We start from the raw sequence: 81233 nt of genomic DNA on the forward strand, positions 1-81233 counted from the left end.
ACGCTGCACTTGAGCCTGAGGTGGTTGATCTGGCCGGCCTGCTCAATGCCATGGGGGGGAGGGTCCGCGGTGCTGGCACCCCCACGATCGTGATTGATGGCGTGGATCGCCTGCACGGGGCCGATTACGCCGTGATCCCTGACCGCATCGAAGCCGGCACCTTCCTGCTGGCTGCCGCCATCACCCGCTCGGCCCTGAGGGTCACCCCTGTGATTCCCGATCATCTCGGCGCCGTGCTCACCAAACTGGTTGATGCCGGCTGCGAGCTGATTCCCGACGGCGAGGGCATGACGCTGCGCGCCGAGCACATCCAGGCTGTCGACCTGCGCACCCAACCCTTCCCAGGCTTTCCCACCGACCTGCAGGCCCCGTTCATGAGCGTGCTGGCCACGGCCCGGGGCACCAGCATGGTGGTGGAAAACATTTTCGAAAATCGTCTGCAGCACGTGGCTGAACTGCAACGGATGGGCGCCGACATCCGCATGCAGGGGAACACCGCCCTGGTGGAGGGAGTGGCCAGCCTCAGCGGTGCTCCTGTGCAGGGCACCGACCTCCGTGCCTCGGCGGCGATGGTTCTGGCGGGACTGGCCGCCGATGGCATCACCAACGTCCGCGGTCTGGAGTTCCTCGACCGTGGTTACGCCGATTTCGAAGGCAAGCTCAACCGCGTCGGCGCTTCGATCCGGCGCGTCGAGCCCTGAAGCTCCTCCCCACGTAAAGTCGCCGTCGCGGGAGCGTGCCGGAATTGGTAGACGGACTCGACTCAAAATCGAGCGCCCTCGGGCATGTGGGTTCAAGTCCCACCGCTCCCATCAGCCTGGCTCACCCCAGTCAGTCAGCCCTGAAATCCCAACCGCCCGTGGCACCCAGCTCAGCCTCGGCGGTGATGGACACCTACGCCCGGCTCCCTCTCGAGCTGGTCAGGGGCCGCGGCGTGTGGGTGTGGGATCAGCAGGGTCGGCGATATCTCGATTGCGTGGCCGGCATCGCCACCTGCACCCTCGGCCACAGTGATCGGGTCATGCGCCTGGCCCTGGGCAGGCAGTTGAGGCGCCTGCAACATGTCTCCAATCTCTATCGGATTCCTGAGCAGGAGGAACTGGCCCGCTGGATCGTGGGGCGCAGCTGCGCCGATCGGGTCTTCTTCTGCAATTCCGGCGCCGAAGCCAACGAAGCGGCCATCAAGCTGGCCCGCAAGCATGGCCACCAGGTGCGGGGGATCGAGCGCCCGCTGATCCTCACCGCTCAGGCCAGTTTCCATGGCCGTACCCTCGCGGCGGTGAGCGCCACCGGCCAGCCCAAGTACCACCAGGGCTTCGAGCCGATGGTGGAAGGGTTCCACTTCTTCCCTTACAACGACACCGCCGCGTTCGAAGCCCTGCTGAGTCGCAGCGAGGCCGACGGTCCCCGGGTGGCGGCCGTGATGCTGGAGCCCCTGCAGGGGGAGGGGGGCGTCAATCCTGGAGATCCGGCCTTCTTCCAGCGGGTGCGCCAGCTGTGCGATCAACACAGCATCCTGCTGATCTTCGACGAGGTCCAGATCGGAATGGGCCGCAGCGGCTGCCTCTGGGGCTACGAGAAGCTGGGCGTCGAGCCCGATGCCTTCACCACGGCCAAGGGACTGGGCGGAGGCTTCCCGATCGGGGCCCTGGCGGTGAAGCAGGCCTTCGATCATTTCCGTCCAGGCGACCACGCCAGCACCTTCGGGGGCAACCCCCTGGCCTGCCGCGCCGCCCTCACCGTGGCCCAGGAACTGGAGCGGCGTCTGCTGGTGCCCCACGTGCAGCGCATGGGCGAGCTGCTGCAACAGCTGCTCGCGGAGCTGGTGAGCCGCCACCCCCAGTTGCTCGAAGGGGTACGCGGCTGGGGGCTGCTCCAGGGACTGGTGCTGCGCCCGGAGGCTCCCACCGCCCCCCAGATCGTGCAGTCAGCCATTGAAGTGGGCTTGCTGGTGGTGCCCGCCGGTCCAAGGGTGGTGCGGCTGGTACCGCCCCTGGTGATTCAGCCCCGCCAGTTGCGGCAGGCGGTGGCGCTGCTGGAGCAAGCCCTGCTGGCGATCAGCGCGGGCACCTGAATCGAGGCGGCCACTGACTGCCTTCAATCCGGTGCCGGCCATCGATACGTTCGCCGACCTGATCGAGCCCTTCAGCCGCCGCGGTGTGGATCTGGGCCTGGAGAGGATGCGCAGCGCCCTGGCGGAGCTGGGCCATCCCGAGCGCCGCTTCCCGGCCGTGCAGGTGGCGGGCACCAACGGCAAGGGATCGATCTGCACCCTGGTGCACGCAGCCCTGCTGGCCAGTGGCCTGCGCGCCGGGCTTTACACCTCTCCCCACCTGGTGAGCTGGTGCGAGCGGATCCAGCTGGGGGACGGACCGATCGACGCCCAAGAGCTGCGCCAGCTGCTGAGCGACCTGCAGCCCCTGGCCCGGCGCCACGATCTCACCCCCTTCGAGCTGGTGACCCTGGCGGCCTTCCAGGCCTTCGCCGAGGCAGGCCTCGATCTGGTGGTGCTGGAGGTGGGCCTGGGGGGACGACTGGATGCCACCACCGTCCATCCCGAGCGCCAGGTGCTGGGATTCGCCGCGATCGGCATGGACCACTCCGAAGTGCTCGGCTCCACCATCGCGGCCATCGCCGCCGAGAAAGCGGGGATCTTCACCCCGGGCAGCCTGGCGGTGAGTGGACCCCAGCAGCCGGAAGCCGCGGCGGTGCTGCACCAGCGCGCCCTGGAAAGCTGCAGCGACTTGCACTGGGTGGAACCCCTGGCCATGGCCGAAGGGGATCTGGTGGCAGGCCAGCTGCGCTGGCGCAGCGGCCTGCCCGGCCTGGTGCAGCGCCACAACGCCGCGGTGGCTCTCGGCCTGGTGCGGGCCCTGCGCCAGCGGGGCTGGAGGATCCCCGATCAGGCCATCGTTGAGGGTTTTGAGCGGGCCCGCTGGCCGGCGCGGCTGCAACGGGTGCGCTGGCAGGGACAGCCCCTGCTGCTGGATGGGGCCCACAACCTGCCGGCCGCGGAAGCCTTGCGGCAGGAACTGGATCAGGGCGGTGCCGCTCAAGGCGGACGGTGCTGGCTGCTGGGGGTTCTGGCCAACAAACCAGCGCCTGAGATGCTCCGGGCCCTCCTGGCTGCAGGCGATCGGGCCTGGCTGGTGCCGGTGCCGGAGCACCCCTGCTGGTCGCTCGAGCCGCTGCTGGAGGCGGCACCCGAGCTGACGGGGCGCCTGAGAGCGAGCCCCTCTGTGGCTGAGGGCCTTGCGGCCGCAGCCACCGGCGCTGGAGGCCAGACGGTGGTCGTGGCGGGATCGCTCTATCTGATCGGGGCCCTGATCAGATCGGGCACATTGCAGGATCCGCAGCGATCCGGGGGAGAGTGGAGAGAGAACCCCACGGCAGCGCCATGACCCCCGACACGCGCTCGAACCAGCCCCATGGGGCGGACCACCGGCGCGGCTGGCCCGGGGTCCTGCCCTTGCTGGTGGCGCTGGGGCTGCTGGTCACCGCGCTGCTGGCAGGACCCTGGAGCCCACCCGCCCTGGCCCTCGACACCAGCACAGGAGTGGGATTACAAGATCGCGCCCTGTTCCAGGACCGGGTCGATTTCACCCTCACCAACCAGGACGGCAAGGATTTCAGCGGACAGCAGCTGGCCAACACCTCGTTCGCCGGAGTGATGGCCCGTGATGCCGATTTCAGTGGCGCCGACCTCCACGGATCGATCCTCACCCAGGCCGCCTTCCTGCGCTCCGATTTCAGTGGCGCCGACCTCTCCGATGCCCTGATGGACCGGGCCGACTTCAGCGGCACCAACCTGAGCGGAGCCCTGCTGAGGGGCGTGATCGCGGCTGGCAGCAGCTTCAGTGGTGCCGTGATCGATGGCGCCGACTTCAGCGACGCCCTGCTTGATCGCTCCGATCAGCGGGCACTCTGTCTGCGGGCCAAGGGGACCCATCCGCTCACGGGGGTGAGCACCCGCCTCAGCCTCGACTGCGCGTAGGCCGCTCGCTCCAACCCCGCAACTTGCCGGGATTGAGCAGGCCGGCCGGGTCGTAGGCCCGCTTGGCCGCCACCTGGTCCGCGTCGATCACCCCCAGACCCCCGTCCTCCACCGTGAGTACGTGGGGGTTGAACAGGAAGGCCCCCAGCTGCCGCGCCTGCTCCATCAGCTCCAGCAGTGCCTCGGTGCCGCGCCAGCGCACCAGGGGGAGAGCCGCCAACCGCTGGCTGCCCTGCTGACGCACGGCCTCAAGGTGCCAGAGCAGATCATCCCCCCAGCGCTGCTTGAGGGCTTCGAGCGCCGGGGCCTCCGGCTGGGGGAGGAGCATCTGCAGATAGGTCCAGCTGGGGTCGTGGGCCCGCATGTGCAGGGTGGTGTGGTTCCAGCAGAGTTCCCGCAGGGGCAGGCCGCGGCTCCCCTGCTCCGGCGCGCTCCAGACCAGCCGTCCCCCCATGGAATCGAGCAGCGTCTCCAGGGGTGGCAGAGCGTCGGGTGCCGCCAGCAGCAGCAGACGATGCCCCTCGGCCTGGGGACAGACGGCAGGCACCGGGTCTGAACCACCCTGCTGAGGCTGACCGTGTCCCCCTGGGCAGGGCAGGCGTCGCGCCACGGCCTCCTCCAGCAAGCAGAGGCTGTTCAGGAGCAGAGCAGTGGTGGGCAGGGTACGGATCGCCGCCAGTGCCGCCGTCCAGCTGCTGAAGTCGACCACCAGCTGGTGCCAGGGCACCGCAGCGGCCGTGGCCACGGTCACGGCCGTGAGGATGCCGTTGCTGCCGTAGGCATGGTTGAGAGGAGCGCTGGCCCTGGCATCGAGCTGCAGCAGCCGGGGCTCCGGCTCCATCGTCACCACCTCAAGTCCGAGCAGATGGCCGGGGTCCCGCAGAAAGCCCCAGCGCACCGAGCCGATGCCGCCGGATCCGCCGGCGATGAAGCCCCCCAGGCTGGCGCTGCGACGGGTGCTGGGGGTGAGTCGCAGTTCCCGCCCATGGGGAGCCAGCTGCTGGTCCAGGTCGGCCAGGAGGCAACCCGCCTCGGCGGTCAGCACTCCGCTGACGGGATCCACCTGCCGCACCCGATCGAGGCCGCTCAGGTCGAGCACCATCCCCCCGGCGAGGGGGACGCACTGGCCGTAGTTGCCGGTGCCGCTTCCCCGCACCGTCAGCGGCACCCCATGGCGGGCGCAGGCTCCCGCCACCCGTCGCACCTGCTCAAGGCTGCTGGCCTTGACCACCAGCTGGGCCAGCTTGTCGCGCAGCAGAGGCGTCAGCACGGGGGAGTAGGTGAAGAAATCCCGAGAGAGTCGCTCCAGTTCAGGGCCCGGGAGAACCAGGCTCAGGCCTTCACCGGCTGTCGACTCGGCCAACTCGCTGAGCTCAGTCACCAGCGCCTTCAGCTGGGCATCCGTGGGGGCCGCGGGCAGATCCCCGGGCAGCTGGGTGGCGACGGGCTGAGCAGGGGCCCCCAGGGCTGGATCAAGCGGCACAGAGGTGGTTGTGACGAACGGCAGACAGGGGGTCGCCCTGTCTCCCTTTCTACTCAGCCCCGCTGGCCGAAGCCGGGGCCAGCTTTTCCAGCAACGTTGCCAGTTCCGGCGGCGCCGGTGCGGGCAGCCAGTGCCCGGCGCGAAGGACCCGCCGCTGGGGAGAGCGGGCCAGCAGATCACTCCAGCTGCCGGCGGCGAGCACCACCAGATCCGCCGGCGAGCCGGGGCGCAGCACCCCGTCCCACTCCAGACCCATCAAGCGGGAGGCGGCCGTGGTGAAGGGGGCCAGCCCCTGCCGTTGCCAGGGGGCCAGGTGCGCCGCCGGAAGGGAGAAGCGCAGCAGTTCCAGCGGGTCGAAATCCCCACCCGGATGCCAGGGATCCTGAACGTTGTCACCACCCACCGCCACCGTCACCCCGGCACGCTGCAGCTGCCGGATCGGCGCCATGGGCCGCCTGGCCGGGGTGTCTTCGCCTCGGTGCCCCAGCAGCCAGAGGTTGGTGGGGGGCAGGGCCACCACGGTCAGGGCGGCTTCCGCCATGGCCTCAGCCAGCCGGCTCAGGCGAGGGGGGCTGAGCTGCGACATCGAGCAGCTGTGGCTGCAGGTGATCGGCACACCGATGCGGTGCTGCCGCGCCAGCTTCGCCACCAGGGCCACCGCTGCCCCACCGCCATCGCCGCTTTCATCGACGTGCAGATCGACCGGTACTCCCAGGCTGTCGGCCAGCTTCAGCAAGGCCAGGAGTCCCCTGCCATCGTCGCCGCTGGGGGCCAGGGGGGCGCCCAGCACGCCCCCCAGCAACACCGTTCCCCGCGGGGCGCGGCTGACCAGGCGCCGGGCCAGGGCCGCACCAGCGACGGTCCCCCAGTGCCGCACCGGTACCAGGGCCACCAGTTGCAGCGCCAGCCGGGACATCCAGCGGCCCTGCAACTGCAGCAACCCCTCCCATCCAGGCTCGGCTCCGGGACCAAGGCTGTCGATGTGGCTGCGTATGGCCCGCAATCCGTGGCGCCAGGCCCGCTCCAGGGCTCTCTCACCCCGCTCCAGCACCTGCTCGACGCTGCGCTCCTGGTGCTCGTCCTGGTTGGCCGCCAGGGCCCCCTGCATCGTGCCGGAGAGATTGGGGTGGCGCTCCCAGCTGAAGGCCTTGTCGAGGTGGGCATGGGGCTCCACCAGGGGGGTGAGTGCCAGCGGCAGCAGCTCCCCGGCGGCCCGGGGGTGGGCTTCGATCGCCGTGATCCGTCCGTTCTGATGGCGCAGGCGCACGGCCAGCAGGCCGCCTGCATCCGCCGGGGGGAGATGGTGGAAGATGGGGTCGATCAGGCCACGGGGCAGCAGCAGCGGCGGCAGGGACCCGGCCGCGCTCACCACGGCCCGCCATCAGCGGAGGCACTCTCGGAATCGTTGTCGCTGGAGGTGCTCAGGATCCTGAACCGGCCCGCTGCAGCCAGGGTGAGCACGCGGTAGAGGGGCAGCTCCAGGAACGGCAACACCGAAGGACCACCGATCTGGGTGCGGTAGATGCTGAACAGTCCGAGGTTCCGCCGCTGGGTGTTGCGCAGGGCCAGGCGCCCCAGCACCTTGCTCTGGCTGCGGATCAGGTCCGGGCAATTCTGGATCGCCAGCTTCAGGGGCATCGGCAGGCGATTGGTGCAGACCTCCTCCACAGCCAGCTCCGCCAGCTGGTCACCGGCGAAACTCTCGAACTCCTCGGGTCCAGGGTTGGTGAAGGCCAGGGCCATCCCGGTGACCCCTGTGCCCACGGCCAGAGCGGTGCACCAGCGGGCGAGGCGAAGCGAGGGGGCAGGCCGCAAGGAGAGAGTGCAAGGCTGGTTGATACATTGGCAAAGACCACGGCGGGCGTAGCCAAGTGGTTAAGGCAGCGGCTTGTGGCGCCGCCATTCGGGGGTTCGAGTCCCCTCGCTCGCCCTCAATGAGGCCAGCAGCCAATCGGCTGCTGGTTCATTCCTCACCGGATCCGCACAGGGCAATCCCAGCGCGTCACCGATCTCGGCACAGGCCTGCTCAGCCCTGGCCTCAGACAATCCGTCGGTGTTCAGGGCCACGGCGCTCACCCGGGGTGGAGACCCTCCACCGGGCCGGCCAAGGGCCGCCACACCCTCCAGCACCTTGATCAACTCTTCCAGGGGAGGCAGCAGTACCCGTGGGTGCTTGTTGATGTGACTCTGGCCGGCCCGGTGGACCAGCAGCAGGGAGGTGGGCTGGCTGCCTCGGATCAGGGGCAGGGTGGCGGTGGATCCGGGGTGGCAGAGGGAACCCTGGCCTTCCACGAGGAACAGGCTGTCCTCCGTACAGGCTGGCTCTGCCGCCGCCTCCAGCAGCGCCCGCTCCACCGCACCCGCGGCATAGTCGACACGGACGGCATCGAGGGGGACACCCCTGCCGCTGATCAGGATGCCGGCCTGGCCGGTGCCCACGAAACGGCCATCCAGGCCAGCCCGCCTGGCGGCTGCAGTGAGCTCCAGGCAGGCACTCATCTTGCCCACGGCCATGTCGGTACCCACAGCCAGCACCCGCTGGCCGGGAAGGTCGGCGGCCAGGGCCGCGGCCACCTCCAGGCCAGGGGGCTCATGGCGCAGATCCCAGATCCACTGGCCGGGACCCCGCAGGGCGGCCAGGTCCGGGTCAGAGCCCAGGGGGGTGTGCAGACCACTGGCCAGGTGCAGCCCCGCCCGCAGGGCCGCCTCCAGATCGGCTTTCAGCTCCGGCGGCAACTGCCCCCCGGATGGGGCCAGCCCCACCACCGCCACCGCCGGCCGGTAGGCCAGGGCCGCCCTGAGGTCGGCGACGATCGGCACCGCCCTGGCGATGCCGGTGATGGCCTCCAGGTCAGCACCGGCATGGGCCGGATCCACCACGGCCACCACCGGACCCTGCCGGTAGCGCAGCATCGCCAGGCCCGTCTTGCCCGCGAGGTTGTCGAGGCCGCCATGGAGCAGCAGCACCACGGGTGCATCGGCGCTCAGCACGGGACGCAGGCCGTGGAAGGGTCGGGCCGCTCGATCACCCCCAGGCCGGATCGCGTGGAGGGCTGCACCCGGTCACCGTGGAGCGCGGGGCCCTCGAAGGGGTCGTCGATCAAGTTGAGATGGCTGTCGAGGTCGGGCCAGCGCACCAGCGGCAGCAACTGGGCGGCGGCGCCATTGAGCAGGGCGCTGTCGGAGTAGCAGCCCAGCATCAGATCGAGTCCCAGACGACGGGCGGTCCTGGCCATCAGCAGGGCCTCACTGAGGCCACCACTCTTGAGCAGCTTGATGTTCACGGCGTCCACATGGGGTGCCAGCCGCAGCAGGTCGGCCAGGTTCCAGCAGCTCTCATCGGCCACCAGGGGAATCGGACAGCTGAGGTCGAGGGCCTCAAAGCTGGCCGCATCGGCCTCGGGGTCGAGCTGGGCAGGGAGTGGCTGCTCCACCAGCACCACCCCCTGGTCCGCCAGCCAGGGGATCAGCTCCTGCGCCGTGGCCAGGTCCCAGCCGCCATTGGCATCCACCTGCAGCTCACTGGCCTGGCTGGCGGCCTGCTCCCGCAGCCGCCGCCCCACAGCCAGCACCAGGGCGCGGTCATGGCCTGGGCCGTCCGGGCTGCCCAGCTTCAGCTTCACCCGACTGGGCCAACAGCCGAGCCGCTCGCGCCAGCCCTCCAGCCTGGCGAGCACCTGCTCCACCGTGGCCAGGCCAAGGGTGACGCTGGTGGGGACGCAGGCCGAACGATCCAGACCCCAGAGACGCCAGAGCGGCTGGCCCAGCTTCTGCCCCCACCAGTCGTGAAGGGCCAGATCGATGGCGCAGCGGGCAGGGGGCGAGAGCGGCGCCAGCCAGGCCTCGAGGGCCTGAAACGCCGGCAGCTCGGAGGCGAGGGCCAGACCCTCGGCTGAGCTGAAGCGCGGAAGGACGGCCTCCAGTTCCTTCGCCACCGCCTCAGCGGCATAGGCCCGGTGACCGGTCTCGAAGCCGCCGGTTTCACCCCGCCCCACCAGGCCCTCATGCTCCAGTTCGAGCACCAACCGCCGCACCGAGCCAGTGCTGCCCCGGCTGATCGCCAGGGGCACCGCCTTGTTGAGCACAATCCAGCGAAGGTTTGTCTGCATCCCCCAAGTTTCGGCCATGGTCGAAACTTGGGGGATGAATGCGACCACCACCAAGGCGAGTGCCCCAGCGGCTGCCCCACAACGGCAGCAGCAGCGCGGCAGCTACTGGATCACCACCTTCGGCTGCCAGATGAACAAGGCCGATTCCGAGCGGATGGCCGGCATCCTCGAAGGCATGGGCTTTAAGCCCGCAAGCGATGAGCACAGGGCCGACCTGGTGCTCTACAACACCTGCACCATCCGCGACAACGCTGAGCAGAAGGTCTACAGCTACCTGGGCCGCCAGGCCCAGCGCAAACGGGCCAACCCCCACCTGACCCTGGTGGTGGCTGGCTGCGTGGCCCAGCAGGAGGGGGCGTCGCTGCTGCGGCGGGTGCCCGAACTCGACCTGGTGATGGGTCCCCAGCACGCCAACCGGCTGGATGTGCTCCTGACTCAGGTGGAGAACGGCCAGCAGGTGGTGGCCACCGGCGAGCACCACATCCTTGAGGACATCACCACCGCCCGCCGCGATTCCCAGGTGTGCGCCTGGGTCAACGTGATCTACGGCTGCAACGAGCGCTGCACCTACTGCGTGGTGCCTTCGGTGCGCGGCGCCGAACAGAGCCGCCTGCCCCAGGCGATCCGCCTGGAGATGGAGGGGCTGGCCGCCCGTGGCTTCAAGGAGATCACCCTGCTGGGGCAGAACATCGATGCCTACGGACGTGACCTGCCCGGCATCACCCCCGAGGGCCGCCGCCAGCACACCCTCACCGACCTGCTCCACCAGGTCCATGACGTGGAGGGGATCGAGCGGATCCGCTTCGCCACCAGCCATCCCCGCTACTTCACCGAGCGCCTGATCGATGCCTGCGCCGAGCTGCCCAAGCTCTGCGAGCACTTTCACATCCCCTTCCAGAGCGGCGATGACGCCGTGCTCAAGGCCATGGCGCGTGGCTACACGGTGGAGCGCTACCGCCGCATCCTCGAGCGGATCCGCCACCGAATGCCGGACGCGGCGATCAGCGCCGATGTGATCGTGGCTTTTCCGGGCGAAACCGACGTCCAGTTCCGCCGCACCCTGACGTTGATCGAGGAGATCGGCTTCGACCAGGTGAACACCGCCGCCTACTCGCCGCGGCCGGGCACCCCCGCCGCCGACTGGCCCGATCAGCTCAGCGAGGCGGTCAAGGTGGAGCGCCTGCAGGAGCTCAATGCCCTGGTGGAGCGCACGGCCCGCGAGCGCAGCGCCCGCTATCTGGGGCGCATCGAGCAGGTGCTGGTGGAGGGCAGCAACCCCCGGGACCCCAGCCAGCGGATGGGCCGCACCCGCACCAACCGGCTCACCTTCTTCCCGGCCAGCGGGCCTGCCAAGCATCCAGGGGGGGTTGGGGGTCGCCCCAGCCAACCGGGTGATCTGGTGAACGTGCGCATCGAGCAGGTGCGCGCCTTCTCCCTCACCGGCATGCCGATCAGCTGAGATGAGCTGTCGCTGATACGTTTGGCGCCGACTCGGTCTCTGCCGCACCCATGCCCAGCTCACCCCGCTGCGTTGGCCTGGTGTTCGGGGGAGCTTCCGATGAGCATCCGGTCTCGATCCGCTCAGCGATCACCGTTCTTGGTGGCCTGAGGCAGGGGGCCAACCTGAAGCGCTACCAGGTGCGCCCGTTTTACATCGACCGCCGCGGCCGCTGGTGGGGCCCCGATTTGGCCGAGGACGTCCTGGCCAGCGGCGAGCCGGCCCAGGACGCGCAACTGGCGGCGGCTGGCCACCAGCCCCTGGAGAACACCGGCTTCCGCGGGCTTCCCCCCGAGGCCGTGGGCGTGGCGGTCTGGTTTCCGGTGCTGCACGGGCCCAACGGCGAGGACGGCACCATCCAGGGGCTGTTCACCCTGATGCAGGAGCCCTTCGTGGGCTCCGGCGTGCTCGGTTCAGCCCTGGGCATGGACAAACAGGCGATGAAGGCGGCCTTCGCCGCCGCAGGTCTGCCCCAGGTCCCCTACGCAGCGGTGCAGGCGCAGGAACTCGAGCAAGACACCGAGGGACTGCTGCAGCGGTTGGAGCAGGATCTGGGCTATCCCTGCTTCGTCAAGCCGGCCAACATGGGCTCCTCCGTGGGAATCAGCAAGGCCAGTGACCGCGCCTCCCTGCGGCAGGGGCTTGAGCTGGCCGCCTCCCTGGACCCGAGGCTGGTGGTGGAGCAAGGGGTGACGGCCCGGGAACTGGAGTGCGCGGTGCTGGGTCAGTCGGCCGGGGGCTGTGGCGGCCTGAAGGCCTCGGTGGTGGGGGAGATTCGCTTCTCCGCCGACTGGTACGACTACGAGACGAAATACACCGCTGGCCTCAGCTCCACCGTGATTCCCGCCGACCTGCCGCCGAGTGTCAGCGAGGACCTTCGTGCGATGGCCCTGCGGGCCTGTGCCGCCGTGGCGGCCGAGGGGCTGGCCCGGGTGGATTTCTTCTACGACGAAGCGGCGCAGCAGTTGTGGTTGAACGAGATCAACACCCTGCCCGGCTTCACCAGCCAGAGCATGTACCCGATGCTGTGGGAGGCCAGCGGAGTGCCATTGGAGGATCTCGTGCATCAGTTGGTGGAGAGCGCGGGAGAATGGGACGGTGGATCATCTGAGGAGGACCTGGCGGAATGAGTCACGGCTTGCTCTGGCTGCCCCTGCTGGTGGTCTTCGTGCTGCTCACGGCCCTTGGCTGGCTTGAGCGGCGCCGTCAACGGCTCTTCCGCGACTGGGCGGCGGGATCGGAACTCTCGAAACTCGATGGCTGCGGTGCGGCACGGCTCGCCGACGGTGTCCTGACCTGGAGCACCTTCGAGGCCGGCACCCTCAAACCCCAGGGATCGTTCGTGATCAGCAAGCTCGAACTGCTGGAGCTGATGTCTCTGGGTTCCGGAGACGCTCCCCTCACCGAGGAAAGCCAGGGCAGCTGCCGGGTTCGGCTGGTGGGCGGTGGTCAGCAGAACGATGTGCCGTTCTCCGATGCCGAACGGGCCCGGCGCTGGATGGATGAGCTGATGGCCCGATCCCGTTGTGAGCTATGAGTTCGGGCCCCCAGGCGCCAGGGGTGGAGCGTCGGCGGCAACTGCGTCTGCAGCGCCGTCAGGAACGCCTGCGCAACGTCTGGAGGCTGCTGGTCTTTTCGGCGGCCGCCGCTGGGCTTGGGTACGGACTGCTGCGCCAGGGTTGGACTCTCTCCAGCCCATCCCAGGTGGAGATCAGCGGCAGCGAGCGGGTGAGCCGCGAGCAGGCGATCGCCGCCGCCGAGCTGCGCTTCCCCTTGCCCCTGCTGAACCTCGACCCCCGTCTGGTGCGCTCTGAGCTGCTGGAGGCGCTGCCGGTGGAGCAGGTGGCCGTGCAGCGACTGATCCTTCCCCCCCGTCTTCGCATCGAGCTGGTGGACCGCAAGGTGGTGGCACGGGCCGAGCGACGCACGGCCAAGGGTCCCGAACAGGGCTATATCGACCGGCTGGGTCACTGGATCAGCAGCAGCCAGCAGGCCATGGGATCCGGCGCTACCCAGCCGGAAACGACCATCCGGGTGCAGGGATGGCAGGACCGTATCAGAGCCACCCTGGTGGAGGTCATGGAGCGCCGCGACGACCTGGGCAGCCCGCTCAAGCTGATTCGCTTCGAGCCCGACGGCACCCTCTGGCTGACCACCACCACCCTGGGGGAGGTGAAGCTCGGTGAGCCCGACGGCGAGCTCAACCGTCGCCTCGATGTGTTGCGTTATCTGTCCGGTGAACTGCCCAAGCGGGTCAAGGGCCAGGCCCTACGCTCCATCGACCTGAGCGACCCGGACCAACCCGAACTGGGACTCCCTGCACCCCCAGCAGGTTCGACCCCGGCGAAACCACCCGGACAAGGGGTGGATTGACCCATGAAGGGTCGCTGATCTCAGGTTGAGCTGCAAACCCTCACCGGACCATTGCGAGAAAAACGTTTTCACGCAAAAGTGCCGCATCGCACATGTTTTTTCCAGCCCGCCGCCGACACAATGCTGCCCGAGATGAGTGTCAACGGTTCCCTGGGCGACCACCCCGACTCAGGCCAGCACCCCATCCCAATCTGATGCCTTACTCGGAACTCCATTGACCTCCTCGCCCTCCAGCAACGGCATCGTTCCCAGCCAGAGCGCCAGGATCGAAGTGATCGGCGTGGGGGGCGGTGGCAGCAACGCGGTCAACCGAATGATCGCCTCCGATCTGGAGGGGGTCGGCTACAGGGTGCTGAACACCGATGCCCAGGCTCTGCTCCAGTCGGCCGCCCAGCGACGGGTTCAACTCGGCCAGAAACTCACCCGGGGCCTCGGGGCGGGCGGCAACCCGGTGATCGGTCAGAAGGCGGCCGAAGAATCACGCAACGAACTGCAGGAAGCCCTTGAAGGGGCTGATCTGGTTTTCATCGCCGCCGGCATGGGCGGTGGCACGGGCACAGGAGCCGCTCCGATCCTCGCGGAAGTGGCCAAGGAATGCGGTGCCCTCACCGTGGGCATCGTCACCAAGCCCTTCGGCTTCGAGGGTCGCAAGCGCATGAAGCAGGCCGAGGAGGGCATCGCCCGTCTGGCTGAGCATGTCGACACCCTGATCGTGATCCCCAATGACCGCCTGCGCGATGCCATCTCGGGCGCACCGTTGCAGGAAGCCTTCCGAGCCGCTGACGACGTGCTGCGTCAGGGCGTCAAGGGCATCAGCGACATGATCACCCGGCCTGGGCTGGTCAACGTCGACTTCGCCGACGTGCGCTCGGTGATGACCCTGGCGGGCACAGCCCTGCTGGGCATCGGGGTCGGCTCCGGCCGCTCAAGGGCCGTTGAGGCCGCCCAGGCCGCCATCAGCAGCCCCTTGCTGGAAGCCGCACGGATCGATGGGGCCAGGGGCTGCGTGATCAACATCAGCGGCGGCAGGGACATGACCCTCGAGGACATGACCACCGCCTCCGAAGTGATCTACGACGTGGTGGATCCCGACGCCAACATCATCGTGGGGGCCGTGGTCGACGAGAAGCTCGAAGGCGAGATCCACGTGACTGTGATCGCCACCGGCTTCGAGGCGGGCAGCACCTACCGCACCGAACGGCCCCGGGAGCGTTTCGCCGCCAGCCCCCAGCTCACCCACACCGAGGAAGAGGTGGACCAGCGCGGCGCCAAGATCCCACCCTTCCTGCTCAACCGCCAGAGCCGCTCAACCGACAGCTGATCGTTTGGATCAGGAGTGGGCTAACGCCCCTGTTGGATCAAGAGGGTGACCCGGAGTCCACGCCTGCCAAGAGCATCCCGTGTGGCTGCTCCCTTCCGGTCCTGACCAGATTTGGGCGTCCGGGCCGCGTGGGTCCGAGTCGAGATGATGGTAGCAATGCAAGCCCGAGAGGTTTCCGCCTGTGCCCCTGAGACCCGGTGATCTGGTGACCCGCAAGCAGGCCGGGCGACCGATCCTGATCCTCACCGCCTGGGATGCACTCTCGGCGGCGCTGGTGGAGGAGGCCGGTGCCGAGGTGGTGCTGGTGGGCGACTCACTGGCCATGGTGGTGCTCGGCCACGCCACCACCCTGCCGGTCACCCTGGCGGAGATGATCGGCCACACCCAGGCGGTGGCCCGGGGTCTGCGCCGGCCTGTGGGCCAGCAACCGCTGCTGATCTGCGATCTGCCCTTCCTCAGCTACCAGTGCGGCAGCGATCAGGCAGTGGCCGCCGCCGGCCGGGTGCTCAAGGAAAGCGGCGCCGCCGCCGTGAAGCTGGAGGGTGGTGAGCCGGAAACCGTGGCCGTGGTCGACCGGCTGGTGCGCAGCGGGATTCCGGTGATGGGGCACCTCGGCCTGACACCCCAGTCGGTGCATCAGCTGGGCTACCGCCGCCAGGCCCGGGATCCGATCAGCCAGGAGCGGCTGCGGCGCCAGGCCCTGGATCTGGAGGCCGCCGGCTGCTTTGCCCTGGTTCTGGAGCACGTGCCGGACGATCTTGCCGGCAGTCTGCGGCGGCAGCTGACCATCCCGGTGATCGGGATCGGTGCCGGCGATGACTGCGATGGCCAGGTGCGGGTCACGGCGGATCTGCTCGGTCTGACCCCGAGCCAGCCTCCGTTCAGCCCCCCGCTGCTGGCCGGGCGCGAGCTCTGCGTGGACGCCCTCAGGGGCTGGCTGCAGGCAACGGCTCAGCCATGGCCTGCTCGGGCCGCTGACGGGCTTCCCACCAGGCCAGCAGCTCCCGCAGCACCGCATTGCTGAGGGCCAGTCCTTCAGGATCCGCCAGTCGCCAGCGCTGGCCTTCCACCAGCAGCAGGCCCCGCTGCCGCCAGGGGGCCATCCAGCGCTTCAGGGAGGCACGATCGGCCGCACACAGGCCAGCCGCTTCGGCCAGATGGTGGAGGTTGACCCCTTCGCGCCGGCGCAGACCCACGATCAGCCACTCATCAAAGGGCGGCTCCCCGGCTGGCGGGCCGGCCCCCTTCGTCTGCAACCAGGCCGCATAGGCCTCGCGCGTTCGAGGCCGTGCCTGGCGCTGCCCATAGGGGGCCGAGGTGGCCCCCAGCCCGAACCCCCACCAGCCGGCGCCACTCCAGTAGACGCGATTGTGACGGGAGGCGTGCCCGGGCAGCGCGTAGTTGGAGATCTCATAGCGTCCGTAGCCGGCGGCCCGCAGCAGCTCCCCGGTGAGGTCCATCAGGTCGGCACCCAGATCGGGGTCCGGCAGGGGCAGCTGGCCGCGCCGCTGCAAACGCTCGAAAACGGTGCCGGGCTCCACGATCAGGTCGTAGACCGACAGATGGGGTGGCTCCAGGGCAAGCGCCTGCTGCAGCTGCTGCCGCCAGTGGGGGAGGTCCTGCTCCGGCAGTCCCTGGATCAGATCGAGGCTCCAGCTGCTGAGGGCACCGCTGGCACGGGCCTGGCGCAGCCAGCCGGCGGCCTGGAGCAGGTGCCGGCGGCGATGGCGGCGGCCCAGACGCTCGAGCACCCCGTCATCGAAGCTCTGCCCCCCCAGGCTCACCCGGTTGATTCCCGCCGCCAGCATCCCGTCCAGCCTGAGGCGATCGAAGCTGGCCGGATCCATCTCCAGGGTGATCTCTGCCCCGGGAACCAGCCCGAATCTCTGCCGCAGGCCGTCGAGCAGCTGCCCCAGCTGCCTGGGGGTGAGCAGTGAGGGGGTACCACCGCCGATGTAGACGGTGGAGAGCGGTGCGGGGCTGGCAGAAGCCGCGATCTCGGCCTGCAGCAGGGGCAGGTAGGCGGCGATCGAGGCGGAGTGGGCACCGTCGGCGTGGTCCCCCAGCGGCACCACCGCGAAGTCGCAGTAGTAGCAACGGCGGTGGCAGAAGGGGATGTGGAGGTAGGCGGCGCGGGGTGCGGTCACAACCGGGAAGTGGCGGTGGACGCGCTCACAGTCAGGGTTCGCGACATGTCCGTAGGCAAATGTACGGGTACCTTTCCCGGTCAAATGGAGCGGGATCGGCCATGCTGCGGTTTCCCGGCTCTGGGCAGCCCACAACAGGCACATGGTGGACCCGCTCATCCTGCTGCTGTTCCTGATCTCCGGCGCGGCCACCGGCTGGCTGGGGGTGGATCTGCTGCCGGAGGACCTGCTGATCGAGGTGACGAACCTGGAGGGTCTGCGCTGGGTTCTGGGCGGTTTCGGGGCCTTCTTCGGGTTGCTGGCGGGCTTCTTCTTCCAGCTGCTGCGGCGCCGCCTGATGCGCCAGGTGCGCTCGATGCCCACCGATCTGCTGGTGAGCCGGGCCGTGGGCCTGATCCTCGGGCTGCTGGTGGCCAACCTGCTGCTGGCACCGATCCTGCTGTTGCCGCTGCCCTGGGAGGTGATCTTCGTCAAGCCGCTCGCGGCGGTGCTGAGCAACGTGTTCTTCGGAGTCCTGGGCTACAACCTCGCCGAGGTGCATGGCCGCACGCTGCTGCGGCTGTTCAACCCCTCGAGCACCGAGGCCCTGCTGGTGGCCGACGGGGTGCTGCAACCGGCCACCGCCAAGATCCTCGACACCAGCGTGATCATCGACGGACGCATCCGTGGTCTGCTGGAGTCGGGGCTGCTGGAGGGCCAGGTGATCGTGGCCCAGGCGGTGATCGATGAGCTGCAGCAGCTGGCGGATTCGGCCAATGCCGAGAAGAGGGGCAAGGGCCGGCGCGGCCTTAACCTGCTGGCCGCCCTGCGCGAGACCTACGGCCGGCGCCTGGTGGTGAACAGCACCCGCTACGAGGGCAACGGAGCCGACGACAAGCTGCTGAAGCTCACGGCCGACACCGGCGGCACCCTGCTCACGGCCGACTACAACCTGGCCAAGGTGGCCGAGGTGCAGGATCTCAGGGTGATGAACCTCAGCGCGCTGGTGATCGCCCTGCGGCCCGAGGTTCAGCCCGGTGATGCCCTGCAGCTCAAGATCGTGCGCGAGGGCAAGGAGGCCGACCAGGGGGTGGGGTATCTGGAGGACGGCACCATGGTGGTGGTGGAATCCGCCCGGGCCCGCATCGGCCAGCGTCTGCCGGTGACCGTGACCGGTGCGCTGCAGACCCCGGCAGGGCGCATGGTCTTCGCCCGATGCGACCAGGAAGGGCCGAAACAGCCCGCCCCGGTCCGGCAGCCGACGGGCCCCCGCTAGGCTCCCCTCCAGGCCCTGTAGAGCGTTTCCAGATGTCGGTGTCGGCCCCTTACTACGGCGATTCCGCCGTGATGCGCACACCGCCGCCCGATCTGCCTTCACTGCTGCTGAAGGAGCGGATCGTGTATCTCGGCCTGCCTCTGTTCTCCGACGACGACGCCAAGCGTCAGATGGGGATCGATGTGACCGAGCTGATCATTGCCCAGCTTCTCTATCTCGAGTTCGACAATCCCGAGAAACCGATCTTTTTCTACATCAATTCCACAGGCACCAGCTGGTATTCGGGCGACGCCATCGGCTTTGAAACCGAGGCCTTCGCCATCTGCGACACCATCCGCTACGTGAAGCCCCCGGTGCACACGATCTGCATCGGTCAGGCCATGGGCACCGCCGCAATGATTCTCTCGGCGGGCGCCAAGGGTCACCGGGCGGCCCTGCCCCATGCCTCGATCGTGCTGCACCAGCCCCGCTCCGGAGCCCGCGGCCAGGCCAGCGACATCCAGATCCGGGCCCAGGAAGTGCTGCACAACAAGCGCGTGATGCTCGAGATGCTCTCCCAGAACACCGGCCGCAGTGTGGAGCAGCTCTCGAGTGACTCCGATCGCATGACCTACCTCACCCCGCGGGAGGCCCTGGAATACGGCCTGATCGACCGGATCCTCACCAGCCAGAAGCCGCTGCCGGTGCCGCTGGCCGGCTCGGTCTGAGCCTGATCCGCTGAGCTTGCTGATCAGAGCAAGCCCCCCGCCCGCCTTTCACTCCGTCACCACCCCGTTCCGCACCCACAGCCATGCCCATCGGCACCCCCAGCGTTCCCTACCGCCTGCCCGGCAGCCAGTACGAGCGCTGGGTCGACATCTACACCCGTCTCGGCGTGGAGCGGATCCTCTTCCTCGGCCAGGAGGTGAACGACGGCATCGCCAACAGCCTGGTGGCCCAGATGCTGTACCTCGATTCCGAAGACAGCAGCAAGCCGATCTACCTCTACATCAATTCCCCGGGCGGGTCGGTCACCGCCGGACTGGCGATCTACGACACGATCCAGTACGTGAAATCCGACGTGGTGACCATCTGCGTGGGTCTGGCGGCCAGCATGGGCGCCTTCCTGCTGGCGGCGGGCACCAAGGGCAAACGGCTGGCCCTGCCCCATGCGCGGATCATGATCCACCAGCCTCTGGGCGGCACCAGTCAGCGCCAGGCCAGCGACATCGAGATCGAAGCCCGCGAAATCCTGCGCATCAAGGACATGCTCAACCAGAGCCTGGCTGACATGTGTGACCAGAGCCTCGAGAAGGTGACCAAGGACACCGACCGCGACTACTTCCTCAGTGCTGCGGAGGCCAAGGATTACGGCCTGATCGATCGGGTGATCGCCCACCCCAGCGAGGCCTGATCCGCCGGGCGCGACCGTAAAGTCGCTGTTTGCCCTGCCCGATTCGCCGGATGGCCCAGCTCTTCTACGACTCCGATGCCGATCTGAGCCTGCTCGATGGCAAAACGGTGGCCATCATCGGCTACGGCTCCCAGGGCCACGCCCACGCCCTCAACCTCAAGGACAGCGGCGTGAACGTGGTGGTGGGCCTCTACGCGGGCAGCCGCTCCGCTGAGAAAGCCAGGGCCGATGGCCTCGAGGTGCTGAGCGTGGCCGAGGCCGCCGAGCGCGCCGACTGGATCATGGTGCTGCTGCCCGATGAAACCCAGAAGGCCGTCTACGACGCCGAGATCGCACCGCACCTCAAGCCCGGCAAGGTGCTGAGCTTCGCCCACGGCTTCAACATCCGCTTCGAGCTGATCAAGCCTCCCGCTGATGTGGATGTGGTGATGATCGCCCCCAAGGGCCCCGGGCACACCGTGCGCTGGGAATACCAGAACGGCCAGGGGGTGCCGGCCCTCTTCGCCATCCACCAGGACGCCAGCGGCCATGCCCGCGCCCTGGCGATGGCCTACGCGAAGGCCATCGGCGGCACCCGTGCCGGCATCCTCGGAACCAACTTCAAAGAGGAAACCGAAACCGACCTCTTCGGGGAGCAGGCCGTTCTCTGCGGCGGCCTCTCCGAACTGGTGAAGGCCGGCTTTGAGACCCTGGTGGATGCGGGCTACCAGCCCGAGCTCGCCTACTTCGAGTGCCTGCACGAAGTGAAGCTGATCGTGGATCTGATGGTGAAGGGCGGCCTCACCGCCATGCGCGATTCGATCTCCAACACCGCCGAGTACGGCGACTACGTGAGCGGCCCGCGCCTGATCACCGCCGACACCAAGGCAGAGATGAAGCGCATCCTCGCCGACATCCAGGACGGTACCTTCGCCCGCAATTTCGTGGCCGAATGCGAGGCCGGCAAGCCGGAGATGACCAAGGCCCGCAACCGTGACGCGGCCCACCCCGTCGAGCAGGTGGGCGTGGGCCTGCGTTCCATGTTCAGCTGGCTGAAGGCCTCCTGAAGCGGGATCACCCCGGCGGCCGCAGCGCAGGCCCCAGGCCGAATCTGCCTGTGCTGGCCTGGGGCAGTGCCCAGGCCAGCACCAGCCTCACCCTGGCCGCTGCCGCCTGGATGGTGAGCGGCCTGAGCCCTTCACCTCTGCTGAACAGCCTGCTGCCGGCCCTGGTCACCCTGCCGGCGCTGCTCCCTCTGATCCGCCGGCCCCTGAGCGGGGTGATCCTGCAACTGCTGGCGGTGCTGGTGCTGCTGGGCCTCGGCACCAGCGCGGTCGTGGGCGTCCAAGGCCAGGAGCGCGCCCCTGAGGTGCTGCTGGCCATGGCCTCGGTGCTGGCCGTCGCGGTGGGAGCCCAGATGACGGCGCTGCCCCTTCAGCGGACCCTTCTGGCCCTTCATCAACTGCCCATGGGCCAGGTGCGGCGTGCCGGTGAACTTGGCGTGCTGATCGGCCATGGGCTCGCGGCGCTGCTGTTCCCCATAGGCCGGGCGCTCCTTCAGTTCAGCCAGGCCATGGTGCTGCTGCTGCCGGTGCTGCCACTGGCCCGCCAGGCCCGGGGTGAAGGCCTGCGCGAGGCACCTGGAGCAGAAACCCCGCCTGCTCGGGTGGCTTTCAGCTGGCGCTGTGCCTTGCAGGGGCTGCTGTTCGGCGGGCTGTTCGGGCTGCTGCCCCTGTGGGTGCGCCAGGTGGAAGCCGGCACCTGCCTGGATTTCGGCCTTGTGCTGGCCGCCTATGGGCTGGGACGCAGCCTGGGCGGAGACTTGGGCCTGGGTTGGTTGAAAGGGGCCTGGCGGCTCGGCGGTCCACGCCATGAAGGAGCCGGCCGCTACCTGGCGATGGCCCTGCTGCTGGGCGCAACCCGCTGGCTGCCGGGCTGGGGATCGCTGCTGCTGTTCGTTCCGCTGGGTGGTCTTGCCCAGGCCAGCGACCTGGCCCAGGTGAGGGGCCTGCCTCAGCCGAGCGATGAGCCTCTGCGCTGGCTGACCCTGGCCCGTTCAGGGGCCATCGGCGGCCTGCTCGGCAGCCTGGCCATGGGGCTGATGGCCCAGCTGCTCGGCCTGCCCCTGGCCTTCCCCCTTCAGATCGGGCTGTTCGTGGGGGCGGCCCTGGTGCTGCCCCCACGACCATCGTGATCACGCTGGTGGGGCCGATCCAGCTCTGGCTGCTGGTGCTGCTGGCCTGTGGACTGGATCGCCTGGTGGGGGATCCGATCAGCTGGCCCCATCCTGTTCAGGCGATGGGCTGGGCGATCCAGCATCTGCGCGGCATCGGGGAGCGCTGGGCCGGAGATCATCCCCGCCGCTTGCACCTGGCGGGACTGGGCCTCACCGCCCTGGTGGTGGGGGGCAGCAGCCTGGCCGGCTGGGCCATCGAGCAACTGGCGCTTGGCTCTTCTTCGCTCCTGCCCCTGCCCGTCTGGGTGGTCTGGGCAGGGCTGCCGGCCCTGCTCGTGGCCATGGCCAGCGCCCTGGCCGCCGGCAGCCTGGAGAAGGCCGTGAGGGGGGTGCTGGCTCCGATCAGCAGGCCGGGGCTCTCCGATGGCGTGGAGCCTGGGGATCCCGAGGGGCTGGAGGAGGCTCGCCGCCGCCTGGCCTGGATCGTGGGTCGTGATGTGGAGGGACTCAGCCGGGAGGAGCTGTTGCGCGGGGCGGCCGAAACCGCGGCGGAGAATGCCGTGGATGGGCTGTTCGGGCCGCTGTTCTGGATGCTGGCCGGTGCTGGCCTCTGGGCGGCCCTGGGGGTGGGCTCGGGAGCTCCGGGTCCCCTGAGCCTGGCCTGGATGTACAAAGCCGCCAGCACCCTCGACTCGATGCTCGGCTACCGCGTGGGCAGCCTGCGCTGGCTGGGCACCGCCGGGGCCCGCCTCGATGACCTGCTCACCTGGCTGCCCTGCCGGCTGGTGGCGTTCTCACTTCCGCTCGCCGCTGGCCGGCCTGGGCGCTGCCTCCAGCTGGGACGGCTGGCCCTGCGGCAGGGCCAGGCCGATCCATCCCCCAACGCCGGGGTGTCGCAGGCGGCCTTTGCCCAGGCGGCCCGGATCCAGCTTGGGGGCCTGAACCACTACGGCGGCGTGGCCAGAGCCAAACCGATCCTCGGGCAGGGCTACCCCGGCGCCGGGCCCGCAGCCGTGGCCCTCATTCTGAGCTTGGTGGGCCGGCTCGAGGCTCTCTGGCTGGCCATGGCCCTGCCCCTGCTGCTGGGGGTGAGCCGTCTGATCAGCGGTTGAGACCAGCTGAGCTGATCAGTAGGCGCCGCGATCACGCGGGTAGAGGATCACCCCCACCGTGCGCAGGATGATCGCCAGATCCAGCAGGACGGTGCGGCGGCGCGCGTAGGCGATGTCGAGCTTGACCCGGGCGTCGTAGCTGAGGTTGTTGCGCCCGGAGACCTGCCAGAGGCCCGTGAGCCCAGGGCGCACCGCCAGCACCTCATCCATCTGACGGCCGTAGCGCTCCAGTTCGTCCCAGACGATCGGCCGCGGCCCGACCAGGCTCATCTGACCCTTGAGCACGTTGATGAACTGGGGGAGCTCATCGAGGCTGGAGCGGCGCAGAAAACTGCCGATCGGTGTGATGCGGGGATCTGCTTTGAGCTTGAAGTCTTTGTTGAACTCCGCCTTGAGTTCGGGCGACTGATCAAGCAAAGCCTTGAGGATGCGGTCGGCGTCCTTGCGCATCGTGCGGAACTTGATGCAGCCGAAGCCCTTGTAGCCCCTGCCGATGCGGCGCTGCACGTAGAACACCGGCCCGGGCGAGCTGAGTTTGACCAGCACGGCCAGCAGCAGGAACAGGGGGCTGCCGAGGGTGAGCACCGCCAGGGAAAACACGATGTCACCGCTGCGCTTGAACACGCGGGATCGTTTCGACTGCGCCCGGATCAGATGTTCGGCCGTGGGCCCCGCGGGGGTCATCGAATCAGCGACCGGGAGCGGAGGAACCAGGTGCAGGGGCCTGGGTACGGGGCCAGCGATGTCAAAGGTGCTGAGCGACGATCCGGACATCAGCGCCCCCAGAGATGCGCGAACTCTAAAAATCGAAAGGTCAACTCACCAGCCGGTGCGGTCACTCACCCCAGAGGCACAGCGCCGCAACCGTCGCTGATGTCCCTGCCAGCGTCGCTCGAGAACCCCCTGCAGGCGCTGGCGGAAGCGCTCCGGAGAGAAGCGCTCGGCCCACTGCCGCTGACCCTCCGCAGGCAGTCGGTGCCACAACTGTCCCTGCTCGAAATGCTCCAGCGCCCGCACAAGGGACGCGACACTCTGCTGCTCGAACAGCAGGCCGGTGGGCTGGGGCACGTCGGCCGCCAGGCAACGGACCGTGTCAAGCAGCCCTCCCTGACCCAGGCCAATCACCGGAGCTCCCGCAGCCATGGCCTCCACCGGGGCGATGCCGAAATCCTCCAGACCGGCGTAGAGGTAGGCACGGCAGCGGCCCATCAGATCCGTGACCCGCTCCGGAGTGCAGGCCCCCAGCAGCGTCACGGTGGGTCCGGCCAGGGCCTGCAGGCGGGCCCGCTCCGGCCCGTCGCCCACCACCAGCAGGCGCAGCCCCAGGCGGTTGCAGGCCTCGATCACCAGGTCCACCCGCTTGTAGGGCACCAGCCGGCACAGGGAGATGTAGAAATCCTCCCGGGGCAGATCCCAGCGGAACCGGTCCACCGCCACCGGCGGATGCACCACCTGACTGGGGCGGCGCCAGCAGCGCCAGATTCTTCGTGCCGTGAAGCGGGAGTTGGCCAGAAAATGGTCGACGCGGGCACTGCTGCTCACGTCCCACTGGCGCAGCTGATGCAGCTGCCAGCGCACCCACGGCCCGAGGGGTCCGCGGGCGATGGTGGAACCGGCCAGGTAGGCGTGCATCTGATCCCAGGCGTAGCGGACCGGGGTGTGCACATAGCTGATGTGCAGCTGGTCGGGCCCGGTGAGCACTCCCTTGGCCACCAGGTGGTTGCTGCTCAGCACCAGGGGAAAGCCGGCCAGATCCAGCTGCTCGATCGCCAGGGGCAGCAGGGGCAGATATTGCTGCACATGTCTCACGCCCCAGGGCAGGTGCTGGATGAAGCTGGTCTGGATGCGTCGGCCCTGCAGCCAGCTGCCTGGTCGGGCGCTCTCGCCATCCACCAGGGCGAAAAGAGCGGCCGCGGGGCGTCCGGCGGCAAGCCACCGGTCGATCTCCTTCACCACCAGTTCGGCTCCCCCGACGGAGCGGGGCGTGAACCACTCATGGACGAGGGCGATCCGGCCGGGGAGTCCTGACATGCCGGCACCGTAGGGCCCGTGCCGGCGCGATCACATCACGAAAACTCTCAGCTGATTGCGTCGCCAGGCCTGGATCCGGATGCTGAACGAAGCCCAGCCCGCCATGCCAATCCGCGACCTGCTCGAAGACGCCCTCGAGGAACCCTCGATCGGGCTCACCCCATGCTTCAGCTGGCATGCCACCCCGGTGGGAATCGCCGCTCTCTGGCGTGCTGGAGCGGCACCCTCGATCCCCCCCTTCGAAGCCGCCCTCAAGGAAGGCCTCGACGTGGGCCTGGATCTGAGCCGTGAGGAACGGGAGTTCCACCAGTTGCGCATGGGCCTGGTGCTGCTGTTCCACTCCTGAGGATCCCCAGCCCGATGACCGAGACCGGCGAGGACACCTCCCAGGCGCCGGGAGCGGTGTCGATCTGGCAACTGAAGCCCTGGTGGTGCCAGCCCTGGTCGATCCTGCTGACGGGGGTGCTCCTGATCGCGGGCAGCTGGCTCTGGCTGAGGCTCTGGTGGCTTAGCGTTCCGCTCGCAATCGGGGTGCTGCTTTGGTGGTGGCTGTTCCTGGTGCTGATGCCCCGTCAGGCGGCGGCGCTTGCATCAGGACCGGACGACATCGGTTGAAATGCAACCGATCCAACAGCGTCAACGCCAGCCTTTCCGTTAAAGCTCGTTACAGCACGATGCAGAGGGTTGACTTCACCCCGTTCTTTCCACTCCAGGAGTCTCCATGAGTTACGAACCCGGTACCAGTGAATGCCGGTTGTTGATCGACAGCAAGGCCCAGATCGAAGGGGTCCTGGCCAACCTCGCCAAGCTCGAGAACACCGATCACATCCGCATGCAGCTGCTGGCGGTCTACAACCAGCTGGAGGGTCTGCACGACCTCAGGCGGACCAAGCCAGTGGGCGCGATCCCCGGCAGGGATGAAAGCGCCTGAGAAACCCGTTCAGCTCGATCGGTCCACAGCGCCGTCGCCATCCCTGCTGAGCGATCGGATGCCTCCAGGCCGTGATCCGCAACGGCCAGCTCCCCTGGGCCCGGTGGACGATCAGATACCGGTAGCGGCAATCGCGGCGAAAGTCCGGCGACCCCAGGGGTTCAGCCCCCGGATGGCAGCGCAGGAAACCAGCCACCAAGCCCCCGGGGCCGGCACCATCCCCATGGCAGGCCTCCAGGGCGGCGCCCAGGCGGAGCGCTGCACCCGCTGGATCACCCTGGCGAGGGAGGTAGAGATGAAGGGGTCCCCAGCCAGGAAAGCCCAGAAAGGAATACACCGCGGGGATGTCCATGGCAACGGCTCGAGAGGGTCCGCTTCTTCAGTGCCCCTGCCGTCCCATCGTTCGCTGGGGGGGCAGTTCCCTGCCAGGGGTCCTGCTGCTGGCCCTGCTGGGTGGTGCCGGGGTGGCTATGGCCCAGCAGCGCAGTGGCGATCCGCTCGCGCTGGCCACCCTGCTGCGCGTAGGACAGCCGATCCTCGAGAGTGATCGCCGACTGCTCCAGCTCGGCTGGCGGCCCTCTCCCGCCAGCGCCCCCGCCGCACTTGACCGGGAGCGCTCAGGAAGCACCCTGGCCAGCCTCAGTGGCTGCTCCGGCACTGGGGCAGGTTTCTGCCGCTTCGACTACCGGCGGGGCCGGGCCAGACTGGCGGTGATCACCGTGCCCTCGCCGACGGGGCACTCCGGCGGGCCGATTGTGCTGCGCTGGGTGGATGAAATCAGCGGGCGCCGTTGGGGTCTCTGTCAGAGCGACACCTCTGAGCAGCTGATCCCCTGCAAGGGCCTGGGGCCCTAGCCAGCAGCCGGCGCAGGGCCGCCCGGAGCCGATAAGTTTGGGCAGCTGCCGCTGCAGGGCCGATGGGTCTGGAGAACAAGCAACGCCCTCCCTGGCTGAACTGGGTGTTCCTGCTGATCTTCCTCTGGAGCAGCTGGCAACTGGCGGGCTTCTGGTTCGATCGGCTGAACTGAACCGTCCCCGGAGGGACTCAGGGCTTGAGCCGATCAGTGGTCAACGGACTGGTCACTGCTCCTGGAGGGACTGCTTCAGGCGCGAGAGCAGCGTCCTGCGGGCCACCGCCGGCGGCAGTCCCTGGTCGCTGGCCTCGGCCACCCAGTCTCGGGCCGCCTGGATGAGGGCTTCCAGGCCCGGAGCTCCTGATCGCAGGGCCTGAAAGGTCGCCATCAGATCCTGATCCATGGCCTGGGAGGGATCGCTGCAGACGATGTACTGCCGACCGTCGCAGCCGGTGTAGAGCAGGCTTCCCTCAGGCCCACGCAGGGGGGCCGTAGCCGGAACAGTCAGGGAAGCCTCCGGTTCATCCCCGGAACGGGAGGGCTCGGAGGAGTCAGGGCCAAGGGCCGAATCATCGTCGGAGCGGGGCATGGCAAGGCGGCGATGGAGCGGGAGGGCTTGAGACGGTCAGGAATAGGCGTTGGGGACGAAGAACTGCTCATTCATGGGGGGGCGCTGGTAATCACCGACGGTCTTGCGCGGTGGCAGTTCGATGGGAGCGGGCGTCATGTCTTCGTAGGGGATCTTCGAGAGCAGATGGCGAATGCAATTGAGGCGGGCCCTGCGCTTGTCATCGGCCTCAACGGTGAACCAGGGGGCCTCCGGGATGTTGGTGTGGGCAAACATCTGGTCCTTCGCCTTGGAAAACTCCACCCAGCGGTCGCGTGATTCGAGATCCATCGGTGAGAGTTTCCAGCGGCGGGCGGGATCATCCAGCCGGGAGCGGAAACGGACCTCCTGCTCCTCGTCGCTGACCGAGAACCAGTACTTGAGAAGAACGATGCCGGAGCGGACCAGCATGCGCTCAAACTGGGGAGCCGATTGCATGAATTCCTCCACCTGAGGTTCGCTGCAGAAGCCCATCACCCGCTCCACGCCGGCCCGGTTGTACCAACTGCGATCAAAGATGACGATCTCACCGGCGGCCGGGAAGTGCTCGACGTAGCGCTGGAAATACCACTGGGTGCGCTGCTGGTCGGAGGGGGTTCCCAGGGCCACCACATTGCAGCCCCTGGGGTTGAGAGGTTCGGTGATGCGCTTGATCGCTCCTCCCTTGCCGGCGGCATCGCGGCCTTCGAAGAGGATGACCAGACGAAAGCCCACATGCTTCACCCAGTACTGCATCTTCACCAGCTCGACCTGGAGTTTCTCCAGTTCTTTCTCATAGAACTTGCGGCTGAGCTTGGCTGACTTTTCCTCGGGTGGGGCACCCAGATCATCCTCTTGCTCCCCAGCCAGATGGGAGGGGTGATAGCGGTCATTCAGGCCGTTCGGAGGGTAAGGGGAAGGGGCGCCTGCGAGGCCAGCCAGAGCGGAGTCGCCCCCGGAATCGCCGTGGCGACCACCCTTGGTTCCGGTCTTGGCACCACCGTGTTTTCCAGATCTGGCCTTCTTGGCCTGGCCGCCAGCCTTGTCCTTCCCTTTGGCTTTGCCTTTGCCCATCCTGCTCAGCCCCGTCTCACCTGACTATCCATCCTGTCTAGAGGGATCAGCCTTGAGAGGCTGTGGGTTCGGCTCAGATTGTTGAGGCCCTGACACGGTCCTCACTGAGGGAATGGCCGCTCAGGCTGACGCAGAACTGCCCCGGCACCGGCTCGGGTGAGAGATCCACCAGGGGCTGATCCCCCAGCCGCAACTCACCGCCGTGGGTGCGGGCCACCCGCTGGGCGATCGCCAGACCGAGCCCGCAGTGGCCATGGCCACTGCGGGCTTCATCGAGCCTCTGGAAGGGCATCAGTGCCTGGGTTCGTTGTTCCTCTGCGATCCCCTGGCCCTGGTCCCACACCTGCAGCTCAAAGCCATCCTTCTGCCAGGCCCGCAGCACCAACCGCACGGGCGGCTGGCCGTAACTGAGCGCATTGTCGATCAGATTGGCGACGGCACGGCCCAGGGCGATCGGCTGAACCGTGGCGGTGACAGGAGCCAGATCCAGTTCGACGGGCTGTCCGTCGTAGCGGGCCGCCAGCTCCGCCAGCAGCTCCGCCAGCGGCACACGTACCGCCGTCTCCCCCCCGCCGCCGCCGGCGAAGAGCAGAAACTGGCCGGTGATGCGCTCGAGGTCGTCGAGATCGGCCCCTGCCCGCGCGCTGGCGGCACCATCCCCCAGCATCGACAAGCGCAGCCTCAGTCGGGTGAGCGGGGTCTTGAGGTCGTGGGCGATGCCGGCCAGCATGGTGGCGCGCTCCCTCTCGCTGTCCTCCAGGCGCCGGAGCATGGCGTTGAAGCGCTGCGCCAGCCGCCGCACCTCGGGGGCGCCCCGCTGGGGCATCGGCTCCGGCTTTGCCTCGAGGCCCACCCGTGCCAGGGCGCGCTCCAGCTGCTGCAGCGGCCGCTGCACCTCCAGCAGCAGAAACAGGGCCCCCGCCATCACACTTCCGCTCGCCAGCGACAGGGTGACCAGCAATGGATCCGGCGGCCAGCCGAAGCGCGGACGAATGGCGGCATAGAGCCAGACCGGCTCCAGGGGGGAGGCCAGCTCGATCCAGACACCACGGGCGGCGCCGTGGTTCGGCACCACCTCGGGGCAACGGGGCAGCCGGCGGCAGAGCTCCAGCTGCAACTGGTCAGCCTGGCGATCCAGGCGCCGATCGTGCCCGTGGCCGAGAAGCCCCCACCGCCTGGGACGGCGCGGCGGCCGCCCCACCCCCAGCTGCAGGCCGCTGAGCTGGGAGACGGTGGCCGGTGGGAAACGTTCCAGCGCCAGTTCCGAGAGCCTCAGGTTGAGGGCCACCTGCGGGCCCATCTGGGCGATCTGGAGCTGGCCGATTCTGGTGCCGAGCAGGGCCTGGAGCAGCACCAGGCTGAGGGCCCATCCCCCCAGGAAGAACACCCCGAGACGCAACGAAAGGGCTGCGGAGCGAATCGAGGGGGCCATCGCTCAGCGGTTGCGGGGCTGGCCATCGGGCACGAACACGTAGCCATAGCCCCAGACCGTCTGGAGGTAGCGGGGCCGGCTGGGATCGGGCTCCACCAGCCGCCTCACCCGTGAGACCTGCACATCCATACTGCGGGTGTCGGTGTCGCTGGCGGGGCCGCGGGCCAGCTCGATCAGCCGCTCCCGCGAGAGGGGACGGTGAGGGTGCTGCACGAAGGCGGCGAGCAGGCTGAATTCGCCGCTGGTGATCGTCACGGGCTGATTCTGCCGCTCCAGGGTGCGCGCCGAGAGATCCAGCACGTTGTCGCCGAAGCGGATCAGCTCGCCATCGGCGAGTGGAGTGCCGGCTGGCAGGGTGCCGCGGCGGCGCAGCACCGCTTCAATGCGGGCCATCAGCTCCCGGGGAAGGAAGGGCTTGGCCAGGTAGTCGTCGGCTCCCTGCTCCAGGCCGATGATCCGGTCGACCGCCTCTCCGCGGGCCGTGAGCATCACCACGGGCAGATCGTCGCTGGCATCGCGCAGGCGGCGCAGCAGGGTGAGGCCGTCATCACCGGGCAGCATCAGATCAAGCACCACCAGATCGGGGCGCTGGAATTCCAGGCGGGCCATCAGCTGGCGTCCATCGGTGAGGCAGCGCACCTCATAGCCCTGGTCGGTGAGGTAAGTCCCCAGCAACTGGCGCAGTTCCGGGTCGTCATCGACGACCCAGATGGTGTGGGTTCGGCTCAAGGCGAGGGCCGCAGCTGCGCCGACTGTATGGAGACAGACCGCCTGCGCCCAGGACCCTCGCCAGGACGGCCCTTGCCAAAGGTGACTGCCCGGACCTGCAGACAGGTCCGGTCATGCCTTGCCCCCTGGATCCGTCCCCGGTCCGTCCCTGGGGCGCGTGAGCGTCCATAAGGTGAACACCATGGCGCTCTCCATTCCCTCCAGACCCGTCGCCGGCCCCCTGGCTGGTTCCGGCCCAAGGTGGTGGTCGGTGGTCCTAGCCGCTCTGCTGCTGGCCTGTTCGGGGCCAGGGTTGGCCCAGGAGACGCAGACCCTGCAGCGCTACCAGCAACGGATGCAGGCCTGGTTCGAGCGCCTGGACCGCAACCGGGACGGCAGGCTGACCCCCCGGGAAAGTCAGGGACAGCCCTTTCTGGAAACCAATTTCCAGCGGCTCGACAGGCGCGGGCGCGGCTATCTGCTGCCCACCGATCTGGCCCCCCGTCAGAAGGTCTTCCTTGGAGTGCGGGTGCGCACGGTGTTCGCCCGGGCCGACCGCAACGGTGACGGCCAGCTCAGCCGCCAGGAGGCGCGTTCCTTCCCCTGGCTCAACCGCCGCTTCCTGGAGATCGACCTGAATCGCGATGGGGCCGTCAGCCTCCAGGAGCTGTGGGAGTCACGGCGGGCCCTGGCCCCACGCCCCTGAGATCAACGCTCGGGGCGATCCGGTGGCTGGATGCGCACCACCGACCAGATCAGTCGCGCCAGTCCTGCCGGCAGCGCCAGCAGCTGGCCCAGGCCGGGGATCGCCAGGCGCAACAGTCGGTACACCCCGTTGATCAGCAACAGCAGCGCTGCGATGGCCAGGCCAAGCACCAGCAGCACAGCGAGCGACTGAAGCAGTCCCACCATCAGGCTGATCAGCCCGAGTCCGATCTGACTCAGCCCCTGGATCAAGGTGCTGATCACCTTGCTGATCACCAACAGAGAATCCAGCTGGCTGGGCAGCTGCATCAGCAGCAGCAGCGCAGCAGCCCCCAACCCCCCATTCAGCAGAGCCATTCCCCCCTCGCGCCAGGCCGCTCGCTCGCGCCGCTGGCGGGAGAAGACCTTCCGGGGTGAGGTGTTCTTGCGGCCGTGATCTGGCAGAGGGTTCATCACATGGGCGGCGAGCTCTCACTCGAGCGTGTAGCCGGCACCACGCATCCAGCGCTCGAATTCGATCAGCACCAGTTCATTGGGGCAATCCACCAGGCTGAGGCCCGCCACGGTGCAATCCCCCTGGCCGCCGTGGTGGAGGGAGAGATGAAAATCCTTGCCACTGAGGCCACACACCTCGGGATCACTGCGCACGACCACATCCAGGGAGGCCCCAAGGCGATTCACCCGTCGTCGCAGCTCTGACCAGCTGGTGGTCATGGGTTCGTCGTCAGAGGGATCCACCACGCCAGGGTCGCATCCCAGGAGTGTGGCCACAGCTTCCCGTTCGTCAATGGAGGGTTCACCGAAGGGGTGGGGAGAGCGGGGTGGTGGGCGTGGCCTCCGGGCTGGCCGCTGGTGGAGCCGTTCGCCTTGGCAGCGGCACCATCAGGCCAAGAGCGGTGGTGATGGCCAGGGCAACCAGGCCGGCGGCCGGGGCAGCCAGGCGCTGACGCAGGGGGACGCGCTCCAGGATCTCCCGGCGCTGGAGGGGCCGATCGGGGGGTAAATCAAACCCAAGCCGAACGCGGGGGTCAAGGCGGAGCTGATCCAGGCAGCGCACGAGGTCGGCCAGCTCGGCATCGTCGAAGCTGAGCTCCAGGGGCTGGGTGTCGGGCTGGCTGCTGTGCAGGCGCAGGCGATGGGCCGGGCGGTTGCGCATCCCAGGCTTGGCCGCGGGGATCGGCTCCATCTGCACCGGGTCGGTGGCCGCCCCCATCGGCCTTGGCACGGAGCTCACCAGGTGGCGCGCATAGGGCAGCACAGCGGTCATCAGCGCCTGAAGATGGTCGCGCTTGCCTTCAAGGGTGGGATGGCCAGCCAGATCCAGCTCCCAGGCCGAGAGGATGCCGATCACATCCTGGCCATGGCCGGCGGAGAGATCGGGCAACCCGTCGATGCGCAGGCGGCAGCTGGTCTGCTCGTAGCGGTGGCTCAGTTTCATGCCGCGGCATCCATCAGGCTGGCCTTGAGGCGATCGAAGCCCCCCCGGCCGGAGCCGAGGGCCAGGCCCTGCACCAGCTGGCGCTGCAGGCGGGGCCCTTCCTGGGGATCCAGCAACTTCTGCACGCCACCGCGACGGGGGTTGAGGCGCTCGCGCACCAGTTCATCGAGCCTGGAGCGGAACAACTGCCAGCGCTGCTGGGTGACCGGTTCCGGCTCGGCGGCCGAGAGCAACTGGCGCAGCATCGGATAGAGCCGCTCGGCCATGGCACAGAGCAGGCTGATCAGGGCATCGGTTTCCGCTTCACTGAGCACACCCCGGCGGCAGGCCAGCCGCAGCGGGTTGTAGCAGCGCCGCTTCCATAGCTCCACCCGGTTGGGGAAGAGGGAGCCGAAGCCGAGCTGGCTGGCCATCCAGACCATGGCTTCGCCGCCGTTGAGATCGAGGGCCTCGACGCTGAGCAGCATCAGGTCGAGCCGCTCCAGCCCCCGACGGGAGAGGCGGGCCGCCGGGCTGCTCGGGAGGGGTTGATCCTCAACGGCTGCCTCGGCTGGTGCTGTGATCGTGACGTCGGCCATGGCTGCGATGATGCCAGCGCCCGCGCCGATCCGTCACCCGATCGCTTCTTCATGGCCCTGAGCACCGCATCCCTCGAGTTGGGCGAGCCGATTGATCTGCGGGGGCTGGTCAGGGATGTGCCCGATTTCCCCAAGCCCGGCATCCTCTTTCGGGACCTCACGCCACTGATGCGCGACCCCCGCGGCTGGAAGGAGGTGGTGCGCCTGTTGGCGGGGGTCTGCGATCGGCTGCGGCCCGACCTGATCGTGGGCATCGAGTCCAGGGGGTTCATCGTGGGGACAGCCCTGGCCACAGCGGCGGAGATCGGCTTCGTGCCCGTGCGCAAGCCCGGCAAGCTGCCCGGTCAGGTGCGTGCCGTCGACTACGCCCTGGAATACGGGCAGGATCGCCTCGAGATCCAACATGACGCCCTCGCGGACGGGCCTCGGGTGTTGATCGTCGACGACCTGCTGGCCACGGGCGGCACTGCCGCAGCCTGCGCCCAGCTGGTCGCCGATGCCGGCGGCGAACTCTGCGGCTATGGCTTCGTGGCCGAACTGGCTGAGCTCGGTGGTCGCGCGCGCCTGCCGGGGCAGCAGCCGGTGGAATCCCTGATTGTTTATGCCTAGGCGAACACCGTTCCGATGCGCTCAGGTCTGCTGGTCCTGCCAGGCCAGCACCTGATCGAACTGGTCAAGGCTGATCAGCCCGAAGCGCCAGAGGATCACCGGGAGTGGTGCCTGCTCCTGATCGGCCTGGCGGATCCCCAGAGCCAGGGCGTTCTCACTCAGTCCCTGCTCATGGCGGAGGTAGCGCACCAGGGCGGAGGAGGGAATCGGCTGGGGGGAAGTGCTGATCACCATCGGATCACCGGGGCGGTCGAGCCCACGGGGGCCGGAGCAGGGCGGCCCTCACTCTGACCAGCGGGCTGTGAGCCGGCAAGGGCCGAGGGTCATGGCCTTGAGACTGAGGCGCCTCAGGGCGCGGGAGCGCCCCATCAGGCCCAGGGCCAGCCGGCGGAGTGTCAGCAGCAGCGGCTGGCGGTTGGAGAAGAGTCGCACCAGCAGATCGGTGCTGATCAGGGTCAGCAGCACATCGGCCCAGCGGCGGCGGGCATAGGCTCCAGCCACGGCCGCCCGGGGCAGCCGCCCCACCGCCGCCAGCCGAGCCTGCCGCTGCAGTTGCTCCACATCCCGCCAGCAGAGGTTCATGCCCTGGCCGCCCACGGGATGGCAGCGATGGGCCGCTTCCCCCACCAGGACCAGGGAGCCGCGGTGGAAGTGGTGGGCGAGCTCGAGGGCCACCGGGAAGACCCGGGGCGTGTCGAGCAGGGCCTCGGGCTGGAGGGCTTCGGGAAGCACGGCGGCCAGCTGATCGAGGAAGGCCACGGGATCGAGGGCTTCCAGCCGGCGCAGTCGCGCGGCTGGAGCACTCCAGACCAGCTGAGCGGTGCCGTCGCCAAGGGGCAGCACGGCGAAGGGACCCTCGCGGCGAAAGAGCTCCCAGGCCTGATCGGGAGCCGAGCCCCGCAGGCGCACCTGGGCCGTGAGACAGCCCTGCCCATAGGGGAGGCTCCAGCGGCGAATCCCGGCGGACTCCCGGGTGAGAGATCCGCTGCCATCGGCGGCCACCACCAGATCGAGCGGATGGAGCGAGTCAGCGTCAGGCGATTCCGCCGGTTGGACTCCGCTGGCGCCCAGGGACAGGCTGACGGCGGGGTGGTCCCGGAGTCGCTCCAGCAGCACGGCCATCAAGGGCTGATGCTGAAGGATCCAGCCCACAGCCTGGGCCTGCTCAGGAGCCTCGGGGCCAGGGCCCAGCTCAGCCAGGCCGAAGCCGATCGAGTGACCCGCCTCCAGATCGCAGAGCTGAAGCGAGCGAAAGGGAACGAGAGCGGTGGTCAGCTCCCCCCAGAGCCCCAGACGCTGCAGAAGCAGGCGGCTGGAGTGGCTGAGGGCATAGGCGCGGCTGCGGGCCCGCAGCTGGAGATCGCTGAGCGGATCCACCAGCGACACCAGCCAGCCCACCTCGGCCAGGGCCAGAGCAGCGAGCGCGCCGGTGGGCCCGGCGCCCAGCACCCGGGCCCTGGGCGCGGTCGCCGGCACCGATGTCTGCAGAGAGGGAGAAGCCAGCACAGCGGCCGGCGAGAGGGCGCTCATGGAATCGGCAAGCGGCCACAAGAAAGCCGCAACAGAAAGTCTGCTGCGGCAGGAGGGAAGACTGCGCGGTTTGGGCTCAGCCGATGCCGAGCAGCCCGCGGGTGAAGGCCTCACCGCCCATGGCGAATTCAGTGGCCAGCAGAGCAATGAAACCCAGCATGGCCATGCGGCCATTCAGCTTCTCGGCACGCTCATGGAAGCCCCAGCCGCTCTCGGCGCTCACCACTTCCATGCGGGGTTCGGTGGCGAATGCATTGAGGCGACCGCCGTCTTCGGTGGTGACGGTGGCGCCGCGGATGGTGGCGCGCTCGGTTGCGGTCACAGGAGCGGTGGTGGTGGCTTGGGCCATGAGGTTCTCGTGTTGATGAACAGATTGTAACGCATTGTTGCGGAACGTAAACGATCGCCAACGCCTCACCCCGATTTTCAGCGCACCGCTCAGCGCAGCCGACGCAGGCAGAGCTCCTCGAAGGCGGGTCGCAGAAGGTAGGGGTAGTCGCCCACCCAGGCTTTGAGCTGCGGGATCCAGGCATCGCTGAGGGCTCCGATCCGAGCAAAATCCGGCCGCTCGCTCAGCACAAGACAGCGCACGACCATGCCGCGACGGATCGTCTGGTGCTTTTTCTCCATCGGGAAGCGCACGGACCCGAGATAGCCGTCCTCGTCCTCCAGCTCCAGCGACACCCAGGTGCGCCTGTTCTCCACCAGCTCCAGACGACCCCGGCTGTCGGCCTGCTCCTGACGCCCTTCCACCAGCTCCCGGGTGATGAGATCGGCGATCCGCCCTTCGAACAGAGCCCCCTTGGGGTAGCGGCGCAGGGTGGCGTTGCGACGGCCGGCCTCCAGGATTGGCCCCCAGAGCACATAAAGCAGGAACACGAAACCCGCCACCAGCCAGACCGGCCCGAAGCGGGAGGAAAACCGGCTCTGGGCGATCAGCAGGGAAAGCACCCCACCGATCACTGAGATCAGCACCCGCTGCAGCACCTTCTGCGGCCCGCCACTGCAGAAGCTGAACTGGGGACCACTGGCCACCGCCGGGATCAGCCGCTGCAGCTCGCCTTCCTTCAGGGGAATCAGCATCGCCCCGTTCCGCGCACGGCTGGCCTCACAACAGCCGCTCCAGGCCGTAGATCAGCCCATCGAGCCGTCGCACCCTGCGCAGGGCCAGCAGCACGCCGGGCATGTAGGCGGAGCGCTCGATCGTGTCGTGGCGGAGGGTGTAAGTCTCCCCTGGGGAGCCGAACATCACCTCCTGATGGGCCACCAGACCGGGAAGCCGGACCGAATGGAGCCGCAGGCCACTCTCCCGCTGGCCGCCTCGGCAGCCAGCCAGGGTTTCGTGCTCCTCCACCTGGGGGGCGTTGAAGGTCTTGCCGAGCTCCTCGATCAGCTCGGCGGTCTTGATGCAGGTGCCGCTGGGGGCATCGGCCTTGCGGTTGTGGTGCAGTTCCGTGAGCTCGGCGAAGTCGTAGAAGCGTGCGGCGGCGGCGGCGGCCTGCTGCAGCAGCACCATCCCCACCGAGAAATTGGGAATCACGGCACCGCCGACGCCGGCCTTGCCGGAGAACACGGCCAGGTCGGCCAGCTGCTTCGGGTTCAGGCCGGTGGTGCCGATCACCGGATGCACCCCGTAGGCGATCGCGGCGCGGGTGTGCTCATAGACCACCGAGGGGTGGGTGAAGTCCACCAGCACCGCCCCGGCTCCTGGACCATCACCACGCACCGCCTGGCTGGCCTGGCAGAGGCAGCCCTCGAAGTCGGCGGTGATCGCCACCTCCAGCTCCCCAAGGCCCAGTTCCAGCCCCACATCGGCCCCCTCCATACCGGGAGTGGTGTCGATCGCACCGAGCAGGCGGCAATCTTCAGCCGTGGTCACGGCCCTGACCACCTCGGCCCCCATGCGGCCCAGGGCGCCGGCCACCACCACCGGGATCGGACCTGGGATCACATCGGGGGGGGGCATGGGCCAGGCGTGAACGTTGCGTGGGGGAGCCTATGGCGGCCATTCCGGCTCCGGCGAAGCGCCTGTAACGCCTTGGGGCGCAAAGTCGCGTGCCTGGGGGAGCTTTCGTAGGCTCCTTCACATTGCTCAACTCCAGCGCCGATGTTCACGCAGGTCCGCTCCGCCAACCGCCGGGTCAGCCCCGGCAACGGCGAGGCCCCCGCCGGCAGTGAGGGTCGGGCCGTGATGCGCGCGGTCTACGTGGTGCTCGAGCCCCAGTACCAGAACGCCCTCACCCAGGCCGCCACCAGTCTCAACGCCACCAACCCTGCCCTGGCGGTGGACCTGAGCGGCTACCTGATCGAGGAACTGCGCGATCCGGAGAACTACGCCGCCTTCTGCGCCGATGTGGCCGAAGCGGATGTGTTCATCGCCTCGCTGATCTTCATCGAAGACCTGGCCCAGAAGGTGGTGGAGGCGGTGGCGCCCCACCGCGATCACCTCAAGGCCGCCGTGGTGTTCCCCTCCATGCCCGAGGTGATGCGGCTCAACAAACTGGGCACGTTTTCGATGGCCCAGCTGGGCCAGAGCAAGAGCGCCATCGCCAGCTTCATGAAGAAGCGCAAAGAAGCGAATGGCGCCGGCTTCCAGGACGCGATGTTGAAGCTGCTCAACACCCTGCCCACGGTTCTCAAGTATCTGCCGGTGGAGAAGGCGCAGGACGCCCGCTCCTTCATGCTCAGCTTCCAGTACTGGCTGGGGGGAACGCCGGACAACCTGCGCAATTTCCTGTTGATGCTGGCCGACAAATACGTGTTCCCCCGGGGCGACACGGACCGGCCAGCGCTGGAGGTGGCCGAACCCGTGGTGTTCCCGGATCTGGGCCTCTGGCACCCCCTGGCGCCGGGGATGTTCGAAGACCTCAAGGAATACCTCAACTGGAATGCCAGCCGCGCCGACCTGAGCGAGAAGGCGAAGAGCGGTCCTGTGATCGGCCTTGTGCTGCAGCGCAGCCACATCGTCACCGGCGATGAGGCCCACTACGTGGCCGTGATCCAGGAGCTGGAATACCGCGGAGCCACCGTGATCCCGGTGTTCTGCGGTGGGCTCGATTTCTCCAAGCCCGTGAAGGCCTTCTTCTACGACCCGCTCAATCCCGAGCAGCCGATCGTGGATGGGGTGGTGAGTCTCACCGGCTTCGCCCTGATCGGTGGGCCGGCCCGCCAGGACCATCCCCGCGCCATCGAAGCGCTCTCACGCCTGAACAGGCCCTACATGGTGGCCCTGCCACTGGTGTTCCAGACCACCCAGGAGTGGGAGGAGAGCGACCTGGGTCTGCACCCGGTGCAGGTGGCCCTGCAGATCGCCATTCCCGAACTCGACGGCGCCATCGAGCCGATCGTGCTCAGCGGCCGCGACGATGCCACCGGCAAGGCCCACACCCTGCAGGACCGGGTGGAGGCCATTGCCGAGCGGGTGATCCGCTGGGCCTCGCTGCGCACCAAGCCCCGCCTCGAGAAGAAGCTGGCGATCACGGTGTTCAGCTTCCCTCCCGACAAGGGCAACGTGGGCACCGCCGCCTATCTGGATGTGTTCGGCTCCATCCACCGGGTGCTGGAGGAGATGAAGCATCAGGGCTACGACGTGCAGAACCTGCCGAGGGATTCCAAGGGCCTGATGGAGGCGGTGATCAACGATCCCGAGGCACTGCAGGGTGCACCGGAGCTGGCGATCGCCCACCGCATGAGCGTGGAGGAGTACGAGCGGCTCACCCCCTATTCCGAGCGCCTGGAGGAGAACTGGGGCAAGCCCCCCGGCAACCTCAACTCCGACGGCACCAACCTCCTGATCTACGGCCGCCACTTCGGCAACGTGTTCGTGGGGGTGCAGCCCACCTTCGGCTACGAAGGTGATCCGATGCGGCTGCTCTACTCCCGCAGCGCCAGCCCCCACCACGGCTTCGCCGCCTACTACACCTACCTGGAGAAGGTGTGGGGCGCCGACGCGGTGCTGCACTTCGGCACCCATGGCTCGCTGGAGTTCATGCCCGGCAAGCAGATGGGCATGAGCGAAACCTGCTATCCCGATTCCCTGATCGGCGCCCTGCCGAACCTCTACTACTACGCCGCCAACAACCCCTCGGAGGCCACGATCGCCAAGCGGCGGGGCTACGCCGCCACGATCAGCTACCTCACCCCACCGGCAGAGAATGCCGGGCTCTACAAGGGGCTGAAGGAACTGGGCGAGCTGGTGGGCTCCTACCAGCAGCTGCGCGAGAGCAGCCGCGGCGTGCAGATCGTCAACGCGATCGTCGAAACAGCCCGCCAGTGCAACCTCGACAAGGATGTGACCCTGCCGGAGGTGGATGCCAGCGAGCTCGACCTCGACGGCCGCGACGGCGTGGTGGGGGCGCTCTACAGCCAGCTCATGGAGATCGAGAGCCGGCTGCTGCCCTGCGGCCTGCACACGATCGGCAAGCCCCCCACCGCCGAGGAGGCGATCGCCACCCTGGTGAACATCGCCGCCCTGGAGCGAGAAGAAGAGGGCTACCGCAGCCTGCCGGCTCTGCTGGCGGAGAGCCTGGGCCGCACGATCGATGACGTGTACCGGGGCAACGACGCCGGGGTGCTGGCCGATGTGGAACTGAACCAGAGGATCACCGAGGCCTCCCGCGGGGCGGTGGCCTCGATGGTTCGCTCGGTGACTGACAGCGATGGACGGGTGAATCTGAAGGGCCGCTTCGGCTGGTTCTTCGCCCTGCTGGAGCGCTTCGGCTATGAGCGGCCCAGCCCCTGGCTGGCCGCCTGCCGCGCGGCCGGTTTCCCTGCGGTGGAACCCTCCGAGCTCGACAGGCTCTTCGGCTACCTGCGTTTCTGCCTCGAGCAGATCTGCGCCGACATGGAAATGGAGAGCCTGCTGCGTGCCCTCGATGGCGAATACGTGATCCCAGGCCCCGGTGGTGATCCGATCCGCAACCCGGGCGTACTGCCCAGCGGCAAGAACATCCATGCTCTCGATCCCCAGGCCATCCCCACCCGCGCTGCCATCGCCGCCGCCAAGGTGGTGGTGGACCGATTGATCGAGCGCCAGAAGGCAGAGCAGGGCAGCTGGCCAGAAACGATCGCCTGCGTGCTCTGGGGCACCGACAACATCAAGACCTACGGGGAATCCCTGGCCCAGATTCTCTGGTTCATCGGCGTTAGGCCCGTGCCCGATTCCCTGGGCCGGGTGAACAAGCTGGAGCTGATCTCCCTGGAGGAGCTGGGACGCCCTCGCATCGATGTGGTGGTCAATTGCTCCGGGGTGTTCCGCGATCTGTTCATCAACCAGATGGGCCTGATCGATCAGGGCGTGAAGATGGCCGCTGAGGCCGATGAGCCCCTGGAGCTGAACTTCGTGCGCAAGCACTCCCAGGAGCAGGCCACGGCCCAGGGCATCAGCCTGCGCGAGGCGGCCACCCGCGTGTTCTCCAATGCCAGCGGCAGCTATTCATCGAATGTGAACCTGGCGGTGGAGAACAGCACCTGGGAAGAGGAGGGCGAACTGCAGGAGATGTACCTGTCCCGGAAAACCTTCGCCTTCAATGCCGACAACCCCGGCGAGATGAACCAGAGCCGTGAGGTGTTCGAATCGGCGATGAAAACAGCTGATGTCACGTTCCAGAACCTGGATTCAGCCGAAATCTCGCTCACCGACGTGAGCCACTACTTCGATTCCGACCCCACCAAACTGATCCAGAACCTGCGCGACGATGGCAAAGCGCCGTCCAGCTACATCGCTGATACCACCACCGCCAGCGCCCAGGTGCGTTCGTTGAGCGAAACCATCCGGCTGGATTCGCGCACCAAGCTGCTCAACCCCAAGTGGTACGAGGGCATGCTCAATTCCGGCTATGAAGGGGTGCGCGAGGTGGCCAAGCGCCTCAACTTCACCCTGGGCTGGAGCGCCACCAGCGGCGCTGTGGACAACTTCGTGTATGAGGAGGCCAACGACACCTTCATCAACGATCCGGAGATGCGAAAGCGGCTGATGGAGCTCAACCCCCACAGCTTCCGCCGCATCGTGGGCACCCTGCTGGAGGTGAACGGCAGAGGGTACTGGGAGACCAGCGAGGAGAACATCGCCCAGCTGCAGGAGCTCTACCAGGAGATCGAAGACCGCATCGAGGGCGTCACAGCGCCCTGAACGGCTACGGCCAGTCGATCACCGGACCAGCCGGCACCACACCAGAGGGATTGATGGTGGGGTGACTCTGGTAGTAGTGCCCCTTGATGTGCTGCATGTTCACAGTCTCAGCCACCCCTGGGAAGCGGTAGAGCTCGCGCACATAGCGCCAGAGGTTGGGGTAATCGACGATGCGGCGCAAGTTGCACTTGAAATGGCCCACATACACCGGATCGAAGCGCACCAGGGTGGTGAACAGCCGCCAGTCTGCTTCGGTGAGGCGGCCTCCGAGCAGGTAAGGCTGATCCGCCAGCCGTTGCTCCAGCAGGTCGAGGGTGGCAAACAGTGGCTGGATGGCCTCGTCGTAGGCCTCCTGGCTGGTGGCAAAGCCGCAGCGGTACACGCCGTTGTTCACGGTGTCGTAGATCAGTTGATTGAGCTGATCAATCTCATCCCAGAGATCCTCGGGGTAGTAGTCGCCAGGGGCAGCGCTGAGGCCATCGAAGGCGCTGTTGAACATGCGAATGATTTCTGAGGATTCGTTGTTCACGATCTGCCCCGTCTCCTTGTCCCAGAGCACCGGCACCGTGACACGACCGCTGTAACTGGAATCGGAGTTGGTGTAGATGGTGTGCAGCACAGCGGCGTGGTGAATCGGGTCAGCAATCACTCCATCGCCAGCTTGAAAGGTCCAGCCCTGATCAGCCATGTGCCAGTGCACCACCGAGTGCGAGATCATCGGGGCCAGGCCCTTGATGCTGCGGAAGATGGCCGTGCGATGGGCCCAGGGGCAGGCGTGGGAGATGTAGAGGTGGTAGCGACCCGCTTCGGCGCGGAAGCCCCCCTCGCCGCTGGGACCGGGCCGGCCATCCGGCGTCACCCAGTGGCGGAACTGCGAGGCGGAGCGGATGAATCGCCCACCACTGCTGCTGGTGTCGTACCACTGGTCGTGCCAGACCCCATCAATCAGCAGTCCCACGCCTGAACCCCGAAGGCGACCACCGTAACCAGCGAGAGCCGGTAAGGTCGGCGCCAAGAGCTGCTGCCACCCCCATTTCATGGACGTGATCGACGCCATCTATGCCCGGCGGGCGGTGAAACACTTCGACCCCAGCCATCGCCTCACGGCGGAGGAGGAACGGCGGCTCCTGGAGGCCACCATCCAGGCGCCCACCAGCTTCAACATTCAGCACTGGCGGTTTGTGATCCTGCGAGATCCGGCCCTGCGGGCCACGATCCGCAAGGACTATGGCAACGACCAGGCCCAGATCACCGACGCCTCCCTGCTGGTGCTGTTCACCGCCGACACGAAGGCCTGGAGCAAGCAACCGGAGCGCTACTGGGTGAAGGCCCCCCAGCCGGTGGCTGAGCTGCTGGTGGGCTGGATGGGCCCCTTTCATCAGGGCAGGGAGTGGCTGCAGCGCGATGAGGCCCAGCGCTCGATCGGCCTGGCCATGCAGACCCTGATGCTCGCGGCCACCGGCATGGGCTATCAAAGCTGCCCGATGATCGGCTTCGAGATCGAGAAGCTGGCCGAGTTGATCCACCTGCCCGAGGATCACGTGATGGGGCCGATGGTGGCGATCGGCAAGGGCACCCAGGACCCCTGGCCCAAACCGGGCCAGCTGGGGCTGGACGAGCTGGTGGTCGAGAACGGATTCTGAGTCTGAGGCCATGGGGTCCGCAGCACCAGCACCATCCAGCTGATTTCGCTGTTGGTGCTCCTATCCAGAGCCGGTGGAGCATGAGGGCCGGATGGGCGGCTGAAGCCCAGTGGTCTGAGGCAGAAGCAGGGATGACGTCTCGCCACAAGGGGTCAGTGACTCTGCTCTGCGTCGTTAGCCTGGCGAAGCGGAATGGGGCCTGCAGGAAGGCCATGCTTGCAGATGCCATGCTTGCCGCCCCAAACCATTCCCGATGAAACCAACCCCGTGATGTGGAGACACTGGGAATGCAGGATTTTCGGCTGGATGGCAAAAGAGCCTTGATCTCCGGAGGTTCCAAAGGCCTCGGCGCCGCAATCGCGGCGAAATTTTCCGAGGCTGGAGCAGACATCGGAGTGATCGGCAGGGATCTGGACGGGCTGAGCAGGACACGAAGCATTGTCGAGGGCAACAACCGCAACTGCTGCGTGATCGAAGAAGACATCTCTTCGATCGAGGGAGCAAGGCGCGCCGGGGAACAAGCCTTGGCACGTTTCCCGGAATGGGACATTCTTGTCAACAATGCGGGCATCGCCAGGGTCAGACCGATCCTTGAGATCAGCCAGGACGACTGGGAGGACACCTTTTCAGTCAACCTTCGATCCGTCTTGCTTCTTTCTCAGGTGATTGTTCCTCAGATGATCAAGAGAGGGCATGGCAAGGTGGTCAATATTTCCTCGATCGGCGCCTTCATCGGCACCCCTGCGCTCGGAGCCTATGCGGCCTCTAAAGCAGCCCTCAACCAGCTGACAAGAACCATGGCCGTGGAGTGGGGCCCATCCAACATTCATGTGAATGCCCTGTGCCCGACCGTCATTCTCACCCAGATGGGTCATGACATCTGGGACAACCCTTCGATGGCGGAGCCGAGAAAGGAAAAAGAAAAACGAATTCCTCTGAATCGCTTTGGAGAGCCAGTGGAAGTGGCCAATGTGGCCCTGTTTCTGGCCAGTGCTGCGTCAGATTTTGTCCACGGTGTTTCGCTTCCGTTGGATGGAGGCCTGACGGTATCGCCGTAGATCGCAACAGGGCTGGCCCTGCTGGGCTCAGGTGGGAAGAACTCGTGAGGTTGTCAAACTCTGAACCCCGATGGTTGAGCGTATCGGCGTCGCCTTGACAACGCCGACTACAGCTGACCATCGACCTCTCATCTGCTGGTGTGGCCCCAGGAAGGGGGAAGCCCAGCCTGACCCCGAGCCGCTACGGAATGTATTGGCGGCCTGCCCCTCAGGGCGCCTGTGCATACGGTCGAGGTGGATGACTCAAGCCCACGTCGCTTGCCAGGAGACAGTCGATGACCGCCATCAGCCAGTGCCCGTTTGCGGGCCGCTCCGGGGCACCCACCACCGCCGGGGATCAGTCAAACCGGCAGTGGTGGCCAGATCAGCTCAACCTGGCGATCCTTCATCAGCACGCGCCGGCCTCCAATCCGCTCGGGGCAGCGTTCAATTACGCCGAGGCGTTCGGACAGCTGGACCTCGCCGCCGTGAAGCGGGATCTCCATGTCCTGATGACCGACTCCCAGGACTGGTGGCCGGCTGACTGGGGTCACTACGGCGGTCTGTTCATCCGCATGGCCTGGCACAGCGCCGGCACCTACCGCACCTCCGATGGCCGTGGGGGCGGCGGTACAGGCAACCAGCGATTCGCTCCCATCAACAGCTGGCCCGATAACGGCAATCTCGACAAGGCCCGCCGCCTGCTCTGGCCCATCAAGCAGAAGTATGGCAACCGATTGTCGTGGGCTGATCTGATCATCCTGACCGGCAACTGTGCCCTGGAATCGATGGGCTTCACCACCTTCGGCTTCGGCGGCGGCCGCACCGACATCTGGCAGCCCGAGGAGGACATCTACTGGGGCAAGGAGGAAACCTGGCTCGGCGATGAGCGCTACAGCGGCGATCGGGAGCTGGAGCAACCCCTGGGCGCCGTGCAGATGGGTCTGATCTATGTGAATCCCGAAGGCCCCAACGGTGAGCCCGACCCGGTGGCCTCCGGGCGGGACGTCCGCGAAACCTTCGCCCGCATGGCCATGAACGACGAGGAGACCGTCGCCCTGGTGGCCGGTGGTCACACCTTCGGCAAGGCCCACGGCGCCGGTTCGCCTGATCTGATGGGACCGGAACCGGAAGGGGCCCCGATCGAGGAGCAGGGGCTGGGCTGGCACAACCGGTTCGGCAGCGGCAAGGGAGCCGACGCCACCACCAGCGGCATCGAGGGCGCCTGGAAGCCCAACCCCACCACCTGGGACCGGGGCTATTTCGAGATGCTGTTCGGCTACGAGTGGGAACTGGAGAAAAGCCCCTACGGCGCCTGGCAGTGGCGGGCTAAGGATGTGCGCCAGGAGCACCTGATCCCCGACGCCCATGACCCCAGCCAACGGCACCGGCCGATGATGACAACGGCCGATCTGTCGCTCCGTTTCGACCCGATCTACGAGCCGATCGCCCGCCGCTTCCACCGGGACCAGCAGGCCTTCGCCGATACCTTCGCCCGCGCCTGGTTCAAGCTCACCCACCGCGACATGGGCCCGAAGGCGCTCTACCTCGGCCCGGACGTTCCCGACGAAGACCTCCTCTGGCAGGACCCGATCCCGGCCGTCGCCCATCCGCTGGTCGGACCTGCCGCGATTGCGGAGCTCAAGGACCGGGTCCTGGCCTCAGGGCTCACGGTGCCGGAACTGGTGGCCACCGCCTGGGCGTCGGCCTCCACGTTCCGTGGTTCCGACAAGCGTGGCGGTGCCAACGGCGCCCGGATCCGCCTGGCCCCGCAGAACGCCTGGGAGGTGAACCAGCCCGCTCAGCTGGCCCGGGTCCTGGCGGTGCTCGAAGGCCTCCAGCAGCGCTTCAACGCTTCCCAGGCCGATGGCACCCGGGTATCGCTGGCGGATCTGATCGTGCTGGGCGGATGCGCGGCCGTGGAAGCGGCGGCCCGCTCCGCTGGCCAGATGGTGGAGGTGCCGTTCAGCCCGGGCCGCTGCGATGCCTCCCAGGAGCAGACCGATGCCGCCTCCTTCGCGGTGCTGGAGCCCCAGGCCGACGGCTTCCGCAATTACCAGCAGCGGGCCTTCGCGGTGCGGGCCGAGGAGCTGCTGATCGATCGGGCCCAGCTGCTGGGCCTGAGCGCGCCGGAGATGACGGTGCTGGTGGGCGGCCTGCGGGTTCTGGGGGCCAATGCCGCCGGTTCAGCCCATGGGGTGTTCACCCAGCGGGTGGGCACCCTCAGCAACGACTTCTTCGTGAATCTGCTCGACATGGGCACGGTGTGGACGCCGATGTCGGATCCCGGCGAGAACGGGCTCGCCGATACCTTCGAAGGCCGTGACCGCCGCACCGGCGAGCTGCGCTGGAGCGGAACCCGGGTGGACCTGGTGTTCGGCTCCAACTCCCAGCTGCGGGCCCTGGCGGAGGTCTATGCCCAGAACGATTCCCCTGCCAGGTTCGTGGCTGATTTTGCGGCAGCCTGGAGCAAGGTGATGAACCTCGATCGCTTCGACCTGCGCTGCACTCCTTGACCACAGACCTTCCTCCCCTGACCCTGCTGCTGAGCCGGGTCCTGCCGGAGCCGCCAAAGCCGGGTGAAGGATTGCGGCTGGCGATCTGGCAGGGCGAGGGAAGTGCCGGCACGCCCGCAGCGGTGGAGGCGAATCTGCGGCGACTCGAGCAGGTCTGCGCCGTTGCCGCCGGCTGGGGGGCCCAGTTGGTGGCCTTCCCCGAACTGTTCCTCAGCGGCTATGCCAGCGATCCCGAACGGGTGCGCCAACTGGCCGAGTCGGTGGGCGGCGGGAGCCTGGAGCGTGTGGCAGCCTGCGCTCGCCGCCATGGGGTCGCCATCGCCTGCCCCTACGCCGAGCGGGCCCAAGTGGGGGGCAAGGAGCGCTTCTACGACGCGATCGCCCTCTTTGATGCCGCAGGGGCCCTGCTCAAGAACTACCGGAAGACCCACCTCTGGGGGCCCGATGAGCGCCTGTTCTGGAGCGAGGGGTACCGCTTCGACGAGGAAGGTGAGCCCTTCACGGTGCATCCCATCAACGGCGTTGGCGTGGGCCTGCTCAATTGCTACGAAGCCGAGTTCCCGGAGCTCACCCGCCTGCTGGCGCTGGGCGGGGCCCAGCTCGTGCTGATTCCCACCGCCGCCGACATCTGGGTCCGGCTCAGCGATGGCCGGCGCACCGAGGCCCCCTACCCGGATGTGTCGCGCAGCCTCCTGCCCGCCCATGCATTACAGGAGTTCTGCTTTGTGGCCTATGCCAACCGCTGTGGCCTGGAGACCGTGGAGGGCGAGCCCTGGGCCCATTACCTGGGCAACAGCGTGATCTGTGCTCCCGATGGCACCCTGCTGCTGGCGGCGGAAAACCGGCCCTGCCTGCTGCTGGCCGATCTGCTGCCGGGCGATTACCGCCGCCCCCATCCAGAGGGAACCACTTACCACGCCGATCGTCGCCCGGACCTTTACGGCGATCTGCTTCGGCCAGATCGAGCACGTGAACAAACCGGGTGCGATTGATCTACAACTGGTGATTCACAAAGGCTGAAGTCCGACTTCAGTCCAGCACCAGCAACAACCGCAGGCGCCGGTTCACCCCGGCCAACAGAAACGCCACGCCGAGGCCGAAGGAGAAGAAACCGCCAAAACCCAGCACCGCACCGGAGCCCACCATCACCTGGTTAGCGAACAGAAAGATCCCTGAGGCAAACAGTGCCCCACCCAGCAGGAACATCACGAAGTCCTGAGCCGGCTTGCGATCCATGGGTCGCTCTGTAGTCCTGGGAGGCTAAATCGCCTGCCTCCGTGCGGGGCAGGGGGAATCCAGGCACCGGATGACTTCAGGCACGATTGCGGCTTCCAGAGCAAAGTCAAGGTCCGGGCACACCACGGATTCCATCCACCATCCGGGCCGTCTGCACGATCGGCCCCACGTCATGAACGCGCAGGACATCGGCACCGGCCTCGATCGCCAGGGCGCAGACGGCGGCGGTACCCCACAACCGTGAGCGAGGGCTGGGCTGGTTGAGCACCGCTCCGATGAAGCGTTTGCGGGAAGGCCCCACCAGCAGGGGAAAGCCCTGCTGCCGCAACACGGCCAGCCCCCGGAGCAGGGAGAGGTTGTGCTCGGTGGTTTTGGCGAAACCCAGGCCCGGATCCCAGATCAACTGCTCGGCAGAAACGCCGGCCGCCAGGGCGATGTCAGTGGCGCGGAGCAAGTCCTCCCGCACCTCGGCCACCACATCGTTGTAGGTGGCCAGATCATCCATGCTGCGGCTGTCGCCGCGGCTGTGCATCAGCACGTAAGGGCAGCCGAACTCCGCCACCACCGAGAGGATCTCGGGATCGCGGCGTCCCGCGCTCACATCATTGATCCAGTGGGCGCCTGCTGCCAGAGCAGCCGCCGCCACTGGCGCACGAAAAGTGTCGATCGAGACCCGAGGGCCACCAGCACCGGAGCAGGCGGAGCGGATCAGGGCCAGGGCCGGCAGCACCCGCGCCAGCTCCTCCTCAGCATCGATCTCCGCTGCGCCCGGCCGGGTGCTCTGGCCGCCGAGATCCAGCAGATCCGCCCCCTGACGGATCATCCGGCGGGCCTGGCGCAGCGCCGCGTCGGGGCTCTCAAAGCGACCACCATCACTGAAGGAATCGGGCGTGACATTGATCACGCCCATCACGTAGGTGCGCGCTCCCCAGGTCAGGCCCTGCTCAGGCAGGTCCGGGCAGATCGGTGAGCTCGATGATGATCTGCTGGAGGTCATGGTCAGCGCTGGGGCTGGGGCGGGTCTCGAGCGCGAGTTGAAGCAGACGCATCCGGTGACGGATCTGCCCCAGCTCGTGGCTCCGGAGCGCGAAGCCAAGATCATGGGCTGAGGCGATCAGCTGCTCATCGGTGCCATCCTCGAGCCGTTGCCGCAACACCGGGTCCTGCTCCAGACGATGCATCAGAGCATCCACCGCTGAGTCGGGGTCTGATCCCATGGCACACGGGCTGGCTGCCAAGAACGTACTGCGATCCAACCCCGGCTCCGCCGGCAGGGCGATCCTCGCCGAATCAGGCTGCGCTGGTTCCTTGGCGTGGAAGGGGCTGGGGGCTCCATGGGAAAATGACACGGTCAGCGGCCTTCCGGGCCGATGGCAGACCCCTGGAGGGGTGGTCGAGTGGTTGATGGCTCCGGTCTTGAAAACCGGCGAAGGGAAACCTTCCGCGGGTTCGAATCCCGCCCCCTCCGTTCCCCGCAGGCTCCGCGCCTCCCTGGAGTGATCCCGAAACTGCCGCTAGCGTCGGGCCGCTTCTGATCCGAACGGCGCCATGAGACGCACCCGTTGGCTGCTGCCGGTTCTGCTGCTCTGTGGGCTGCTGCTGGCGATGGTTCCGGCCCTGCCCTCGCCCAGCGCCGCCCAGGGCTCCCGCGCCGAAGTCCGGGGCGTCTGGATGACCACCAACGACATGACCACCATGCGCGATCGCACCAAGTTGCGAGCAGCGATGGAGCAGCTGAACGAGATGCACGTCAACACCGTCTACCCGGTGGTGTGGAATTCCGGCTATGCCATTCACACCAGCGAGGTGACCAGGGAGCGCAAGATTCAGTCGTTTTCCTACAAGGGGCTGGAAGGACAGGATATCATCGCCGATGTGATCAGCGAGGGGCATGCAAAAGGCATGCTCGTGATCCCCTGGTTTGAATTCGGCTTCATGGCCCCGCCGTTTTCAGAGCTGGCCCTGCAACACCCCACCTGGCTCACCCAGCGGAAGGACGGCAGCCGTACCTCGATCAGTGCCGCCGGAGAAGTGGTATGGCTGAACCCATTCAGACCGGAGGTGCAGAAGTTCATCACCGAGCTGGTGATGGAAGTGGTGGAGAACTACGACGGCGATGGCATTCAGTTCGACGATCACATGAGCCTGCCGAACGAGTTCGGCTACGACAGCTACACCAAAGCGCTCTACGCCAGGGAAACCGGTCGAGCCGTGCCGAGCAACCCCATGGATCAGTCCTGGATCAAGTGGCGCGCTGACAAGATCAGCACCTTCATGGTCGAGCTGCACAAGGCCGTGCGTGCCAAGCAGCCCAAGGCCATCGTCTCCGTTTCCCCCAACTACTACGACTTCGCCTACAAACTGCAACTTCAGGACTGGCTGGGTTGGGTGCGGCGCAACATCGTCGATGAGGTGATCGTGCAGCTCTACCGCCCCGATGTGGCGAGCTTTGCCAAGGAGGTGGCGCGCCCGGAGATCGCGGAAAGCAAGAAGAAGATCCCCACGGCGATCGGGGTGATGACGGGGCTGCGCACCAAGCCCAGCCCGATGCAGTTGATCCAGGCGCAGGTGCAGACGGCCCAGCAGCGGGGGCTGGGGGTGGCGTTCTTCTATTTCGAATCGCTCTGGAACTCCACGGCTGAACCCGAAGACCTGCGCCGTGCGGGCTTCCTCTCCCTGTTCCCCAGCGCCGCGCCCCGCACACCGCTCTGAAGCACCTGAGGTGAAGCAACGTCTCGGCGAATGAAGAGCAGTTGCAGGCGATGAAGAGCGGTTGCGAACTGAGGCGCCCCTCTTGCCACTGCCGTCGCCCCGACCGAAGCTGATCTCATCGGGATTCGGAGGTTCCAGACCATGGAAGACACCCCCCCTCAGCAGCCACCAGGAGTGCGCTGACGATCCGGCCCCTGCTCCAACACTTCTCCTCGCATCACCGGTTTCCCTGGCGTGTGACGCCGTCGCCGTCCACTGCATCGTTCACGAGACTGGTTGCAGCGCAACCAGCTCCAGGTGCCCCGGACCCAAAGGGAAACCCCACTGGACCCATGGCCCCAGGTGCCAACGTCAGCAGCTCCGCCCCCACACCGATCCACAACCAGAGCCCGGTGGCCTCGTCACCGGGCTTTTTGCTGCCAGACCACTGGCCATCAATCCCTGGCCATCAACGTTCGATCAGACTGGATCTGCCCCTGCCACGGCTCCATGGTGTCCACCCTGCTCGAGCAGTTGCACCGCTGGGGCTTCACGCGGGCGGGCTGGCTCGACAACCGCCACGGCGAATGGTGGCTGCTGGCCCAGCTGCTGCTGATCGCGGCCCATCTGCTGCCCCCCTGGCCGACACCTGAATCCCTCGGCGTGGACTGGCCGCTGCCGTTGCGCCTGGGGGGGCTCGGGCTCTTGCTGGCAGGGCTGCTGTTGGCCCTCAAGGCCGGGCTGCAACTGGGCAGCAGCCTCACCCCCCTGCCCCAGCCCATGCCCGGAGCGACCCTGGTCACCGAGGGGGCCTACGGGCGCTGCCGCCATCCGCTCTACCAGGCCGTACTCGTGTGCTCGCTCGGGGTGGTCCTGGCCCTGGGGAGCCTGCTTCATCTGGCTCTGCTGCTGGCCCTGGCCCTGGTGCTGGGCGCCAAGGCCCGGCGGGAAGAGCGGGGGCTGGCGGACGCCCATGCCGACTACCCCGCCTACCGGGCCAGCACGCCAGCGATCATTCCAGGGCTGCCCTGGCTCGACTGGCGCACGCTCTGAGGGGATGTCCCCATACCCCAGGCGGTCAACGTGGATTGATGTTCAGAATGGGAGTGGAGAGCCAGGGCCCGCGTGACCTTCAGCACCAAGACCGCCTACGGACTGGTCGCCCTGATCGAGCTGGCTGATGTCCACGCCGGCGGTGGCGTGCTCCAGACGGGAGAAATCGCCCGCCGCCAGGGAATTCCCGAGCGCTATCTCGAGCAGATGCTCACCAGCCTGCGCCGCAGCGGACTGCTGCGCAGCATCCGCGGGCCCCGTGGTGGCTTCCAGCTGACCAGACCCCCCGAGACGATCACCATCGCCGAGGTGCTCACCTGCCTGGAGGGGGCTGCAGCGGCTCAGCCCGAGCACCAGCGCTGCACGGGTGCCTTTCAGGTGCTGACCGCCCTGGCCCAGAAGGTGGAGCAGGCCCGCACCAGGGTGCTGGCGGCCACCACCCTCCAGCAGTTGCTGGAGCAGCGGAATGCCATGGTCAGGCCGGCCCTGATGTATCAGATCTGAAGGGCCGTCACTCGGGTTCCGGCGCTCCTGAGCTCGGTGATGCCGCCGCGGGGGGTTCCAGCTGCAGGGTGCTGTGGGCGATGCCGATCCGGGCCAGTCGCCGCTTGGCCTCATGCAGCAGGTCCAGGTCATTGCCGGATCCAGGCTGACGAATCAGATGGGCGGTGAGGGCGTTCTGGGAGGTGCTCATCGCCCAGACATGCAGGTGATGCACCTCCTCCACCGCCGGCAGGGAACGCAGGGCCCCATCCACCTCGTTGAGGTTGATGCCGCTGGGCACCGCATCGAGGGCCACCACCAGGGCCTCCCGCAGCAACTCCCAGCCACTTCGGGCCACCACCAGGCCCACCCCGATCGCCGTGATCGGATCCAGCCAGCTCCAGCCCGTGATCCCCACGAGCACCGCGCTGATCAGCACCGCCGCCGATACCGCCGCATCGGTGAGCAGATGCACCACCGCTGCCCGGCGGTTGAGATCGTGGCTGTGGTCATCGCCGAACAGCCGCGCCGAGAGCAGGTTCACCACGATGCCGGCCGCCGCCGCCCAGGCCACGGGCGTGCTCACCACCGGCACGGGATGGAGCAGCCGCTGCAGACCCTCGACAATCACCACCGCGGCCGCCATCAGGATCAGCACCGCGTTGACCAGCGACGCCAGCTGGGTGCTGCGCCCGAAGCCGTAGGTGAAGCGGGGCGTGGCCGGACGGGAACTCAGCCGCTCGGCCCCCCAGCCGAACAGCAGCCCGGCCACATCGCCGATGTTGTGGACGGCGTCGCCGATCAGCGCCAGGGAGCCGAAGGCCATCCCGATCACCAATTGCAGCCCTGAGAGGCCACTGTTGAGGATCACGCTCCAGCGAAAGGCGGCGACAGAACCCGGCCGATGCTGGTGCTGGCGAGGGTGAGGTTGCCGCTGAATCCCCACCGCCGGGTTGAGGGACTCTCCGGGTTCGGAAGGCAGCGGAGCCATGGTGTCAACCGGAGCGGACAGTCCCTAGCGTGGCCTGGATGAGCGGGCTTCGCGCAGCAGCTGGGAAGGCCTCACGTGAAAACGCTGCTGGAAGTCAACACTGAACAGGCTCTGGGTTCGGTAGCCACAACCGGTTGCAATGCTTGCCACGTTATCGCCTGGCAACGGATTCTGGAGCCTCTGCCGGGCCGCCTCAAGCCGTTGGTTTCGGATCCACTGCAGTGGCGTGCAGCCCAGTCGCTCACGGAACGTGTACTGAAGGGCTCGGCGTGAATAATGACTGTGCTGCTCAAGTTGAGTCAGATTCAGTGGTTCAGTCAGATTTGATTTAATGAAGTCAAGAAGTTCATCAAACGAATCGCGCCCGGCCTGAATTCTCTGGGTCAGGCGCTCGAAGGAGGTGTCTTCGCGCAGCTCGGGGAAGATCATGGCGGCAAGCAGCCGATAGATCAGGTCATCGAGCTGAAGCCGGTCCACCAGACTCTGACTGGAGTCGGCCTGCAGATCCGCCATCACGATCGACTGCTTCAGCATGGCCAGAAGCGTGGCCAGGGAAGGTTCGTTTGATGGCTCCCAGCCGAATGTCTCATGCACCGATTTCACCCAGGGATCAGGTGTCTGAGCGAGGCCAGCCATCACGGTTGCCGTCTGCAGGATGCGCCGGCTGTCGAGATGAAAGGTCAGGCCACTGAACAGGCTGCTCTGAATCGACAGGGCCTGGCCAGGAAGAATCAGGCAGGTGCCGAGGCGACAGATCCAATGGCGTGAGGCCTGCTCAATCTCCTGCTCACCCCCATAACCCAGAAAGACGGACAAGCCGAACTGTTCCGCAACCAGAATCTGCACGGGTGGCAGAATCGATGCGCCCAGCACAATCGAGCCAAGCCGTGAGAGGCGGCCATAGTGCCACCAATCGATCTCCGGGTCAGCACTCTTCAGCCTGCTGGGAGGCAGGACCCTGCGAAAGAAGTCTGCACTGTCATTGATGTCACCGACCAGTCCCAGGTGACGCTTGAAAGGATTGGCCAGAGAGGCTGCCTCTGGATGTGCGTCGAACCCTGAACGGGTCTCAGCAGACGCGACAGAGAGATTCACAGGATCGTGCGAGGGGATGGCCCCTGAATAAGAATGGGATGATGAAGGCCACCAAGCGAGTGGATCAGGATGGAGACACGACGGGGTTAACAGTTCTGCCTGAATAGACCAGTGCTCAAGTGTTTCTTGATTCCTCCGAGAACCATGGACAACACCAGGCTACGACCGCGTCATCCGAATCAGCAAGCGAATCAGCAAGCGAATCAGCAAGCGAATCAGCAAGCACCGTGGAACCCTTGCTCACGGCCCATCCAATCATTACTAGCCTGGAATAGCCTGAGGCGAATGAGTAGTTGTACCCAGGCAGACAGGCAGGGCGGCACAGCGTGAGCCTCAGCTTGATCAGCGACTCCAGGCGTACTGGGGCGACTAGCCTTGATCCACGGGCAGCAGGGGAGGATCAGGCGGGTGCAGGGATCAACCGGTCGGCAGCCTGAACCAGTCGCCCAAGAGCCCACGTTGCCAGCCGGATCCGTCAGCCCTTCTTCGGCCGGCATCGACTACGTGGTAGGGATCGGTGCTTCTGCAGGAGGGCTGGAGGCGCTGCAGGAGTTGAGCAGACATCTGACGGCGCTTGGCCGTGTGACCTATGTCGTGGCCCAGCATCTTTCTCCGGATCACCCCAGCCTCCTCGTTGATCTTCTCTCCCACTCCACCACGCTTTCTGTGGTAGCAGCGACTGATGGCGCAGAACTCCAGGCCGATGTGATTGCGATCGCACCTCCCAATCATGATGTGGTGGTGGAGGGGAATCACCTCAGACTCAGCACACCCATGCCCCGGTTCGGACCGAGTCCGTGCATCGATCTGTTGTTCGAATCGATTGCTGATCAGTGGGGTGATCACAGCCTGGCCATCGTGCTCTCAGGAACCGGTGCCGATGGGGCTCGGGGCGTGCGAGCCGTACGTGCGGCTGGAGGCCTGACCGTGGCTCAAGCACCGGAGAGTGCCAAGTTCAGTGCCATGCCCACGGCAGCCATCAGTCTTGGCTGCGCGGATCTGGTGCTGGAGGCGAGCGCCATCGGCTTGAAGATCGGCGAGTGGATCAGCCAAGGGGGGATCTCGATCGATGGATCGAAGCCGGCTCCCGCCCCTGCCTTGCTGAGCTCTGTGATTGAGCACTTGAAGCAAGCCACCGGAATCGACTTCTGCCAGTACAAGGAGTCGACTCTCACTCGCCAACTTCAACGGCGCATGCAGAGCAAGCAGATCACAACCCTTCATGACTATCTGCAGCTGCTCTCCTCCGATCCTGGTGAGGCTCGCGCCCTTGTGCAGAATCTGCTGGTCAGCGTCACATCCTTTTTTCGCGACCCCGAGGCCTTCACAGCCCTTGGCGACCACCTGAAGGTGTATGTCGGGCAGCACAAGAGCACCGAGCCGTTGCGCATCTGGGTGCCTGGATGCGCCACCGGAGAGGAGGTGTTCTCGCTGGCCATGCTGCTCAGCGAGGTCCTGGGCCATCCCGCCCATCTGGCCTCCCAGATCAAGATCTTCGGCACCGACCTCGATGACGTCAGCCTGTCGGTGTGCCGGCGTGGGGTGTACCCGCTTTCTGAGGCCAAGGCCATCCCCGATCACCTGCGTGAACGCTTCGTGATCGAAACGGAAACCGAGTTGGAGATGACGGAAGAGCTGCGCAGCTGCACCGTCTTCGCCCGTCATGACGTCGGCGCAGACCCACCCTTCCCCAGGCTGGACCTGGTCTCCTGCCGCAACACCCTCATCTACTTCACCGCTCCGATGCAGGAGCGTGTGTTGAACCTGTTCCGCTTCGGTCTGGTGCCTGGTGGCTTGCTCTTTCTGGGGAGCTCCGAGTCGCTGGCAAGCCGCACGCCAGGCTTCAAGCTCCTGGATCCGGAGCAGCGCATTTACATGCGAACCCCGGAGGGAAGCCGGCGGCCACTGCACTCCCTGGCCTTGCCAGTGCCACGGGGTCCCATCGCCTACGCCCCGCTTGAGAGGGTGGCCAGCCTGCGGGAGTCGGTGCCGGAGCAGCACGTGGCGCTGCTGGAGTCACTGATCAGGCTGATCAGCAAGCCCTGCCTGGTCCTGGATGAGAATCATGATCTGATTGAGGTCATCGGGGATGTCACGCCGTTCTGCCGCCTTCCCGAGGGTCGCGTCAGCGCTGCAGCGACCGCTTTTCTCCTGCCGGAACTTCAGTCGGAAGCACGGGCGTTGTTCCTGTTGACGCGAGCTGATGGGCTGGCGATCAGGAGTGCAGGCCTGCCGCTTGAAGGCAGAACCAATCCCATTCATCTGGAGGTGAAGCCTTTTCAGGTAGGCGAGCGGAACCTGTGGTTGCTCACATTTCTTGAGACAGCCGAAAGTACCACTGGCGTCGCCATTTCCCGGCCACAGGGCCTTCTTCCTGGTCAAGCTTTTGATCGGGAACTTGAGCGCCTGAAGCAAGAGTTACTGAGCAGTCAGAACAACTTGCGTCGATCCCTCAGTGAACTTGAGCAGGTCAACGAGGAGCTTGAAGCGTCTTCGGAAGAACTGCAGGCCTCTTCGGAAGAACTGCAGTCTTCCAATGAAGAACTGGAAGCTTCCAACGAAGAGCTTCAGGCCACGAATGAGGAGCTGGGAACCCTCAACCAACAGCTGCGCGCACGCAGTGACGATCTCGAACAGATGAACACGGATCTGGAAAATATCCAGAACTCCCTGAGCCAGGGCATGGTCATTGTTGATCGCCATCTCTGCATCCTCCGCTACAGCCCGTTGGCGGTGAGGGTGTTCGGGCTTGTTCATTCCGACCATGGCAAGCCGCTGCTTGACATACCGACGACCCTGCCGCTTCCCGGCCTGGAGGAGGCGCTGCTGGCGGTGATCAGGGGAGAGCTGCGCCAGAGCATCGAGGCGAGCAGTGAAGAGGTCTCGTATCTGATCCAGATCCTCCCTTACCAGCAACATGATGGACGGCGCCTGGGCGCCATCGTCACGCTCACCAATGTGTCCGAACTTGTGGCCCTGCGACGAGCAGCGGAGGCCTCCCTGAGTGAGTTCTCCAACCTCACCGATGCGCTGGAGCAGGCCGTCCTGAAGTGGGATCCAACCATGCAGCACCTGCTCTATGCCAGCCAGCGAATTCAGGCCATCACGGGATGGACCGCCGCTGAACTCTGTGACCAGCCCAGATTGCTGGAGGCGGCCATTCATCCAGACGATCGCGCCTCTGTTCGAGTGGCCCGCGACCTCAACCAACTCCACTGGTCGGTCCGCTACCGCATGAGAACCCGGGACGGCCGAAGCCTCTGGGTGGCCGAGTCTTGCCGGGTGGTGCATGACGCCGAGGATGGCTTCATTGTCGGCACGCTCTCCGATGTCAGCGGGATTGAAGTCCTGGAGAGCAAGTCCAGACATCTCTCCGCCATCTTCGAAACCGTCTTCCACGCCCAAAGCATCGGTGTGGCGGTTCTGGATGAGGGCCTGCGCCTGATCCAGGCCAATGCCAGCTTCTGCCGGTTCACAGGCCATGACCAGACCTCCCTCGTGGGGGTGCATGCCGACTTGCTCTCGGCTCCGGCCGATCCCCAGTCGCTGAGCACCCTGGCCGCAGCCGCCCTGGCGGGCTCAGGCAGCACGGGCCAGCGCACAGCGCTGCGGCTGAAGCTCGCCGATGGCTCCCTGCTGAGCCTCGAGGCCGAGATCCGCACCACCACCGATCCCGCCGTGGGGTCCCTGATCACGGTGATCGTGCCCGCGAGCTCTGGGGAGCAGCTCGCCAGCCCCGGACCACGGACCCTCTGACTCTGGCTGCGCCGATCCATCACCAGCAGAGCCGGGCACCGGGGGCCGCAGCTTCAGGCGCACCCGGAGTTGCCAGCGGGCAGACGGGCACCCTCGAGGCAGGCGCCGCCAAGATCGCTGCCGCCCAGCTGGCAGTCGCGCAGGTCACAGCCGCTCAGATCGGCACCGGCCAGATCGGCCTCGCGCAGGTTGGCGCCGTAGAGGCAGGCTCCTCGCAGGCTGGCGCCGCGCAGCTGGGCGCCCTGGAACTGGGCATAACTGAGGTCGGCCCCTTCGAAGTCGGCACCGCCGAGATCGGTGTGCTGATCGAGCCCGGGCCGGAAATCGGCCTCCACCAGCCGGGCCCCGCGCCAGCGGCTGCCGGCGGCCACCACCCCGCGCAGGCAGCAGCGGTGCAGCAGAGCACCACTGAAATCGGCCCCCTGCAGACGGGATCCCGAGAGGTCGGCCTCCTGCCAGCTGGAGCCCGCCGCCTTCAGGCCGGAGAGATCCGCGCCCCAGATCAGGGCCTGCTGGAAGCTGGCGCCCTCCACGCTGGCCTGGCGCAGGGAAGCATGGCCGAAGCGCGCCTCGCGGAAACAGCCCTGGCTCAGGTCGCAGCCGGAGAGATCGAGGTGGAGTCCGTCGGCATCGGGCAGGCGCAGACCGATGAACGTGCGCCGGCCGCTGGAGAGGGCCTGGCGCAACTCCTCGATCGAAGCGGGCAGCGGCGGGGGCGGGGTGGCAGTGGAAGACATCAGAAGATCGCCGCCAGGTCGTCGAGTTGCTGGCGGCGAGCCGCCATCAGCAGCTTCTCGGCCTGGGCCATCAGCCGGAACACCCCTTTGTCGATCACCTCGTAGAACACAAGGCTGCCCTCGGGGCGGCGGCGGACCACACCGGCGATCATCAGCAGCTTGAGGTGCTTCGAGACCAGGGCCTGGCTCAGGCCGGTCTTCTCCACCACGGCGGTGACGTTGAGAGCCCCAGGGCGCAGGGCCTCCAGCACCGTGAGGCGGTTGGGCTCGGAGAAGACCTTGAAGTAGTCGGCGAGGGCTTCCATGGCGGCGGAGTCAGGCGGAGGCACTGGCTGCAACGAAACTTTAGCGCGCTGCAGCGAAAACAATGGAATGCAGAGACGGTGTTTCGCAGTATCATGTTGTCGTTATGCAATTCGCGTCAGAGCGCCCGCCTGCCGATGACCACCGCCACTGCAGCCCCGGCCACCACCCCGCACCTGCGCGAGGACCTGCTCACGCCGCGCTTCTACACCACCGAGATCGAGAAAGCGGCCCGCACCGACCTCAACGGCCAGCGACCGGCCTTCGAGGCGATGCTCAACGAAATGGAGACCGACTACAACCGCGACCACTTCGATCGCAAAGCGCCGCTGGATCGGCTCAGGGACCTCAGCCCCGAAGAAAAGCAGGCCTATGAGAGCTACCTGGTCCGCTCCTGCGTGTCGGAGTTCTCGGGGTTCCTGTTGTTCAAGGAACTCTCCAGGCGCCTCTTCCAGGCGGAGCGCCCCGAGCTCGGACGGCTGTTCCAGCTGATGGCACGGGATGAGGCCCGCCATGCCGGTTTCCTCAATCGGGCACTGGTGGCCGAGGGTCTCACGCTCGATCTGCCCAAGCTCAGCACCCGTCGGCCGATCACCTGGTTCCCACTCAGCTGGGTGCTCTACAGCGTGTTTCTCTCCGAGAAGATCGGCTACTGGCGCTACATCCTGATCGACCGCCATCTCAAGGCCAACCCGGACAACAACTTCGCCCCGCTGTTCGATTTCTTCGAGCCCTGGTGCCAGGACGAGAACCGCCACGGCGACATCTTCAACATGCTGATCCGCTGCTGGCCCGGACTGCGCCAGGGCCTGCGCGGACGGCTACTCAGCCGCTTTTTCCTCTGGAGCGTGTTTCTCACCCACAGCCTGACGGTGTGTGAGCGGGGCGATTTCTACCGGATCCTGGGCATGGATCCAGCCGGTTTCGATGCGGAGGTGATGCGCCAGACCAACCGCACCGCCCGTCGCTCCTTCCCCTGGGTGTTCGATCTGGAGGGCAGCCGGTACCTGGAGCTGCGCGACCGGATGGTGGCCTGCCACCGGGCGTTGCAGACCGGCAAGGCCGAAGGCGCCGGCCCCCTGCAGCAGCTGGGGAGGCGGCTGCGTTTCGGCGCGTTGCTGCTTGAGCAGTTCCTGCAGCCGATGGTTCCGGCTTCGGCAGGATGAGCTCCGCGGCATCAGCGGCACGCATGACGACAGGCGTTCCTTCCAGGCTTGAGGGCATCCCTGTGCAACCGGCGAGATTGCGCCCTCAGCCGCAGATCGTGCTGTTCATGGCGGCGATCCATGCCCTGGCGCTGGTGGCCCTGCTGCCGCGTTTCTGGAGCCCCACCGCCGTGGTGGTGCTGCTGGTGCTCGGCTGGCTCACAGGCTGTGTGGGGGTGACGCTCGGCTACCACCGTCTGCTGAGCCACCGGGCTTTCCGGGTGCCCGGCTGGCTGGAGGCGGTGTTCACCACCTGCGGTGCCCTGAGCTGCCAGCAGGGTCCGATCGACTGGGTGGGGCTGCACCGCCATCACCATCTCCATTCCGACGATCCCGCCGATCACCACAACAGCAATCTGGGCTTCTGGTGGAGCCACATGGGCTGGATGCTGAGGGAGGTTCCGGCCGCCCGCAGCGTCCCCCGGCTCACACCCGACCTGCAGGGCAACAGGTACTACCGGTGGCTGAACCGCCGCTTTCTGCTCCTGCAGCTGCCCCTGGGCCTGGCCCTCTACGGGCTGGGGGAGTGGAGCGGCGCCGGCGGCTGGGCCCTGGTGCTCTGGGGCATCCCCCTGCGGCTGGTGCTGGTTTATCACGCCACCTGGCTGGTGAATTCCGCCACCCACCGCTGGGGCTACGTGAGCCACCCGAGCGGCGACAACTCCCGCAACACCTGGTGGGTGGCCCTGCTCACCTTCGGCGAGGGCTGGCACAACAACCACCACGCCCAACCCAGCAGCGCCCGCATGGGCTGGGCGTGGTGGGAGCTTGATCCCACCTGGTGGCACATCCTGCTGCTGCGTCGGCTGGGACTGGCCGACCGGGTGCGCCTCGCCCGGTTCTGAACAAAGCACCGGGCGACATTCCCCAACCCCTCTGGAGTGAGCGGACTCTTCCATGACCCCCGACCCCCACGGTTTTGAGCCGGCACGCGTGTTCATCGGCTACGACCCCCGCGAGGAGGTGGCCGTGAACGTGCTCAGCGCATCGTTCCAGGCCCACGCCAGCATCCCGATCCAGATCGCCCAGGTGCGCCTTGATCAGCTCAAGGGCGTGTACACGCGGGAGCCTGACCCGAAGCAGAGCACCGCGTTCTCCTTCAGCCGTTTCCTGGTGCCCTGGCTGGCCGGCTACCGGGGCTGGGCCCTGTTCATCGATGCCGACATGCTCTGCCTGGGCGACATCGCCGAGCTCTGGGCCCTGCGCGACGAGCGCATGGCCGTGCAGGTGGTGAAGCATCACCACGACTGCGCGCCGGGGCTGAAATTCCAGGGCATGCCCCAGACGCCCTACGGCCGCAAGAACTGGTCGTCGGTGATGCTGTTCAACTGCGGGCGCTGCCGGGCCCTCACCCCGGAGTTCGTGAACAGCGCCACGGGGCTGGAACTGCACCAGTTCCGCTGGTTGCCCGACGCGGAGATCGGCGAACTCCCCCCCGCATGGAACGTGCTGGTGGGGGTGCAGGAGCTGCCGCCCGAGCCGAAGGTGCTGCATTACACCCTGGGCGGTCCCTGGTTCGACGACTGCCGCACCATGCCCGAATCCGAGCGTTGGATGCAGGCCCGCGCGGCCATGAACCAGCCCCTGCCGGTGGAGAAGCCCCTCAGCCCAGCAGTCCTTTCACGTGGCTGATAATCCCGTCGGGATCGAGGCCCTGGTGGGGGAACTGCTCCCAGAGTCCACCGCAGCCCTCCTTGTGGGTACCCAGGTGGCCGTAGCGGGGGGTGAAACCGCGCTCCAGCAACCAGGTGCCGTAGCGGCAGCCCAGACCGGTACGGCGGTTGAAGGATTCCACCACCAGCACGAAGGGTGAAGCGCCCGCCTTGGCGAGCATCGCTTCATCGACCACATTCAGGGTGGGTTTGTTGATCAGACCCACATCGTGGCCCTGGGCCCGCAGCCGCTCCACCGCATCGAGGGCGCGGTAGAGGCACTCGCCGAAGCTCACCACATAGCCGGCGCTGCCCTCCCGCACCAGCTCATCCTTGCCGCTCTCAAAGATGTAGCCCTCACCGTGAAGATCGGCACCTTCGGCATCGAGGAGATTGGGCACCTTCGAGCGGGTGGAGAAGATGAAACGCAGGCCCGGGTCGTTGAACACGGCCTTCACGCAGGCCTTCATCTGGGCCGCATCGGCCGGGAAATAGAGGCGGGTTGTGTTGTCCTCCTCGAGGCCGTTGTCGGCGAAAACGTTGTTGAGACCGAAATGGCAGGTGTTGTCGGCCATGTCGTCGATGCCGGCATGGGAGAAGTGGCTCAGCACATTGGCGCCGTTCAGGCGCGCCATGGTGACCTCGGAGATGATCATCTCCAGGAAGGCGCTGAAGGTGGCGAAGATCCCCTGGCGGCCGGCCTCCATGCCAAAGCCCGCGGCCGCGGAGAAGTTGGCCCGCTCCATGATGCCGCCGCTCACGAAGATCTCCGGATGGGCCTTGCGGATCTGGGCCAGGCCGCAGGAACCCTCCAGGTCGCTGTCCACCACCAGCACAGTGTCTTTGCGGATCTCGGGCGTCATCGCACCCAGGATCTCCACCACCGCATCACCGAACACGTTGCGGTTGGCCTCCAGGCGCTGGCCTGAGCCCAGGAAAGTGGCGGGGTTGGCTGGCTTGACGAGGCCCTTGAGGTAGCTGGCCGCCGCCTCCTGACCGCGCTTCTCCAGGTAGGCGATCGCCAGGTCCACCGGGATCACGTCGTGGCCGTGGGTGGAGCCCTCCAGCCCCTCGATCCCCACCGCCATCGGACGCTTGTTGATCACCGCCACCGGGCCATCGCTGGCCATGGCGCGGCAGAGGCGACCATGCAGATCATCGAGGTCCTCACCGTCACCGCTGAGGGTGGTCAGGCCATGGCCGGCCAGGGTGCGCTCCAGGTCGTAGCCAGGCTGGTACTGCGACGGATGGCCGGCAATGGTCACGTCGTTGTCGTCGATCACCAGCTTCACATTCAGCCCATGGGCCACCGCGAAGCGGGCCGCCTCGGCGTCATCGCCCTCCTGCTGGGCGCCGTCGGAGCCGAGGCAGAACAGGGCTTTACCGGGATGGGCCAGGGCAACGCCGTTCACGAAGGGCCAGAGGTGCCCGAGGCGGCCGGAGCTGAACTGCACCCCGGGGGTGAGGCCCAGCTCCGGGTGGCCCGGCAGACGCGAATGGGCGGCCCTGTACTGCAGCAGCGCATCGGCCGGCAGCTGCCCGCGCAGCACGCTGACCAAATACTGCGTGGCCACCCGGTGCCCCGCCTCATCGAAGAACACCGGCAGGAACCGCTCGGGGGCCCCGCGGAAGAAGGCCTCGAGGATCATCACCTCGGGCACGGTGTCGTAGGGCCCACCGCTGTGGCCGCCCACCCCCCGGGCCGCGCCGGTGGCCGTGAAGAAGATGATGGCGTCGCGGCAGAGCTGGATGTTGGCGCTCAGGGCCTCCCGCTCGCTGGCGCTGAGGTCGGGCCGGGCCGGGTCGAGACTGAGCTTCTGGTAGGCACCCAGATCGATCGGGAACGGAGTCGGGGTGGCGGTCATGGCAGCTCTCCTGGTGCTGAACCCAGGATGCCCCCGCCGACGTGGCTTGGTGATTGTTCGGCGATGATCCGACCGTCCTGGAGCTGGATGATCCGTCCACTGTTCCGGGCCACCGAGGGGTCGTGGGTCACCAGCACGATCGTGAGGCCGCTGGCGTGGAGTCCCGAGATCAGCTCGATCACCTCTGCGCCGGTGCGCGTATCCAGCGCCCCCGTGGGTTCATCGGCCAGCAGCAGCTCGGGCTGGTTCACCAGCGCTCGCGCGATCGCCACCCGCTGCTGCTGCCCTCCGGACAGTTGATTGGGGCGATTGGCCAGGCGATCGGCGAGCCCCACCTGCTCCAGCATCGCTTCAGCCCGCTCCCGCCGCTCGGCCCGTGGATAGCCCGCATAGACCATCGGCAGCATCACGTTCTGCAGGGCGGTGAGGCGCGGCAGCAGGTTGAACTGCTGGAACACAAACCCGATCTGGGTGTTGCGCATGTCGGTGCGTTCGTTGTCGCTCATCCGGGTGATGTCGCGAGCATCGAAGTAGTAATGGCCACTGGTGGGCTGCTCCAGACAGCCGAGAATGTTCATCAAGGTGGACTTTCCGGAGCCGGAGGTGCCCACGATCGCCGTGTAGTCGCCGCGCAGCACAGTGAGATCGATGCCGTGCAGGATCGGCACGTCCAGATCGCCCATGCGATACACCTTCGTGATCCGGCGCAGTTGCAGCATGGTTCAGTCGCTGCGCAGGGCCGTCATCGGATCGAGCTGCGCGGCTCTGCTGGCGGGATAGGCCCCGAAAAACACCCCGATCACCAGGCAGAAGGCCAGCGACCAACCGACTGCATCGAGAGCGATACCGCTGCTCCAGCCGAAAGCCGCATTGATCGCCAGCGACGCCACCACCCCGAGCAGGACCCCCAGCAGCCCGCCTGCCAACGACAGCACGGTGGACTCGATCAGGAACTGGCGCAGGATGTCAGTGCAGCGGGCGCCGATGGCGCGGCGGATGCCGATCTCGCGGGTGCGCTCGGTGACCGACACCAGCATGATGTTCATGATCCCGATCCCCCCGACCAGCAGGGAGATGGCGGCCGATCCCCCCAACAACGCGGTGAACACATTGGCCACGGCGTTAGAGGCACTGACCAGATCGGCCTGGTTACGGATGAAGAAATCATCGTCGCGGGGCGGCACAATCCGGTGGCGCAGCCGCAGAAGATTGGTGATCTGATATTCAGCATCATCCATGCTCTCGGCCGAGCGCGCCGATACGGCGATGCTCTGCACGGAGAGGCCTGCCGTGGTGTTCACCCCCACGATGCGCGACGCCATCGTGGTGAGTGGGATCAACACCTGATCGTCCTGATCGCGGAAGCCGGTGCTGCCCTTGAATTCCAGGGTGCCGATCACCGTGAAGGTCTCGCCGCGGATGCGGATTGTGCGATCGAGCGCGCTGCTGGCTGTCAGCCCCAGGCTGTCGACCACGGTCTGCCCCAGCACCGCCACCCGGGCAGCCTGAGCGAGTTCGGCCTCGTTGAAGAACCGCCCGCTCAGGGGCAGGAAGTCGCGCACCGTCACGTAGCCCGGAGTGCTGCCCACGACCGTGGTGTTGGTGTTGCGCTCAGCCAGCACCACCTGCGTGCGCTGACTCAGGTTCGGGGCCACCTCCGCCACGGCCGGAATGGAGGCGGCGATCGCCTTGGCGTCCGCCCAGATCAACGTGGTGGCCGAGCCTGCTCCCCGCGAGGCGGGACCGCCACCGGCCGCCACGCCGCTCTGCACAAAGATCAGGTTCGAGCCCAGTGATTTCAACTGGTTCTCGGTCTGGAGCTGGGCGCCGCGTCCGATCGTCACCATGCTGATCACGGCCCCGATGCCGATGATCACGCCCAGCATCGTGAGCGCGGAGCGCATCCGGTTGGCCAGAAGCGACGACCAGGCCAGCGCGATCGTTTCGGCCAGATCACCGCCTCTGCGCGGGCGCGGGTGCGGGCGCGGCTGTGCCTGGAGGGGTGGCCGCATCAGCGCGGCATCCGGCGCTGGCCGCGGGGCTGCTGGAAGGGCGAGGAGCCGGTCACCGGACGGCTGTTGGGCTGGCGCCCTCCCGGCGACGACACGTAGACCCGATCGCCTTCCGTCAGGCCGCCCACCACTTCCGTGCGGGTGCCAATCGTGGCTCCCACCTGCACGGGGCGGAACCTGGGGCGGCCGTCATCGCCGGGGACCATCACCCCGGTGCCGCCCCGTTCGCTCACGATCGCTGGTGTGGGGATCAACAGGGCACCGGGCCGTTGGCCCACCAGCACGTTGGCCGTGAGGTTCATGCCGGAGCGGAGCTTGCCGTGGGCGTCATCGGCCAGGGCGATCCGCACCTGGAAGCTGGTCACGTTCTGCTCCACCACCGCTTCCGGGGCCACCAGCCGCACCGTCCCCCTGAACACCTGGCGAGGGAAGGCATCCACCTGCAGCTCCACCGGCTGGCCGGGCCGGATCGCACCCACGTCCACTTCCGCCACGTTGGCCACCGCCTCCAAGGTGCTGGCCAGGGCCAGGATCGACGAGGAGGTGGCCGAACTGGTGGCGCTGGCCGAGGTGGTGGGCGTCACGAACGCCCCCACGTCGGCGTACTTCTGGGTGATCACGCCTGAGAAGGGGGCGCGGATCACCGTGTCCTCCAGCTGGGCTTCGATCGAGGCGAGATCACCCCGCGCCTGCTGCACCTGAGCACGGGCCGCCGCGATGTCTTCGGCGCGGCTGCCCGCCTGGACCAGGTCCAGGTGTGCCTTCAGGGCGCTCACCCGTGCCTCGCTGGCAAGAAACGCCGAGCGGCTGGCATCGAACGTCACCCGTGCGATCGCCCCGGAGCCATACAGCTGGAGATTGCTGCGGTAGGTGGAGCCCACCGCGATCTGCTCGGCCACGGCCGCCTGCAGATTGCGCCGGGCCTCCTCGATCTCCTGGGGCCTGTTGCCGACCTCCAGCTTGTGCAGATTCGCCGCTGCGGCCGCCACTGTTCCCTGGGCCCTGAGCAGGGTGCCGCGCAGGTTGCTGGCGTCCATCCGCGCCAGGATCTGACCGGCGCTGACCTGATCCCCCTGATCCACAGTCAATACCGCGATGCGCCCGGGTTGCTTCGGACTGATGTTCACCGGTGTGGTGGGGCGGATCGAGCCTGCGGCCGTCACCTTCAGGATCACCTCACGGCGCTCCACCGGCGCGGTCTGAGCCGCCAGCTGAGCCTGCCTGGCCTGCGTCTGCCGTTGCTGCCAGATCAACCAGCCGCCGCCGGCCAGGCCCAGCGTCATCAGCAGGGCCGCAGCGATCAGCCAGCGGGGGTGCGAACGCAGCAACGCCCGGGGTTGCACCGGATCAGCACCAGGCGGCTCGGAGGGTCGCGGCACTGGAATCCGGCGCAGGACGGTCTGCAGCATTCCGGGAGACTTCGCGGCGGCGGAGAGCGGCTGTACCCCCACACCTTGGCTGGGATCTGTGCCTGTGGGATGACACCCAGTCACCCTGCTGTGACCAGGTGTGAGCGCGGTCCCCTGAGGGCTTCAACGAGGTGCACCCAGGGGCGGCAGAGGGGCTTTGGCTGGCAAGCTCCCCGCCCGCCCGTGCAGCCAGCCACCCGTGGGGGCTTCATGGATCCGGACGTTGCAACGAAAACGTCACGCGACATCCAGACGAGCCAACGTAACCACAGTAGCGTTATATCGTGAGCCCAGCGAAGCCCGCTCCGTTTCCTGGGCCATCGCCGTCCCACCGGCACCGTCCGCCATGACCACCACCCTCCCCGTCGCCGTCTCAGGCCAGGGCATCTCCGACCACGCCAGTCCTGCTGATGCCGCGGCCCGCCAGGGCTTCGGCCCCAGGGTCCGGCGCCTGCATGGCCGCATCGGCGCCGCCCATCACCGGGCCGAGGGCATGACCTTCTCCAGGGCCCTGCTCGCGGGCCAGGCCAGCCCCCTGCAGCTGGCGGCCCTGATCCGCGCCCTCGGCCCGGCCTACACGCTGATCGAGCGACGCGGTCCCGAACTGACCGCCGCCCTCGGTGCGCCAAACCTCCCCTGGAGTGCCCTCAACCGCAGCGAAGCCCTGCGCCACGACGTCGCCATGCTGGCCGGCATCGAAGCCAGCGGGCCCTCGGCCGCAGCCGCGGCCTGGCTGGAGCACCTGCACACCCTCGCCCAGCAGGAGCCACACCGCTTCCTGGCCCATGTGTATGTGCGCTACGGCGGCGATCTCTCCGGCGGGCAGCAGCTCGCCCAGCAGGCCAACACGATCCTGGCCGCCCATGGTCTGCCCTGCCTGCGCTTCTGGCGGTTCGAGCGGCCGATCGAGGAACTCAAGCAGGCCCTCCACGACGCCATGGAGCAGCTCGAGCTCAGCGAGGCCGAGGAGGCGGAGCTGCTGGATGAAGCGGTGGTCGCCTTCCACGACACCCAGCGCCTGCTGGCCGAGCTGGGATAACCCGCCAAACCCCAAAGAACCACCCCCCGAACTCCCGGTCCCCAAGATGACGTTCACGGCCCCCACCAGGTCCCAGCCCGAACTGCTCCCCCTGCTGGTCAAGTACGACAGGCCCGTTCCCCGCTACACCAGCTATCCCACTGCCGCCGCCTTTCACAGCGGCGTCGGTCCGGTCGATCTGGTGAGCCAGCTGCGGCAACCGACCACGGCGGATCTGTCGCTGTACGTGCATGTTCCCTTCTGCCGCCATGCCTGCTGGTATTGCGGCTGCAACCGGATCACCACCCAGGCCGGCTCGAAAGTGGTGGGGCCGTACCTGCAGGCCCTGGCCAGGGAGCTTGCCCTGGTGACCCAGGCCTCGGGCCAGCGGCGGCGGCTGGGACAGCTGCACTGGGGCGGCGGCACTCCGAACTACCTCAACCCCCAGGAGCAGGGCCAGCTCTGGGAGCTAATCGGGGAGCACTTCGATCTCGCTCCGGATCTGGAAGCCTCGATCGAGGTGAATCCGGAGTTCCTCAGCCGCGATCAGGTGCTGAACCTGCGCCGGCTGGGCTTCAACCGGATCAGTTTCGGCATCCAGGATGCCGACCCGCACGTGCAGGCGGCCGTGAACCGGATCGTGCCGGTGGAGCAACTCCGCCAGGCGATGGAGTGGATGCGGGAGGCGGCCTTCGAGAGCGTCAACGTCGATCTGATCTGCGGGCTGCCGCTGCAGACCCCCGAGCGGTTCGCCAGCACGATCGCCCTGGTGCAGGAGCTGCGGCCGGAGCGAGTATCGCTGTTCAGCTTCGCCTACCTGCCCGAGCAGCTGCCGCTCCAGCGCAGGATCGCCGCCGACGACCTGCCCAGCCAGCGGGAGCGGATCCGGATGCTGCAGCACGCCTACGGGGCCTTCACCGGCGACGGCTACGACGCCATCGGCATGGACCATTTCGCCCTTTCAAGCGACAGCCTGGCGCTGGCGGCGCGCCAGGGGCGGCTGCACCGCAATTTCCAGGGCTACACCACCGGCGGCGAGCGCGACCTGCTCGGCATCGGCGTCACGGCGATCAGTCAGTTCCAGAACCTGTTCAGCCAGAACCAGCGCACGCTGAAGGGCTATGTCGAGGCGCTTGAAGACAGCCTCCTGCCGGTGGAGCGGGGCCTGGTGGTGCGGGATCCCGCGGTGCTGCTGCGGCGCACGATCATCCAGAGCCTGATGTGCCGCTTCGCGGTCGATTTCGACACCATCGCCCTGGGGCAGCCCCTCGAGGCCCAGCGCCTGTTCCCCAGCGAATGGGCCGACCTGCAGACCCTCGAAGCCGACGGACTGGTGCGCCTCGGTGCCAACAGCCTGGAGGTGACGGAGGTGGGCCGCTGGCTGATCCGCACGATCGCGGCGGTGTTCGATCCCAGCCAGCGCCGACAGGCCAGTGGGTCCAGGCTGATCTGAGCTCAGATCAGCACCTGCAGCCGCGCCCGGTTGTTCTTCTGCTGGGCCTGGGGTTCGAGCACCTGTCGCTCGGGATCCGCCAGCACCAGCAGTTCATGGGTTCCGGGCGCGAGCTCGAGCTTCAGGGCGAAGGCTTCCTCCGCGCCGGCGGCCAGCCAGGGCAGGCGCAGGTAGTGGTGACCGCTGTAGCGATCGTCGATCACCACGGCCACCCCCACATCGCTCACATCGAGGCTGCCCCGGTTGGTGATGGCGAACCGCAGCACACCAGCGGAGTGGCTCGCACGCTCCACCGCCAGATCGGAGCCGAGGCTGCGCAGCTCCCGCAGGGGGTAGAGGGCCAGGGAGTCGAGCCTCAAGAGCCGGGTGCCCGCATGCTCATGGTGCAGATGGCCGCCGTGGCGCAGGTCGCTGCTGCAGCCATGCAGGTGAAGATGGGCGCCCGCCGCCGGCACGGTCACGCGTCCGCTCTCGGGCCGGGTGTCCCAGAAGCCGCAGCAATCCCACTCCAGGCTCCGGCCGAGGTAGTGGATCGGATCGGCCGGATCGCCGGGATCCTGCGGCGCCAGGCGGTAGTGCTGAAGGCTGGAGTAAAGGCTCGCCGCCGCATCCGGATCCAGGGCATCGGCGTTGCGGCGTCGCTGGCCCATGCAGAGCTTGGAGGCCACCGTGATCACCAGGCTGCTCCAGGTGGCCCGCAATCGCACCCCCACGATCGGCGCCGGCTCCATCCGGCCCGCCGCGATCGCGCCGGCGATCGCCTGCCTCACCAGCTCCTGCAGCGGCACCCCGGCACTGGGCCCCAGCCCGGAGAGATCCACCGGCTGGCGCAGGGCACTGGCATCGCCGCTGAAGCACACATAAGGGAAGTGGGAGGCCCCATCGGCGGGGCGCAGCCGCCTGATGCCGCCATCGAGGGCCTGACATTTGTAGAGATGGGTGCGGGGAGCCCCCGGCTGGTGCAGAAAGGTGAGCTCACCGTTGTCGAGGCTGGTGGTGGTGCCCAGGCCGAGCACATCGCCCTCGAGAGGAATGCGCTCCAGGGGCATGTGCTCGTTCACATCCCCCTGGATCAGGTCGCTGATCGTGTTGGCAATCGAGAGGATCACCATCGGGAGGGAGCCTGAGCGTCCTCCGGGATCGCACCTGCCACCACTCGCCACTCGTGCAGCACCCAGCTGACGCAACCGGAGCGGATCAGAGGATCGCTCTGCACGATCGACTCGGCTTCCTGCCAGTCACGGGCCTGAAAGAGCAACATGCCGCCGGCTCCATCGCCATTCATGCCCTTGCACTCGCGCCAGTAGCCGCTGCTGGGCTGGTGACCACGCCGCTGCAGGTCGGCCACCCAGTCGAGGTGGGCACGCAGGTGGGCGTCGAAATGGGCACGATCGACCAGTCCCTGCTCCAGCTTCACGAACCAGGGCAAGGCGAGCCCCCGAAGCAACCGCACCAACCTAGGCCTGCCATCCATGGCGGAGCTTCGAGCAGGGCCCGGAGCTGGAGCGCGTGTGGAGATGAGAAGAGGGTCTCAGAACGCTGAGCAGAAATTGCCGTTAGGGAAATCCACGACGATCCCGCCGGAGGCGTTACATTTTGTAAGACGTTCCGAGGGGCGGGCTGTGGTAGGCCCACCTCTTTTTTTTTGCTACGGCAGACCCCTCAGGGCCAGAACCACTGTGTTCCCCAGGGTCAGCCCAGTGGTGTCGCCATCGCCGAGCGGCAGCTCCAGACGCAGGGGCGCCACAGCACTGGGCCTGGGATCAAGGCCGGCGGCATCGAACTGGGCTGAGCCGGCGGAGATCGCTGCCGCACCAGGCGGCACCATCTCTTCGCTGCGGTTCTCCAGCATCCAGACACCGCCCAGACCATCGCGGAGGCGCAGGAGCCGGCCATGATCGGCGGCCACACCGGGGGCATGAGCATTGAGGCGGAGGCGCCAGCCCGCTGGAAAGGCAGGATCCGGCTGCTCGAACAGGCTCAGGCCCCAGCCTCGCCCGGCATCATCGACGACCCGCCAGCTGCCCATCACCTCGGTGGCTGCCGCCGGAGCTGACCAGCCCAGAGCCAGCACCAGGACCAGACAGACCCGGAACAGGGCCCGCGAACAATGAGCAGAGATACGCATGTCCCATCCAAGCACTAAGACTGCTTCAACGGTAGCGTTGTAGAAGGATGCAGGCATGGCGCTCGGCTTCAGGTCGATGCCATCGCCGCCCCATCCCTGTCCAGTCGTTGTCATCCCATGACCACCACCTCCCTCAGCCGCAGGCGCGGCCATCCCTGGGACTCCTTCAAGGACTGGGTCACGAGCACCGAGAACCGCCTCTACGTGGGCTGGTTCGGTGTGCTGATGATCCCCACCCTGCTTGCCGCCACCTGCTGCTTCCTGATCGCCTTCATCGGCGCTCCACCCGTCGACATCGACGGCATCCGTGAGCCCGTCTCCGGCGGCCTGCTCTACGGCAACAACATCATCACCGCCGCGGTTGTCCCCTCCAGCAACGCCATCGGCCTGCACTTCTACCCAATCTGGGCCGCCTCCAGCCTCGACGAATGGCTCTACAACGGCGGGCCCTACCAGCTGATCATCTTCCACGTCCTGATCGGCATCTTCTGCTGGATGGGCCGCGAGTGGGAACTCAGCTACCGCCTCGGCATGCGCCCCTGGATCGCCGTGGCCTATTCCGCACCAGTGGCCGCCGCCACCGCCGTGCTGCTGATCTACTCGATCGGCCAGGGCTCCTTCTCCGACGGCATGCCGCTGGGCATCTCCGGCACCTTCAATTTCATGCTGGTGCTCCAGGCCGAGCACAACGTGCTGATGCACCCCTTCCACATGCTCGGCGTAGCCGGCGTGTTTGGTGGCAGCCTGTTCTCGGCCATGCACGGCTCGCTCGTGACCAGCTCACTGGTGCGGGAGACCACGGAAACCGAGAGCCAGAACCGCGGTTACAAATTCGGCCAGGAGGAGGAAACCTACAACATCGTGGCTGCCCACGGTTACTTCGGTCGCCTGATCTTCCAGTACGCCTCCTTCAACAACAGCCGCAGCCTCCACTTTGTCCTGGCCGCCTGGCCCGTGGTGGGGATCTGGTTCGCGGCCCTGGCGGTGGCCAGCTTCTCGTTCAACCTCAACGGCCTCAACTTCAACCACTCGGTGGTCGACCACCAGGGCCGGGTGATCAACACCTGGGCCGATGTGCTCAACCGAGGTGGCCTGGGCATCGAGGCGATGCACGAGCGCAACGTGCACAACTTCCCCCTCGATCTGGCCACCACCGCCAGCACCCCCGTGGCGCTCAGCGCTCCGGCGATCGGTTAGTGGGACTTTGACCCCCACCCAGCCGCTTCGCTGATGGCCGGGGCCTGGACCTGATCCAGGCCCTTTCTCGGTTGAGCCTTGCCCCAGTCCATCGCTTTCGCGTCACGGAACTCGCTATGACTCTCCTTTCCCCTCCCCTTGCATGCGCTGCGGCCCCACGCCGTGCCCTGACCCATTGCTTGCGGGAGCTGATCGGGCTGGCCGCCGCCAGCACGCTGATGGTGGTGATCGGCGCCCTGCTGCTCATCGCCGCTCCCCCCACTGCCCTGGCCGCCCAGAGAGAGCAGGCCGGCCTCCCGAAAGCAGTGGCCGAGATGGAGCAACTCAACCGGATGCGGGTCTCGCTGGCCTCCACGCTCGAGGGCCGCAGCGAGGAACCCACCATGCAAACAATGCAGGAGGTCTGCAAGCCGGTGGGGATGCGGGCGAAGGCCATCGGCAGGGAGAACGGCTGGCAGGTGCGCCAGGTGGCCAACAAGTCCCGCAACCCCGATCACGCTCCCGCCGGACCTCAGGAGAAGCAGGTGATCGATCTGCTGGAACGCCATCCCGAGATCACCGGCATGTGGGAGCCGGCCGGCGCCGGACAGAGTGCCGGGGTGACCTACTACCGCCGCATCAACGTGGAGCCCAGTTGTCTGGCCTGCCACGGCACGAAGGCCGACCGTCCGGCCTTCGTGAAAGACAACTACCCCGACGACAAGGCTTTTGATTTCAAGGTGGGCGATCTACGCGGCATGTATGCCGTGTTCATCCCCGAGTTGCAGCAGGCGCTGGCGGAGGCGGGGTGAGGTGAATCGCCTGCATCGGAGCGATTCACCAGGCAGGACGCGCCGGATGACCACAGCCAGCGGCAGTTGCTCCGGTGACAGCACCCATGGCGAGCCGCTCAGTTGTCGATGAACACCGAATGGGCCGTACGCACGACCCGTGGATCGGGCTCACAGGCGACGTCGTGGTCCTTGTGCTCGTAGTCGAGGGCGTGGAGGACGCTGCGGATGGCGCCAAGACGGGCCCGCCGCTTCTCGTTTGAGTTGACGATCGTCCATGGCGCCACGAGGGTGTCGGTGGCGAGCAGCATCTCGTTGCGAGCTTCGGTGTACTCGCTGTACTTCTCCACGCTCACCTCGTCGATGGGCGAAATCTTCCAATGCTTGAGCGGATCCTTGCGCCGGTCGTCGAAACGCAGCTTCTGCCTGGCCTGCGACACGGTGAACCACATCTTGAAGAGCAGGATCCCACTGCCGACGAGTGACTGCTCGAAGCCGGGAACCTGGCGGAGAAACAGGGCGTGCTCCTGAGGTGTGCAGAAGCCCATCACCTTCTCGACGCCGGCCCGGTTGTACCACGACCTGTCGAACATCGTGACTTCGCCGGCCGATGGCAGGTGCGGGACGTAGCGCTGGAAGTACCACTGGGTCACCTCGGCATCGTTGGGCTTCGGCAGCGCCACATGGTCACTGCCGCGAGGGTTCAGGTGTTCGCGGAAGCGCTTGATCGATCCACCCTTGCCCGCCGCATCGCGACCTTCGAAGAGGATCACCACGCGCTGTCCGACAGCCTTGATGTGACGCTGTGCCTTGAGCAGTTCGATCTGGAGCGTTTTGAGGTCTCGTTTGTAGTCCTTCTTGTCGATCGGTTCGTCGTAGGGAAGATCGTTCTGCATCTCCTCGATCAAATCGACGGGCGATGGGCGTTGCTTCTTGCTCATCAGAGTTGCGATCGTCCGGCTGCCCCCACCCTGGCAAGATCGTTCGCCAACCGCTTCACCTGCCCATCAAGGCCTCATCCCAGCGGAACGCCTCCCGCAACGTCGGGGTCTTGGCGGGGCTTCCGAGCTCTTCCAGGCCTTGACTTTCATCACCATCCACACCGCCGCGCCAGGCTGGGGGAAATGCTTGCTGCCGGAGACGGCTCACGCCGATGTGCTTCTCCAGCAGCGCCAGCTTCGTGGTGGCGGCCGCTCTGTTGCCTCTGGGGGTGGCCTCCGTTCGCTACTGCCTGGCGCAACGGCGCAGCGAGCTGCTGCCCCTGGCCTTCTCGCCGTTGTTCTTCTCGGCGCAACAGGCCCTGGAGGGTGTGGTCTGGCTTGGCCTGGCGCCCGGGGGGCCTGGCTGGCTCGTGCACCCCGCTGCGCTCGGTTATCTGTTCTTCGCCTATGCCTTCTGGCTGGCCTGGTTTCCCTGGTGTGTGCTGCATCTGAACCGGCAGGCGCCGCCTGCCCTGCGCCGCCGCCTGCTGCAGATCGCTCTGGTGCTGGGCCTGCTGGTCGGCGCAGGACTCTGGCTCCCACTGCTGCTGGATGGCTCTCTGCTCGAGCCGGTGGTGGTGAACGGATCCCTGAACTACACCACCACCCTTCTGGCGGACCGCTGGATCAGCCTCGGCCTCGGCAGCACGGTGTATGGGCTGCTCATCTCCGCGCCTTTGCTGCTCAGCAGCTCGCCACGGCTGCGCTGGTTCGGTGGCTGCATTCTGGGCGCCTTCCTGATCACGCACCTCGCCTACGGCTACGCCTTCACCTCGGTGTGGTGCTTCTTCAGTGCGCTGCTGTCGGGATCGCTGTACTGGATCCTCAGGGATCCGGACCCACACGCTGTCCTGGTTGCCTGATGGCGCCCCATTGGCTCTCAAAGTCGTGAACACTCTCCGCGAGCAGCTGCCATGAGTGACCGTCCCGCCCCCACCGATCCCGCCCAGCTGCGCCGCGACTACCGCCGCGCCGCCTTGCGGCGGGCCGATCTGGCGGCTGATCCAGTGGCGCAGTTCCGCCTTTGGTTCGATCAGGCCGTGGCGGCGGAGCTGAGCGAACCCAATGCCATGGTGCTGGGCACCAGCGACGGCACCCGCCCCAGCGCCCGCACCGTTCTGCTCAAGGCGTTCGACGGGCGTGGGTTCGTGTTTTTCACCCACTACGAGAGTCGCAAGGCCACCGAGATTGCCGCCCACCCGGAGGTGAGCCTGCTGTTTCCCTGGTACGGGCTGGAGCGGCAGGTGGCGATCCTGGGCCGGGCCGAGCGGATCAGCGCTGGCGAATCGCTCGCCTACTTCCTCTCGCGCCCGCTCGGCAGCCGGATGGGGGCCTGGGTGTCGCAGCAGAGCGCCGTGATCCGCTCTCGCTCGATCCTCGAAGCGCAGTGGCAGGCGATGCAACGCCGCTTCGCCAGCGGAGAGGTGCCGCTGCCGCCGGCCTGGGGGGGCCTGCGGGTGGTGCCCTTTGAGTTCGAGTTCTGGCAGGGGCGCGAGAACCGCCTGCACGATCGCTTTCGCTACCGGCCCAGCGGCGAGGGCGCGGGCGGACTCTGGAGCATCGAGCGGCTGGCGCCCTGATCCCCGGCAGCCCCCCTCCTGGTCAGGCTGGAGGCTCTGCCGGCGTGGCGGATCCCATGGCGTGGAGCTCCATCACCTGCTCGGGGCTGAGGTTGAAGCTCAGGACCCCCCTGGTGCTGGGGACCTCCAGGCGGAGGGGAAGCGCTTCACTGGGCCGTGGCATCAGGGCATCGAGATCGAACTGGGCGGATCCGCTCGGAACCGATGACCCATCCCTGGGAACCATCTCTTCGCTGCGATTGGGCAGGCTCCACTCCTGACCCGTCGAATCACCCAACACGAGATCGGCGCTGTGATCCAGGGTTGTTCTGGCATCCAGAACACTGAGGCGGATGCGCTGGCCGGAGGGGTACTCCGGGAATGGCTGCTCGAACACCTGGGCGCTGAGGCGATGGCCCGCCCGATCGTCGAGCGACCAGCTGTCCGCAGCCAGAACTGGGGCAGCTCCCAGCAGGAACGCCAGCAGCAACGGCAGAGCGGCGAACAACCATCGCCTCAGAGGGGGGCGAACGCGGACACAGGAAGCCATGACTGTAACGGCATAATGGCTTATCTATTCTAGTGCGAGCGCCGCGATCGGTCCGCCGCTCAGGGCCAGGGCACGAACTCTTGACGCGGGCCAACCCAGGCTCGGCAGCCACCCTGATCAAGGTGTGCGCCAAGGAGCAGATAGCGGCGTTCGACGACGACCTGCAGCCGTTCGCACCCCTGGTGCGCTGGCTGGGGCTGGCCCTCAGGACATCGTGATCAGGCGGTCTGCAACTGCTGCAGCTGTTCCTCGAGCCGCTTTCTGAGACGACGCTGAACCAGGCCGCACAGTTCGGCGACCAGGGGATCAGCCACCTCATAGATCAGCCGGGCGCCCTCCCGCTCGCAACGCACCAGGCCGGCCCGCTGCAACTGTCCCAGCTGGCGGCTGATGTGCGACTGACTGAAGCCCGTGGCCTCGATCAGGGAGGCCACGTCCCTGGCTCCGTCGTGCTCAAGCTGGCAGAGCAGCTGTAGCCGGGCCGGCTCACTCAGCAGGCGGAAGAAGGCGCTCAGCTCCTCAAGGAGCTGAGGACTGGGCCGAGACCCGCCGGTGGCAGCAGCCATGGTGACAGTTATGTCGCTGGACACATTATGCACCGATCACCAGCCCCCTGACGAACGACCATTATGCGGCTATGCTCATACAAGTTGCTGATCGAGCCCCCATGGCCGTCGCTCCCGCTCGCGGCTTCTCCCTCTCGGCCGCTGCCGGTGGGGCCCCGTTGCTGTTCCGCCAGCTGTTCGATGCCGACACCGGCACCTTCACCTACCTGATCGCCGAGGTGGCCAGTGCCGAGGGCCTGCTGATCGATCCGGTGTTCGAGCAACACGACCGCGATCTCTCCCTGATCCAGGAGCTGGGGATCCAGCTGGTGGCCTGTCTCGACACCCACGCCCACGCTGATCACGTCACCGGCAGCTGGCTGATGCACGACGCCACCGGCAGCGTCATCGGCCTGGCTGCCGTCGCGGGCGCCGAGAACGTGACCCTGCCCCTGCGGCACGGCGATCAGGTGGCCTTCGGCAGTCGTGCTCTTGAGGTGCGGGCCACCCCCGGCCACACCGACGGGTGCCTCACCTTCGTGCTCGACGATCACAGCCTGGCCTTCACCGGGGATGCCCTGCTGGTGCGGGGCTGCGGCCGCTGTGATTTCCAGCAGGGCAACGCCCACACCCTCTACCGCTCGATCACCGAGCAGATCCTCTCCCTCCCCGACTCGTGCCTGCTCTACCCCAGCCACGACTACAGCGGCCGCACGCTCAGCTCGGTGTCAGAAGAGCGGGCCTTCAACGCCCGCCTGGGCGGTGAAGCCGATGAGCGCGACTTCGTGGGCTACATGGAGAATCTGGAACTGCCCCACCCGCGCCGGCTGGCCGTGGCCCTGCCCGCCAATCTGCGCAGCGGCAGACCGCGGGGGCACACACCTCCGGATCCCGACGGCTGGGCTCCGATCCGCCGCAGCTATGCCGGCCTGCCCCAGCTCGAATCCCACTGGGTCAGCGAGCACCGCGACTCGCTCACGCTGCTGGATGTGCGCTCAGCTGATGAATTCAACGGCCCCGACGGCCACATCCCGGGCAGCCTGCTGATCCCCCTGCAGGACCTGGAGCAGCGGCTCGGCGAGATCCCCACGGGGCAGCCCCTGGTGGTGCTCTGCCATTCCGGCAGCCGCTCGGCCCTCGCCACCCAGGAGCTGCTCAAGGCCGGACGGTCTCAGGTGGCCAACCTGCGCGGCGGTCTGCGCGCCTGGCAGCGGGAAGGCCTGCCCCTGGAACACCCCATGCCCACCCCTGCTCAGCCAACACCATGACCACCCAGACCAGCTCCACACACCCCAGCCCCGTTCGCCTGAGCGCCCAGGACCTCAGCCACCAGCACCGTGACAACAGGATCACGGTGATCGACGTGCGCGAGCCGATGGAATACGTGGCTGGCCACATCCCCGGCAGCCACAACATCCCCCTCTCCCGCCTCGGCAGCGCCAGCCTCCCCGAGGGGCCGTTGGTGCTGGTCTGTCAGAGCGGCAAGCGCAGCGAGAAGGGGCTGGCCGAGCTGCTGCGCCGGGGCCATCCCCATCGCCTCGCCGACCTGGAGGGCGGCATGGGTGCCTGGCAGCAGGCGGGCCTGCCCATCAACCGCCGCAAGGGAGCGCCCCTGCCGCTGATGCGTCAGGTGCAGATCGCCGCCGGCAGCCTGGTGCTGCTCGGGGTGATCCTCAGCCAGACCGTGGCCCCAGGCTGGATCTGGCTGGCGGGCTTCGTGGGAGCTGGCCTCACCTTTGCCGGCATCAGCGGCTTCTGCGGCATGGCCCGGCTGCTGGCGGTCATGCCCTGGAACCAGGTGAGGGTGTGATCAGCGGCACCGTGCTGCTGCTGATCAGCGGAGGCCTTCTGATCGGGCTCCTGCTCGCCGTGCTGGGGGCCGGGGGCTCGATCCTGCTGCTGCCCCTGCTGGTGAGCGGCGCCGGCCTGTCCACCCGGGAGGCCGTTCCGCTCTCCCTGATGGTGGTGACCCTGCTGGCCCTGGGCAATGTGGGGCCCTACATCCGCCGCCGGCAGGTGGCCCCGCGGCCGGCGCTGATCCTGGGGGTGCCGGCCCTGGCGGGCGCCTGGATCGGAGGCAGCCTGGTCAAGGCCGGCCTGATCCCCGAGGCCGTTCAACTGGGGATCTTCACAGTGGCGGCCCTGGTCGCCTCCTGGCTGCTGCTGCGGCCCGCCACCCCCCGGCCTTCAAGCGGGGAGGGCGGCGGTCATGGCCAGCGGCAAGAGCGCGAAACGCCCGTGGCCCTGGCGGTTCAGGGTGTGGTGGTGGGCCTGCTCACCGGCGTTGCCGGGGTGGGGGGAGGCTTTGCGATCGTGCCCGCCCTCGTTCTGCTGGCCGGTCTGCCGATGCAGCTTGCCAGCGGCACCAGCCTGGTGCTGATCAGCACCAACAGCCTGGTGGCCCTGCTGGCGCTGGGCCATTGGCCCGCCGCCAGCCTGGGTCTGCTGCTGCCCCTGGTGGGCGGCGGCGCCGCAGGTGCCGTGCTGGGCCAGCGGCTGGCGCCCCACCTCAGTGACCACAAGCTGCGGCTGGGCTTCTCCTGCCTGTTGATCGGCTCAGCGCTGCTCACAGGCTTCGAGGGATTGCGCCGCCAGAACCAACCGCTGATCGGAGGCAGCCCTGCCCCCGAGGCCCTTCTCCGCCGGCCATCACCACATCTCACCAACCAGGAGCAGCGATGAGCCAGCGCACCTTCCAGTTCCGGCTGCGCAGCAGCCATGACGGGCCCACCCGCGCCACCCAGTCGCTTGAGGTGGAGTTCCTGGCTGAATCGGGGGAATGGGAGCCTCAGCACCCCAGTCTCACCACCCCGGGGTTCCGGCTCTACCTGCTGTCACTGCTGCTCTGCCAGCATTTTTACCTGGTGGCCAATGCCCAGGAGCGCGCCATTCCCCTGCAGCGGGTGGAGGGATCGTTCACGGTGCTCACCAGCGCCGACTGGATCCTGGAGCAGCTGAACGGGGACTTCCGCCTGCGGCTCGATCCAGCCGTATCGGCGGAAGAGCGCTCCCGCGCCGACGACGAGGCGATCGCCTTCATCAGCGAGCGGATGAAACTCTGTCCGGTCTCGCGCAACCTGCCGGCCACGGCGGAGAAAGCGATCGGGCTGCGCCTGGAGACATAAGGCCCAACACGGAGTCGCTATGAGTTAGGCTGGCCGCAGTCTTTGACCTGCAGCTCAACCATGGCCGTGATCGAACGCGTTCCCAGCGTCATCTTCCACACCCGCGTGCGGGATGAAGCGGTGCCGGGCCCCAATCCCTTCCGCTGGCAGGACCTCAGCAGCGACGAAATCTTCGCCGGCAAGAAAGTGGTGGTGTTCTCCCTGCCCGGAGCCTTCACCCCCACCTGCTCCTCCAATCACCTGCCCCGCTACGAGGAGTTGCACGACCAGTTCAAGGCCGCCGGCGTTGATCAGATCATCTGCATCTCCGTCAACGATGCCTTCGTGATGTACCAGTGGGGCAAGCAGGTGGGCGCCAACCACGTGTTCCTGCTGCCTGATGGCAATGCCGAATTCACCCGCAAGATGGGGATGCTGGTCGACAAATCGAACCTGGGCTTCGGACCGCGTTCCTGGCGTTATTCGATGCTGGTGGATGACGGCCGGATCGAGAAGGTGTTCATCGAACCCGGCTTCGACGACAACTGCCCGGTGGACCCCTTCGAGGTCTCCGACGCCGACACGATGCTGGCTTATCTCAAGGGCACGCAATCCGCCGGAGTGAGCGAGCCCTCGCGCGCCTTCGTGGGCTGAGTCAGAGTACCCATTCAGGGGGCGAGATGCTGAGTCACAGCATTGTGGCTGCCATGGTCATCAAGCGAGGCAGCAGATCTGCTCTGCTGATACCTCCGGTGCCGGGAGCGCTGCTCAGTCGCTGGGCAGCAGTGAGGGCATCTCAC

The 81233-nt window shown here is 67.2% G+C and carries 84 protein-coding genes, 3 tRNA genes, 1 other RNA gene and 1 pseudogene (1 of these 89 cut by a window edge); 49 read left to right on the forward strand and 40 right to left on the reverse strand.

The window, feature by feature from the left end; all coding sequences use genetic code 11:
• The 5 genes from murA to KQ297_RS04725 form a co-directional block, all read left to right on the forward strand.
• Window positions 1–701: the 3' portion of a UDP-N-acetylglucosamine 1-carboxyvinyltransferase gene (murA, locus tag KQ297_RS04705; protein ID WP_259738396.1), read on the forward strand. 601 nt of this gene lie to the left of the window's left edge; the window shows 701 of its 1302 coding nt (coding positions 602–1302); its start codon lies off the left edge, out of view; the stop codon is at window positions 699–701.
• A 29-nt stretch (window positions 702–730) separates the two neighbouring features.
• A tRNA-Leu gene (locus tag KQ297_RS04710) sits at window positions 731–812 on the forward strand.
• Between the two features lie 74 nt (window positions 813–886).
• Window positions 887–2074: an aspartate aminotransferase family protein gene (locus KQ297_RS04715; protein ID WP_259738471.1), complete on the forward strand. Its 1188-nt coding sequence runs from the start codon at window positions 887–889 to the stop codon at window positions 2072–2074.
• Window positions 2075–2105: 31 nt separating this feature from the next.
• Entirely contained in the window at window positions 2106–3401 is a 1296-nt protein-coding gene (locus KQ297_RS04720; RefSeq protein WP_259738397.1) for a folylpolyglutamate synthase/dihydrofolate synthase family protein, read from the forward strand.
• Window positions 3398–3994, forward strand: a complete 597-nt coding sequence (locus tag KQ297_RS04725) for a pentapeptide repeat-containing protein (RefSeq protein ID WP_259738398.1) — start codon at window positions 3398–3400, stop codon at window positions 3992–3994. Before KQ297_RS04720 ends, KQ297_RS04725 begins: the two co-directional genes overlap by 4 nt.
• Here KQ297_RS04725 and KQ297_RS04730 read toward each other — a convergent pair.
• The 3 genes from KQ297_RS04730 to KQ297_RS04740 are packed head-to-tail and all read right to left on the reverse strand — an operon-like array spanning window position 3975 to window position 7292.
• Window positions 3975–5477, reverse strand: a complete 1503-nt coding sequence (locus tag KQ297_RS04730) for an FAD-binding oxidoreductase (RefSeq protein WP_259738399.1) — start codon at window positions 5475–5477, stop codon at window positions 3975–3977. The genes KQ297_RS04725 and KQ297_RS04730 overlap by 20 nt on opposite strands.
• A gap of 49 nt (window positions 5478–5526) precedes the next feature.
• The gene (locus tag KQ297_RS04735; RefSeq protein WP_259738400.1) at window positions 5527–6849 is read right to left on the reverse strand and encodes an amidohydrolase family protein; all 1323 of its coding nucleotides are present in this window, start codon (window positions 6847–6849) and stop codon (window positions 5527–5529) included.
• Entirely contained in the window at window positions 6843–7292 is a 450-nt protein-coding gene (locus KQ297_RS04740) for a DUF4359 domain-containing protein (RefSeq protein ID WP_259738401.1), read from the reverse strand. Before KQ297_RS04740 ends, KQ297_RS04735 begins: the two co-directional genes overlap by 7 nt.
• A 42-nt stretch (window positions 7293–7334) precedes the next feature.
• Between KQ297_RS04740 and KQ297_RS04745 the strand changes: the two genes are divergently transcribed.
• Window positions 7335–7407, forward strand: a tRNA-His gene (locus tag KQ297_RS04745).
• Between the two features lie 44 nt (window positions 7408–7451).
• Here KQ297_RS04745 and KQ297_RS04750 read toward each other — a convergent pair.
• Window positions 7452–8390 (reverse strand): annotated as a pseudogene (locus KQ297_RS04750) (DUF1611 domain-containing protein); the annotation flags it as partial.
• Between the two features lie 71 nt (window positions 8391–8461).
• On the reverse strand, window positions 8462–9586 hold the full coding sequence (locus KQ297_RS04755) for a dipeptide epimerase (RefSeq protein ID WP_259738402.1): 1125 nt from the start codon (window positions 9584–9586) through the stop codon (window positions 8462–8464).
• 34 nt (window positions 9587–9620) lie between these two features.
• On the opposite strand from KQ297_RS04755, the gene miaB reads away from it, so the two are divergent.
• The 5 genes from miaB (at window position 9621) to ftsZ (ending at window position 14778) form a co-directional block, all read left to right on the forward strand.
• Complete coding sequence (gene miaB, locus KQ297_RS04760) at window positions 9621–11045, forward strand: tRNA (N6-isopentenyl adenosine(37)-C2)-methylthiotransferase MiaB (RefSeq protein WP_259738403.1); 1425 nt, start codon at window positions 9621–9623, stop codon at window positions 11043–11045.
• Window positions 11046–11095: 50 nt separating this feature from the next.
• Window positions 11096–12214, forward strand: a complete 1119-nt coding sequence (locus KQ297_RS04765) for a D-alanine--D-alanine ligase family protein (RefSeq protein WP_259738404.1) — start codon at window positions 11096–11098, stop codon at window positions 12212–12214.
• Window positions 12211–12621: a hypothetical protein gene (locus KQ297_RS04770; RefSeq protein WP_185466006.1), complete on the forward strand. Its 411-nt coding sequence runs from the start codon at window positions 12211–12213 to the stop codon at window positions 12619–12621. Before KQ297_RS04765 ends, KQ297_RS04770 begins: the two co-directional genes overlap by 4 nt.
• On the forward strand, window positions 12618–13457 hold the full coding sequence (locus KQ297_RS04775; RefSeq protein ID WP_259738405.1) for a cell division protein FtsQ/DivIB: 840 nt from the start codon (window positions 12618–12620) through the stop codon (window positions 13455–13457). The genes KQ297_RS04770 and KQ297_RS04775 overlap by 4 nt, the downstream gene beginning before the upstream one ends.
• 214 nt (window positions 13458–13671) lie before the next feature.
• Window positions 13672–14778, forward strand: coding sequence for a cell division protein FtsZ (gene ftsZ / locus KQ297_RS04780; RefSeq protein ID WP_259738406.1), 1107 nt, complete (start codon window positions 13672–13674; stop codon window positions 14776–14778).
• 44 nt (window positions 14779–14822) lie between these two features.
• On the opposite strand, the gene ffs is transcribed toward ftsZ, so the two are convergent.
• Window positions 14823–14919, reverse strand: an RNA gene (gene ffs / locus KQ297_RS04785) — signal recognition particle sRNA small type.
• Between the two features lie 46 nt (window positions 14920–14965).
• Between ffs and panB the strand changes: the two genes are divergently transcribed.
• Window positions 14966–15802 (forward strand): 3-methyl-2-oxobutanoate hydroxymethyltransferase, encoded by an 837-nt coding sequence (gene panB / locus KQ297_RS04790; RefSeq protein WP_259738472.1) that lies wholly within the window; start codon window positions 14966–14968, stop codon window positions 15800–15802.
• Here panB and hemW read toward each other — a convergent pair.
• A complete protein-coding gene (gene hemW / locus KQ297_RS04795; RefSeq protein WP_259738407.1) occupies window positions 15705–16925 on the reverse strand; it encodes a radical SAM family heme chaperone HemW in 1221 nt (406 codons plus the stop codon). The two genes, panB and hemW, sit on opposite strands and share 98 nt — an antisense overlap.
• A gap of 142 nt (window positions 16926–17067) precedes the next feature.
• Here hemW and KQ297_RS04800 point away from each other — a divergent pair, with 142 nt between their 5' ends.
• From KQ297_RS04800 to KQ297_RS04825, 6 genes are all read left to right on the forward strand, one after another.
• Window positions 17068–18180: a PIN/TRAM domain-containing protein gene (locus KQ297_RS04800; RefSeq protein ID WP_185466012.1), complete on the forward strand. Its 1113-nt coding sequence runs from the start codon at window positions 17068–17070 to the stop codon at window positions 18178–18180.
• 32 nt (window positions 18181–18212) lie between these two features.
• Window positions 18213–18887, forward strand: coding sequence for an ATP-dependent Clp protease proteolytic subunit (locus KQ297_RS04805; RefSeq protein WP_185466014.1), 675 nt, complete (start codon window positions 18213–18215; stop codon window positions 18885–18887).
• 83 nt (window positions 18888–18970) lie between these two features.
• On the forward strand, window positions 18971–19573 hold the full coding sequence (locus KQ297_RS04810; protein WP_259738408.1) for an ATP-dependent Clp protease proteolytic subunit: 603 nt from the start codon (window positions 18971–18973) through the stop codon (window positions 19571–19573).
• A 50-nt stretch (window positions 19574–19623) separates the two neighbouring features.
• Entirely contained in the window at window positions 19624–20619 is a 996-nt protein-coding gene (ilvC, locus tag KQ297_RS04815) for a ketol-acid reductoisomerase (protein ID WP_259738409.1), read from the forward strand.
• A gap of 50 nt (window positions 20620–20669) precedes the next feature.
• The gene (locus KQ297_RS04820) at window positions 20670–21746 is read left to right on the forward strand and encodes a hypothetical protein (protein WP_259738410.1); all 1077 of its coding nucleotides are present in this window, start codon (window positions 20670–20672) and stop codon (window positions 21744–21746) included.
• Window positions 21747–21763: 17 nt separating this feature from the next.
• On the forward strand, window positions 21764–22840 hold the full coding sequence (locus tag KQ297_RS04825; protein ID WP_259738473.1) for a CobD/CbiB family cobalamin biosynthesis protein: 1077 nt from the start codon (window positions 21764–21766) through the stop codon (window positions 22838–22840).
• A gap of 15 nt (window positions 22841–22855) precedes the next feature.
• Here the strand turns inward: KQ297_RS04825 and KQ297_RS04830 are convergent, their stop codons facing one another.
• Together KQ297_RS04830 and KQ297_RS04835 are read right to left on the reverse strand one after the other, a co-directional pair.
• Window positions 22856–23524: a sugar transferase gene (locus KQ297_RS04830; protein WP_259738411.1), complete on the reverse strand. Its 669-nt coding sequence runs from the start codon at window positions 23522–23524 to the stop codon at window positions 22856–22858.
• Window positions 23525–23659: 135 nt separating this feature from the next.
• Entirely contained in the window at window positions 23660–24871 is a 1212-nt protein-coding gene (locus KQ297_RS04835; protein ID WP_259738412.1) for a glycosyltransferase, read from the reverse strand.
• Between the two features lie 103 nt (window positions 24872–24974).
• Between KQ297_RS04835 and KQ297_RS04840 the strand changes: the two genes are divergently transcribed.
• From KQ297_RS04840 to KQ297_RS04855, 4 genes are all read left to right on the forward strand, one after another.
• Window positions 24975–25217 (forward strand): hypothetical protein, encoded by a 243-nt coding sequence (locus KQ297_RS04840; protein ID WP_259738413.1) that lies wholly within the window; start codon window positions 24975–24977, stop codon window positions 25215–25217.
• A 14-nt stretch (window positions 25218–25231) separates the two neighbouring features.
• The gene (locus tag KQ297_RS04845; protein WP_259738414.1) at window positions 25232–25486 is read left to right on the forward strand and encodes a DUF6737 family protein; all 255 of its coding nucleotides are present in this window, start codon (window positions 25232–25234) and stop codon (window positions 25484–25486) included.
• Window positions 25487–25592: 106 nt separating this feature from the next.
• Window positions 25593–25802: a hypothetical protein gene (locus tag KQ297_RS04850; protein WP_185466031.1), complete on the forward strand. Its 210-nt coding sequence runs from the start codon at window positions 25593–25595 to the stop codon at window positions 25800–25802.
• Between the two features lie 350 nt (window positions 25803–26152).
• Window positions 26153–26656, forward strand: coding sequence for a hypothetical protein (locus KQ297_RS04855; RefSeq protein WP_259738415.1), 504 nt, complete (start codon window positions 26153–26155; stop codon window positions 26654–26656).
• Window positions 26657–26881: 225 nt separating this feature from the next.
• Here KQ297_RS04855 and KQ297_RS04860 read toward each other — a convergent pair whose 3' ends face one another.
• The 4 genes from KQ297_RS04860 to KQ297_RS04875 form a co-directional block, all read right to left on the reverse strand.
• Complete coding sequence (locus KQ297_RS04860; protein ID WP_259738416.1) at window positions 26882–27244, reverse strand: hypothetical protein; 363 nt, start codon at window positions 27242–27244, stop codon at window positions 26882–26884.
• Window positions 27245–27280: 36 nt separating this feature from the next.
• Window positions 27281–28315, reverse strand: a complete 1035-nt coding sequence (gene ppk2 / locus KQ297_RS04865; protein ID WP_259738417.1) for a polyphosphate kinase 2 — start codon at window positions 28313–28315, stop codon at window positions 27281–27283.
• Window positions 28316–28388: 73 nt separating this feature from the next.
• Window positions 28389–29747, reverse strand: a complete 1359-nt coding sequence (locus tag KQ297_RS04870) for an ATP-binding protein (protein ID WP_259738418.1) — start codon at window positions 29745–29747, stop codon at window positions 28389–28391.
• Window positions 29748–29750: 3 nt separating this feature from the next.
• Window positions 29751–30476, reverse strand: a complete 726-nt coding sequence (locus KQ297_RS04875; protein WP_259738419.1) for a response regulator — start codon at window positions 30474–30476, stop codon at window positions 29751–29753.
• 157 nt (window positions 30477–30633) lie between these two features.
• Here KQ297_RS04875 and KQ297_RS04880 point away from each other — a divergent pair, with 157 nt between their 5' ends.
• The gene (locus tag KQ297_RS04880; RefSeq protein WP_259738420.1) at window positions 30634–31161 is read left to right on the forward strand and encodes an EF-hand domain-containing protein; all 528 of its coding nucleotides are present in this window, start codon (window positions 30634–30636) and stop codon (window positions 31159–31161) included.
• 2 nt (window positions 31162–31163) lie between these two features.
• Here the strand turns inward: KQ297_RS04880 and KQ297_RS04885 are convergent, their stop codons facing one another.
• From KQ297_RS04885 to KQ297_RS04900, 4 genes are all read right to left on the reverse strand, one after another.
• A complete protein-coding gene (locus KQ297_RS04885; RefSeq protein ID WP_259738421.1) occupies window positions 31164–31613 on the reverse strand; it encodes a hypothetical protein in 450 nt (149 codons plus the stop codon).
• Window positions 31614–31631: 18 nt separating this feature from the next.
• Window positions 31632–31874, reverse strand: a complete 243-nt coding sequence (locus tag KQ297_RS04890) for a hypothetical protein (RefSeq protein WP_185466047.1) — start codon at window positions 31872–31874, stop codon at window positions 31632–31634.
• A gap of 82 nt (window positions 31875–31956) precedes the next feature.
• Window positions 31957–32598 (reverse strand): DUF4335 domain-containing protein, encoded by a 642-nt coding sequence (locus KQ297_RS04895; protein WP_259738422.1) that lies wholly within the window; start codon window positions 32596–32598, stop codon window positions 31957–31959.
• Window positions 32595–33176 carry a DUF3038 domain-containing protein gene (locus KQ297_RS04900; RefSeq protein WP_185466050.1) on the reverse strand — a complete coding sequence of 194 codons (582 nt, stop codon included), beginning with the start codon at window positions 33174–33176 and terminating at the stop codon, window positions 32595–32597. The genes KQ297_RS04895 and KQ297_RS04900 overlap by 4 nt, the downstream gene beginning before the upstream one ends.
• A gap of 51 nt (window positions 33177–33227) precedes the next feature.
• Between KQ297_RS04900 and KQ297_RS04905 the strand changes: the two genes are divergently transcribed.
• The gene (locus KQ297_RS04905) at window positions 33228–33785 is read left to right on the forward strand and encodes an adenine phosphoribosyltransferase (RefSeq protein ID WP_259738423.1); all 558 of its coding nucleotides are present in this window, start codon (window positions 33228–33230) and stop codon (window positions 33783–33785) included.
• A 21-nt stretch (window positions 33786–33806) separates the two neighbouring features.
• On the opposite strand, the gene KQ297_RS04910 is transcribed toward KQ297_RS04905, so the two are convergent.
• From KQ297_RS04910 to dapB, 5 genes are all read right to left on the reverse strand, one after another.
• Complete coding sequence (locus KQ297_RS04910) at window positions 33807–34019, reverse strand: DUF2949 domain-containing protein (RefSeq protein WP_185466052.1); 213 nt, start codon at window positions 34017–34019, stop codon at window positions 33807–33809.
• A 48-nt stretch (window positions 34020–34067) separates the two neighbouring features.
• Complete coding sequence (locus KQ297_RS04915; protein WP_259738424.1) at window positions 34068–35315, reverse strand: FAD-dependent monooxygenase; 1248 nt, start codon at window positions 35313–35315, stop codon at window positions 34068–34070.
• Window positions 35316–35391: 76 nt separating this feature from the next.
• On the reverse strand, window positions 35392–35664 hold the full coding sequence (locus KQ297_RS04920; protein WP_259738425.1) for a high light inducible protein: 273 nt from the start codon (window positions 35662–35664) through the stop codon (window positions 35392–35394).
• Between the two features lie 89 nt (window positions 35665–35753).
• Window positions 35754–36398, reverse strand: a complete 645-nt coding sequence (locus tag KQ297_RS04925; protein WP_259738426.1) for a hypothetical protein — start codon at window positions 36396–36398, stop codon at window positions 35754–35756.
• A gap of 25 nt (window positions 36399–36423) precedes the next feature.
• A complete protein-coding gene (dapB, locus tag KQ297_RS04930) occupies window positions 36424–37281 on the reverse strand; it encodes a 4-hydroxy-tetrahydrodipicolinate reductase (protein ID WP_259738427.1) in 858 nt (285 codons plus the stop codon).
• Window positions 37282–37422: 141 nt separating this feature from the next.
• On the opposite strand from dapB, the gene KQ297_RS04935 reads away from it, so the two are divergent.
• Window positions 37423–41445 carry a magnesium chelatase subunit H gene (locus tag KQ297_RS04935; protein WP_259738428.1) on the forward strand — a complete coding sequence of 1341 codons (4023 nt, stop codon included), beginning with the start codon at window positions 37423–37425 and terminating at the stop codon, window positions 41443–41445.
• 4 nt (window positions 41446–41449) lie between these two features.
• Here KQ297_RS04935 and KQ297_RS04940 read toward each other — a convergent pair whose 3' ends face one another.
• Window positions 41450–42403: a glutathione S-transferase family protein gene (locus KQ297_RS04940; RefSeq protein ID WP_259738429.1), complete on the reverse strand. Its 954-nt coding sequence runs from the start codon at window positions 42401–42403 to the stop codon at window positions 41450–41452.
• Between the two features lie 79 nt (window positions 42404–42482).
• On the opposite strand from KQ297_RS04940, the gene KQ297_RS04945 reads away from it, so the two are divergent.
• The 4 genes from KQ297_RS04945 (at window position 42483) to KQ297_RS04960 (ending at window position 47633) form a co-directional block, all read left to right on the forward strand.
• Window positions 42483–43088: a nitroreductase family protein gene (locus KQ297_RS04945; RefSeq protein WP_259738430.1), complete on the forward strand. Its 606-nt coding sequence runs from the start codon at window positions 42483–42485 to the stop codon at window positions 43086–43088.
• Between the two features lie 287 nt (window positions 43089–43375).
• On the forward strand, window positions 43376–44146 hold the full coding sequence (locus KQ297_RS04950; protein WP_259738431.1) for an SDR family NAD(P)-dependent oxidoreductase: 771 nt from the start codon (window positions 43376–43378) through the stop codon (window positions 44144–44146).
• A gap of 275 nt (window positions 44147–44421) precedes the next feature.
• Window positions 44422–46641, forward strand: a complete 2220-nt coding sequence (gene katG, locus KQ297_RS04955) for a catalase/peroxidase HPI (protein WP_259738432.1) — start codon at window positions 44422–44424, stop codon at window positions 46639–46641.
• Window positions 46638–47633, forward strand: a complete 996-nt coding sequence (locus KQ297_RS04960) for a carbon-nitrogen hydrolase family protein (RefSeq protein ID WP_259738433.1) — start codon at window positions 46638–46640, stop codon at window positions 47631–47633. Before katG ends, KQ297_RS04960 begins: the two co-directional genes overlap by 4 nt.
• A gap of 37 nt (window positions 47634–47670) precedes the next feature.
• Here KQ297_RS04960 and KQ297_RS04965 read toward each other — a convergent pair whose 3' ends face one another.
• The 3 genes from KQ297_RS04965 to KQ297_RS04975 all read right to left on the reverse strand — a co-directional run bounded on the left by KQ297_RS04965 (window position 47671) and on the right by KQ297_RS04975 (window position 49094).
• Window positions 47671–47877, reverse strand: coding sequence for a hypothetical protein (locus KQ297_RS04965; protein WP_259738434.1), 207 nt, complete (start codon window positions 47875–47877; stop codon window positions 47671–47673).
• A gap of 106 nt (window positions 47878–47983) precedes the next feature.
• Window positions 47984–48874, reverse strand: a complete 891-nt coding sequence (folP, locus tag KQ297_RS04970; protein ID WP_399251211.1) for a dihydropteroate synthase — start codon at window positions 48872–48874, stop codon at window positions 47984–47986.
• Entirely contained in the window at window positions 48822–49094 is a 273-nt protein-coding gene (locus KQ297_RS04975; protein ID WP_259738435.1) for a hypothetical protein, read from the reverse strand. Before KQ297_RS04975 ends, folP begins: the two co-directional genes overlap by 53 nt.
• 166 nt (window positions 49095–49260) lie before the next feature.
• Between KQ297_RS04975 and KQ297_RS04980 the strand changes: the two genes are divergently transcribed.
• The 4 genes from KQ297_RS04980 to KQ297_RS04995 all read left to right on the forward strand — a co-directional run bounded on the left by KQ297_RS04980 (window position 49261) and on the right by KQ297_RS04995 (window position 52125).
• Window positions 49261–49345, forward strand: a tRNA-Ser gene (locus tag KQ297_RS04980).
• Between the two features lie 80 nt (window positions 49346–49425).
• Window positions 49426–50589: a glycoside hydrolase family 10 protein gene (locus tag KQ297_RS04985; protein WP_259738436.1), complete on the forward strand. Its 1164-nt coding sequence runs from the start codon at window positions 49426–49428 to the stop codon at window positions 50587–50589.
• Window positions 50590–51078: 489 nt separating this feature from the next.
• Window positions 51079–51621, forward strand: coding sequence for an isoprenylcysteine carboxylmethyltransferase family protein (locus KQ297_RS04990; protein ID WP_259738437.1), 543 nt, complete (start codon window positions 51079–51081; stop codon window positions 51619–51621).
• Between the two features lie 72 nt (window positions 51622–51693).
• Complete coding sequence (locus KQ297_RS04995; protein WP_259738438.1) at window positions 51694–52125, forward strand: Rrf2 family transcriptional regulator; 432 nt, start codon at window positions 51694–51696, stop codon at window positions 52123–52125.
• A gap of 7 nt (window positions 52126–52132) precedes the next feature.
• Here the strand turns inward: KQ297_RS04995 and KQ297_RS05000 are convergent, their stop codons facing one another.
• Both KQ297_RS05000 and KQ297_RS05005 read right to left on the reverse strand, forming a co-directional pair.
• Window positions 52133–53095, reverse strand: a complete 963-nt coding sequence (locus KQ297_RS05000) for a cation diffusion facilitator family transporter (RefSeq protein ID WP_259738439.1) — start codon at window positions 53093–53095, stop codon at window positions 52133–52135.
• Window positions 53096–53119: 24 nt separating this feature from the next.
• Window positions 53120–53911, reverse strand: a complete 792-nt coding sequence (locus tag KQ297_RS05005; RefSeq protein WP_259738440.1) for an AraC family transcriptional regulator — start codon at window positions 53909–53911, stop codon at window positions 53120–53122.
• Window positions 53912–54649: 738 nt separating this feature from the next.
• Between KQ297_RS05005 and KQ297_RS05010 the strand changes: the two genes are divergently transcribed.
• On the forward strand, window positions 54650–57946 hold the full coding sequence (locus tag KQ297_RS05010) for a chemotaxis protein CheB (RefSeq protein ID WP_259738441.1): 3297 nt from the start codon (window positions 54650–54652) through the stop codon (window positions 57944–57946).
• 53 nt (window positions 57947–57999) lie between these two features.
• Here KQ297_RS05010 and KQ297_RS05015 read toward each other — a convergent pair whose 3' ends face one another.
• Window positions 58000–58683, reverse strand: coding sequence for a pentapeptide repeat-containing protein (locus KQ297_RS05015; protein ID WP_259738442.1), 684 nt, complete (start codon window positions 58681–58683; stop codon window positions 58000–58002).
• Window positions 58683–58988 (reverse strand): helix-turn-helix transcriptional regulator, encoded by a 306-nt coding sequence (locus KQ297_RS05020; RefSeq protein ID WP_259738443.1) that lies wholly within the window; start codon window positions 58986–58988, stop codon window positions 58683–58685. The genes KQ297_RS05015 and KQ297_RS05020 overlap by 1 nt, the downstream gene beginning before the upstream one ends.
• 135 nt (window positions 58989–59123) lie before the next feature.
• On the opposite strand from KQ297_RS05020, the gene acsF reads away from it, so the two are divergent.
• From acsF to KQ297_RS05035, 3 genes are read left to right on the forward strand one after another with little or no spacing between them, the layout of a single operon-like run.
• Window positions 59124–60152, forward strand: coding sequence for a magnesium-protoporphyrin IX monomethyl ester (oxidative) cyclase (acsF, locus tag KQ297_RS05025; protein WP_259738444.1), 1029 nt, complete (start codon window positions 59124–59126; stop codon window positions 60150–60152).
• Window positions 60153–60175: 23 nt separating this feature from the next.
• Window positions 60176–61036 (forward strand): acyl-CoA desaturase, encoded by an 861-nt coding sequence (locus KQ297_RS05030; protein WP_399251216.1) that lies wholly within the window; start codon window positions 60176–60178, stop codon window positions 61034–61036.
• A 52-nt stretch (window positions 61037–61088) separates the two neighbouring features.
• Window positions 61089–61823, forward strand: coding sequence for a hypothetical protein (locus KQ297_RS05035; protein WP_259738445.1), 735 nt, complete (start codon window positions 61089–61091; stop codon window positions 61821–61823).
• Here KQ297_RS05035 and KQ297_RS05040 read toward each other — a convergent pair.
• The 4 genes from KQ297_RS05040 to KQ297_RS05055 are packed head-to-tail and all read right to left on the reverse strand — an operon-like array spanning window position 61795 to window position 67129.
• On the reverse strand, window positions 61795–63708 hold the full coding sequence (locus tag KQ297_RS05040; RefSeq protein ID WP_259738446.1) for a transketolase C-terminal domain-containing protein: 1914 nt from the start codon (window positions 63706–63708) through the stop codon (window positions 61795–61797). The two genes, KQ297_RS05035 and KQ297_RS05040, sit on opposite strands and share 29 nt — an antisense overlap.
• Window positions 63705–64427, reverse strand: coding sequence for an ABC transporter ATP-binding protein (locus KQ297_RS05045; protein ID WP_259738447.1), 723 nt, complete (start codon window positions 64425–64427; stop codon window positions 63705–63707). Before KQ297_RS05045 ends, KQ297_RS05040 begins: the two co-directional genes overlap by 4 nt.
• A 3-nt stretch (window positions 64428–64430) precedes the next feature.
• A complete protein-coding gene (locus KQ297_RS05050) occupies window positions 64431–65720 on the reverse strand; it encodes an ABC transporter permease (RefSeq protein ID WP_259738448.1) in 1290 nt (429 codons plus the stop codon).
• The gene (locus KQ297_RS05055) at window positions 65720–67129 is read right to left on the reverse strand and encodes an efflux RND transporter periplasmic adaptor subunit (RefSeq protein ID WP_259738449.1); all 1410 of its coding nucleotides are present in this window, start codon (window positions 67127–67129) and stop codon (window positions 65720–65722) included. The genes KQ297_RS05050 and KQ297_RS05055 overlap by 1 nt, the downstream gene beginning before the upstream one ends.
• A 346-nt stretch (window positions 67130–67475) precedes the next feature.
• On the opposite strand from KQ297_RS05055, the gene KQ297_RS05060 reads away from it, so the two are divergent.
• Complete coding sequence (locus KQ297_RS05060) at window positions 67476–68168, forward strand: biliverdin-producing heme oxygenase (protein WP_259738450.1); 693 nt, start codon at window positions 67476–67478, stop codon at window positions 68166–68168.
• Between the two features lie 46 nt (window positions 68169–68214).
• Window positions 68215–69600: an oxygen-independent coproporphyrinogen III oxidase gene (gene hemN / locus KQ297_RS05065; RefSeq protein WP_259738451.1), complete on the forward strand. Its 1386-nt coding sequence runs from the start codon at window positions 68215–68217 to the stop codon at window positions 69598–69600.
• Window positions 69601–69602: 2 nt separating this feature from the next.
• Here the strand turns inward: hemN and KQ297_RS05070 are convergent, their stop codons facing one another.
• From KQ297_RS05070 to KQ297_RS05080, 3 genes are all read right to left on the reverse strand, one after another.
• The gene (locus KQ297_RS05070) at window positions 69603–70712 is read right to left on the reverse strand and encodes a CARDB domain-containing protein (RefSeq protein WP_259738452.1); all 1110 of its coding nucleotides are present in this window, start codon (window positions 70710–70712) and stop codon (window positions 69603–69605) included.
• Complete coding sequence (locus tag KQ297_RS05075) at window positions 70706–71029, reverse strand: YciI family protein (protein WP_259738453.1); 324 nt, start codon at window positions 71027–71029, stop codon at window positions 70706–70708. The genes KQ297_RS05070 and KQ297_RS05075 overlap by 7 nt, the downstream gene beginning before the upstream one ends.
• A gap of 219 nt (window positions 71030–71248) precedes the next feature.
• Window positions 71249–71728 (reverse strand): DUF3122 domain-containing protein, encoded by a 480-nt coding sequence (locus KQ297_RS05080; protein WP_259738454.1) that lies wholly within the window; start codon window positions 71726–71728, stop codon window positions 71249–71251.
• 117 nt (window positions 71729–71845) lie between these two features.
• Between KQ297_RS05080 and psbA the strand changes: the two genes are divergently transcribed.
• Window positions 71846–72925, forward strand: coding sequence for a photosystem II q(b) protein (gene psbA, locus KQ297_RS05085; protein ID WP_259738455.1), 1080 nt, complete (start codon window positions 71846–71848; stop codon window positions 72923–72925).
• Between the two features lie 179 nt (window positions 72926–73104).
• Window positions 73105–73716: a DUF3365 domain-containing protein gene (locus KQ297_RS05090; RefSeq protein ID WP_259738456.1), complete on the forward strand. Its 612-nt coding sequence runs from the start codon at window positions 73105–73107 to the stop codon at window positions 73714–73716.
• 98 nt (window positions 73717–73814) lie between these two features.
• Here the strand turns inward: KQ297_RS05090 and ppk2 (KQ297_RS05095) are convergent, their stop codons facing one another.
• A complete protein-coding gene (gene ppk2, locus KQ297_RS05095; RefSeq protein WP_259738457.1) occupies window positions 73815–74636 on the reverse strand; it encodes a polyphosphate kinase 2 in 822 nt (273 codons plus the stop codon).
• Window positions 74637–74848: 212 nt separating this feature from the next.
• Here ppk2 (KQ297_RS05095) and KQ297_RS05100 point away from each other — a divergent pair, with 212 nt between their 5' ends.
• On the forward strand, window positions 74849–75538 hold the full coding sequence (locus KQ297_RS05100; RefSeq protein ID WP_259738458.1) for a DUF6629 family protein: 690 nt from the start codon (window positions 74849–74851) through the stop codon (window positions 75536–75538).
• A 51-nt stretch (window positions 75539–75589) separates the two neighbouring features.
• Window positions 75590–76255 carry a pyridoxamine 5'-phosphate oxidase gene (pdxH, locus tag KQ297_RS05105; protein ID WP_259738459.1) on the forward strand — a complete coding sequence of 222 codons (666 nt, stop codon included), beginning with the start codon at window positions 75590–75592 and terminating at the stop codon, window positions 76253–76255.
• Between the two features lie 22 nt (window positions 76256–76277).
• On the opposite strand, the gene KQ297_RS05110 is transcribed toward pdxH, so the two are convergent.
• Window positions 76278–76742, reverse strand: coding sequence for a DUF3122 domain-containing protein (locus tag KQ297_RS05110; RefSeq protein WP_259738460.1), 465 nt, complete (start codon window positions 76740–76742; stop codon window positions 76278–76280).
• A gap of 122 nt (window positions 76743–76864) precedes the next feature.
• Here KQ297_RS05110 and KQ297_RS05115 point away from each other — a divergent pair, with 122 nt between their 5' ends.
• A complete protein-coding gene (locus tag KQ297_RS05115; RefSeq protein WP_259738461.1) occupies window positions 76865–77002 on the forward strand; it encodes a hypothetical protein in 138 nt (45 codons plus the stop codon).
• On the opposite strand, the gene KQ297_RS05120 is transcribed toward KQ297_RS05115, so the two are convergent.
• Complete coding sequence (locus KQ297_RS05120; protein ID WP_259738462.1) at window positions 77003–77350, reverse strand: helix-turn-helix transcriptional regulator; 348 nt, start codon at window positions 77348–77350, stop codon at window positions 77003–77005.
• A 101-nt stretch (window positions 77351–77451) separates the two neighbouring features.
• On the opposite strand from KQ297_RS05120, the gene KQ297_RS05125 reads away from it, so the two are divergent.
• Genes KQ297_RS05125 through KQ297_RS05145 form a run of 5 tightly spaced genes read left to right on the forward strand, consistent with a single transcriptional unit; the run spans window position 77452 to window position 81087 of the window.
• Window positions 77452–78597, forward strand: coding sequence for a rhodanese-like domain-containing protein (locus tag KQ297_RS05125; RefSeq protein ID WP_259738463.1), 1146 nt, complete (start codon window positions 77452–77454; stop codon window positions 78595–78597).
• Window positions 78594–79139 (forward strand): rhodanese-like domain-containing protein, encoded by a 546-nt coding sequence (locus KQ297_RS05130; RefSeq protein ID WP_259738464.1) that lies wholly within the window; start codon window positions 78594–78596, stop codon window positions 79137–79139. The genes KQ297_RS05125 and KQ297_RS05130 overlap by 4 nt, the downstream gene beginning before the upstream one ends.
• Window positions 79139–80011, forward strand: a complete 873-nt coding sequence (locus KQ297_RS05135) for a sulfite exporter TauE/SafE family protein (protein WP_399251232.1) — start codon at window positions 79139–79141, stop codon at window positions 80009–80011. The genes KQ297_RS05130 and KQ297_RS05135 overlap by 1 nt, the downstream gene beginning before the upstream one ends.
• The gene (locus KQ297_RS05140) at window positions 80008–80454 is read left to right on the forward strand and encodes a hypothetical protein (RefSeq protein ID WP_259738466.1); all 447 of its coding nucleotides are present in this window, start codon (window positions 80008–80010) and stop codon (window positions 80452–80454) included. The genes KQ297_RS05135 and KQ297_RS05140 overlap by 4 nt, the downstream gene beginning before the upstream one ends.
• A 60-nt stretch (window positions 80455–80514) precedes the next feature.
• Entirely contained in the window at window positions 80515–81087 is a 573-nt protein-coding gene (locus KQ297_RS05145; protein WP_259738467.1) for a peroxiredoxin, read from the forward strand.
• Window positions 81088–81233: the final 146 nt, after the last annotated feature.

It is taken from the genome of Synechococcus sp. CS-205, from assembly GCF_025128255.1.
GTDB lineage: Bacteria > Cyanobacteriota > Cyanobacteriia > PCC-6307 > Cyanobiaceae > Regnicoccus_A.

Excerpts from the sequence above, each read along its gene's own strand:
- KQ297_RS04715 (WP_259738471.1), top strand. The coding sequence starts at position 887 with ATGGACACCTACGCCCGGCTCCCTCTCGAGCTGGTCAGGGGCCGCGGC.
- KQ297_RS04725 (WP_259738398.1), top strand. The coding sequence starts at position 3,398 with ATGACCCCCGACACGCGCTCGAACCAGCCCCATGGGGCGGACCACCGG.
- KQ297_RS04755 (WP_259738402.1), bottom strand. The coding sequence starts at position 9,586 with ATGCAGACAAACCTTCGCTGGATTGTGCTCAACAAGGCGGTGCCCCTG.
- miaB (WP_259738403.1), top strand. The coding sequence starts at position 9,621 with ATGAATGCGACCACCACCAAGGCGAGTGCCCCAGCGGCTGCCCCACAA.
- KQ297_RS04765 (WP_259738404.1), top strand. The coding sequence starts at position 11,096 with ATGCCCAGCTCACCCCGCTGCGTTGGCCTGGTGTTCGGGGGAGCTTCC.
- KQ297_RS04770 (WP_185466006.1), top strand. The coding sequence starts at position 12,211 with ATGAGTCACGGCTTGCTCTGGCTGCCCCTGCTGGTGGTCTTCGTGCTG.
- KQ297_RS04775 (WP_259738405.1), top strand. The coding sequence starts at position 12,618 with ATGAGTTCGGGCCCCCAGGCGCCAGGGGTGGAGCGTCGGCGGCAACTG.
- KQ297_RS04800 (WP_185466012.1), top strand. The coding sequence starts at position 17,068 with ATGGTGGACCCGCTCATCCTGCTGCTGTTCCTGATCTCCGGCGCGGCC.
- KQ297_RS04805 (WP_185466014.1), top strand. The coding sequence starts at position 18,213 with ATGTCGGTGTCGGCCCCTTACTACGGCGATTCCGCCGTGATGCGCACA.
- KQ297_RS04810 (WP_259738408.1), top strand. The coding sequence starts at position 18,971 with ATGCCCATCGGCACCCCCAGCGTTCCCTACCGCCTGCCCGGCAGCCAG.
- ilvC (WP_259738409.1), top strand. The coding sequence starts at position 19,624 with ATGGCCCAGCTCTTCTACGACTCCGATGCCGATCTGAGCCTGCTCGAT.
- KQ297_RS04830 (WP_259738411.1), bottom strand. The coding sequence starts at position 23,524 with ATGACCCCCGCGGGGCCCACGGCCGAACATCTGATCCGGGCGCAGTCG.
- KQ297_RS04835 (WP_259738412.1), bottom strand. The coding sequence starts at position 24,871 with ATGTCAGGACTCCCCGGCCGGATCGCCCTCGTCCATGAGTGGTTCACG.
- KQ297_RS04840 (WP_259738413.1), top strand. The coding sequence starts at position 24,975 with ATGCCAATCCGCGACCTGCTCGAAGACGCCCTCGAGGAACCCTCGATC.
- KQ297_RS04845 (WP_259738414.1), top strand. The coding sequence starts at position 25,232 with ATGACCGAGACCGGCGAGGACACCTCCCAGGCGCCGGGAGCGGTGTCG.
- KQ297_RS04850 (WP_185466031.1), top strand. The coding sequence starts at position 25,593 with ATGAGTTACGAACCCGGTACCAGTGAATGCCGGTTGTTGATCGACAGC.
- KQ297_RS04855 (WP_259738415.1), top strand. The coding sequence starts at position 26,153 with ATGGCAACGGCTCGAGAGGGTCCGCTTCTTCAGTGCCCCTGCCGTCCC.
- KQ297_RS04860 (WP_259738416.1), bottom strand. The coding sequence starts at position 27,244 with ATGCCCCGCTCCGACGATGATTCGGCCCTTGGCCCTGACTCCTCCGAG.
- ppk2 (WP_259738417.1), bottom strand. The coding sequence starts at position 28,315 with ATGGGCAAAGGCAAAGCCAAAGGGAAGGACAAGGCTGGCGGCCAGGCC.
- KQ297_RS04870 (WP_259738418.1), bottom strand. The coding sequence starts at position 29,747 with ATGGCCCCCTCGATTCGCTCCGCAGCCCTTTCGTTGCGTCTCGGGGTG.
- KQ297_RS04885 (WP_259738421.1), bottom strand. The coding sequence starts at position 31,613 with ATGAACCCTCTGCCAGATCACGGCCGCAAGAACACCTCACCCCGGAAG.
- KQ297_RS04890 (WP_185466047.1), bottom strand. The coding sequence starts at position 31,874 with ATGACCACCAGCTGGTCAGAGCTGCGACGACGGGTGAATCGCCTTGGG.
- KQ297_RS04895 (WP_259738422.1), bottom strand. The coding sequence starts at position 32,598 with ATGAAACTGAGCCACCGCTACGAGCAGACCAGCTGCCGCCTGCGCATC.
- KQ297_RS04900 (WP_185466050.1), bottom strand. The coding sequence starts at position 33,176 with ATGGCCGACGTCACGATCACAGCACCAGCCGAGGCAGCCGTTGAGGAT.
- KQ297_RS04905 (WP_259738423.1), top strand. The coding sequence starts at position 33,228 with ATGGCCCTGAGCACCGCATCCCTCGAGTTGGGCGAGCCGATTGATCTG.
- KQ297_RS04910 (WP_185466052.1), bottom strand. The coding sequence starts at position 34,019 with ATGGTGATCAGCACTTCCCCCCAGCCGATTCCCTCCTCCGCCCTGGTG.
- KQ297_RS04915 (WP_259738424.1), bottom strand. The coding sequence starts at position 35,315 with ATGAGCGCCCTCTCGCCGGCCGCTGTGCTGGCTTCTCCCTCTCTGCAG.
- KQ297_RS04920 (WP_259738425.1), bottom strand. The coding sequence starts at position 35,664 with ATGGCCCAAGCCACCACCACCGCTCCTGTGACCGCAACCGAGCGCGCC.
- KQ297_RS04925 (WP_259738426.1), bottom strand. The coding sequence starts at position 36,398 with ATGCTGATTCCCCTGAAGGAAGGCGAGCTGCAGCGGCTGATCCCGGCG.
- dapB (WP_259738427.1), bottom strand. The coding sequence starts at position 37,281 with ATGCCCCCCCCCGATGTGATCCCAGGTCCGATCCCGGTGGTGGTGGCC.
- KQ297_RS04935 (WP_259738428.1), top strand. The coding sequence starts at position 37,423 with ATGTTCACGCAGGTCCGCTCCGCCAACCGCCGGGTCAGCCCCGGCAAC.
- KQ297_RS04945 (WP_259738430.1), top strand. The coding sequence starts at position 42,483 with ATGGACGTGATCGACGCCATCTATGCCCGGCGGGCGGTGAAACACTTC.
- KQ297_RS04950 (WP_259738431.1), top strand. The coding sequence starts at position 43,376 with ATGCAGGATTTTCGGCTGGATGGCAAAAGAGCCTTGATCTCCGGAGGT.
- katG (WP_259738432.1), top strand. The coding sequence starts at position 44,422 with ATGACCGCCATCAGCCAGTGCCCGTTTGCGGGCCGCTCCGGGGCACCC.
- KQ297_RS04965 (WP_259738434.1), bottom strand. The coding sequence starts at position 47,877 with ATGGATCGCAAGCCGGCTCAGGACTTCGTGATGTTCCTGCTGGGTGGG.
- folP (WP_399251211.1), bottom strand. The coding sequence starts at position 48,874 with ATGACCTCCAGCAGATCATCATCGAGCTCACCGATCTGCCCGGACCTG.
- KQ297_RS04975 (WP_259738435.1), bottom strand. The coding sequence starts at position 49,094 with ATGGGATCAGACCCCGACTCAGCGGTGGATGCTCTGATGCATCGTCTG.
- KQ297_RS04985 (WP_259738436.1), top strand. The coding sequence starts at position 49,426 with ATGAGACGCACCCGTTGGCTGCTGCCGGTTCTGCTGCTCTGTGGGCTG.
- KQ297_RS04990 (WP_259738437.1), top strand. The coding sequence starts at position 51,079 with ATGGTGTCCACCCTGCTCGAGCAGTTGCACCGCTGGGGCTTCACGCGG.
- KQ297_RS05000 (WP_259738439.1), bottom strand. The coding sequence starts at position 53,095 with ATGGCTCCGCTGCCTTCCGAACCCGGAGAGTCCCTCAACCCGGCGGTG.
- KQ297_RS05015 (WP_259738442.1), bottom strand. The coding sequence starts at position 58,683 with ATGTCTTCCACTGCCACCCCGCCCCCGCCGCTGCCCGCTTCGATCGAG.
- KQ297_RS05020 (WP_259738443.1), bottom strand. The coding sequence starts at position 58,988 with ATGGAAGCCCTCGCCGACTACTTCAAGGTCTTCTCCGAGCCCAACCGC.
- acsF (WP_259738444.1), top strand. The coding sequence starts at position 59,124 with ATGACCACCGCCACTGCAGCCCCGGCCACCACCCCGCACCTGCGCGAG.
- KQ297_RS05030 (WP_399251216.1), top strand. The coding sequence starts at position 60,176 with ATGACGACAGGCGTTCCTTCCAGGCTTGAGGGCATCCCTGTGCAACCG.
- KQ297_RS05035 (WP_259738445.1), top strand. The coding sequence starts at position 61,089 with ATGACCCCCGACCCCCACGGTTTTGAGCCGGCACGCGTGTTCATCGGC.
- KQ297_RS05040 (WP_259738446.1), bottom strand. The coding sequence starts at position 63,708 with ATGACCGCCACCCCGACTCCGTTCCCGATCGATCTGGGTGCCTACCAG.
- KQ297_RS05045 (WP_259738447.1), bottom strand. The coding sequence starts at position 64,427 with ATGCTGCAACTGCGCCGGATCACGAAGGTGTATCGCATGGGCGATCTG.
- KQ297_RS05050 (WP_259738448.1), bottom strand. The coding sequence starts at position 65,720 with ATGCGGCCACCCCTCCAGGCACAGCCGCGCCCGCACCCGCGCCCGCGC.
- KQ297_RS05055 (WP_259738449.1), bottom strand. The coding sequence starts at position 67,129 with ATGCTGCAGACCGTCCTGCGCCGGATTCCAGTGCCGCGACCCTCCGAG.
- KQ297_RS05060 (WP_259738450.1), top strand. The coding sequence starts at position 67,476 with ATGACCACCACCCTCCCCGTCGCCGTCTCAGGCCAGGGCATCTCCGAC.
- hemN (WP_259738451.1), top strand. The coding sequence starts at position 68,215 with ATGACGTTCACGGCCCCCACCAGGTCCCAGCCCGAACTGCTCCCCCTG.
- KQ297_RS05070 (WP_259738452.1), bottom strand. The coding sequence starts at position 70,712 with ATGGTGATCCTCTCGATTGCCAACACGATCAGCGACCTGATCCAGGGG.
- KQ297_RS05080 (WP_259738454.1), bottom strand. The coding sequence starts at position 71,728 with ATGCGTATCTCTGCTCATTGTTCGCGGGCCCTGTTCCGGGTCTGTCTG.
- psbA (WP_259738455.1), top strand. The coding sequence starts at position 71,846 with ATGACCACCACCTCCCTCAGCCGCAGGCGCGGCCATCCCTGGGACTCC.
- ppk2 (WP_259738457.1), bottom strand. The coding sequence starts at position 74,636 with ATGAGCAAGAAGCAACGCCCATCGCCCGTCGATTTGATCGAGGAGATG.
- KQ297_RS05100 (WP_259738458.1), top strand. The coding sequence starts at position 74,849 with ATGTGCTTCTCCAGCAGCGCCAGCTTCGTGGTGGCGGCCGCTCTGTTG.
- pdxH (WP_259738459.1), top strand. The coding sequence starts at position 75,590 with ATGAGTGACCGTCCCGCCCCCACCGATCCCGCCCAGCTGCGCCGCGAC.
- KQ297_RS05120 (WP_259738462.1), bottom strand. The coding sequence starts at position 77,350 with ATGGCTGCTGCCACCGGCGGGTCTCGGCCCAGTCCTCAGCTCCTTGAG.
- KQ297_RS05125 (WP_259738463.1), top strand. The coding sequence starts at position 77,452 with ATGGCCGTCGCTCCCGCTCGCGGCTTCTCCCTCTCGGCCGCTGCCGGT.
- KQ297_RS05130 (WP_259738464.1), top strand. The coding sequence starts at position 78,594 with ATGACCACCCAGACCAGCTCCACACACCCCAGCCCCGTTCGCCTGAGC.
- KQ297_RS05140 (WP_259738466.1), top strand. The coding sequence starts at position 80,008 with ATGAGCCAGCGCACCTTCCAGTTCCGGCTGCGCAGCAGCCATGACGGG.
- KQ297_RS05145 (WP_259738467.1), top strand. The coding sequence starts at position 80,515 with ATGGCCGTGATCGAACGCGTTCCCAGCGTCATCTTCCACACCCGCGTG.